The sequence below is a fragment of the Streptomyces guryensis genome, from assembly GCF_021261325.1.
In the GTDB taxonomy this organism is placed as follows: domain Bacteria; phylum Actinomycetota; class Actinomycetes; order Streptomycetales; family Streptomycetaceae; genus Streptomyces; species Streptomyces guryensis.
Genome location: NZ_JAJSBI010000007.1, coordinates 56,805 through 172,147, shown reverse-complemented (window position 1 = coordinate 172,147; position 115,343 = coordinate 56,805). Strand labels below are relative to the sequence as shown.

97 protein-coding genes and 3 pseudogenes (1 of these 100 only partly in view) are annotated in these 115,343 nt (G+C 68.5%); 55 read left to right on the top strand and 45 right to left on the bottom strand.

Translation table 11 applies throughout. The features are described from left to right. The first annotated feature begins 293 nt into the window (after window positions 1-293). Both LJ657_RS16535 and LJ657_RS16530 read left to right on the top strand, forming a co-directional pair. Window positions 294-1,208 carry a hypothetical protein gene (locus LJ657_RS16535; RefSeq protein WP_232649371.1) on the top strand — a complete coding sequence of 305 codons (915 nt, stop codon included), beginning with the start codon at window positions 294-296 and terminating at the stop codon, window positions 1,206-1,208. 150 nt (window positions 1,209-1,358) lie between these two features. Beyond that, on the top strand, window positions 1,359-1,640 hold the full coding sequence (locus tag LJ657_RS16530) for a hypothetical protein (protein WP_232649370.1): 282 nt from the start codon (window positions 1,359-1,361) through the stop codon (window positions 1,638-1,640). A gap of 32 nt (window positions 1,641-1,672) precedes the next feature. Here LJ657_RS16530 and LJ657_RS16525 read toward each other — a convergent pair whose 3' ends face one another. Then, window positions 1,673-3,055, bottom strand: a complete 1,383-nt coding sequence (locus LJ657_RS16525; protein WP_232649369.1) for a competence protein CoiA family protein — start codon at window positions 3,053-3,055, stop codon at window positions 1,673-1,675. A gap of 373 nt (window positions 3,056-3,428) precedes the next feature. Here LJ657_RS16525 and LJ657_RS16520 point away from each other — a divergent pair, with 373 nt between their 5' ends. Next, window positions 3,429-3,761: a hypothetical protein gene (locus tag LJ657_RS16520; protein ID WP_232649368.1), complete on the top strand. Its 333-nt coding sequence runs from the start codon at window positions 3,429-3,431 to the stop codon at window positions 3,759-3,761. Window positions 3,762-3,776: 15 nt separating this feature from the next. Here LJ657_RS16520 and LJ657_RS16515 read toward each other — a convergent pair whose 3' ends face one another. Then, a complete protein-coding gene (locus LJ657_RS16515) occupies window positions 3,777-5,186 on the bottom strand; it encodes an IS701 family transposase (RefSeq protein WP_232649367.1) in 1,410 nt (469 codons plus the stop codon). 452 nt (window positions 5,187-5,638) lie between these two features. Beyond that, entirely contained in the window at window positions 5,639-6,199 is a 561-nt protein-coding gene (locus LJ657_RS48940) for an HNH endonuclease signature motif containing protein (protein ID WP_372487929.1), read from the bottom strand. Between LJ657_RS48940 and LJ657_RS16510 the strand changes: the two genes are divergently transcribed. Further along, window positions 6,137-6,418, top strand: a complete 282-nt coding sequence (locus LJ657_RS16510) for a hypothetical protein (RefSeq protein ID WP_232649366.1) — start codon at window positions 6,137-6,139, stop codon at window positions 6,416-6,418. The genes LJ657_RS48940 and LJ657_RS16510 overlap by 63 nt on opposite strands. Window positions 6,419-6,600: 182 nt before the next feature. Here the strand turns inward: LJ657_RS16510 and LJ657_RS16505 are convergent, their stop codons facing one another. Beyond that, entirely contained in the window at window positions 6,601-8,319 is a 1,719-nt protein-coding gene (locus tag LJ657_RS16505; protein WP_232649365.1) for a ParB N-terminal domain-containing protein, read from the bottom strand. Window positions 8,320-8,606: 287 nt separating this feature from the next. Here LJ657_RS16505 and LJ657_RS16500 point away from each other — a divergent pair, with 287 nt between their 5' ends. After that, window positions 8,607-9,740, top strand: a complete 1,134-nt coding sequence (locus tag LJ657_RS16500; protein ID WP_232649364.1) for an IS630 family transposase — start codon at window positions 8,607-8,609, stop codon at window positions 9,738-9,740. A 122-nt stretch (window positions 9,741-9,862) separates the two neighbouring features. Here LJ657_RS16500 and LJ657_RS16495 read toward each other — a convergent pair. Next, a pseudogene (locus LJ657_RS16495) lies at window positions 9,863-10,033 on the bottom strand (IS701 family transposase); the annotation flags it as partial. 486 nt (window positions 10,034-10,519) lie between these two features. On the opposite strand from LJ657_RS16495, the gene LJ657_RS16490 reads away from it, so the two are divergent. Continuing rightward, window positions 10,520-12,028, top strand: coding sequence for a DNA phosphorothioation-associated putative methyltransferase (locus LJ657_RS16490; RefSeq protein ID WP_232649363.1), 1,509 nt, complete (start codon window positions 10,520-10,522; stop codon window positions 12,026-12,028). On the opposite strand, the gene dndA is transcribed toward LJ657_RS16490, so the two are convergent. Next, a complete protein-coding gene (dndA, locus tag LJ657_RS16485) occupies window positions 12,009-13,145 on the bottom strand; it encodes a cysteine desulfurase DndA (protein WP_232649362.1) in 1,137 nt (378 codons plus the stop codon). The two genes, LJ657_RS16490 and dndA, sit on opposite strands and share 20 nt — an antisense overlap. 68 nt (window positions 13,146-13,213) lie before the next feature. Between dndA and dndB the strand changes: the two genes are divergently transcribed. The 13 genes from dndB to LJ657_RS16420 all read left to right on the top strand — a co-directional run bounded on the left by dndB (window position 13,214) and on the right by LJ657_RS16420 (window position 33,832). Continuing rightward, entirely contained in the window at window positions 13,214-14,344 is a 1,131-nt protein-coding gene (gene dndB / locus LJ657_RS16480; protein ID WP_232649361.1) for a DNA sulfur modification protein DndB, read from the top strand. Then, window positions 14,341-15,846 carry a DNA phosphorothioation system sulfurtransferase DndC gene (dndC, locus tag LJ657_RS16475; protein WP_232649360.1) on the top strand — a complete coding sequence of 502 codons (1,506 nt, stop codon included), beginning with the start codon at window positions 14,341-14,343 and terminating at the stop codon, window positions 15,844-15,846. Before dndB ends, dndC begins: the two co-directional genes overlap by 4 nt. Next, entirely contained in the window at window positions 15,833-17,824 is a 1,992-nt protein-coding gene (dndD, locus tag LJ657_RS16470) for a DNA sulfur modification protein DndD (protein ID WP_232649359.1), read from the top strand. The genes dndC and dndD overlap by 14 nt, the downstream gene beginning before the upstream one ends. Continuing rightward, complete coding sequence (gene dndE, locus LJ657_RS16465) at window positions 17,814-18,191, top strand: DNA sulfur modification protein DndE (RefSeq protein ID WP_232649358.1); 378 nt, start codon at window positions 17,814-17,816, stop codon at window positions 18,189-18,191. Before dndD ends, dndE begins: the two co-directional genes overlap by 11 nt. Before the next feature lie 639 nt (window positions 18,192-18,830). Further along, window positions 18,831-19,433 carry a GIY-YIG nuclease family protein gene (locus LJ657_RS16460; protein WP_232649357.1) on the top strand — a complete coding sequence of 201 codons (603 nt, stop codon included), beginning with the start codon at window positions 18,831-18,833 and terminating at the stop codon, window positions 19,431-19,433. 7 nt (window positions 19,434-19,440) lie between these two features. Next, on the top strand, window positions 19,441-21,669 hold the full coding sequence (locus tag LJ657_RS16455) for a ParB N-terminal domain-containing protein (RefSeq protein ID WP_232649356.1): 2,229 nt from the start codon (window positions 19,441-19,443) through the stop codon (window positions 21,667-21,669). An 83-nt stretch (window positions 21,670-21,752) separates the two neighbouring features. Then, entirely contained in the window at window positions 21,753-23,735 is a 1,983-nt protein-coding gene (locus LJ657_RS16450; RefSeq protein ID WP_232649355.1) for a hypothetical protein, read from the top strand. After that, window positions 23,735-25,885, top strand: a complete 2,151-nt coding sequence (locus LJ657_RS16445; RefSeq protein ID WP_232649354.1) for a DEAD/DEAH box helicase family protein — start codon at window positions 23,735-23,737, stop codon at window positions 25,883-25,885. Before LJ657_RS16450 ends, LJ657_RS16445 begins: the two co-directional genes overlap by 1 nt. A gap of 46 nt (window positions 25,886-25,931) precedes the next feature. Further along, window positions 25,932-26,096: a hypothetical protein gene (locus LJ657_RS16440; protein ID WP_190152738.1), complete on the top strand. Its 165-nt coding sequence runs from the start codon at window positions 25,932-25,934 to the stop codon at window positions 26,094-26,096. Then, window positions 26,093-28,150 carry an AAA family ATPase gene (locus LJ657_RS16435; protein WP_232649353.1) on the top strand — a complete coding sequence of 686 codons (2,058 nt, stop codon included), beginning with the start codon at window positions 26,093-26,095 and terminating at the stop codon, window positions 28,148-28,150. Before LJ657_RS16440 ends, LJ657_RS16435 begins: the two co-directional genes overlap by 4 nt. Then, window positions 28,150-28,614 (top strand): DNA phosphorothioation-associated protein 4, encoded by a 465-nt coding sequence (locus tag LJ657_RS16430; RefSeq protein ID WP_232649352.1) that lies wholly within the window; start codon window positions 28,150-28,152, stop codon window positions 28,612-28,614. The genes LJ657_RS16435 and LJ657_RS16430 overlap by 1 nt, the downstream gene beginning before the upstream one ends. A gap of 167 nt (window positions 28,615-28,781) precedes the next feature. Then, the gene (locus LJ657_RS16425) at window positions 28,782-31,439 is read left to right on the top strand and encodes a sigma factor-like helix-turn-helix DNA-binding protein (protein WP_232649351.1); all 2,658 of its coding nucleotides are present in this window, start codon (window positions 28,782-28,784) and stop codon (window positions 31,437-31,439) included. Window positions 31,440-31,492: 53 nt separating this feature from the next. Next, window positions 31,493-33,832, top strand: a complete 2,340-nt coding sequence (locus LJ657_RS16420; protein WP_232649350.1) for a UvrD-helicase domain-containing protein — start codon at window positions 31,493-31,495, stop codon at window positions 33,830-33,832. A gap of 689 nt (window positions 33,833-34,521) precedes the next feature. On the opposite strand, the gene LJ657_RS16415 is transcribed toward LJ657_RS16420, so the two are convergent. Beyond that, window positions 34,522-35,430 (bottom strand): helix-turn-helix transcriptional regulator, encoded by a 909-nt coding sequence (locus LJ657_RS16415; RefSeq protein WP_232649349.1) that lies wholly within the window; start codon window positions 35,428-35,430, stop codon window positions 34,522-34,524. Between the two features lie 216 nt (window positions 35,431-35,646). Here LJ657_RS16415 and LJ657_RS16410 point away from each other — a divergent pair, with 216 nt between their 5' ends. From LJ657_RS16410 to LJ657_RS16400, 3 genes are read left to right on the top strand one after another with little or no spacing between them, the layout of a single operon-like run. After that, window positions 35,647-36,624 (top strand): aldo/keto reductase, encoded by a 978-nt coding sequence (locus tag LJ657_RS16410; RefSeq protein ID WP_232649348.1) that lies wholly within the window; start codon window positions 35,647-35,649, stop codon window positions 36,622-36,624. Window positions 36,625-36,676: 52 nt separating this feature from the next. Further along, complete coding sequence (locus LJ657_RS16405) at window positions 36,677-37,705, top strand: zinc-binding dehydrogenase (protein ID WP_232649347.1); 1,029 nt, start codon at window positions 36,677-36,679, stop codon at window positions 37,703-37,705. Window positions 37,706-37,743: 38 nt separating this feature from the next. Next, window positions 37,744-38,595, top strand: coding sequence for an aldo/keto reductase (locus tag LJ657_RS16400; protein WP_232649346.1), 852 nt, complete (start codon window positions 37,744-37,746; stop codon window positions 38,593-38,595). A 74-nt stretch (window positions 38,596-38,669) separates the two neighbouring features. Here LJ657_RS16400 and LJ657_RS16395 read toward each other — a convergent pair whose 3' ends face one another. After that, window positions 38,670-39,644 (bottom strand): magnesium transporter CorA family protein, encoded by a 975-nt coding sequence (locus LJ657_RS16395; RefSeq protein ID WP_232649345.1) that lies wholly within the window; start codon window positions 39,642-39,644, stop codon window positions 38,670-38,672. 461 nt (window positions 39,645-40,105) lie between these two features. Here LJ657_RS16395 and LJ657_RS16390 point away from each other — a divergent pair, with 461 nt between their 5' ends. The 3 genes from LJ657_RS16390 to LJ657_RS16380 all read left to right on the top strand — a co-directional run bounded on the left by LJ657_RS16390 (window position 40,106) and on the right by LJ657_RS16380 (window position 41,544). After that, window positions 40,106-40,594, top strand: a complete 489-nt coding sequence (locus LJ657_RS16390) for an Asp23/Gls24 family envelope stress response protein (protein WP_232649344.1) — start codon at window positions 40,106-40,108, stop codon at window positions 40,592-40,594. Window positions 40,595-40,630: 36 nt separating this feature from the next. Next, window positions 40,631-40,822 carry a hypothetical protein gene (locus LJ657_RS16385; protein ID WP_232649343.1) on the top strand — a complete coding sequence of 64 codons (192 nt, stop codon included), beginning with the start codon at window positions 40,631-40,633 and terminating at the stop codon, window positions 40,820-40,822. A 197-nt stretch (window positions 40,823-41,019) separates the two neighbouring features. Then, the gene (locus LJ657_RS16380) at window positions 41,020-41,544 is read left to right on the top strand and encodes a DUF5994 family protein (protein ID WP_232649342.1); all 525 of its coding nucleotides are present in this window, start codon (window positions 41,020-41,022) and stop codon (window positions 41,542-41,544) included. Window positions 41,545-41,610: 66 nt separating this feature from the next. Here the strand turns inward: LJ657_RS16380 and LJ657_RS16375 are convergent, their stop codons facing one another. Together LJ657_RS16375 and LJ657_RS16370 are read right to left on the bottom strand one after the other, a co-directional pair. After that, a complete protein-coding gene (locus LJ657_RS16375) occupies window positions 41,611-42,009 on the bottom strand; it encodes a DUF5994 family protein (RefSeq protein WP_232649341.1) in 399 nt (132 codons plus the stop codon). Window positions 42,010-42,051: 42 nt separating this feature from the next. Continuing rightward, a pseudogene (locus LJ657_RS16370) lies at window positions 42,052-42,432 on the bottom strand (acyl-CoA desaturase); the annotation flags it as partial. Here LJ657_RS16370 and LJ657_RS48935 point away from each other — a divergent pair. The 6 genes and pseudogenes from LJ657_RS48935 to LJ657_RS16345 all read left to right on the top strand — a co-directional run bounded on the left by LJ657_RS48935 (window position 42,334) and on the right by LJ657_RS16345 (window position 46,084). Then, window positions 42,334-42,750 (top strand): CsbD family protein, encoded by a 417-nt coding sequence (locus LJ657_RS48935; RefSeq protein WP_372487925.1) that lies wholly within the window; start codon window positions 42,334-42,336, stop codon window positions 42,748-42,750. The pseudogene LJ657_RS16370 and the gene LJ657_RS48935 sit on opposite strands and share 99 nt — an antisense overlap. Then, window positions 42,747-43,096, top strand: a pseudogene (locus tag LJ657_RS16365) (hypothetical protein). Before LJ657_RS48935 ends, LJ657_RS16365 begins: the two are co-directional and overlap by 4 nt. A gap of 39 nt (window positions 43,097-43,135) precedes the next feature. Continuing rightward, on the top strand, window positions 43,136-43,846 hold the full coding sequence (locus LJ657_RS16360) for a DUF5994 family protein (RefSeq protein WP_232649340.1): 711 nt from the start codon (window positions 43,136-43,138) through the stop codon (window positions 43,844-43,846). A gap of 10 nt (window positions 43,847-43,856) precedes the next feature. Further along, complete coding sequence (locus LJ657_RS16355; protein ID WP_232649339.1) at window positions 43,857-44,132, top strand: hypothetical protein; 276 nt, start codon at window positions 43,857-43,859, stop codon at window positions 44,130-44,132. Between the two features lie 161 nt (window positions 44,133-44,293). After that, window positions 44,294-44,605 carry an STAS domain-containing protein gene (locus LJ657_RS16350; protein ID WP_232649338.1) on the top strand — a complete coding sequence of 104 codons (312 nt, stop codon included), beginning with the start codon at window positions 44,294-44,296 and terminating at the stop codon, window positions 44,603-44,605. 237 nt (window positions 44,606-44,842) lie between these two features. Next, a complete protein-coding gene (locus tag LJ657_RS16345; protein ID WP_232649337.1) occupies window positions 44,843-46,084 on the top strand; it encodes a PP2C family protein-serine/threonine phosphatase in 1,242 nt (413 codons plus the stop codon). A 684-nt stretch (window positions 46,085-46,768) separates the two neighbouring features. On the opposite strand, the gene LJ657_RS16340 is transcribed toward LJ657_RS16345, so the two are convergent. The 3 genes from LJ657_RS16340 to LJ657_RS16330 all read right to left on the bottom strand — a co-directional run bounded on the left by LJ657_RS16340 (window position 46,769) and on the right by LJ657_RS16330 (window position 49,765). Then, complete coding sequence (locus tag LJ657_RS16340) at window positions 46,769-47,317, bottom strand: hypothetical protein (protein WP_232649336.1); 549 nt, start codon at window positions 47,315-47,317, stop codon at window positions 46,769-46,771. A gap of 29 nt (window positions 47,318-47,346) precedes the next feature. Beyond that, complete coding sequence (locus LJ657_RS16335; protein WP_232649335.1) at window positions 47,347-49,191, bottom strand: trypsin-like serine peptidase; 1,845 nt, start codon at window positions 49,189-49,191, stop codon at window positions 47,347-47,349. 91 nt (window positions 49,192-49,282) lie between these two features. Then, window positions 49,283-49,765: a DUF3515 family protein gene (locus tag LJ657_RS16330; RefSeq protein WP_232649334.1), complete on the bottom strand. Its 483-nt coding sequence runs from the start codon at window positions 49,763-49,765 to the stop codon at window positions 49,283-49,285. 148 nt (window positions 49,766-49,913) lie between these two features. On the opposite strand from LJ657_RS16330, the gene LJ657_RS16325 reads away from it, so the two are divergent. Beyond that, window positions 49,914-50,498, top strand: coding sequence for a TlpA family protein disulfide reductase (locus LJ657_RS16325; protein ID WP_232649333.1), 585 nt, complete (start codon window positions 49,914-49,916; stop codon window positions 50,496-50,498). A 6-nt stretch (window positions 50,499-50,504) separates the two neighbouring features. Here LJ657_RS16325 and LJ657_RS16320 read toward each other — a convergent pair whose 3' ends face one another. Beyond that, on the bottom strand, window positions 50,505-52,502 hold the full coding sequence (locus LJ657_RS16320; RefSeq protein ID WP_232649332.1) for a beta-propeller fold lactonase family protein: 1,998 nt from the start codon (window positions 52,500-52,502) through the stop codon (window positions 50,505-50,507). Window positions 52,503-53,000: 498 nt separating this feature from the next. On the opposite strand from LJ657_RS16320, the gene LJ657_RS16315 reads away from it, so the two are divergent. Beyond that, the gene (locus tag LJ657_RS16315) at window positions 53,001-57,017 is read left to right on the top strand and encodes a WD40 repeat domain-containing protein (RefSeq protein WP_232649331.1); all 4,017 of its coding nucleotides are present in this window, start codon (window positions 53,001-53,003) and stop codon (window positions 57,015-57,017) included. Window positions 57,018-57,191: 174 nt separating this feature from the next. On the opposite strand, the gene LJ657_RS16310 is transcribed toward LJ657_RS16315, so the two are convergent. The 3 genes from LJ657_RS16310 to LJ657_RS16300 form a co-directional block, all read right to left on the bottom strand. Then, complete coding sequence (locus LJ657_RS16310; RefSeq protein ID WP_232649330.1) at window positions 57,192-57,662, bottom strand: hypothetical protein; 471 nt, start codon at window positions 57,660-57,662, stop codon at window positions 57,192-57,194. An 82-nt stretch (window positions 57,663-57,744) separates the two neighbouring features. Further along, the gene (locus tag LJ657_RS16305; RefSeq protein ID WP_232649329.1) at window positions 57,745-58,479 is read right to left on the bottom strand and encodes a TIGR03943 family putative permease subunit; all 735 of its coding nucleotides are present in this window, start codon (window positions 58,477-58,479) and stop codon (window positions 57,745-57,747) included. Next, complete coding sequence (locus LJ657_RS16300) at window positions 58,476-59,558, bottom strand: permease (RefSeq protein WP_232649328.1); 1,083 nt, start codon at window positions 59,556-59,558, stop codon at window positions 58,476-58,478. The genes LJ657_RS16305 and LJ657_RS16300 overlap by 4 nt, the downstream gene beginning before the upstream one ends. 198 nt (window positions 59,559-59,756) lie before the next feature. Here LJ657_RS16300 and LJ657_RS16295 point away from each other — a divergent pair, with 198 nt between their 5' ends. Beyond that, on the top strand, window positions 59,757-61,634 hold the full coding sequence (locus LJ657_RS16295) for an NAD-binding protein (protein ID WP_232649551.1): 1,878 nt from the start codon (window positions 59,757-59,759) through the stop codon (window positions 61,632-61,634). Window positions 61,635-61,805: 171 nt separating this feature from the next. On the opposite strand, the gene LJ657_RS16290 is transcribed toward LJ657_RS16295, so the two are convergent. Next, the gene (locus LJ657_RS16290) at window positions 61,806-63,620 is read right to left on the bottom strand and encodes a S9 family peptidase (protein ID WP_232649327.1); all 1,815 of its coding nucleotides are present in this window, start codon (window positions 63,618-63,620) and stop codon (window positions 61,806-61,808) included. 70 nt (window positions 63,621-63,690) lie between these two features. Between LJ657_RS16290 and LJ657_RS16285 the strand changes: the two genes are divergently transcribed. Together LJ657_RS16285 and LJ657_RS16280 are read left to right on the top strand one after the other, a co-directional pair. Beyond that, a complete protein-coding gene (locus LJ657_RS16285) occupies window positions 63,691-64,521 on the top strand; it encodes a class I SAM-dependent methyltransferase (RefSeq protein ID WP_232649326.1) in 831 nt (276 codons plus the stop codon). 53 nt (window positions 64,522-64,574) lie between these two features. Beyond that, window positions 64,575-65,354, top strand: coding sequence for an SURF1 family protein (locus LJ657_RS16280; RefSeq protein ID WP_232649325.1), 780 nt, complete (start codon window positions 64,575-64,577; stop codon window positions 65,352-65,354). Window positions 65,355-65,534: 180 nt separating this feature from the next. Here the strand turns inward: LJ657_RS16280 and LJ657_RS16275 are convergent, their stop codons facing one another. The 4 genes from LJ657_RS16275 to LJ657_RS16260 all read right to left on the bottom strand — a co-directional run bounded on the left by LJ657_RS16275 (window position 65,535) and on the right by LJ657_RS16260 (window position 70,111). After that, a complete protein-coding gene (locus LJ657_RS16275; protein WP_308117042.1) occupies window positions 65,535-66,581 on the bottom strand; it encodes a hypothetical protein in 1,047 nt (348 codons plus the stop codon). 113 nt (window positions 66,582-66,694) lie between these two features. Then, window positions 66,695-67,300, bottom strand: a complete 606-nt coding sequence (locus LJ657_RS16270) for a SigE family RNA polymerase sigma factor (protein WP_232649323.1) — start codon at window positions 67,298-67,300, stop codon at window positions 66,695-66,697. 484 nt (window positions 67,301-67,784) lie between these two features. Then, a complete protein-coding gene (locus LJ657_RS16265; protein ID WP_232649322.1) occupies window positions 67,785-68,837 on the bottom strand; it encodes an aspartate-semialdehyde dehydrogenase in 1,053 nt (350 codons plus the stop codon). Then, on the bottom strand, window positions 68,834-70,111 hold the full coding sequence (locus LJ657_RS16260; protein WP_232649321.1) for an aspartate kinase: 1,278 nt from the start codon (window positions 70,109-70,111) through the stop codon (window positions 68,834-68,836). The genes LJ657_RS16265 and LJ657_RS16260 overlap by 4 nt, the downstream gene beginning before the upstream one ends. Window positions 70,112-70,361: 250 nt before the next feature. Between LJ657_RS16260 and LJ657_RS16255 the strand changes: the two genes are divergently transcribed. The 4 genes from LJ657_RS16255 to LJ657_RS16240 all read left to right on the top strand — a co-directional run bounded on the left by LJ657_RS16255 (window position 70,362) and on the right by LJ657_RS16240 (window position 74,466). Further along, window positions 70,362-71,090, top strand: a complete 729-nt coding sequence (locus tag LJ657_RS16255; RefSeq protein WP_232649320.1) for a cyclodityrosine synthase — start codon at window positions 70,362-70,364, stop codon at window positions 71,088-71,090. After that, the gene (locus tag LJ657_RS16250; protein WP_269786536.1) at window positions 71,080-72,297 is read left to right on the top strand and encodes a cytochrome P450; all 1,218 of its coding nucleotides are present in this window, start codon (window positions 71,080-71,082) and stop codon (window positions 72,295-72,297) included. Before LJ657_RS16255 ends, LJ657_RS16250 begins: the two co-directional genes overlap by 11 nt. Window positions 72,298-72,382: 85 nt before the next feature. Then, complete coding sequence (locus tag LJ657_RS16245; protein WP_232649319.1) at window positions 72,383-73,072, top strand: response regulator transcription factor; 690 nt, start codon at window positions 72,383-72,385, stop codon at window positions 73,070-73,072. Continuing rightward, window positions 73,069-74,466, top strand: coding sequence for a sensor histidine kinase (locus tag LJ657_RS16240; protein ID WP_232649318.1), 1,398 nt, complete (start codon window positions 73,069-73,071; stop codon window positions 74,464-74,466). The genes LJ657_RS16245 and LJ657_RS16240 overlap by 4 nt, the downstream gene beginning before the upstream one ends. A 2-nt stretch (window positions 74,467-74,468) precedes the next feature. Here the strand turns inward: LJ657_RS16240 and LJ657_RS16235 are convergent, their stop codons facing one another. Then, a complete protein-coding gene (locus tag LJ657_RS16235) occupies window positions 74,469-74,981 on the bottom strand; it encodes an SgcJ/EcaC family oxidoreductase (protein ID WP_232649317.1) in 513 nt (170 codons plus the stop codon). A gap of 145 nt (window positions 74,982-75,126) precedes the next feature. On the opposite strand from LJ657_RS16235, the gene LJ657_RS16230 reads away from it, so the two are divergent. Beyond that, window positions 75,127-75,849: a sulfite exporter TauE/SafE family protein gene (locus LJ657_RS16230; RefSeq protein ID WP_269786535.1), complete on the top strand. Its 723-nt coding sequence runs from the start codon at window positions 75,127-75,129 to the stop codon at window positions 75,847-75,849. 26 nt (window positions 75,850-75,875) lie between these two features. Here LJ657_RS16230 and LJ657_RS16225 read toward each other — a convergent pair whose 3' ends face one another. After that, window positions 75,876-76,454: a Uma2 family endonuclease gene (locus LJ657_RS16225; RefSeq protein ID WP_232649316.1), complete on the bottom strand. Its 579-nt coding sequence runs from the start codon at window positions 76,452-76,454 to the stop codon at window positions 75,876-75,878. A 367-nt stretch (window positions 76,455-76,821) separates the two neighbouring features. Continuing rightward, a complete protein-coding gene (locus LJ657_RS16220; protein WP_232649315.1) occupies window positions 76,822-77,052 on the bottom strand; it encodes a hypothetical protein in 231 nt (76 codons plus the stop codon). Here LJ657_RS16220 and LJ657_RS16215 point away from each other — a divergent pair. After that, window positions 77,051-77,971 (top strand): hypothetical protein, encoded by a 921-nt coding sequence (locus tag LJ657_RS16215; RefSeq protein ID WP_232649314.1) that lies wholly within the window; start codon window positions 77,051-77,053, stop codon window positions 77,969-77,971. The two genes, LJ657_RS16220 and LJ657_RS16215, sit on opposite strands and share 2 nt — an antisense overlap. 185 nt (window positions 77,972-78,156) lie before the next feature. Here LJ657_RS16215 and LJ657_RS16210 read toward each other — a convergent pair whose 3' ends face one another. The 8 genes from LJ657_RS16210 to LJ657_RS16175 form a co-directional block, all read right to left on the bottom strand. Continuing rightward, entirely contained in the window at window positions 78,157-78,303 is a 147-nt protein-coding gene (locus LJ657_RS16210) for a DUF397 domain-containing protein (RefSeq protein ID WP_232649313.1), read from the bottom strand. Between the two features lie 68 nt (window positions 78,304-78,371). Beyond that, window positions 78,372-78,935, bottom strand: coding sequence for a DUF5753 domain-containing protein (locus LJ657_RS16205; protein ID WP_232649312.1), 564 nt, complete (start codon window positions 78,933-78,935; stop codon window positions 78,372-78,374). Continuing rightward, window positions 78,890-79,036 (bottom strand): helix-turn-helix domain-containing protein, encoded by a 147-nt coding sequence (locus LJ657_RS16200; protein WP_232649548.1) that lies wholly within the window; start codon window positions 79,034-79,036, stop codon window positions 78,890-78,892. Before LJ657_RS16200 ends, LJ657_RS16205 begins: the two co-directional genes overlap by 46 nt. A gap of 199 nt (window positions 79,037-79,235) precedes the next feature. Then, window positions 79,236-79,637 carry a hypothetical protein gene (locus tag LJ657_RS16195; protein WP_232649311.1) on the bottom strand — a complete coding sequence of 134 codons (402 nt, stop codon included), beginning with the start codon at window positions 79,635-79,637 and terminating at the stop codon, window positions 79,236-79,238. A gap of 24 nt (window positions 79,638-79,661) precedes the next feature. Then, entirely contained in the window at window positions 79,662-82,223 is a 2,562-nt protein-coding gene (locus LJ657_RS16190) for a tetratricopeptide repeat protein (protein ID WP_232649310.1), read from the bottom strand. Window positions 82,224-82,303: 80 nt separating this feature from the next. Then, a complete protein-coding gene (locus tag LJ657_RS16185) occupies window positions 82,304-82,963 on the bottom strand; it encodes a DUF5063 domain-containing protein (protein ID WP_232649309.1) in 660 nt (219 codons plus the stop codon). Beyond that, a complete protein-coding gene (recR, locus tag LJ657_RS16180) occupies window positions 82,956-83,555 on the bottom strand; it encodes a recombination mediator RecR (protein ID WP_232649308.1) in 600 nt (199 codons plus the stop codon). Before recR ends, LJ657_RS16185 begins: the two co-directional genes overlap by 8 nt. Window positions 83,556-83,635: 80 nt before the next feature. Further along, window positions 83,636-83,980, bottom strand: a complete 345-nt coding sequence (locus LJ657_RS16175; RefSeq protein ID WP_232649307.1) for a YbaB/EbfC family nucleoid-associated protein — start codon at window positions 83,978-83,980, stop codon at window positions 83,636-83,638. A gap of 293 nt (window positions 83,981-84,273) precedes the next feature. Between LJ657_RS16175 and LJ657_RS16170 the strand changes: the two genes are divergently transcribed. Beyond that, window positions 84,274-85,023 carry an SLATT domain-containing protein gene (locus tag LJ657_RS16170; RefSeq protein WP_232649306.1) on the top strand — a complete coding sequence of 250 codons (750 nt, stop codon included), beginning with the start codon at window positions 84,274-84,276 and terminating at the stop codon, window positions 85,021-85,023. Between the two features lie 150 nt (window positions 85,024-85,173). On the opposite strand, the gene LJ657_RS16165 is transcribed toward LJ657_RS16170, so the two are convergent. The 3 genes from LJ657_RS16165 to LJ657_RS16155 form a co-directional block, all read right to left on the bottom strand. After that, window positions 85,174-87,081, bottom strand: a complete 1,908-nt coding sequence (locus LJ657_RS16165; protein WP_232649305.1) for a serine/threonine-protein kinase — start codon at window positions 87,079-87,081, stop codon at window positions 85,174-85,176. A 77-nt stretch (window positions 87,082-87,158) separates the two neighbouring features. After that, the gene (locus LJ657_RS16160) at window positions 87,159-87,629 is read right to left on the bottom strand and encodes a MarR family winged helix-turn-helix transcriptional regulator (RefSeq protein ID WP_232649304.1); all 471 of its coding nucleotides are present in this window, start codon (window positions 87,627-87,629) and stop codon (window positions 87,159-87,161) included. Then, a complete protein-coding gene (locus tag LJ657_RS16155; protein WP_232649303.1) occupies window positions 87,626-88,231 on the bottom strand; it encodes a type 1 glutamine amidotransferase family protein in 606 nt (201 codons plus the stop codon). The genes LJ657_RS16160 and LJ657_RS16155 overlap by 4 nt, the downstream gene beginning before the upstream one ends. Window positions 88,232-88,394: 163 nt before the next feature. Here LJ657_RS16155 and LJ657_RS16150 point away from each other — a divergent pair, with 163 nt between their 5' ends. From LJ657_RS16150 to LJ657_RS16135, 4 genes are all read left to right on the top strand, one after another. Further along, window positions 88,395-89,750: an aspartate aminotransferase family protein gene (locus LJ657_RS16150; RefSeq protein WP_232649302.1), complete on the top strand. Its 1,356-nt coding sequence runs from the start codon at window positions 88,395-88,397 to the stop codon at window positions 89,748-89,750. Window positions 89,751-89,889: 139 nt separating this feature from the next. Next, window positions 89,890-90,594, top strand: a complete 705-nt coding sequence (locus LJ657_RS16145) for a GntR family transcriptional regulator (protein WP_232649301.1) — start codon at window positions 89,890-89,892, stop codon at window positions 90,592-90,594. Next, a complete protein-coding gene (locus LJ657_RS16140; protein WP_232649300.1) occupies window positions 90,591-93,146 on the top strand; it encodes a dolichyl-phosphate beta-glucosyltransferase in 2,556 nt (851 codons plus the stop codon). Before LJ657_RS16145 ends, LJ657_RS16140 begins: the two co-directional genes overlap by 4 nt. Window positions 93,147-93,202: 56 nt before the next feature. Continuing rightward, window positions 93,203-93,853: a putative DNA-mimic protein gene (locus tag LJ657_RS16135; protein WP_115906817.1), complete on the top strand. Its 651-nt coding sequence runs from the start codon at window positions 93,203-93,205 to the stop codon at window positions 93,851-93,853. 1 nt (window position 93,854) lies between these two features. Here the strand turns inward: LJ657_RS16135 and LJ657_RS16130 are convergent, their stop codons facing one another. Further along, entirely contained in the window at window positions 93,855-94,148 is a 294-nt protein-coding gene (locus LJ657_RS16130; protein WP_232649299.1) for a hypothetical protein, read from the bottom strand. Between the two features lie 182 nt (window positions 94,149-94,330). On the opposite strand from LJ657_RS16130, the gene LJ657_RS16125 reads away from it, so the two are divergent. Further along, window positions 94,331-95,197 carry an NAD(P)H-binding protein gene (locus LJ657_RS16125; RefSeq protein WP_232649298.1) on the top strand — a complete coding sequence of 289 codons (867 nt, stop codon included), beginning with the start codon at window positions 94,331-94,333 and terminating at the stop codon, window positions 95,195-95,197. Between the two features lie 57 nt (window positions 95,198-95,254). Here the strand turns inward: LJ657_RS16125 and LJ657_RS16120 are convergent, their stop codons facing one another. Further along, a complete protein-coding gene (locus LJ657_RS16120) occupies window positions 95,255-97,075 on the bottom strand; it encodes a bifunctional metallophosphatase/5'-nucleotidase (protein ID WP_232649297.1) in 1,821 nt (606 codons plus the stop codon). A gap of 163 nt (window positions 97,076-97,238) precedes the next feature. Further along, window positions 97,239-98,522, bottom strand: a complete 1,284-nt coding sequence (locus tag LJ657_RS16115; protein WP_232649296.1) for an adenylosuccinate synthase — start codon at window positions 98,520-98,522, stop codon at window positions 97,239-97,241. Window positions 98,523-98,717: 195 nt separating this feature from the next. Here LJ657_RS16115 and LJ657_RS16110 point away from each other — a divergent pair, with 195 nt between their 5' ends. Further along, window positions 98,718-99,548 (top strand): diacylglycerol kinase family protein, encoded by an 831-nt coding sequence (locus LJ657_RS16110; protein ID WP_232649295.1) that lies wholly within the window; start codon window positions 98,718-98,720, stop codon window positions 99,546-99,548. On the opposite strand, the gene LJ657_RS16105 is transcribed toward LJ657_RS16110, so the two are convergent. Further along, the gene (locus LJ657_RS16105; protein WP_232649294.1) at window positions 99,526-100,143 is read right to left on the bottom strand and encodes a Uma2 family endonuclease; all 618 of its coding nucleotides are present in this window, start codon (window positions 100,141-100,143) and stop codon (window positions 99,526-99,528) included. The genes LJ657_RS16110 and LJ657_RS16105 overlap by 23 nt on opposite strands. A 181-nt stretch (window positions 100,144-100,324) precedes the next feature. Here LJ657_RS16105 and LJ657_RS16100 point away from each other — a divergent pair, with 181 nt between their 5' ends. Both LJ657_RS16100 and LJ657_RS16095 read left to right on the top strand, forming a co-directional pair. Continuing rightward, window positions 100,325-101,836, top strand: a complete 1,512-nt coding sequence (locus LJ657_RS16100) for an APC family permease (protein ID WP_232649293.1) — start codon at window positions 100,325-100,327, stop codon at window positions 101,834-101,836. A gap of 83 nt (window positions 101,837-101,919) precedes the next feature. Beyond that, window positions 101,920-104,880 (top strand): AfsR/SARP family transcriptional regulator, encoded by a 2,961-nt coding sequence (locus LJ657_RS16095; RefSeq protein ID WP_232649292.1) that lies wholly within the window; start codon window positions 101,920-101,922, stop codon window positions 104,878-104,880. Window positions 104,881-104,957: 77 nt separating this feature from the next. Here LJ657_RS16095 and LJ657_RS16090 read toward each other — a convergent pair whose 3' ends face one another. Next, the gene (locus LJ657_RS16090; RefSeq protein WP_232649291.1) at window positions 104,958-105,752 is read right to left on the bottom strand and encodes a cutinase family protein; all 795 of its coding nucleotides are present in this window, start codon (window positions 105,750-105,752) and stop codon (window positions 104,958-104,960) included. 730 nt (window positions 105,753-106,482) lie between these two features. Between LJ657_RS16090 and LJ657_RS16085 the strand changes: the two genes are divergently transcribed. Together LJ657_RS16085 and LJ657_RS16080 are read left to right on the top strand one after the other, a co-directional pair. Next, window positions 106,483-107,481 (top strand): DUF6801 domain-containing protein, encoded by a 999-nt coding sequence (locus LJ657_RS16085; protein ID WP_308117041.1) that lies wholly within the window; start codon window positions 106,483-106,485, stop codon window positions 107,479-107,481. Window position 107,482: 1 nt separating this feature from the next. Next, window positions 107,483-109,780, top strand: coding sequence for an NACHT domain-containing protein (locus LJ657_RS16080; RefSeq protein ID WP_232649289.1), 2,298 nt, complete (start codon window positions 107,483-107,485; stop codon window positions 109,778-109,780). 41 nt (window positions 109,781-109,821) lie between these two features. Here the strand turns inward: LJ657_RS16080 and LJ657_RS16075 are convergent, their stop codons facing one another. Both LJ657_RS16075 and LJ657_RS16070 read right to left on the bottom strand, forming a co-directional pair. After that, window positions 109,822-110,256 carry a hypothetical protein gene (locus LJ657_RS16075; RefSeq protein WP_232649288.1) on the bottom strand — a complete coding sequence of 145 codons (435 nt, stop codon included), beginning with the start codon at window positions 110,254-110,256 and terminating at the stop codon, window positions 109,822-109,824. A 524-nt stretch (window positions 110,257-110,780) separates the two neighbouring features. Next, window positions 110,781-111,278: a GbsR/MarR family transcriptional regulator gene (locus tag LJ657_RS16070; RefSeq protein WP_232649287.1), complete on the bottom strand. Its 498-nt coding sequence runs from the start codon at window positions 111,276-111,278 to the stop codon at window positions 110,781-110,783. Between the two features lie 83 nt (window positions 111,279-111,361). On the opposite strand from LJ657_RS16070, the gene LJ657_RS16065 reads away from it, so the two are divergent. Further along, a complete protein-coding gene (locus tag LJ657_RS16065) occupies window positions 111,362-112,258 on the top strand; it encodes an ABC transporter ATP-binding protein (protein ID WP_232649286.1) in 897 nt (298 codons plus the stop codon). After that, a complete protein-coding gene (locus tag LJ657_RS16060) occupies window positions 112,255-113,853 on the top strand; it encodes an ABC transporter permease (RefSeq protein ID WP_232649285.1) in 1,599 nt (532 codons plus the stop codon). Before LJ657_RS16065 ends, LJ657_RS16060 begins: the two co-directional genes overlap by 4 nt. 51 nt (window positions 113,854-113,904) lie before the next feature. On the opposite strand, the gene LJ657_RS16055 is transcribed toward LJ657_RS16060, so the two are convergent. Continuing rightward, a complete protein-coding gene (locus LJ657_RS16055) occupies window positions 113,905-115,110 on the bottom strand; it encodes a cytochrome P450 (protein ID WP_232649284.1) in 1,206 nt (401 codons plus the stop codon). Window positions 115,111-115,152: 42 nt separating this feature from the next. Beyond that, a protein-coding gene (locus LJ657_RS16050; protein WP_232649283.1) for a GNAT family N-acetyltransferase crosses the window boundary here: on the bottom strand, window positions 115,153-115,343 show its final stretch. It continues 310 nt past the right edge of the window; the window shows 191 of its 501 coding nt (coding positions 311-501); its start codon lies beyond the right edge, outside the window; it ends in the stop codon at window positions 115,153-115,155.

The following is a 115,343-nucleotide window of genomic DNA, read 5'->3' as shown; positions in this document are numbered from 1 at the left end:
CGTTTTGATCACCGGATGTGATGACAAACGATCGGATGACCGCTGCTGCGCTATATGGACTCCCGAAAAGGAAAGAACCTGGTCAACCGGCCTCGGTTGGGTGCCGCCGGACGGCGATGGTTCACCCGCAAGGTCGGCGGCCGGATCCGCCGACCGAGGGGGCCCGTTAAGCCTCCGTACGAGCAGGCGAAAACCATCCGGCAGGAAGATCAGACAAGATTATGAGCACGGTTACCGCAGGAAGGCTTACGCCGGAGTCAGCCCCTCAGATGAGGCGCCCTACGTTGTTGGCCTTGCCCCGGCACGGAGGGGGAGAAATTCGTCTGGACAGCCGCACTCCGGACATCGCCTTCGTCACGGCGACGCCTCGCATGGCGGAAATCCTTCTCAACGAACGGAACCTGCACAATCGCAAGATGGTGCCGCACGCTCGCGCCCTCCATGCCAAGGCGATGCAGGACCATCGCTTTGTCACAACAGGCGATACCTTGAAGTTCGGTCACCACCCGGACTACGCCTGGGCGCTAACCATCGACGGGCAGCACCGGCTCGGCGCCATCGTCGACTCCGGACAGTCATTCGTGGTCGGCGTTGCGGTAGGGATCGATTTCGAGGCACAGCAGTACACAGACACCGGTCGTGCGCGGAAGGTGCACGAGACGTTGGCCCTCAACGGCGAGCAGAATGCGCTGAAACTTGAAACCGTCGCCCGCTGGGTCCATCGACTGGAAAACGAGAAAAAGTGCCGCAAACAGGGTGGCAGACGGGACGGGGTGCCCGGCCCGTCCGGGTACGAGCTGGTCGACTTCATCAACGCCAATCCCATGATCCGGGACTGCGTGTCTGTCTCGCGATCCACGTATCGCCGATTCAAGGGTGCCATCGGCCTACCAACCCTGGGCTGCGCGTGGTGGCATATTGCTCGCGCCGATCCTACCTATCCGGCGATTGCCGATGAATTCTTCCATCGGATCGTGGACGGCACGGGCCTGACGGCCAACGATCCGATCTATCACCTGCGTGAACGCATTCATGCCATGGCAGCGGTGAAGGCCGCAAACCGCCCCTCACCACACCAGCAATTCTGTCTGCTGGTTGAAGTCTTCAATGCATGGCTCGAAGGCCGCACCATGAAGAGGCTCCCGTCGGTCACGAACGACAGTCCACTCCCTGTTGTCAGTTCCAAGGCGGCCATCATGCGCAGTTGAGGGGCACCTGCGCGGCGGTCGGACGACGCCGAATAGTCGGCGCCGATGCAGCCGCATCGGGCGTCAACAGAAGCGGCTTTTGTCGCCCTTTCCAGTGATCACAAGGCTGGTCGGCTCCGTAGGAGTCGACCACGCCGCAACACTCACGACGTGTCCGACGAGACAACGAACGCACGGGCCGAAACCGGCCCGCCTCCGCACAATGCGCCCAGACCAACAGGAGGGACGGCCGCCCGCACCGGCCACATACGGCTCCAGCTCTGGCGCTGGGTGCTCACGCCTCGAACGACATGGCAGGCCCACCGCCTGAAGGCCAAGTTCGGGCCGGGCATGGACACCCGCACAGCCTGGGTGATGGCGCGACTGGCGCGGCATCCGGACGAGCTCCAATATGCGATGCGGCACCTGGACAACGAGGAGAACGCCGGCTGACTCCCGATCATGCAGCAGTCCCGACCTCAACCTCAGTACATGGTCAGCTGCTCGTGATCAGGTAGGCCAAGGTGTGTGATGCGGCCGGCCAACGTCTCACCGAACTCCTGCACCTCCTGGGCGTTGCGGACGAAAGCTCGGTGGTAGGACAGCTGCGGTGAGAGCGGCACGAGGTTGGGACACGGGCGCACTATGCCGTAAAGCGCGTGGTAGCGCCCACGGGAGTACACCGGCACGCCGTAGGCGAAGTGCGCCGCCATACTCGGGTTCTCTGGGATCTCCACTCGCAACTGTTCCTCCCGCCAGGCCAGTTCGGCGACGGCTGCGAACAACTCCTCGGTCTGCTGGCGAGACAGCCGGCCCCACCATGCCCTCGCTGTTTCCAGGGCCTGCCGCTCCTTCTCCTCCTGCTCGGCCTGTTCGCGGGCGCGGAGTGCTTCCCTCTCAACCCACCGCTCGCGCATCTGCTCCAGGAGAACGCGGTCCTGCCCCTCCTGTTCCTTCCGTCGGAGTGCGGCCTCTTCGGCGCGGCGGATCCGATCCGCTTCCTCCAGCTCTTTGCGGCGTCGCTCGGCCTCCGCCTCCTGCTGCTTCTTGCGGGCTTCGCGCGCTTGCTTCGCGTTCTCCTGGCGCTGGCGCATCTCCTCATGTTCGGTCTGGGAGCGTGCTGACTGCCGGGAAGTCCACCACAAGTCCCGCAGGTACACCCAGCGCCTATCGTCGACCACACGGGTAACTCGTCGATAGCGAGGCAGACTTCGGCAGGGTGAAAGCTGCCCGTGCAATACCCACCGGGCGAATGTCTGCAGCTCCTCCTCTCGGAACGTCCAACCGCCGGCGGCGTAGTCGAACCCTGCGACCCCGTCGTCCACCACCCATACACCCTCAGTCTCTGGGGCCCGCACCCGTACGCCCGGCACCGCGCCCATCCACTGCGGCGGCTTCTTATGCGGGCTGACCCAGCACACCGCGATCTTCTCGGCCCGATAGCGGCCGGTTCGGGCCCGGATGTCCTCCACCGTTATCGGGGACAGCAGCGCCTCCCAGGCCATGCGCTGCGTGCCGTCCGGCGAGGACGCCATGACATCCGCCCGCCATGAGCCGTCGTTGGCCGGGACCTCCAACTCGGCATACCACCCGGCCGCACGGATCGCGCCTGCCAACTCCAGCTTGAGCATGTGGTGTACCCACGACTCGTTCGACAGCTCGCATGATGGCGGCCGTCCCGGGTCATGGCAGAAGAATCGCACTCCGTGTCGGGAGACCTTGGCATGGACGCCCCAGGAGCATTCCGGGCAGGTGAGCGGGGCGCGAGGACGGGACTTGTGGATCTGGGTCCAGTCCATCGCGCGCCCAAGATCGAGCTGCGTGGCGTCGAGTCGTCCGGCATCGGGGTGTAGTGCGGTGAAGGGCATGAATCGCTTCTCGTGCCGATCCGGCGTATATCGCGGCCTACCTGATACGACAGCAGATACCAGGCGGCACTGACAGTCCCTATTCCTCCGCTCACTGCAGGCGACCGCGGAGAGCCGAGGCAACGGCCCTGCCCTGAGGGGTGACACCGAAGTGGGGCCAGGCGGCGTGGGAAGCCCGAAGCAGCCCCCCAACCCGAAGTCCTTCCCCCTGCCCGGCAGCCCAGTGTGGCGTGCCATGGCTGAACGTGCGCGGGGCAGCCCTTGACGCCGTACCGGCGTCGACCGGGACGGGGTTCGGAAGCAAGGTTGACCGCACGCTGCCCGAGAAATGTCTCTACCCTGCTTGGCTGTTGGTCTTCACAAAGGGGTGGGCATGCGTGCGTTGGAGGACATCAAGAACCAGGTACGGTCGCTGACCTCGCGCCGCTACGCAGAGGAGGCGGTGGCCGCATACGGCGCCGGTGCTTACCGCGCCGCGCTGATCTCAATCTGGATCGCGGTAGCGGCGGACATCATCGACAAAATCCGGCTTCTCGCCGACGAAGGCGGCAGGGCCGCTCAGCTCCGGGATGAACTGGACGGCGCCATCAAGGGGAACCACGTCGCCGCTCTCCAGACGTTCGAACGCAACCTCGTCACCCGGGCTCACAAGGATCTGAAGCTGATCGGGGCCAGGGAGGCAGAGGAGCTACCGGTAGTTCGTTAAACCCGGCGGTAGAGATCAAGGGGTCTGCCGGCGGTGACCGCGTCGAGGAGGGCTTGGAGTTCGTGCGGTGGGTCCTGGTCGGTCCATGCTCGCCACCAGTTGCGCAGGGTGATGGCCGGGGTGAGCCAGGAGCGGACGGCTCGTAATGCCCTGGGCCAGCAGGGCATTTGGGACTGGTGGGGTGTGACGGTGCCCCCTCTCTGGCCGATTGTCGGGGCAGGGGTCCGGTGCGGTGGCGTCCAGCGCCCCGGGTGGGGCGAACCACTGGCTCCAGCAGAAGGTGAACGCGCAGTTGACCAGGGTCTGGTGGCGGCGGATGGCGGTATCGGAGCGGACCTGGAAGTCGGCCCAGCCGAGTTCGTCCTTGATCTGTTTGTAGCTCTGCTCGATCCATGGCCGCAGCCCGTAGAGGCGGACGATCTCGGCGAGGCCGGCCGGCACGTGCGGGCTGGTGGCAGTGTGGGGGGCGTCGGGGTGGGGCAGGTTGGTGGCCAGGTACCAGGTTGCCTTCTCCGGCAGGGTGCCCGGGTCGGTGGTGGCCACGACCAAGCGATAAGGGGAATCGGGGCCGTAGCCGCCCAGGCGGGCATCGGCGGCCCACCAGGTCTCGCGGTGCCCGTCGCGGAAGTGGCGCTCAACGGGTGTCCACTCGCCGGGGCGGTCGGCGTCCCGCCAGGCCAGGGTGCTGGCGGCGTCGATCGGGGTGTGCGGCTGGTCGGCCGGGGCCCAGGTGGTGCTGCGGGGTTTGAGGGCCACCACGTAGGCCAGTCCGGCGTCGCGCAGTGTGAAGTACCAGTCGTCGCTGACGGAGTAGGCGCAGTCGGCGACCACCGCCCGGCAGCCGAAGCCAGTCTCCTTCGCCCGGGCCGCAAGAGCGGCGGCCAGCTGCGGTTTGGTGCGGAAGGCCGGGTCGGACCGGCCGCGGGCGAAGTGGTGGGCGGGGGTGTAGGGCTGCGCGTGCAGTGGGTAGTACACGCGGCCGTCGGTCCACACTGTGGTCACCGTGACGATGCCGTTGTCGGTCTTGCCGTACCGGCCCAGCCACTGCCGGCCCACGTGTGCGGTGGCCGTGCCGTCCTTGCGGTCCCCGGAGTCGTCGATCACGATCACCCCGCCGTCGTGCGGAGCGGTCGCAGTCTGGCCGCGCAGCAACTCAAGCCGTCGGTCGTTGACCTGTTCGGAATCCCAGACGGACTCGGACAGAAAGTACTGCAATCGCTGCGCTGCCGCCGTTCGCGCACCGACGACCGGCTCCGCTCCGGCCAGACATGTGATCGTCTTGTTCCGGTCCCGCGGCGCGAGCAGCCCTGTGAGGTACTCGCGGAACCCCCGCCGCTGGGCGAGGCTGACGAAGAGGCTGTCGAACCGGCCCGCGTACTCCTCCAACGGACCCGGCGCGGGTGGACACGAACGGCGGGCAGTCATCTTCAGCCCCCAGCACGGCAGTTGACACCTACCACCGCTCTACGACCGGACCACCCAACCGTCAACCCACGCTACCGCCGGGTTTAACGAACTACCGGTAACTACATGACGTCGGCTGCGTGCGACGGGGGACGAGTGCGGACATCTGCGCGCCATCAGTGCAGGTGCCAGGCAGGCAGATTCCCCACCCGAATTACTTCAGGAAGAAACGGCAGCTCGTTAAGGCGCGCCGCATGACCGGCGACTCCCGGTCCCGTCCTGGATCTTTCAGCCCAATGCGATTCGACTCTTCGTCATCTCCAGGTGAAGGATGAAGGACGATGGCTGGCGAACCTGGCGAACGTGGTGGAGTGTCTTGCGCGGCATATTTGTTGGCGCTGGAAGCCAGCCGGCCAGCCGCGCGGCCTGCCCACCCGTACCGGAGCTATCCCGCGAACCGGCCAAGCTATCGGCTACTTTCTTTTTGGCAAGAACGAAGGCGCGATGAATCGACTGGAAGCCCAAGGGTCGTGCTGACCGCAAACAACCATCAGATTAGTTGGCGTTAGCGCTCCCCCGGCGCTAAACGGTGCTACAAAAAGTTCACTGTTGTTCAGACGCGCTGGGCATGTCGCTGCCGCTTCACAACGCCCGCGGGCCGCAATCACTCGCAAAATCCAAAGGGGTTGCGGGAGTGTGACCGCGCCAATCTTAGGATCTGGATGCTTTACAATCCCTGCTGCCCACGCCTTAGCGTCGTAAACACTCCACAGTTTACTCTTGGTCAGGTTGCACCATCCGCAAGCTAGGTAGAGGTTATCCTCATCCGTCGCCCCACCCTCCGCGACAGGGATTTTATGGTCCAGCTCAATGCGAAGATGCCTCGCATTCAGCCCTCTAGGGCGAGTAAAGTCAACCAAAGTCAGCGGCGTCAACTCCTGTCGCGTTCGACGAAGGAATAGGTCTCGTGCATGCTGCGTGAACTGGTACCCGCACAGATAACATCTTTGATCTGGGGCACTGTTAAACCACACCGCTTGCTTCAAGGCCGCGCTTATCCGCTCACGTCCTACCGCTCTGCGAGCTTCTATCTCACGCCACGCAAAATCTGCAAGTTGAGTAGCCGCCAGTTCAACTTCATCTTGGGGTGCATGCTGAGCGAGCATTCGCAGCTGGGCGAAAATCTCTACATAAACGTGACCAATATTACTTCCAGATTCCACATGCCTGGCCAGGTCGACCAAGCCCTCTAGGAACCAACGGCCGACTGTGATGGCATAGTCGGCTTTCAGAAGCCACTCATTTTTGCCCAGAATTCCCGAAGGGGCGCTGAGGCCCGCCACCTCTCGGAGTCCGCTTTCCGTCCATCGAGTGGGTAGCGTATCCGCGAGTACCTTATAGAATTTACTGATCCCGTGAGTGTCCATGGTGGGGGCTACGGCTTGAATTTCTTGGGAAGTCCGCTTGCAGGTACTTTCCGATACTCCTGCCAGTTTTGAGCCCAAAGCCTTTTTACAGCCAATTGATCTTTCTTAACATTCTCAAGCCTCCAATCTCGATTGAAATAGGAGGAGCTTACCCGACCACCCTTAAGCCAGTCATTGATGGTTCGCTCGAAGTCATCCAGATCTGCTAGCGACTCCGACTGCGTGTAGAGAAAGTCGAAGTAGTCGGCAGCAAGGATAGTGAGTGAGACTTTATTGAATAGGTTACTTACAGCCGTGCTTCCCCAACCATTGTAAGTGTCAACTTCGATAGGGTCACCAAAATGGTCTCGCACACGCGAGAAGAACCTAACGAAGATATCCCGCCAGGGGCCATCGGGGCGCGACCACTCCTCAAACCTCTCCTCATCTGTTCCTGGACTCACAAGGCCGCACTGTGGGAAATACTCCATTTTCCAGGCGCGCGCATAGTCGATTTTCTGATTAAAGGGGCGTCCACCCCGCAGCTCGCGAAAAATCGAAACAAGACCACGCAGCACAGTCCACTGCAGGAGATCGGGGCGATCGCCAGCCATTCCTGTCTGCACGAGACCCCGAAACGGACTGTCCTCTGAGCGGGTCAAATATGCTACGGATTGAGAATCCTCCAGCTTGATCCCTGCACGGCGAAGACGATCTGCAACTGCAGATAGCTCGGTTCGGCTTAGGCTTGTCGAAACAATGGTCCCAAGTAGCGCCTTACCCATCGGGGTCGCCTTTTGGTTAACGACCACAAATTGAAATACATGCTCGCTCGGACTATCATCCATCAGCAACGAAACCGGAAGCCGGCGAGATTGACTTTCGATCAGTTGTTCTGCGGCTAGTTCAGGCGAAGATCCACCTTTCACCGCATCGAGGATCTTCGCTTTCCCGTCATTGTTCTTAATGCTTTGACGGGCAGACTCGACAGCTCCTCTTAGCCTGTGCTGCCCATCAACAAGAACGACAGGCTTCAAGTAGGCGAGAAGTGCCGACTTCGTGAAGCCCTGAATTTCCTCAGCGTCCTCGGTGCCTCGCTGCTCTAGTACACGGATGCGGGCGCGCAGCTCAGTATAGAAATCAACCAGGTGCGTTTCCTCTGCGAGCATGACAGACGCTGTGGCTTCAGCATCATCTATAGTCGCCTCATCCGAGCTTAGACTATCGTCGATGTCTGAGTCTGAATCATCGACGTCGCGATCATCATCGTCGCTATCTGCTGATTCTGCTTCCAGCCTCTCCAAACGCATGACGGAAGCGACGCGCGCCTCGTCTACTACGTCATCCCCAAGACTGCTTACGCGTGATTCAAGATGCGCCACGATCCGCTTTAGCATCGTCATCATCGACAACGATGAGTAGTCCTCGTAAGTAATGCTGAGCCGACCGAACGGCGAACCGGGTGAGGTCAGAGAGAATTGAACTCTCTGATTGTCCTGAAGGGCGCCGAGTAGCGGGTTTTGAACCACGTTATTGCTATCGGCGAAAAATTTCATCAGTTCTGCGATACGCCGGGGATCCTGTTGCCGCTGAAAACCTGCCGTCTCCTCATTTGCCAGCTTCCGGCGCTCTGGAACACCTGCCCACTGTTCAATTTCTATCGCGGAGGCTGAAAAAAGAACTAGAGGCTTACTCTCTGGAGTCTGATGGACGAGAAAAGCATCATATTCTTTGACGATCTCACTCATGCATCCTCGCAGGCTGGTGACCCTGGTAGCTGGGCAGTTGCCACACCATACCCAACTCAGGGCGCTGCCGTGGCAATTGAGGTTATGCGAACCGCTCGAAGGACCGACCCGCGGGTTTCACCCCCGAACAGGGGTATGCGACTTGGTGACGACCTGACGACCAGCAGTGGATCAAGCCGCCCCCGCCCTGGCCTCCGTCTCTAGTGCCGCATCAGGCAACGTTTGCCCCGTGGTGATGTGTCGTCGGGTTGCTGTGGCGGGTGGCACCTGACGGCCAGAATGATCAGGTGGCTGAACGCGTGAGGGTCCGGGAGATTGCGGACGACGAGGGCAGGCGGTTGCTGCGGATCATCCGCAGAGGCACTGGTTCGGTGGTGACCTGGCGGCGGGCCCAGATGGTGCTGTTATCCGCGCAGGGCATGTCCGTAGCGAAGATCGCCGAGGTGACGTTCACCAGCCCGGACCGGGTCCGGGACGTGCTCCACAACTTCAACATCGACGGCTTCGACTCGCTCTACCCGAAATACAAGGGCGGCAGGCCGAGAACCTTCAGCCTCCCGGAACGCCGGGAGATCAAGAAGATCGCCAAGTCGAAGCCGGCCGAGCACGGCCTGCCGTTCTCGACCTGGAGCCTGGCCAAACTGGCCGACTTCCTGGTCGCCGAGGGGGTGGTCGACGACATCAGCCACGAGGGCCTGCGCATTCTGCTCCGCGAGGAAGGCGTCTCCTTTCAACGCATAAAGACCTGGAAGACCTCCCGCGACCCCGACTACGCCGCCAAGAAGGCCCGCATCGAGCATCTCTATGCGATCGCCGACGGCGAGGTCATACCCGAGGACGGCGAGCCCGAAGTCGTCTTGTGTCTGGACGAGTTCGGGCCGCTCAACCTCCAGCCCCACCCCGGCCGGCAATGGGCCGAACGCAGTGGCCGGCACAAGGATCCCGGCCGCGGGCCCCGGCCCCGCCGCCGGGCGACCTACACCCGCCCGCACGGCGTCCGGCACCTGTTCGCTGCCTACGACCTGGCCAAGGACAAGCTCTACGGACACATCAAGCCGAAGAAGAACCGGACGAGGTTCCTGGAGTTCTGCCGCTACCTGCGAAGCCTCTACCCGCCGAAGATCCGTATCGCGATCGTGCTCGACAACTTCTCCCCGCACCTGACCACGAGGAAGGACACCCGAGTCGGCGACTGGGCAGCGGCCAACAACATCGAGTTCGCCTACACACCGACCAACAGCTCCTGGCTGAACCGCATCGAAGCCCAGTTCACCGCCCTGCGCTACTTCGCACTGGACGGCACCGACCACGCCAGCCACAAAGAGCAGGGCAGCATGATCCGCCGCTACATCATCTGGCGGAACAAGCACGCCGCCGACGAACACCTCCGCGAGGTCGTGAACAGGGCGAACGTTGCCTGATGCGGCACTAGTAGGGCTTGGTCAGGTTGGTATCGCCGTGGGTATGTCGCGGTGACAGGTGGGGCAGGCGCCGGTCCAGACGGCGAGGAGGAACTGCATCTCGCGGACGACCTGGTAGAGGGTCAGGCCGGTGCCGTTTCTTTTGGGGTCCGGGCCAGTCGCTGGAGTGTGCAGAAGGCATGGGCGGCGGAGACGAGGGTGACGTGGTGGTGCCAGCCGTTCCAGGTGCGGCCCTCGAAGTGGGCCAGACCCAGGGCCTGTTTCATCTCGCGGTAGTCGTGCTCAGTCAACCACTCATGATGCGCCCGAAGCTGGCGCTCTTTCAGCGGCCAGGGCGATAATCAGCGTGGATGCGCTGCTGCGGCTGACCGTCCTTGTTGAGCGGATGCTGTCGGCAGTGGATGGGGCCGAGGGCGGTGGCGTGTGTCCGGAGACGATGGTGAGCCCCCCAGTCGGGGGTGTGGACTGACGTTCAGCAAGTCCGCCAGCCAACGGCGTGAGCGGCGGTGGTCGGGCCAGTGATTCTGGGCCCAGCGGACCAGGAGCCTGATCTACGGGCCCGCCGAGATTCGTTTCTGGCGGACCGATCGGGTCACGCCCTCGCTCCCGACCTCGAGCCGGTCAAGCGCACGCCTCCTGGCCACCTATGAGCCGCTGGATCGCAGCCAGGATCCGCTCCACCGCGGCGGGGATGGTCAGAAGGACCGACAGCCAGACCTTCTCGCGTTGCTGGGGAATATTCTCTGAAAGTAGCCGGAATCCATGTTTGGCGAGGTGAGATGCGCGAGGTATGGAACAGCGATCGGCGCCTGACGGCGATCACTCGCTCAGCTCTCTCAGTGCCTGCCCGGCAGGCCGTCATCGACCAGCAGATCGGGCCCGGGGTCAGCGTCCTGGACTATGGCTGCGGCCGTGGAGACGACGTGCGCAGTCTGCTTCACATGCAGCTCGATGTTACTGGCTGGGATCCACACTTCTTCCCGGACGGCGAGCAGAAGCCTTCGGACGTGGTGCTGCTCACCTACGTGTTGAACGTCATCGAGAACCCGGCCGAACGGCGCGAAACTCTGCTGCGCGCCTGGACCCTGACTCGCGGGGTCCTGGTGGTCTCCGGCCGCCTGGTGTGGGAACGGAACAAGGTGAACGGCAATCAGCTTGCCGATGGGGTCCTGACCGAACGTGGAACCTTCCAGCACCTGTTTGGCGCGAGCGAGTTGCGCGACTTCGTACAGGAGACCACCGGCGTCCACTGCGTGTCCGCAGCGCCCGGAGTCGTCTACGCGTTCCGGCGCGATCCTGCCCGCATCGCCTTCCTCGCCCGCCGGATCGTGCCCGATGCCGAGTGGCTGGCCTCCGAGGACACCACCTCCGCTATCGCCGCGGTGGTCGACTTCACCGAGCGGCGGGGCCGACTGCCACGGCTGGAGGAGATGTCGGTTCCCCTGTCAGAACTGTTGAATCACCTCCAGGGTGCCGAACTCCAGCGCCTGGTCCGACGCTCCGCCGATCCGGAGAAGATGGCTGCGGGCGGCAAGCGCACCACGCTGAACACGTTGCTGTTCCTTGCAGTGGAGCTATTCAACGGACGCGGCCCGTTCGGCAGCCTGCCGCTGCCCATCCAGCTCGACATTCGGTCCTGCTTCTCCTCCTACCTGGAGGCATGCAAACGCGCCGACCGGCTCCTGCTCAAGCTGCGCGACGACACGTACGTACGCGGCGCGATGCGAGCCTCGGAAGCCGGCAAGCTCACGCCGACCGCGCTATACGTGCACCGCCGCGCCATCGAGAGGCTACCTACCGTGCTCAGGCTGTACGAGCACTGCGCCGCCATTGCCGCCGGCCGCCCGCCGCAGTGGTCGGTGGCGAAGCTCAAGCACCAGGGACGAGCCGTCAGCTGGCTCCATTACCCCGACTTCGACACCGACCCGCACCCCAAACTGCACTCCTCCTACTCGATCGAGATGCGCAGCCTGGACACGACCCACCTGTCCTACGACAACTCGGCCAACCGGCCACTGCTGCACCGCAAGCATGAGTTCCTGGCACCGGATGACCCGGACGTGCCCAAGTACCGGCGGCTGACGGAGGCCGAAGTCCGAGCCGGACTGTACGACCAGCCCCACTTGATCGGAACCGAGCAGGGCTGGGAAGCCGAGCTGGAGCGCTGCTCGCGCGCCCTGCGCGGGCACCGGCTGGTGCGCCGCCCTGCGAGCCCCACAGGGATCCCGCAGCCGCAGGGCCCGGGAGAGGATGCAGAGCCGAAGCCCCCTACGGCTGGAGCTGGTTGACCGCAGCGGCCAGGTCGCTGACCTCGAACCCATCGACCTGGGAAGGGAGCCAGGACAGGCGCAGCCCATTGGACACGATCTCATCAGGCAGTCCCATGGCTGTCAGCACGTGACTCGGAGTGTAGGAGGCGCTCGTGCATGCCGAGCCGGTGGCCACGGCCGCTACGCCCTTGAGGCCGATGATCAGGGCTTCGGCGTCCACGCCCTCGAAAGAGAGGTTGAGGATATGCGGCACGGAGTGTTTGGGGTCGCCGTTCACGTGGTAACGAGTGCCAGCGAGCCCGGCGAGGACCTGCTCGCGGAACTTCTGCGCTCCGGCCAGCCACTGCTGGTGCTCCTTGCGGAAGATCTCCTCCGCCTTTGCCAGTCCCATGATCAGCGGGACGGGCAGCGTACCCGGGCGGAGCTTGCGCTCCTGGCCACCGCCGAACATCAGAGGCTGTAGAGGGAGCCGGTCCCAACCGCGTCGACGGACCAACAGCGCCCCGATGCCCTTCGGAGCGCCGATCTTGTGGCCGCTGATGCTGATCAGATCGATCGGCGCGGTGAGGTCTTCCGGGAGCTTGGCGAAACCTTGGGCGGCGTCGACGTGGAAGTACGTGGACGTCTCGCGGAGGAGTTGGCCGAGTTCGCTGACGGGCTGGACGACACCCGTCTCGTTGTTGACGTGCATGAGCGACACCAGCAGGGTGTCCGGGCGCAGGCGCTCCCGGACAGCTTCGATGCTGATCCTGCCGTGCTCGTCGGGCTTGAGAAAGTCGACCTCGAAACCGCGGCTTTGCAAGTGCTCGAGCGGTTCGAGGACCGCCTTATGCTCGATCGCCGAGGTGATGATGTGCCGGCGCCCGGTCTGCTCGCCGTGCGGCGCGATCCCGAGCAACGCGATGTTGTTGCTCTCGGTCGCCCCGCTTGTGAAGATCAACTCTTCGGCCGACGCGCCGAGTTGCGCAGCGATCTGCGTACGCGCCTGCTGTACCGCCTTCTTGGCGCGCGCACCGTACTCGTGAGTGCGACTGCCGGCGTTGCCAAAGTCTTCGGTCATCCAGTGGAGCACGACATCGGCGACACGTGGGTCGACGCGAGTGGTCGCGGCAGCATCAAGGTACGTTACCGACATCATTACTCTCTTCTACAAGAATCCCGTACAGTACGTCACTGAGATCACGTACCAGGTACGATACCGCCGTGATCGATCAACGAGGAGCTCATGCGGCAGGGGAGGCGACGTTCGTCGGCTTCGAGTACATTTTTCCTGCCATCAGGGGAGTTCAGGCGGGACGAGAGTTCTTCGTTTCGATGTGTCCACTCCGGTTGATCCCCAAAATTTTCGTCTTCGACGACGACGAGATCGCCCCGGAGGTCCGCGCACAGCGCGTCCTCAACAAGGGTAGGCTGCCAGCGCTGACTCGGTACATTCTGGACAATCCAGATGATTACGTTTTCAGTGCGCTCACCGCCTCGATCGATGGCGAGATCACCTTTGAGGGCATTGCGAGCGAGGGCGCTGGGATGCGCGCCGGACAGATCCGCGTGCCGATGGCGGCGCGCTTCTTGATCAACGATGGGCAGCACCGTCGCGCTGCCATCGAGCTCGCACTCAAAGAGAACCCCGACCTGGGAGACGAGACGATCGCCGTCGTTTTCTTCCACGACGCGGGTCTGGGACGTTCCCAGCAGATGTTCGCCGACCTGAACCGGCACGCCGTGCGCCCATCGCGCTCGATCGGCGTGCTCTACGACCAGCGTGACGACCTTGCCAGCCTGACTCGGCTACTGGCCCTGAAGTCCCCGGTGTTCAAGCAACACGTCGAGATGGAGAGCAGCACGCTGTCCGCGCGTTCGCGCAAGCTGTTCACGCTCAGCGCCCTGCACTCGGGCAATCAGTCTCTGCTCCAGGGGCTGGAGTTGAAACGTGACGAGGCAGCCGTACTGGCCCAGGCGTTCTGGGAATACGTTGACACGCTCATCCCCGAGTGGGCGATGGTCCGCGATCGCGGCATGACCGCCCCCGACGTGCGTCAGAACTACATCCACAGCCACGGCATCGCCCTGCATGCCCTGGGGCGTGTCGGCAACAGCTTGTTGCGAGAATCCGTCGACGCCACCGTGTGGCAACCGCGCCTGAAGAAGCTAGCCGCAGTCGACTGGGCCCGTACCAATACCGACTGGGAAGGCCGCGCAATCATCGGCGGCCGGGTCTCCAAGAGCCACGCCCAGGTCACTTTGACCGTGACCTACCTTCGCCGCATGCTGAAGCTCAGGCTCAGCCCTGAAGAGCAACGCGCCGAAGATGCTTATCAGCGAGGAGAGTCATGACTACCGCGACCCGACGAGCTGCGCCCTTCGAGGGCAGCAGTCTCGCGCAGGTGACCGCCGACCTCAAGGAGGAGATCCGCGAGCTCTATATCGCGGACGAAGTGCCCTGGGTGATTGGCTACAGCGGGGGCAAAGACTCCACTGCCACTCTGCAACTGGTGTGGCTGGCTCTCCAGGAACTGCCGGCCGAACAGCGCACGAAGACCGTCTACGTCATCAGCACAGACACCTTGGTGGAGAACCCGGTTGTCGCCTCGTGGGTGAGCCAGTCCCTGGAGACCATGCGACAGGCGGCGATCGATCAGCAGCTGCCGATCGAGCCGAACCGCCTCACCCCTAAGGTCCAGGACACTTTCTGGGTGAACCTGATCGGGCGTGGCTACCCAGCACCGCGCCCGAAGTTCCGCTGGTGCACCGAGCGCATGAAGATCCGGCCGTCAAACACCTTCATCCGTAAGGTGGTCCGTAGGCACGGCGAGGCCATCCTGGTGCTCGGCATCCGCAAGCAGGAGAGCCAGGCCCGGGCCCGGGCCATGGCCAAGCACGAGAAGCGCCGGGTACAGGAGCGCTTGTCTCCCAACGGCAACCTGCCCAACTCGCTCGTCTACAGCCCGATCGAGGACTGGTCCAACGACGAGGTATGGACCTTCCTCATGCAGCAGCAGAACCCTTGGGGGCACCCCAACAAGGATCTGCTGACCATGTACCAGAGCGCCACAGAGGACCAAGAGTGCCCACTGGTAGTGGACGACTCAACGCCTTCCTGCGGCGACAGCCGCTTCGGATGCTGGACCTGCACGCTCGTGGACCAGGACAAGTCCATGGCTGCCATGGTCAATAGTGGCGAGGAGATGGTGTGGATGGCACCGCTCCTGAAGTTGCGCGACAAGCTGGATGTCAGCGGTGAAGAGGAGCACCAGCTCCGAGACTTCCGCAAGATGAACGGCAGTATCCAACTGTTCGGCGAGCGCATCGTCCATGGCCCCTACACCCAGAAGGCTCGTGAGGACTGGCTGCGGCAGCTCCTCGAAGCCCAGTCTCGCGTACGCGCAGACGCCCCCGAGTACGTCCGCGGGATTGAGCTGATCACGACGGAGGAACTTCACGAGATTCGCCGCCTGTGGGTCTTCGAGAAGCACGAAGTCGAGGACTCCCTGCCGCGCATCTACAAGGAAGAGACCGGCGAGGACTTCCCTGGCCGCCCGCTGGACGAGCACCTTGCCCTGGGCGCCGGCGAGATCGACCTGCTGCGCGAGGTATGTGATGGCGACGACCTGCTGTTCACCACCGCCCGCGAACTGCTCGAGGTGGAGCGCAAGTTCCGCACCATGACGCGCCGCTCGGGTCTGTTCGAAGCCCTGGAGAAGACGGTCAAGCGTGGTTTCTTCGAGGACAAGGCCGACGCGCATGCCTATGCGCTCAAAAAAAAGCAGCTGAACGAAGAGATCGCTGACCGCCTGCCCCTGATCGAGGACGAAGACTCCGCCGATGCTCCTGCGTAACATCACCCTGCACGACTTTGGGGCCTACCGGGGCGAGCAGTCTCTCGACCTCACCACGACCCCCGGCCGACCGATCGTACTGATCGGCGGCATGAACGGCTGTGGCAAGACCACCCTGTTGGATGCCCTGCAGTTGGTGCTGTACGGACCCCGCGCCCGCTGCAGCGGGCGCGGCAACCGCCCGTACGAGACCTACTTGCGAGAGTGCATCAACCGCCAGGCCGACCCCGCCACCGGCGCCGAGATCGAGCTTGAGTTCGCCATCACGGTCGAAGGCGAGGAGCGCGTCTACAAGGTGTGCCGCAAGTGGGCCACCAGCGGCAAGACTTTGCACGAGTACGTCAATGTGCTCGTCGACGGCAACTTCAGCAAGGCCATCAGCGAAAGCTGGGCCGACCACGTGGAGGACCTGCTTCCCCTGGAGATTGGTTCCCTCTTCTTCTTCGACGGGGAGAAGATTGAATCCCTCGCCGACCCGGACCGCGCCTCTGCTGTCATTGAGTCCGCTGTGCACTCCCTGCTTGGCGTGAACACCGTCCAGCAATTGCGCACCGATCTGCTTGCGCTGCAGCGCCGCCAGAAACTCACCGGCGAGGAACAGGAGACGGTCGCCCATATCCGCGCCCTGGAAGCCCGGCACGACACCATCCAAGAGGAGGTCGACGCCACCAACGCAAGGGTCGCCAAGCTGCGGTCCCGCCTTGACGCGGCCAAGGTGGTCCTGGACAACGCCGAGTATTCCTTCCAGCAGGACGGCGGAGAGCTCTACGAGCGCCGCCGTGAACTGGAGAACCGCCGTAAGGACGTTGCCAAGGCCCTCGCGGCCACCGAAGCAGCCCTGGTTGACCTCGCCGCTGGCCCCCTGCCGCTGTTGCTCGTGGGCGACCAGCTCAATGCTGCCCACAAGCAGGCGATCGCCGAACAACAGGCCGATGAATCGGCCCAGATTCTTGGCGTCCTCGCTGACCGCGACGGCGACATCCTTGACCGGCTGAATGGGCTCCTGTCCACCGATGATCTGCAGGTATTCCGCGCCCACTTGGAGCGGGACCGCCACGAGCGCGAGCTCGCCGGAAGTGCCGAGCGCATTCTCGAGCTCACGCCTGACGGGTACGCCCAACTAGCAGGCATCGACCAGGTCTTGGCTCATGAGCTTCGACGTGGAAGGGAGTTGCGCGCTCAAGCCGCAGAGCAGGCAGCTACGGCCGAGGCGCTGGACCGGCAGCTGGCTGGTGTCCCGGATGAGAAGCAAATCGCCAGCCGGATTGCTGAGCGGGAACAGGCATTGCGTCGGGTTCACCAGCTGGAGGCAGACCTGGACAGTGCTCTCACAGCGCACAGCACCAGCAAGGGCCGTCGCGAGGCGCTGACTGCCGAGCTGCAACGAGCCCACGAAGCGCGGGTCAAGACCTTGGTCAAGGCCGAGGAAGTGGCACGCGTCATCGCCTACTGCGACCGACAGCGCGCCGTCCTCGACAAATTTGGTGCCGCTCTGCTGAATCGGCACATCAACAGGCTCGAAGTCGCGGTCCTGGACAGTTTCTCTAAGCTGATGCGTAAACGCGGTCTTGTCAGCGACCTGCGCATTGACACGGACCGTTACCGGCTGACCCTGATCGATACCGATGGCGAGCCTCTCGACCCTGGACGCCTCAGCGCCGGCGAGCGCCAACTACTGGCAGTTTCCCTCGTGTGGGGTCTCGCCCGTGTCGCTGGAAACTGGCTTCCCAGCGTCATTGACACCCCCCTTGGGCGACTGGACAGCCGGCATCGCGAGCACCTGGTGGACCGCTACTTCCCGCATGCCAGCCACCAGGTCCTGCTGCTGTCCACTGATGAGGAGATCGACGAGCGGCTTCTAGGCCGCCTCAAGTCCTCGCTCGCTCACACCTACACCCTCGTTCACGACGACACCACGTTCACCACATCCGTGCAGCCGGGCTACTGGTGGACCTCCGGAGCAGCGCATGTCGCTTGAGACCATCCGCCTGTCCCAGCCAGCGCGTGACCAGCTGGTCTGGCTCAAGCGCACCACCGGGATCAAGAACTGGAACGCCCTCTGCCGCTGGGCGCTGGCCATGTCCTTGCGTGAGCCCTCTGCCCCCTTGGTCAAGGAGATCGTCACGGACTCGAACGTCGAGATGTCCTGGAAAACCTTCGCGGGAACGTACGGGGACATCTACCTCGCACTACTGCGGCAGCGCTGCGCGGTCGACGGCGAACCGCTGACGGAAGAGTCCCTGAGCCGAACGCTGACGATCCACCTGCATCGCGGTATCGGCTATCTCGCTGGCAATCAGGAGATCCGCACCATCCGCGAGCTCGTCGGCTCGGCCTGCGAGTAGGCCACCGCCCGCGAAGCACACGAATTGGCCCAGGGCACGAGGCGGCGCCACCGCCTCGTGCCCTGGGCCAACTGTTTTTAGGACGAAGCTCGCGCAGCCGACGCAGCTTTGACCGGGCACACTCGCCGAGCTGCTCTGTAACTTCTTCGAACGCTGCGCGGCAAAGAACCCTCTGGCATGGACCCGCGTGTGTCAGTGGCATGCCCTACGCTAATTTTTCACAAAGGGCCGCAGGCGCAAGTTGCGGGGACGCCGTCGCGTCCGGGGAGAGGGTAGGCCGCGAGTGCACAGATGCTGCAAGATCTTTTGTCCCGTTCTGGTCAGCAGCCAGCAGGTTGCTGACCAGGGCGCCGTCAGGCTGGTTGGGGCTCATGCGCAGCGCCCCCCGATGGCTTTTTTCTCCACTACATCCCACTTGACCTGGACATTTCACCGGCAGCGCATAGCTCAGACTCCTGGCTCGTGGCGCGCAGCCAGGGGGAACGGATCGAGAACAGCAGTATGAATAGGGGAACTCCGGCTGTGACCAATGCTCTCTCGCACAGCCGCTACTCAATGTTGGACGTCGATCAGGCGCCTGAGACTCCTGGCTTGTACGCCTGGTATGTGAGTTTCCGAGCCGGTCCGCATGACTGGAAGATGAAGCCCAGCCCGGAGGGCGATCAAGCGATCGAGGGCTTCCTGCGTCTGCTCAGAAAATACGCCGGCTACTACGAGCCACTCCCTATCGCCCTGCGCGGGCGTGGCTCCTACGGCGCCGCGTGGGAGGGCGAACTCCAGCTCGACACACCCCTGCACGATGCAGACGTGGCAAGCAACGACGTCGCTGTGGAAGAGGACAAGCGCCTAGAGATACTCATGGATTCCTTGGACAGCGAGGAAAGACGTCGAGTGATGGCGACCATCTTGGAGATAGCGTCCCCGGTGTTCTCCTCGCCGCTGTACATAGGTGTCGCCGAGAATCTGCGCGAGCGCCTACGCACCCATCGCCGCGACTTCACCAAGGCGTACGACTGGCTGCGTGAACACCCTGAGGATGCGGAGACCGTCCGTGCGAAGGGAAAGACGTTCGGCGCGCGGGCAGCCGCTCGCAACATGGCCATGGGCCACCTCGAAGCCTGGGTCATCGACCTAGGTGATCAAGCAGACGACGCTGTGACCATCAAGCACCTGCGAAACACCGCAGAGTCAGCCGAATGGCTGCTCCACCGGCTGTACGCGCCGATTCTCGGAAGGCAGTAGGGACACGATGTTCGGCTCAGGAACCAAGCTCACGTTCCGCGACTACGTCCAGGGGACGTGGGGCACCTTCGCCACGCCGGCCGGCCGGGTGGACTACATCATGACCAAGGCTCGGCTCGGCGAGGTGACCGACGACCCCGAGCGCCAGCTCACCAAGAGCCTCGCACCCGTCCGTGAGGTCATGGAAGCCGGGGATCTGGACTTCAACCAGCTTCTGCAGCGTGACCTGGACGACCACCGGGTCGCGGTCAAGCTCATCCCCTACTTGCTGGATCTCAAGCCCACCGGGCCGGCGTTCTTCCCACCGATCGTCGCGGTACTGCTGCCTTTCCGAGGCAGGCGTCCCTCATTCTTCGAGCCGCTGGGCAAGCAGGAGGTGGTTCCGGACGACGGCGCTCGCTGGCAGCAGGAGCAGGCCGGGACGTCTTTCCGGGTCCAGCGCCTGGTCGGAGACGATGACCGTCTCCACCCGGCGAGTGTCGGCAAGCTGTGGTGGAACAAGACCGAGTCGCAGCTTGTGGTCCTCGACGGCCAACACCGTGCAATGGCGCTCCTCGCGGTCGAGCGCACCAGGACCAATAGCTGGCAGGAGTCCGGTGGTGCGCGCTTCAAGTCTTTCTACGAGAACCAGGTCAACCAGGCCCTCCGTGGCTTCGACGATGTGGATCTGAGCCGCATCGAGGTTCCTGTGACCGTGTGTTGGTTCCCCGAAGAGACTGGCGAGGAAGCAAAGCCGCATGAGGCGGCACGCAAGCTCTTTGTCGACGTTAACAAGGAAGCGCGTCCGCCCTCCGACTCGCGGATCATCCTGCTGTCGGATGCCGAACTGAGCAACGTGCTGACCCGCCGCATGCTCAGTGAGCTGCGCAACGACACCAGTGACTCCCTGCTGCCCATTTACGCGGTCGAGTACGACAACCCGGAGGTGAACTCCACCCGGCCGGCCCGGTGGTCTGTACTGACCAACATCCACCTCCTTAAGTTCGCGGTCGACCGCTGCGTTTTCGGCCCTCCCAAATACCTGAACAACGTCGCACAGAAGATCGGAGGTCGGCTCAGCCAGACCGAGCTGGACACGTTCATGCAGAGGCAGCTGGACCTCACCAGCCTCTTCCCCGACCAGTTCGAGGACGGCGGCTTCACTTACCAGCGCGAAAAGATCGGCAACACTGAGTTCCCGCTGGGGCGGATGGACGTCATCAGCGATCGGTTCGCAGCAACTTGGGGTCGGGCGATCCTCACCCTGCTCTCGCGGACGGCACCCTACGCTGCTCATGCCAAGGCGTTGACGCAGTCGAAGGACGACTGGCACATCGACGACACCGGTCTGACGCTCGCTCACGATGCCCTGTTCAGTGGGGTGGGCGTGTTCTGGACGCTGCGCGACAGCTACGAGCATTACCTGGAGAAGAAGGCCGCGGGCCTGAAGGCGACCAAGTCCGATGTAATCCGCGCCTGGGAAGCGCTGAAGGGCCGCGAGGATACGTTCGAGACCTACCGGGCACGGGCGTACCTGGATTCCGGTCGCACCGCCGCGCTCAAGCAGTCGAAGGCTGCCTACGCAGTGTTCAACACGCACGCCTGCCAGTTGGGCATGGTGATGACTCTCGGGTCGCTGTGGGAATTGCGCAAAGAACAGCCAGGCGGCGTCGACATCAATGAGCTCCCGCAGTTTGCGGACGCTCTGGTGGGGGCGTGGAACGCCTACTTCGCCCTGGAGCAGGGGAAGGCCAAGGATCGCAGGCTTGCGTTCAACAAGAGCGAGGTCAGCCAGCCCTTGAATCAGATCGCCAACATGGACACTCCGCAGGCGGTCTACTTCCGGTACTTCTGGCTTCAGGTGCTGGACACGCCCGAGGCATGGGAACACGTTGCTCCGTGGTTTGCGAACCGGTCGGCGTTCGAGGACATGCTCAGCACCGCGCGTGGCCTCTACTTGGGACTGTGTGAGGAACAGCAGTTCAAGGCGCTTAAGACCAGCAGGCCCGGGGTCGTCGACGCGAAGCTGCGGCCAGAAGCGGAGCAGGTAGCCCGAGCGGCGCTGGGACGTGCGCTCAAGGAGTGGTTCTACGGCACCGCCGAGCCGTACAAGAGCTGGCTGGCTCAGTTCGCCCAGGAAGGCGTGCCCACGCAGCAGCCGGACGACGCTGCCGGCGATGCCGAGGACCTCGCGGGAAGCGCAGAGGGAGCCGAGGATGAGCCGGTGACCAGTGTGGACGACCTGCTTGGTGAGTGAGCCGCGGTTCGGCGGCGGGGGCCGTTTCAGGCTTCTCCGCCGACTCCGGTAGATGTTCCACTGGCACGTAAAAGGTAGGAAAGATGTCGCCCTCGTTCTCGTCGCCCACGCCGACGTGGCAGGTCGTGCTGCCGTGGCTGGATCAGCTGGCGCCCGAGGAGTTGCTCGCACTCCAGAGGCTGGGAGGGCCAGCGCAGTGGTGGCTGCGTGAGACGCCGGAAGAGACAAGCTTGCGGCGTCCGTACATGGACGACGTCTTCGATTTGTTCGCGTCTTTCCTCTGCTGGGGCAGTGGTTCAGTGCTGCTGGACGAGAAGCAGTTGCTCCTCCTGCTTCCCTTTCTGCCTAAGGACATGCCGACGGCGGAGTTGGCGTTGGACGCGAGGGCACTGGAAGTGCTGGAAGCGGCGGGCGGCAGGACGCTGGGCGAAGTGGGGCAACTGGCCGCGATGGACATCCTCAACCTGCCGAAGGTCCGCATCGAGATAAAGCGCGAAGTCCTCGCCGCTCTCGTGCGCGCGGGTGTCACGTTCCCGCAGCGGGACCGAACCGAGGAGTCCCCGGTGCCGGCAGCAGCAGGATCAAGTTCGAGCGCAGAGCCGGACACCGCGATCTGTGAGTGGTTCATCGGTCTGGACGCTCGACAGCAAGATCTAATCACCCTGCATCTGTGTGCAGTGTCCCCGTTGCCGGTCGACGAGCTTGCCGCGCGCTACCGCACCATGCGGCCGTGGATGACACGGTTGCTTGACGAACTGCCCCAGCGGCTGGAGACCGCGGCTTCGGACTCCACGGGGATCCGTTCTGTCTTGACGCTGTTCAGCACTGCGACAGTGGCCCCCATCACACGCAGCGACCTGTTTGAGCAACATCCTTGGCTCGCGGTCAAGTTGCCGGGCAGCAACGTGATGGTGCTTGAGCTGTTGGTCGCTCTTCACTGGTCCGGGACCATAGATGGAGAGTGGCTGTTCAGCGGCTCGCTCGAGGAAATGCGCAAGCTCACCCGAGACGCACTTGATCTAGAAGCGGGAGAGTGCCTGTCCTGGGCCGCAACCAGACGGCTGATTGAAGGTACTAGCGAGTCCCTCAAGGCCACCGAGGGGTGGCTCCGCTACTGCGGGTTGCGGTTAGTAGACGGCCGCCAGGTCGAACTCGGCGAAACCTCTCAGCCCGTCACTTATCAGACGGGCACCTCAGTGGTGGAGGGCGACTACGAACTCGCTCCGCCACGGCCTGCCACCGAAGCAGCATCCCTGGAAGAGGCTCTGAGGGGGTCGCCCGCTCAGACCCACGAGGACTCTCTCCCGGCTCCCGCGCAGTCTGGAGATGCGATGCCGGAGTTGATTGACGTACTCGAGCAGCTCCGCGAGTTCGCCTGCGAGCATCGGCCTGGCGAGCAGCTGGCCGATCTGCTGCGCGACAGCGACGAGTTCCCCGAACCATTGCGGACGCTGATGGCACGCATCCTCGCTGCAGTCGCGCGAGCCGACGGCTGGGGGCTGCCTGACGATGCCCTTTCCAGCGGTGCTTCTGTGGCACCTGCCCGCACGCTTGTTGCTGATTCCGCCGCCGGGAGCGGTTCCCGGCGCGAGACACTCAACGACCGAGCTTGGAACGTGCTCAACGAGCTCGGTCATCCTCTGGACTCGAAACTGCTGGTCGAGCGTATGGGCTCCGACGTGAACATCCGCTCGCTGAAAGCGCAGCTGCCCAAGGATTCACGGTTCGTGCGGAGCGACGTGGACTCCTGGGCGCTCACCGAGTGGGGACTGCGCCCGTACACCACGATCAAGGAGCTCGTCACGGAGGAGGTGGACCTGGCTAACGGTTCGATTCCGACAGATGAGCTGGTCGCCATCCTGACCCGCGAGTTCACCATCAACGAATCCAGCGTGCGTCAGGTCGCCTCCTCCCCTCCCTTCACTGCGCGTGGCGGCGTGGTACGTCGTCTCAGCGACGTCCGGCGTGAGGAGAACGACGAGCGGGCCTCGACAGACAGCAGTGCTGAGAGTCCTGACGATGATGGGCCGTCACCGGACGACCTGATCGATCTCATGGGGCTGTGATGAACAGACAGGATTCCGTGCTCCGCGCAGCCGATCTGCTCGCTGACTATCGCAGCGACCGCTGCGACATCGCCCGCGACTTCTACGTCCCCGCCCTGGCCGCTGCTACCTCCTACGACAGGGCGGTCGGATACTTCAGCGCATCGGTGCTGGCCGTGCTCGGCCGGGGACTAGATGACTTCGCGGCTCGCGGCGGGACGATGCGCATCGTCGCTTCCCCACAGCTCAACGCAGAGGACGTAAAGCAGATACAAGCCGGATACGAGTTGCGTGCCGTGCTGGAGCAGGCGGCTCTGCGCGACATCGAGCAGGCAACTCAGGACCCGCGGGCAGCCCAGGGGCTTGGCAAGCTCGGCCTGCTCGTGGCGGACGGCCGACTCGACATCAAGCTCGCATACATCAGCTCGGGCGACAGGATCGGTATCTACCACGAGAAGATCGGGATTTTCCGCGACGGACACGACCTGGTGGCCTTCAAAGGCAGCGCCAACGAGACCATGCCAGGGCTGGTCGGCAACTTTGAGTCCATTGAGGTGTTCCGCACCTGGGAGCCAGGGGACAGCACGCGCGCCGTACGGATCAGCCAGGACTTCGAAGACCTCTGGGACGATCGAACACCGCTGCTACGGGTGATCGACTTCACCGCCGCCGCAAAAGGGGTCATCCAGGAGTGCGCGAAACGCACCGCATCTCAGATCGAGCCCGAGCTGCCGACCATGGACGGTGCTGTCATCACCCTGCCCCGCCCGGAGGCATCCGGACGGCTCGTCATCCCTCCTGAGCTGACCGTGCGGGACTACCAGAAACAGGCCGTCGAGCGGTGGTTCGCCAACGGTGGTCGCGGCATCCTGCGCATGGCCACCGGCACGGGCAAGACGCTGACTGCTCTGTCCGCCGCAGCACAGTTGACCCGCATGCTGCGCAGCCGCGACGAACCGCTGCTGACCCTCGTCATCGCCCCCTATCAGCACTTGGTCGACCAGTGGTCAAAGGACATTGCGTGGTTCGGTATTCAGCCGGTCCGCGCCTACGAGTCCACCACCAGCTGGTACGGGAGAGCCTCGTCACTTCTCGATGCCCTGGCGCTGGGGACGGCGAAGGGCGGCGTCATCGTCACCACCAACACAACCTTCGCCGCAGACCCGTTGCAGGGAATCCTGGCCCGCTACCGCGGTCGCCTGCTTGTCATCGCGGACGAGTGCCACAATCTGGGCGCCAAGCGCTTGCGAGAGAAGCTTCCCACCTTGGCCGGCTATCGGCTCGGGCTGTCGGCCACGCCGGAGCGCTGGTTCGACGACCAGGGCACTGCCGCGCTGACGGATTACTTTGGTGATGTCGTTTTCGAGATGGGCATCGGCGACGCCATCCGTGCGGGCGCACTCTGCCGCTACACCTACACTCCGGTTCTGGTCGAGCTGGACGACGAGGAGGCATTCCTCTATGCGGAAGTGACCGAGAAGATCGCCAGGATCATCGCGGCCCAAGGCTTCTCCGACGATACGGACGACGACAGCCCGCTCGGCAAGCTCCTGCGCAAGCGCTCGAACATCCTGGGGCACGCGCGAGCCAAGCTGCCTGCCCTGCACCGTGAGATCACCGCGCGCCGCGACGACTGGTACCAACTGCTGTACTGCGCCGAGGGTCGCCATCCCCTCGCCTACGAGGCCGGCGACATCGATGAGCCGACCCAACTTCAGCAGGCGCTGTCTCTGGTCGGCAAGGACTTGCGTATGCCCGCAGCTCCGTACACCGCCGAAACCAGGCGCGGCGAGCGACAGAATCTGCTGCGCCGATTCGCCGCAGGCAGAGAACTTCAGGTCTTGCTGTCGATGAAGTGCCTCGACGAGGGCGTTGACGTGCCGGCGGCACGCACTGCCTACCTGCTCGCTAGCTCCTCCAATCCGCGGCAGTTCATCCAGCGCCGAGGTCGTGTCTTGCGCAAGGCCCCTGGGAAGGAACGCGCTGACATCGTCGACTTCATCGTCGTCCCACCGGACGGAGCAAGCGATCTGCAGCACGAGACCGAACGCCGAATGGTCGCCCGTGAGCTGACACGGGTCACTGAGTTCGCTCGGCTCGCCGACAACGAGGCACGCACCCTGGACATCCTGCGCCCGCTACGCCTGCGCTACGGGCTCTTGGACACCTGAAGCAATGTGAGCAACGCCAGTACAGCCCGAAGTGTGGAGAGAGGTCATGGGAACGACGGAGAGCTTGAAGGACATCATGGACGGCCTGTCGCCAGAGGCCAGGAAGCTTGTGGCGAAGGTGTGGCAACTCGAACGTGAGCACCTGCATGTCAAGAACCCAACCCTGCTCACCGATGAGATCGTTCGTGCCGCCAAGGAGCTGGCCAAATGAAACTGCTCAAGCTCACGTTGGAAAACTTCCGTGTCTTCTACGGCACTCAGAAGCTCGATCTTGAGGTTTCAGAGGACAAGCCCGCTGTCCTTATCTTCGGCATGAACGGTGCGGGCAAGACAACCCTGCTCAATGCTTTCACGTGGGCCTTGTACGGCACTTTCTCCGATGACGTGGAGCGCCAAGAGCGTGTGATCAACGACCACGCGTGGGCGCAGACCCCCTTCGGCGGACTGGTCAGCGCTTCGGTGAAACTTGAGTTCGAGCACGAGGGGCTGAACTTCACCGTGCACCGCGCGGTCACCACAACCAAGAACGCCGACGAGCAGAGCGCACTGACCCCGAAGCTCACTGTCACCCAATCCGAGCGTGGAGCCAGCACAACGGTCCAGAACGGTCAGGACCGTATCCAGAAGATTCTCCCCGAGGGCCTGCGCCAGTTCTTCTTCTTCAACGGTGAACGCATGGAGCGAATGTTCACCGGCGACCGTACGGATGAGGTCCAGCAGGCGATCAAGACCCTGATGGGTCTGGAAGAGATCGAACGTGCGATCGGTACCCACCTGCCGGCCGCCTCCCGCAAGCTGAGCCGTCAGGTGGGTAGCAACGGCGACGGGCGGCTGCAGGCGCTGACCGCCGAGCAGGACCGGCTGGAGCAGCAGAAGATCGACGTGCACAAGGAACTGCTCCAGCTCTCGGAAAACGCTGCCGGCTATGAGCGCGAAGTCGAGGCGGCGAACCGAGCACTTCTGGCCAACGGTAAGGCCGCTCCGCTGCAGCGCCAGCGGGCCAAACTCAAGTTCCGACTCGATGAACTGGTGGCCAAGCGCATCGAGCGCCAGGAGCGAAAGCGGGACCTCCTGGCCAAGAACAGCTTCCTGGCGTTCACTGGCGGCATCGACAGCACGGTGCTGGACCTGGCCGAAGGTATGCGCAAGCGCCGAGAACTGCCCGCGGGCATCCAGCGTGACTACATCGACGGCCTGCTCGAGGACGGGCAGTGCATGTGCGGGCGTGACCTGCCCGAGGGCTCTGAAGCACGCATAGCGTTGGAAGAACGCCGCTACAACGCAGGACTCGCTGATGTCGAGAGCCGCTGGATGTACCTGCGCGGCAAGACCGCCGATCTCACCCTGGCCCGTGCTGATCTGCTCGCGAAACTGCGTGAGTGCGTTGCCGACATCGAGGACATCGAAGCATCGATCAAGCAGATCGACGCTGAGATGAGCGACATCGCCCGCGAGCTCGAGGGTGTCGACGTGATGGACGTGCAGCGCCTGGAGGAGCGGCGCAAGGAGTTCGACCGAAAGCGCCTGGACGCGCTGCAGCAGCACCGGGAAGCCCAGTCACAGCTGACGGAGCTGGACGAGCAGATCGAAAAGGTGCGGCGGCAGTTCCACTCGGCGCGTGTGCAGGACGAAGAGTCCAAGCGAATCCAGCGTCAGGTCCTGCTGGTCGACGAAGTCCTCGACGCATTCCAGAGGATCTTGGCAGTGAAGACCGAGGAGGTCCGCCAGCAGCTCGATGCCAAGGTCAAAAGCGTCTTCGGACGAATCTGCATCAGGCCCTTCACGCCCAGCCTGACCACCTCCTTCGCCCTTGAACTCGTCAATCACTCGGCGGGCGTCGCGGCGGCCCGCAGTACCGGTGAGAACCAGATCCTGGGCCTGTCGTTCGTTGGCGCCGTCTCCGAATTGACGAAGGAGACGTACGACCGCAAGCAGAAGGCCACAGACGCTGTCCTGGGGGGTGGCGGAGTATATCCCGTCGTCATGGACGCTCCGTTCGGGAACCTCGATGTGGCATACCAGAACGACATCGCCGAGTCGCTGCCGAAGCTGACGTCCCAGATCATCACCCTGCTGTCGAAGTCCCAGTCCCGCGGCATGGTGCTGGAACACCTCGGGCAGGCCGCATCGCGCATGTATGTGCTGCGTTCATACACCACGAACTCGGACGCCGACGAGGACAGCATCACCATCCACGGCCGTGAGTTCCCCTACGTCTCACACGGCGAGTTCAACCACACCGTCCTTGAAGAGGTGACTGCCTGATGGCCGTTGAGATCCGGTTCCGGCGCCCTGCCGAACACGAGCAGTTGCTGGCCCTCCTCACTGGCAAGGACGGTCCCTTCCGAGCCAACTACGAGGCGCTGTTGTTCGCCGCCGCTCTCGGCCGCAGGAAAGAACGGCGTGTCGAGTTCGAGAAGTCGGGTGAACCGATCCGCTACGCCCTCATTGAGAACCGGCCCTACGGCGATGTGCTCATCGACCTGATCGCCGCTGCCGAGGTCCCCGACGATGCGAAGATCCTGGGTGACGACCGGCTCGCCGACCGTTTGAAGATCTTCGAGGACTACGCCAACGGCGGGCTGCACTACCTCCAGGGAGAGATCAACGCTCGGGGCAGCCGGGACCTGGTCGCGATCGTCAGTTCGCTCGTGCTGGACGCGCTCACACCGGCGGCTGACCAGGTCGACGACCCCGTCAAGGACATGCTGGACGCCCTGGAGTGGTAGCAGCACGCCGCCGCGGGCGGCCCGTCGGGTCGCCCCGTAGCGCGCGCCTACTGGTGTTGAGCTGCAGGTCTTCGCAGCCAACAGAGCCACGGTCCGCGCCCTGGCCCCAGTTGGTTGGCAACCATTGACCTGAAACACGCCCGAACGCACGAGATGTGGATCCTCACGTGACTGGCCCGATCGAATCCAAGTCCCCCCTCTGTATAGCGCTCGTCGACCTGCTGCCGGCCCTGCGCTGGGGTGATCCACGCCAATTGGGCCCGTTGCTGGAAGACCCCCGCCTGCCTGGAATGTGGTGGAACGAAACATCGCTCACCGATGTCACGGCCACCATCAGCGCTGAGGAAGTGGCCCACCGCGCTGCACAGGCCCTGCGTGCCCACTGGCCGCACCTGACGCTCGGCGTGGCGCTCCCCAACCTGTGCTTCTGCCCGGAGGGCCAGGAAGCGGACTTGCGGGTCACGATCGAGCAAGCGGCGTCGGACGCAGGCGCCGAGGAAGGTGTTGAGGCAGTCGCGCGGCTGGTCCGGCCGCTCCTTCGCCCTTTCCTCATCGGCGGGCGGAACCTGATGGAACCTATCGCCGCGGCTTCCCGTGACGAATCGGCCGCAGAGCCAGACCAGGACGTCCGCGCTCTCACAGACATGCTGGTACGCCTGATCCCGGCCGACGCCCCGCCCGCTATCCGCGCCGCCGTTGGCACCCTGCGAGCTTGGGCCCAGGAACACCCAGAAGAGGAGAGCAGCGCCTCCGCCCGGGACGCAGATGAGCAGAGCGAAGCGACGCCTGGTGCGAAAGCCGGTCCCGCAGCCGAGTCGGCACTGTTGGAGGAGCCGCTCGACGTGCTCGAGAGCCTCATCAACGACTGGGGCGAACGTCAGTTGTCCGTCGCGGCAGGACGTACGTTCGGCCAGAACCGGATCTCCTTGGAGAGCCTCGGAGAGCAGTTCGGGGTGAGCCGGGAGCGAGCCCGGCAGATCCAGGTCGAGCTGGAGAAGAAGCTCCAGCTGTGGCTCCACTCAGCCGCCGGTCAGCCGTTCCTCGGCCACCTCCTCGCTGTCCAGGAACTTCTTGGAGCAGTGGCCACCGAGACCGAACTACGCGAACTCCACCCGGTCCACGAACTCGCCGTCCCCGCTCTCGACCTTCCTCTCTGGCAGCTCATTGCCTCCCTGCTTCCCGACCGCACCTGGACGAGCGGCTGGCTGGTGGAGGGCGATCTCGATGAGCGCATCGAACAGACGCGGGCAGATCTGACACGTCGCTGCAGTGAGTCGGCCCCGGTCTGGGCCGATGTTGTGGAGCTGCTAGGGCAACTCGGCATTCGCGAGGCAGCCGCGGAAGAGTGGCTACTGGCGGTCAAGGGCTTCCGCGTCACCGAAGGACACCTGCTGCCCTGGGGCCGCTCTGTCAACGACCGGGCCGAAGCGGTTCTCATGCTCGTCGGGCGCCCTCTCGCGATGGAGGACCTTCTGGCACGCCTGGACGACGGAACGGCGCTCGCCAGCCTGCGCAACCAGATTCAGACCGACGACCGCTTCATGCGGCGCGACCGGGATCTGTACGGTCTGCGACGTTGGGGCGGTGTCGAGTACTTCGGCATCCGAGAGATGATCATCCGGGAACTCGAATCCGTCGGTGGCGAAGCCAAGTCCGAGGACATCGTCACCTCGCTCTGCTCGCAGTTCGACGTTTCTGACAAGTCCGTGCGTGCCTATCTCGCCGCTCCGGAATTCGAGCGCTTTAAGCGAGGCTGGATCCGCGTAGCGGCCTCCACCGAGACCGGCGCGGCCGATTACCAGCCGCGACGCGACGTCGCACAGACCCGGCGCTGTTTCCAAACCGGCCAAGGCACCTGGTGGTACCGACTCGACGTGAACGGTGAACACCTGCGCGGATCCGGGTTTACCATCCCGGCCGGCTTCGCAGCGCACTTGGGCCTCGCTCCCGGCGGTCGATTGGAACTGTCCCACGACGTCGGTGACATCCAACTCGTCTGGCGCAACCAGCCCAGCTGCGGTTCAATTCGCCCCCTGCTCGAACGCATGGATGCGGTCGAGGGGGACCACGTCTTCGTGGCGGCAAAGGACGGTCGCCTGAAGGCACTGCGCCTGGCCGACGAACCGGAACTCAACCTCACGGACACGCAGCGAGCCCTACGGCTCATGGCTCTGTCCGGCCAGGTCACGGAGAAGGACATGCCCGCCGTTCTGGGCAGGCGCATCGGTCTCACAGACGCGACGACCATGGATGAGGTACTCGCTCACCTACGAGTTCGAGGCGACAAGGACATCCTGGAACTATTGAGAGAGCAGTACGAGCCCGGGCTTAGCGGTACAGCCGTGCTGGATGAAGAGTTGAGCGTCCCGGCAACGCCCGCAGGAGAGCTCAGCAGCGCGGCGACTCCCCAGCGTGGTGCGCCCGAAGTACAGCCAACAGGCAACACTGAGAATGCGGCCAATCAGCCCGTCGAGCCTGAGTTTCGGGACCCAGCGTGGGACGAGGAGATCATCCCACTGCTCGACGAGGGCAGTGAAGCCGACTTGATTCGCCTCGCCCAGGCAGTCGCCAACCGGGGCAAGACCGCCCCAATCTTCGGTTTCGAGCTCGGTGAAGGGGGCTGGCAAGCCGACTTCGCCTGGGATCAGGACACCGCCAAGGTCGCCGTCGTCTCCGCCGTGACACACGGCAGCACGGCCCCAGAAGCCGAGCCCCGCGACGCCGCTTACAGGGCCGCAGGCTGGACCATTCGCAGCGCCGTCGACTGGCTCGCCCACCTTGACGAGCTGCTCGCCCTGCTCCCGGACGCAGCTCCCGGCAGCTGAAGAGGCGCCAGCACGCCACGCTATCCCATCGACGACCTGGAAGGCGCCACCTGATGACTGTCCGGCTCAGCCTGTACCAGAAAGCCGAGCAAGAGCTCTACAAGCTCGACCGCTCGGTGAAGGCCAAGTTCTACGATTTCTCCCACCGCTTCCGGGAGAACCCGCACAGCAACGGCCTGCAGCTGAAGGCGCTCAAGGGCGACTCGCAAATCTTCTCCGCTCGGATCGACGACTCCTACCGCGCCTTGCTCACCCGCACCGGGACGGACGAGACGGGGGATGAGAGTTGGCTGGTCATCGCGGTTCGACACCGTCGAGACGTCTACGAGCAACTATCCGTCGCCATCAACCGCGTCTCCGGAGAGATCGAGTTCGTCGACCTCTCCGTCGTCGGCGAAGGCGCCCTGCGCCGCGCCGGCATCCAGCTCATCCCGGCCGAACCTGACGCGACCACCACCGTCGAGACCGAGGACACCCCCACCTCCGGACCAGATGCACAGCCCGACGCCGAGCCGGCTGCCCCGGCATCTCCGCTGCTTGCCGGGCACTCCCGGCAGCTGCTCCGCGAACTTGGCGTCGCTGAACCGCTCATCGACCTCGCGCTCACCCTCACCGACACCGCCGACCTCGACCGCCTGGTAGCGGGAGCACCGCTGCTGTCCCAGGACGTCCTGTACGGCCTGGCCGCTGGAATGAGCCCGGACGAAGTACGTGCCGAGATCACCGCTGCGGTTGCCTCAACCGACCAGATCGACCTCGGAGACTTCGGCGCCGCCCTCGCCCGCACCGCCGTCACCACCATCGATGACGCCCTGCAGAAAGTCCTGGAAGACGGCGATTTCCAGGCATGGAAGGTGTTTCTCCACCCCACCCAGGCTCGACTGGTCGATCGTGACTACAACGGCCCCGCCCGCGTCTCCGGCGGCCCTGGCACCGGCAAGACCATCGTCGCCCTGCATCGGATCCACCACCTCGTACGGCAGCTGAAGCCGGGCCGGGACAAGCCCATTCTGCTGACAACCTTCACCAAGAACCTCACGGCTGACCTGCGCGCTCGCCTCACCGACCTCATCGGGGACCCTGATCTCCTCGCCCGCGTGGAGATCGCCCACATCGACGAACTCGCCTACAAGGTCGTCAGCGAGAACGCGCTATCGGGCAGCGTCAAACGCCGCGTCGATGACCGCACGGCTCTCACCGAGCTGCGCACTGTTCTCGCTGAGGTCGGCCAGCAAGGGTCCTGGGAACCCGAGTTCCTCATTGAGGAGTGGGAACAGGTCATCCTCGGCCAGGCCGTGGGGACGCGCACGGCCTATTTCCAGACGCGCCGAGCTGGCCGTGGACGCCCGCTCACTCGCCCCGAACGAGCCGCCGTGTGGAAAATCCTCGACCAGTTCACCGCCCGCCTCGACAAGAAGGACATCGAGACCTGGGGCCAAGCCGCCGAACGCGCCGCCCGCTACGAGATGGAGCGCGCCGGCCGCATCCAGTCCCGTCAGGCGTACAAGGATCAGGTCGGCGGTCGCGACCTGATCCACCGCGACGCCGAGGCATCAATGAGCGACCTGAAACACCGCTACAAGCACATCGTCGTCGACGAGGCGCAGGACCTGCGCGCGGCACACTGGAAGATGCTGCGAGCCATGGTCGCCCCCGGCGACAACGACATGTTCATCGCCGGTGACACGCACCAACGGGTCTACGACAACCATGTCTCCCTCGGTTCTCTCGGAATCAACGTCCGAGGACGCTCCGCCCGCCTGTCCCTGAGCTACCGCACCACGAAGGAGATCCTCGCCCGCGCCCTGACGGTGATGTCCGGCGAGACATATGACGACCTCGACGACGGGACCGACACCCTGTCGGGCTACCGTTCCGTTCTGCACGGACCTGTACCCGAACTGCGCGGCTACGCCACTTGGGAGGAGGAACTCGACGGCCTGGCCGCCACTTTGCGTGAATGGCGCGACGGACTTGCCCACGAAAGCAGTGCAGCAGGCGACGTCCGCGGTCTGATCGCCGTCGCAGTCCCTGACCGAGACAAAGTGAGCCAGGTGATCTACCACCTCGCCACAAAGGCAGGTCTCGGCTACGCCCAACTGACCTCGGACGGCCCTCGCGGCGACGGCGAGATTCATGTGGGCACCATGCCCCGCTTCAAGGGTCTCGAGTACCAGCGCATCGTCATCGTAGGTGCAAGCAACAAGCTTGTCCCACGCACGGATTCGATCGACCGATACCGTGCTGATGATCCGGCACGCTACCGCCGGGAGTTGCGTAAGGCCCGCTCGATGCTGTTTGTCGCTGCCACACGTGCCCGTGACGCCCTCACCATCACCTGGCACGGCAATCCCAGCCCGTTTCTGACGGAGCCAGTGACCAAACGGAACTGAACGACAGCCGAGTACGGTGGTTCGGCGAGTCACCAAGAACGGCAGTCACCCGGCCTCGTGAGAGATCACGTCAAGACCAGACTCCTGCTCCGCAGGGCGCGTGGTAGGGGCAGTCGAACGTGGTCTGCAGGAGTCACCTGCTCGATCTCCGATCGCGTAGCGAGCCCGCCCAATGGTAAGCACGAGAGGGACGCTCCTGGGAGCCATCTGGGAGCCAACCCGCTCCCCAAGCCCCTTCGACACCACCCGAGACCGCCCCACCCCAACACCCTGATCAGGCAAAACAGCCAACCACCCGGTGGTGATCACGCCCGACCCTCATTCGGGACGAAGAGGTCGTGGGTTCAAATCCCGCCACCCCGACGCTGGTCAGAGGGCCAATCGCATGATCGCGATTGGCCCTTTGTCGTGTCCGGGGAGCCGAACAGGGGGCCAAACGATGTTGATTCTGCCGCAGCGGCGCTCCTAAACCATCTACAGACGCTACGACGCCCTACCTCCTCTGTTCCGCGATCGCAGTCCACAGCGTCATGGCCTCATACATCTGAGAGCGCGCTATGAGATTCGCCCCACGGCCTCAGCGGGGGAACGCTCCAAGGACCGCTCGCTCAACCCGCGCGACGAGCCTTGTCGACGGCCTTCTCCGGATGGGCGTCGACAAGACCAGGGCTGCCGGGGATGCCTGCTGCTTACGACCGCTGATCGGTGGCCCGGGGGGCGGATGCCGGACGTTCGGCGGGCCGTGGTGCGGTCATGTCGAGTAGGAGCAGAGCGTCGTGGTCGGGGGTGCCGGGTTCGGCGGTGTAGACGCCGATGCGCTGGCCGGGGGTGCCTTCCACGTGCAGGGACTGGGATGTGAGGGTGAGTGTGCCGACCTGCGGGTGCTGGAAGATCTTCTGTGCGGGCTTGCGTCCGGTGACCTCGTAGCGTTCCCACAGGCCGGCGAAGTCGGGGCTTTTCAGCAGGAGTTCGCCGACGAGGTTGGTGAGGTCGGGGGCGTCCGGGGCGGTGCCGGCAACGGCGCGCAGGCGGGCGACGCAGGCAGTGATCTGGCGGTCCCAGTCGGGGAAGAGATCGCGGGCTGCGGGGTGCAGGAAGAGGTAGCGGGCGAGATTGCGGTGCTTGACGGGCCAGTCGTCCAGGCCCGCGTACAGGGCGAGGCCACCGGGATTCCAGGCGAGCATGTCCATGCTGCGGCTGATGACGTAGGCCGGGTTCGGACGCAGCGACTCGAGCAGCAGCTTCAGATGCGGGCGCACGGTGCGACTGGGCGCGGGCGGGGGTTCGGACACGTAGCGGGCGGCGCGGGCCGCGAGCTCGCGCAGGTGCTGGTGCTCCTGGTCGTCCATATTCAGCGCGCGGGCGAGGGAGTCGAGCACGGCCGGACTGGGACGGGTCTCCTTGCCGCGCTCCAGACGGACGTAGTAGTCGATGCTGATGCCGGCAAGGGTGGCCAGCTCCTCGCGGCGCAGGCCGGGAGTGCGGCGTACGCCGGCGCCGACGGTCAGGCCGACGTGCTCAGGGCTGGTCTGGGTCCGACGGGCACGCAGGTAGCGGCCCAGCTCGGCGCCCTCGCTGTGCGCGCTCTGGGATGCCATGGCTCCAGTCTTATCCGGTCAGTGCCCGCAGTGCAGCGTGAGGGGGGCCCTGTCATTACCCCCGAAGAGCCCGCCCTGCCACATCTCCGCAATCCGGGCGAAGGTGAATGAGCAACACGCCGGTACCCCGGCCCCTACCCAGTCACCACAGGCGCGACCCACCGGGCCGGGCGGGAGTGGGGGTGCCGGGTACGCAATGGATCGAAAGAGGGCGAGATGCGGTACATCAAGCTGCGTGACCTGGAGGTTTCCCGGATCGGTCTGGGTGCGATGGGTATGTCCCACGGCTACACGGGCTCCGGCACCGACGACGCGGAGTCGATCAGGACCGTGCACCGGGCGCTGGAACTGGGCGTCACGCTCATCGACACGGCCGAGATCTACGGGCCGTACACGAACGAGGAACTACTCGGACGGGCTCTGAAGGGGCGCCGGGACCAAGTGGTCCTGGCCACAAAGTTCGGCCTGGTCTCGCACGGCGGCGAGGGCGCCTGGAACCTGGACTCCAGCCCGGCGAACATCCGCACCGCGGTCGAGGGCTCCCTGAAGAGGCTCGGCACCGACCACATCGACCTCTACTACCAGCACCGCGTCGACCCGAACACGCCGCTCGAGGAGACCGCCGGCGCCGTCAAGGAGCTGATCGCCGAGGGCAAGGTGCGGGCCTTCGGGCTCTCGGAGGCCGGCCCGGACACGATCCGCCGCGCCCACGCGGTGCAGCCGGTCACCGCGGTCCAGTCCGAGTACTCCCTGTTCACTCGCGGGATCGAGGAGAGGATCCTGCCCGTGCTGCGGGAGCTGAACATCGGGCTGGTGCCGTTCTCCCCGCTGGGCCGCGGCTTCCTGACCGGCACGGTGCGCTCCACCGACGAGTTCGACGAGAACGACTTCCGGCGCGACAACCCGCGCTTCACCGGCGAGAACTTCCAGCACAACCTGGCGCTCGCCGACGAGGTCAAGGCCCTGGCCGACGAGGCCGGTGCCACGCCCGGGCAAGTGGCGCTGGCCTGGCTGCTCGCCCAGGGAGACGACATCGCCCCGATCCCCGGCACCAAGCGCGTCAGCCGGGTCGAGGAGAACACCGCCGCCGACGCCGTCACCCTCACTGCCGAGCAGCTCGACCGGCTCTCCAGCCTGCCGCCCGCCGCCGGCGCCACCCACACCGAGGCCCAGGCCCGGATGCTCGAACGCTGACCCCCGCCCCGCTGCGGCCCCGGCCCATCCCCTGTTTGGAGCAACCTCCCTCATGCGTGCAGCAGTCATGTACGGTGCCCGCGACGTCCGCGTCGAGGACCGGCCCGACCCGAAGATCGTCCAGCCGACCGACGCGGTCGTCCGCGTGGTCACCTCCTGCGTGTGCGGCAGCGACCTGTGGCCCTATGCAGCCATGCCCGCCACCGACACCGGCCGCCCCATGGGCCACGAGTTCCTCGGCGTCGTGGAGGAGACCGGCGCGGACGTGACCGCCCTGAAGTCCGGCGACCTGGTCGTCGCCCCCTTCACCTACAGCGACAACACCTGCGACTACTGCGCCAAGGGCCTCCACATCTCGTGCCGCAACGGCGGCCGGTACGGCTTCGACGGCGTCGACGGTGGACAGGGCGAAGCCGTCCGCGTCCCGTACGCGGACGGCACCCTGGTGAAGCTGCCGGTGGCCGCCGACTCCGCGCTGCTGCCCTCCCTGCTGGCACTCTCCGACGTGATGACCACCGGCCACCACGGCGCCGTCACCGCCGGCATCGGCCGCGGTGACACGGTGCTCGTGGTCGGGGACGGCGCGGTCGGCCTGTGCGCGGTCATCGCCGCGCATCGGCTCGGGGCCGAGCGGATCGTGCTCGCAGGACGCCACTCGGCCCGCACCGACCTGGGCCGCAGGTTCGGCGCCACCGAAGTCGTCGCCGAGCGCGGTGAAGAGGGCGTCGCCCGCATCCGCGAACTGACCGGGGGCGTGGACAAGGTCATCGAGGCCGTCGGCACCCGCCCGGCCCTGGACACCGCGCTCGGCGCGGTCCTGGACGGCGGCACGATCAGCCGACTGGGCGTCCCGCAGTACGAGCAGGGACCGATCGGCCCGGCCGAGTTCATGCGCAACATCACCCTGACCGGCGGCGCCGGCCCCGCCCGCGCCTACATCGAGCAGCTGCTGCCCGACGTCCTGGACGGCACCATCGCCCCCGGCCACGTCTTCGACCAGGAATTCGCCCTCGACCGGACACCGGACGCCTACCGGGCCATGGCCGACCGCCAGGTCCTCAAGGCCCTCATCCGCCCCTGACCACCTGCTCCCACCCGCACAACGAAGGACACCCACGCATGCAGACCGTCACCCTCAACAACGGCGTCGAGATGCCGCTCCTCGGCTTCGGCGTCTACCAGATCCCCACCGAGGACACCGAGCGCGCCGTCTCCGAAGCCCTCGCCGCCGGCTACCGGCTGCTGGACACCGCCGCCGCCTACGGCAACGAGGAAGCCGTGGGCCACGCGATCAAGTCCAGCGGCGTCCCCCGCGAGGACCTGTTCGTCACCACCAAGCTCTGGGTGCAGGACGCCCCCGCCCAGGACAACACCCGCCGCGCGTTCGAGACATCCCTGAACAAGCTGGGCCTGGACCACCTCGACCTGTATCTGATGCACCAGCCCTTCGGCGACGTCTACGGCCAGTGGCGCGCCATGGAAGCCCTCCACCGCGAGGGCACGGCCAAGGCGATCGGTGTCGCCAACTTCTACCCCGACCGGCTGGTCGACCTCATCGTCAACAACGAGATCACCCCGGCCGTCAACCAGATCGAGACCCACCCGTTCTTCCAGCGCGCCGACCACCAGGCACTGATGCGCGAACACGGCGTGCAGATCCAGTCCTGGGGCGGCTTCGCCGAAGGCAAGAACGACCTGTTCACCAACCCGCTGCTCGCCGGCATCGGCAAGGAGTACGGCAAGTCGGTCGCCCAGGTCGTCCTGCGCTGGCTCACCCAGCGCGGTGTCATCGCCATCCCCAAGTCCGTACGCGCCGAGCGCATGGCCGAGAACATCGACGTCTTCGACTTCCAGCTCACCGACGAGCAGATGGCCCAGATCGCCGGCCTCGACACCGGCAGCTCCCTGTTCTTCGACCACCATGACCCCGAGATCGTCACCTGGCTCGCGGGGCGCCGCCTTGACGCCTGACGCACGCTCGCCCGGGGATCGATCGGCGGCCGGTCAGGACCCGTCTGCCGGCGAGCACACAGCAGCGTGTGCGGTCAGAGCCAGTCCCAGTGCCTGAAAGCGAAGTACAGCGTCAGAGAGACAACGACGATGACGGCGCTGGAAACGATGAAACCCGCCTGCTGTCCGAAGCCGGGGTAGGGAAGGTTCTGTCCGTAGAAGCCAGTGATCGCCGTGGGCACGGCGATGATCGCGGCCCAGCTCGTCACCTTCTTCATGATCAGGTTCATCCGGTTCGCCTGCACCGACAAGTTGGTCTCCATCACCGAGGCCACCAGGTCGCGCAGCGACTCCGTCCACTCGCCGGCACGCAGCACGTGGTCGTACACATCGCGGTAGTACGGCAGCAGGGGGCCGTCGACGACGTCGAGGTCGGGACGCATGAGGGCGTTGACGACCTCCCGCATGGGCAGGACCACGCGACGGAGCCGGACCAGTGACTTCCGCAGGGCGTAGGACTGGCGCTGCACGGTCTGGATCTCCCGGCCGCCCTCGGCGAAGAGCAGATCGTCAAGTTCCTCGATACGTTCGTCGAGTTGCCGTACCGCGGCGAAGTGCCCGTCGACGACGTAGTCGAGCAGGCCGTGGAGCAGCAGGGCGACCCCGTGTGCTGCCAGAGCCGGCGTACGGTCCCAGCGGGCAACCAGCTCGTCGAGGTCGAACGCGGCGTCCTTACGGACGGTGATCAGCGCCTGCGGCGTGAGGATGACCGCGAGCTCGCTCATCGTCAGTCCTGCGCCGTCCGGGGCGACGGCGACCGCGTAGACACTGAGGAAGTGATGGGTGCGGTAGCTGTCGAGTTTCGCCCGTTGTCCCTCGTGCAGCGCGTCCTCGAGCGCCAGCTCATGGAGACCGAGTTCCTCGCCGACCGCCGTGAACTCGGCGCGGTTCGGGCGGTACAGGTCCAACCACACGATCGAAGACGGATCCGCCAGATGCCGGGAGATGTCACGGACCGGGAAGTCCTCCTCGACCAGGGAGCCGTCGCGGTACAGCCGAGTACGGGCCATGTCGCGCACCCTAACGGCATCAGCGGAGCAGCAGCGGACACCACTACCGGACATCCACCCCGACGGGTGGGACAGTGACTGACACGAAGAGATGGTGTGATCCACGCGGCCGACCTCCGCGAGTGACACAACTGGAACACCGTTGCCTTGAAGAGCCGGCAGACGCACCGTCCACGTGGACGGCGGACAGCGGCCGGCCCGCCGCTGATACCGGGATGCTGACGACCTGCTGTTTCTTCTGCCAAACGCGGATGGGGCACAGCCGTGGGCCCCGCGTCCGGCAGGGCGGTCCGGCCGGCCACCCGACCTGCCCTTCTGCGTGGGATACCACCGCCGTCTCCTGGCGCAATGCCCGACATCGCTCACATGCCACTTGCCTGAGCGAGGTCGGGCACTCGCCGTTAGCGTGAAAGGAAGGGGCACGACAGGCCGCCTGTTGCGTCGGAAAGTGGTGACCGAAGATGACGGAGACCGGACTGCCGAACCGGCCCGAGACCCCTCGCGCGGGATCATTGGGCGAGCGCGGCGGGAAGAGTGCGGGGGTGCCGCACGGAAGCCATCCGGGGTCGCGTGGCCGTACAACGATCGCCGACGGTGTGGTGGCGAAGATCGCCGGGATGGCGGCCCGGGATGTGCCGGGCGTCCATTCGATGGGCGGTGGGTTCGCCCGTGGCATGGGGGCCATGCGTGAGCGGATGCCCGGTGCGGGCGGGAAGTCCGTCACCAGCGGAGTGAAGGTCGAGGTCGGCGATGTACAGACCGCAGTGGACCTGGAGATCGTCGTCGAGTACGGCGTCTCCATCATCGAGGTCGCGGGCGACGTCAGAGAGAACGTGATCGCTGCCATCGAGCGGATGACCGGTCTGGAAGTTGTCGAGGTCAATATCGCGGTCGGCGATGTGCATTTGTTCGACGAGGACGAGGGACAACAAGAGCGGCGGCTCGAGTAATCGCTTGCCGGAGCCACGGCGAGCAAGGAGCGCGCGATGGGCATGGCCGCGGTTGGCCTGATCACCGGGATGGGGCTGGATTCCGCCGGACACTTCGCCGGCTTCGGCGCGTTCTTGCTGGTGGAAGCACCGGGTGTCATCGAGTTCGTCGCCGGACGGTTCGCCGACGGTGACGGGGAACTCGGTGACCTCTTCCACAACCGCGAGCACGGTAACCGGCGACGGTGAGACCAGCCGCTCCTCGGAGGACGACCGCCGACGGAAGTGAGCCGACGTCCAGGAGCGGTCCGTTCGGCCTCTTCGGGGAGTAGCGTGAATTCATCGGGAGCACTTCGCACACCGGCTCCGATGCCGGTTTCGTTCCCGGTGAGCAATCGACACCGGGCAACTGCCCTCGCGCAGAGGTCCGGAGACGGGTTCGCGCGATGTCCGCGACCACCTCTCATCCTCCGCTGCGGGCCGTTCCCTTCAGGGCCCCGACCGCGCGACTCGCCCTGAAAGCCGTGAGTCCTTCACCAGGGCACGCCGAACTGGACGGTGCCTGGTGGCCCCGTTCACGTGACCTGACACACGAACTCTCCGCTCTGGCGGACGTACTGGATCCGCTGTGGGGCCGGATCACCCATGTCGCCGTCAACCCCCGCCACTGGCCGATCCTCCCCCGCAAGATCCTCGTCAACGGCCATGTGGTGAGGGCCGGTTGGATCACGTCGGAGCAGGATCCGCACAAGATCCTGCTGCTGTCCTATACGGCAGGCCGCTGGGACCTCTTGGTGATACCCCCGGAGACCAGCGCTCCCTCGGCCGCCCGGCTGATGGCCGCCGCGAGCGCGAACACCGGCCCGCCGATGACCGCGACCGCCCTCATGACGGCGGAACAGGCCGGCGGGACCTCCTCCTCGTACGAGGCCGCCAGCGGCCGGCCCGGCCGAGTGGTGGTGGGGGTGTGACGGTCGTCGTCGCCACCCTGGCCGTCGGTGCCTGATGATTCGCCGGGCAGTCCGTGGCGGGCCGGATCACACGTGACCACCTGCCGCGGCCGCCATGAGCGGTTCCGCTGTCTCCTCGGTCGTATCCGGAGGCACGACCAGCAGGTCCCAGCGCCCCCGGCCGGGGGCGAGCAGGACGATCGTGTGCGGGGCGGATGCCGCCACGGTCCTGCGCAGGCGTACGACCTGGTTGAAAACGAGCATCCGGCCGGGCACCGCGGGCCACGTCGCCCCGTTGACGGTGACGCTGGTGATGTGACCCCACGCGCGCGGCAACCCGGCAAGCAGCTGGGGGAGTTCGGAGAGCAGGTCGTACGAACGGGGCCACCACGCTCCGTCGATGGGTCGGGGCATGCCGCTGCGGGATGCGAGACGCATCCGGAGGACGGGGTGGGAGGGAAGCGGGGACCGCAGTGCGGTGGTCATGAAGGCTCCTGCCAACTGCCGTAAGTGATCGACTGGTTGACGTCAGGCGCGACGGGCCGCGACCCGCTGCGCCGTCGGCCAGCGCACGTCGTGCACCCAGCCGAGGCGTTCGAGGAGGCGGATGACGGCGGCCGACGGGTCGATCTGACCGCGGTCGACGCCGTGCCGGGCGCTGGTGGGGTCGGCGTGGTGGAGGTTGTGCCAGCTCTCGCCGAACGAGAGCAGGGCGAGGGGCCACAGATTGGTGGCCCGGTCGTGGCGCCGGGTGCGGAACGGGCGCTCACCGATCATGTGACAGAGGGAGTTCACGCTCCAGGTGACGTGATGGAGCAGCGCGATACGCACAAGTCCCGCCCACAGCAGGGCGGTCACGCCGTACACCCACGTACCGCCGATGGCCCAGCCCACCGCGAACGGCAGGGCGGCCGGACGTTGACTGGCAGCACGGTGCAGGGCCATGCCACCCCGGAACACACGGCGGAGCATTCCGCCTTCCCGCCTCGCCCAGACCCCGCAGGAACTCACCTACCGGACAACAGCGAGGCCGGCATGACTGTTTCACGGACCATCAGGAACCAGGCGCAGACGATGAAAGGAAGGATCACGGAAGAGCTCGGCCGGGTCACCCGCAACAGGCGGCTGCAACGCCGAGGCAGGATCGACCGGGTCTCCGGAAGCCTGAAACAGGCCGTCGAGAAGACCAAGGACGCCTTCAGGCGGAACGGGAGCGGCCCCCGATGATGTACGACCAGACGCGCGCCCGGCAGTCCGCCGGCCACACCCCGGGCCCGGCCGGGCGCCGCAGCCCGGGCCCGGAGCCGCTGCTCTCGTCGATCGAACGGGACAAGGTCGTCCGGCGCCTCCGGCACGCCCTCAACACCTTCGCCGACACCCCGCGCGAGGCGCTGGATGAGGCCGAGAGCGCCTTCGACGAAGCCACCGCCCAGCTCGTGAACGCCCTCGCGGAACGGCGGCGTCTCCTGCGCGCCGGCTCTGGCAGGACCAGGACCCCGAGACACAGTCCGACGAACTCCGGCACGCGCTGAGGCAGTACCGGGAGATCACCCAACGACTGCTCCAGCTCTAGGCGGCCACTACTCCGCGCTGCTTCGAAGCGCGGAGTAGTGTGGACAGTACCGAGAGCATTTCGCACACCGGCTTCCACGCCGGGTCGTTCTCGGCGAAAGATGAAACCCGGGCCGCCGCAGAAGCGGCCCGGAGACGGGTCCGCATCATGTCGGCGACCTTGCTTCCACCCCTGCCGCATCCCGAGCCCGTCGCAGCCCCGGCCGCGCGTCTCACCCTGAAGACCGACGGCACCTCCCGCGGACTCCTGGACGGTGCCTGGTGGCCCCGCTCCCGGGATCTGCTGAGCGAACTGCCCGCGCTGACCGACGTGTTGGACCCTCTGTGGGGCCGCATCACCCGCATCGCCGTCAACCCGAAGTACTGGCAGGTCATCCCGCCCAAGGTTCCCGTGCACGGCCACATGGTCAAGGTCGGCTGGTTCACCCCGGAAATCGACCCGCACAAGCTGCTGCTGCTCTCCTACGGCACCGGCCGCTGGGACCTGCTGATCATCCCGCCCGAAACCGGGGCGGAGTCGGCGGCCCGGCTGATGGCTGCCGCGTCCGACTACGACGGCCCGCCACTGACCGCGAGCGCGCTCATCGCCGCGGACGAGGCCCGGCACGGCGTCTTGGCGACCGACGAGCCACTGGACCCGGACGAGGCATGGGAGTACGAGGGCGGCGCCTCCGCTGTGTCGGTGTCGGCGGCCGTTCCGCAACAGGCCGGTCCCCCCGGCCGGGCCAGCCGCCTGGTGATCGGTATGTGAGGTGGCCGCCATGAACGCCTTCCTGACAGCCGCCGCCTTCGCGGTCCTCATCGCAGCGGCGGCGTACATGATCCACCGGCTCAACATCCAGCACGCCGACAGAATCGCCGTGCACCAGTACAGCGCCCGCCTGCCCGGCCGCCGCGGCCGCGGCACGCCGCAGCCCCCGGTGGAACCGGACCGGTCCGAGTCGCCGACCACCGGCGAACGGCGGGACCACCGCGACGGGGGCCGCGGCCGCTTCCCGCCGCGCCGCCGCCGCAGCCCTGCCACTCACCACAGGTGACCAGCCGGTCTCCCCCCACCGGCCGCGCGTACGGACCGTCGGCTCGACCCGTGGCGACGCGTGTGCCCGAGCGCCTGCACCCGCGGGCCCTGGACCGCGCGAGGAGCAGCCGGGACCCATGAACCGACGCATCCGAACCGAGGCATCCGAACCGAGGCGTCATGACCCTTCCGCAGCTGAACGTCTACCGGCACGACCGGGGCAGTCGGGCGCTGATCACCCTGGCCGGTGAGATCGACCCGGCCACCGCACCCCAGGTGCGCGCCGCTCTGGAGCGGTGCCTGCATGACGGCATCACCACCATCGACGTGGATCTGACCACCGTCGGCCGCTGCGACAACAGCGGTCTGCGCGTCTTCCTCGACGCGTCGCGGCACGCCGCCGGGAGCCACGCGTCCCTGCGGCTGCACCACCCGTCCCCGCACACCGCGCGGCTCCTCGCGGACACCGGCTCCGATCTTCTGCTCCTGTGACGGCTCCGGGAGAGACCTGGTGCACAGCTGTACGAAGAGCCACCTTTTCTGATCATGCGTGACATGCCGTTCTCTGGAGTAATGGGCTGTTCGGGGTGACCGGCCGCGTCACTCTGTGCGGGTTGATCACGGTCGTGTCAGGAGCCCGTGTGTCGGTGCGGGCGCTGGACTCGCGGCACGCGGTGAGCATGGACACGGTCGCCGATGCTTTGACGACGCCGGTGCGGGGGTGCGGTTGTGACGGAAGGCGAGCGCCGACCTGACAAGGTCATGCTGGACCGGTCGGAAGGGTTCGGTGAGCGGCTGCTGGGGGTGCTGCTGGACCGGGCACACGAGATGCCGCCGCAGCTGATCGCCCCGCTGATCGCGGAAGAGGTGGCCAGGGTCGGTGGCCGCGACGTCTCGATCCTGCTGCAGGACTACGGCCAGCTGGTGCTGGTACCGCTGCCGGGTCGGCGACTGATGGTCGGCGAGCCCGAGCCGATCGACGACTCCCCCGCCGGTACGGCCTTTCTGCACGCGACCAGTGCCGAGGTGCCGGAGGCCGACGGCGTCCGGATGTACCTGCCGTTGCTGGACGGCAGCGACCAGGTGGGCGTGATGGCCCTCACCCTGGACACCGTCGATGACAACGACCGGCGGCTGCTGCGCAGGCTCGCCGGCCTGGTCGCCGACATGCTGGTCACCAAGCACAGCTACACCGATCAGTTCTTCCGCGCCCGGCGCCGTGAACCGATGAGTTTGGCCGCGGAGATCCAGTGGTCCCTGCTGCCGCCGCTGGCGATGTCGGTCCCGCAGGTCGCGGTGGCCGGAATCCTGGAGCCCGCCTACGACGTCGCGGGCGACAGCTTCGACTACGCCCTCAACGAGGACATCCTGCACGTGGCCATGGTCGATGCGATGGGCCACGGCCTGGACGCCGCCACGATGGCGACCGTCGCCGTCGGGGCCTACCGGCACGCCAGACGTGCCGACATCGGCCTGTCCGAGATCTACGCGTTCATGGACCGGGCCATCGCCGAGCAGTTCGGGCCCGACCACTTCGTCACCGCCCAGATGATGCGTCTGAACATCGCGACGGGCCACCTGCAGTGGGTCAACGCGGGCCACCCCGCACCGCTGCTGATCCGCGACCACCGGGTCGTCCGGCAACTGACAGGCCCTACCACCCTGCCCGTCGGCTTCGGCGGTGAAGAGCCTCGGATCAGCGGGCAGATGCTCCAACGCGGCGACCGGGTGCTGTGCTTCACCGACGGCCTGATCGAGGAGCACGAAGCCGGCGAAGAACAGTTCGGCGAAGAACAACTCATCCACTGGGTCAACCGCATCGAACACACGACGAAGGGGGTACGAGCGGTGGTGCGCTCACTCTCCCACGCCCTGAAGCAGCAACGGGGCGGCCGCACCACCGACGACGCGACCCTCTTCCTGATCGAATGGCGCGGGGGCGCCGCCGACCACCTGGTGCTCCTGGAGTGAGCCGACAACCACCCGGCGAAGACAGGGCCGACGCCACAGGGACCCGCTGCCTGGCTGCGGGTCCCGGGGAATTTCCCCGCCGCCCCCACCCGCGACGATCGTTTCGCCACGGGCTCCGACTCGGTCGGCAGCATCGTGCCCAGGCGAGTGCGGGACTCATCCGGACCGGGACGGCAAGGCACGGACCGCCCCACTCGGCCGGCTTGGGCGTTTCGCGTGCGAATACCGTGCGGTGCCTCGGACATGCGTGAGCCACCGCGTTTTTGCAGCGTCGCATCGTGGTCCTTGTGGCTGCGCTGGGCCTCATCGCCGTCCACTGGTCCCACCGCACCGGCCGCCGCCCCCTCCGACAACGAACGACATCCTGTACGCCGCAAAAGCCCAGCCGCTGGGAGCCGTTTGGGAGCCGACCCGCTCCCCGAGCCCTCCCAACACCACCCGAGACCCGCCACATCCAACGCCCTGACCTGCGAAAATGCGAAACTGGCAAGTGTCGATCACGCCCGGTCCTCATTCGGGACGAAGAGGACGTGGGTTCAAATCCCGCCACCCCGACAGCCGAAACACCACTCAGGGGCCCGATCCGCACTGCGGGTCGGGCCCCTGAATCGTTTCTGGGGTGGTTTTGACGGGGCAGCAGCACCTGGGCCCGGTCCCATCTGCTCCTCGCCCGCCTCTTTCCCTTCAGGCCCCCCGCACACCGCGTCGACGTCGGGCCCGGGCGAGCGCGAAGCCTGCCAGGGCCAGGGCGGCCGCGGTGCCGCCTGCGGCCGTTGCGGTCGTGGTCGTCGAAGGGGAGCCGGAGGCCTGGGTGCAGTACGAGCCGCCCGCCGTGACGGTGATGGTCGTGTGCGTCTGCTTTGTGGTGAGGCCGGATCCCTCGTGGTGGCCGGCGATGTCGACGGGATAGTGGCCCGGTTCGGTGCCGCAGCGGATCGCACCCTTGCCCTGGCCGAAGCTGTTCTTCTGCAGGGTGACCGTGACCGGGTGACCGAATGCCGGGGAGGTCACGGTGAAGCTGCCGTTCCCGTCGGCGGCCAGGGAGGTGAGGTCGGCTCCTGAGGTGACCTCGACGGGCGCGCCCGGCTGGAGCGGCCCGTCGGGGGTGCTGTCGCTGTCCGTGGAGGTGAGGGTGACGGCGAGGCCTGGGTCCTCGGCTGCGTGGGCGCCGGGTGCAGCGGCGAGACCGAGGGCGGTCGCGGCGCAGAGGATGCCGGCTACGCGCAGGCGCATCGGGGGTACCTCACCTTCCTGAGAGGTGATCAGCCCGCCTTCGGCGGGACGAGCATGTGTTCGCTGCCGAGGGTGGTCGTGGTGTCGGTGTAGAGGGTGGTCTCGCCGTCGGACCAGCGCACGAGGAGGTCGTCGGGGTCACCGGATGTGTAGGCGCCGGCGGTCATGACGGTGGCGTGGGTCCACAACGTGTTAGAGGACTTCAGCTTGATCTCCGTTCCCACGCCGGAGGCGGAGGAATCGCGGTAGAGGGCCAGTTCGCCGTCGGACCATCGGACGACGACGTCCCAGTCGGCGCCTCCGGTGAAGTTTCCGGCGGCGAGGAGGGTGGCGTTGCGCCAGGTCTCGTTGGGGGGCCGCAGTTGGTGCTCGTTGAGGAATCCGCGGGCGTCGACGTCGGTGTAGAGGGTGGTCTCGCCGTCGATCCAGCGGACCATGACGTCGTCGGTCCACTGGTTGTCGCTGTAGCGTCCGGCGGTGATCTGGATGGCGTTCTTCCAGGTGCTGCCGGGCTTGGCCATCTGGGTTTCCTTGGCGAATCCGCCGTTGCCGTCCCCGGTGTAGAGGGTGACCTCGCCGTCCGACCAGACCACCATGAGGTCGGAGTCGCTGTCGGCGTTGAAGTCTCCCGCGGCGACGGTCCTGGCGTGGGTCCAGGTCGAGGACTTCGCGATCCGGTGTTCGCCGGAGAATCCGCCGTTGCCGTCCCCGGTGTAGAGGGTGACCTCGCCGTCCGACCAGATGACGATCATGTCTGTTCTGCCGTCGCCGGTGTAGTCACCGGAGGCGGTCTTCATGGCCTGCTGCCACAGGCCCCCGCCGGTCGGGTACATGCTGTAGCCGCGCGGGTACTGGGTGGGGGTGGTGTTCTTCGCCGCGGCATCGTAGATCTCGAAGGCCCGCTGGTCGTAGGTGGCGGCGAACGAGATGCGGTCGCTGTTGTTCTCCAGGCCGCCGCCGTAGTAGCCGCCGAGGTCGCCGATGACGGTCCCGGCTCCGGTCGTCCTGTTGAGGCCGGTGATCCAGGGGCTTCCGGAGGTGCCGCCGTAGAAGCCGCCGCAGTCCATGCGCATCTGGTGGTAACCGGGGAGCTGGCGGGTGGTGACGCCGGCGCATATGAAGGGCTGGTTCTTCGGGTTGTGGCTGCCGGGGTAGCCGATGACGGTGACGTTCTGCTTGTACTGGCCGTTCACCTGGCCGAGCTTGAGCCCCGCACCGACGGCCTTCTGCACGCTCTGCCCCCGCTGGTTGGCGGCGACCCGGGCGAAGGCGTAGTCGAAGTCGGAGTAGGCGTCGCGGGTGGGGTGGCCCGCGGCCTGGTACCAGCGTGCGTCACGGACCCACCGCTGCACCGCGAACCGGCCGTAGGGGGCGGGGTTGCCCGCCGCGCCGTTGTAGCGGGGCACGAACATGCCCTTGGAGCCGCCGGAGCAGTGCGCGGCGGTCAGGATGACGTTGCCCTGCGGGCTGTCGACGACGCTCGCGGAGCAGAAACGTGCCGTCAGCTTGTCGGTGGCGGGGTCTGTCACGTAGTGGAAGAACGTTCCGACGGTCGGGACACCCGCGAAGTAGCTCCCGTTCTTCGCCGCGGCCGCCCCCCGCACGGCAGATTCGGCTTTCCGGCCGGCCGGGGCCTCGCCGCGGGGGCTGTCCGGGGTCGCGCGGGCCATCCGCTCGGGGGTCCAGAACTTCTCGGCCTGCGCACTCGTCCATGCTCCCCCCGGGCCCGTGCCGTGCGCGGCCGGCGCCGTACTGGTGGTGGCGTCGGGGCTCGGGGAGTGCGCGGAGGCGGGCGACGCCGCCGCGAGGACGACAGCGGAGGCCACGGTCGCGGCACGGGTTACGAACGTGCCGCGAAGGCTGGGTATGTGCACGGTTTCCTCATCTGTGAGCACGCGTGTGGCGTGGGGGGCGGCGAAAAGCGCCGGCCGGGGGCGGTCGGCGCCCTTTTCCCGTGACGGGGACTCAGGTCTCCTGGGAGTCGAGGCACTTACGGTGCTGGGGCAGCGCCGCAGCCGCCTTCGTCAGTTCCACCAGCGCCTCCTCCGACGGCGCGCCGCGCTGAACCGTCAGTTCCAGGCCGGGGGAACGTCCGTAGGTGACGAGCAGGTCGCGGCCGTCGCCGCCCTGCCCGCGGTGCCATACCCAGTCGACGCCGTTCACCGTCGCGCACGGGTCCGGTGTCCTGGGCGGCATCGGGATCCCGCAGCGGGTGACGATCTTCCCGCTGCCCCACACCGTGACTCCGGCCGCGCCCGAGTGGCCGCGCTCCAGCCCGGCGATCCTGTCGGGCAGCTTCCCGGCAGCAGCCCGACAGGCCGCGTCACCGGCGTGCGGGGCCGCCTCGGGGCCGCTGCCACCGCCCGTGACGGCCATGCAGACGCCCAGCACCGCCAGCGCCACGGCGCCGGTCAACAGCATCCGGTTGCGCACAGATCGATTCGCCACCCGATGAACCGTAAGGCAGCCGCCGGACCGTCAACTCACCGGGGCACACCGCCGGTCCAGGACGCAGCCGGCCGGCCGTCGGCGCTGCCGTCGAAGGTCCCGGGGCGGCCGTCCGCAGGCCCCGGCCGGCTTGTCATACTCACGGCTCATGACGATCAAGCGGGCCGCCTGGACGGCCTTGTGCGCGGCGGCCCTCGTGTCCGGCTGTGCCGGCTCCCATCCGGCCACCGACGACGCGACCGTGAAGGACGGCGTCAGCAGCTGGCCCGTGGCCCGTCGCCAGACCATGCCCGTCCTCCGGGGCGGCGGAGCCGACGGCCGTCCGGTACGGCTGGACGCGTTCAGGGGGAAGGTCGTGGTGCTGAACGCGTGGGCGTCCTGGTGCCCGCCCTGCCGCGTCGAGTCACCCGGACTGGCCCGGATCCAGAAGGCCCTGGGCAAGCAGGGCCTTCAGGTCGTCGGCCTCGACGGCGGAGAGCCGGCGTCCAGCGCGCTCTCCTTCATCCGCGATCGCGGCCTGAACTATCCGACCCTCGTCGACGAGCACGGCAAGCAGGCGCTGCGCATCCCCCGCGGAGCGGTCAGCCAGGTCGGCCTCCCGTACACGGTGTTCCTCGACCGCAAGGGCCGTATCGCCGCCTCCGTCTCCGGCGGTGTCACGGAACAGCAGGTCAGGAACATCGTCACACCGCTCCTTGCGGGTGGACAGGCCCTTCGGGATCCGGCCGGGTGACCGGTCTCAGCTCGTGAAGACGAAGTACTTCCACGTCCCGTAGGTCGTCGAGTTCACGTTGTCGCCCGACGCCGTGTCGATGTAGGACGAGCGGATGCGGAAGCGGACGCCCGTCGGCGGGGTGCCGGTGAGGACGAGGGTGTCCTGGCCGTCCGAGCCGAGCACGAGGTACTCGCTGTGCGTGCCGCGCCAGGCGCCTTCGTAGTAGCCCTGGACCTCGACCTTGTACTTGCGGTTCGGGTACGGCGTCATCGTCGTGCCGAAGGCGGGTTCCTTGGACTTGTGGAAGTAGCGGTACGTCTGGTTCCACGCCGTCTGGGTCTTGTAGTAGCCGCTGAGTGCGGTCGTCACCCTGACCCGTGCGCCCACCGTGCTCGTGACCGTCGCGGGCGCGTAGCGGGTGTCGCCCGTGAACTTGGCGGTGAGCCTGGTGTCGCGGGTCAGATAGAGCGTGGCGGACAGGTTGCCGGAGGAGTCGACCGCGCCGGACTTGATCAGCTTGTTGGGCTTGTCGCCGCCGTACGGGTCGGCGTAGATCGCGACGATGCGGTTCTTGTACGTCGTCCCCAGGTGCGCCGTGAACTTCACCTGGGTGTTGTACGCGTACACCTTGCCGTTGCCGTCCAGGGTCAGGGCGGTCGTCGACTTCGTGACGTTCACCGTCGTCGTGGCGGTGGCGGCCGCGTGGGAGTCGTCGCCCGCGTACGTGACCGTGTACGTGACCTGGCCGCCGACGGGCGGGGTGTCCGCGAAGGAGTACGAGCCGTCGGCGCCGACCGTCGCCGTGCCGAGCAGCTTGCCGGACGCGGACTCGTCGTCCGTGCGGCGGACGGAGACCGTCGTGCCGGACGCGAAGGCCGCGTTCGAGGTCAGCTTGCCCGTGACCGTGAGCGGCTTGGCGCGGGGCGCGGTGGCCGGGGCGGTGGCCGTCAGGGTGTCGGCGGCCTTCAGCGGGTCGTCGTAGATCCGCAGCGAGTAGGTGTTGTTGCTGTCGTACGACACCGCGAACAGCTTGCTCTCGTCCGGTGCCCAGGCCAGGCCGCTGCCGGCCAGCTCGTCGGAGGCGGTGCCGCCGGTGGAGCTGGGGAAGTCGTACTCCCGTGTGGGCGTCGAGGCGCCGGCCTTGAAGACGTGGACGTCGGAGCCGTAGGCGGAGTCGGTGCCCGCGGCCACGTCGCCGTTGGGCGCGATGTCCACGGCGTCGGGGTAGTTGGTGGTCTCGTACTTGCCGTCCGCCGTCAGGTCGGAGAGCTTGTAGACGGCCTGGTAGTACGGCGATCCGCTGGCCGTGACGACGTCCTTGCCGTCCGGTGTGACCGCGAGGTCGCGCAGGTTGCCGCCGCCGGTGCTGCCGGGGTCGAAGGCGTACGCGGTACGGCTCGCGGTGCCCGACGAGACGTCGTACACGGCGAGTTCCACCGGGCTCTGACCGGGCGCGCCCGCCACCAGGGTGCCCGGGGCGCCGGGCGAGGCGTCCAGGATCGGCGCCTGGTAGAAGGTGTTCCCGTCCTGGTTCAGGGTCACGACCGGGTCGGTGCCGCCCAGGTCGAGCGAGCCGATGTTGCCGTTGGCCGCGCTGCCGTAGCCGAACCAGAGCTTGCCGCCCGTGTAGGCCACGTACTGGGGGTCGGTGCCGTCACCCGTCGGGTAGGTGTGGGTCTCGGTGGCGGTGGCCGTGTCGATGGCCACGATGGCGTTCGCGTCGGCGACGGCCGCGTACAGGGTGCCGGAGTCGGCGGAGAGCTCCAGGCCTCGGACGCCGGGCAGCGTGTCGATCGTGCCGACGACGCTGCCGCTGTAGTCGGTGGCGACGACCTTTCCGCTCTTGGGGTCGCTGATGAAGACCCGCTGGTGGACGCCGTCCACGACGACGTCGCCGGTCGACGTGACCGGCAGGGCGGTGCTGGAGTCGGCCAGCGCGGGCGCGGCCGACATGACCGCGAGCGCGGCCGAGCCGAAGAGGACCGCGAGTGCGGTCGCGGCCGAGAGAGTGCGTGTGCGCACGGTGGTTTCGAACCCCCCGGAACGAAAAAGAGCCCCTGAAGAACTGGGGAAGTGAGCGGAGCGTAGGTCACGCCGGTGACAACGGATGCAAAGGAGGGTCAACGATGATCAAAAAGTCCACCGCAGTGATCAATCCCGTAGCGACTCGCCCTCACAGTGATCAAAAGCACTCCGCGCCGTTCGGCTCCGGTCCCTCCCCTCGTGGGGACCGGTGCCGAGCGGCGCGGATCTCGGGGGCTCGGGCGATGTGTCCGGCACCGTCGTCTCATAGCTCCTGGAGAGCTGGCCGAGAAGGTTCGGCGCCGTGGGCTGTCTTCCCGAGCGCTGAGCTGATGGCCTGCGCGGACGGTGTCCGACGGGTTCGCCCTTGCATCGTGATCCTGCCAGCTGTGGCCTGCCGTGAGGAGATTCAGGTGCCGGTCCGGAGGCTTACGCCGCAGGTCAGCCGTATAAAGTGAGTTTTCCGGTCCGGATGTCCAAGCGCGGGGGGAGTAAGGGGTGGAGGCCTTGGGTTCCGACTCAGGGGCACGTACTGCCTTCGCGGAGCGCCTCGCTCTGCTGTACAAGGAGGCGGGCAACCCTCCTCTCGCGCGGGTGGCCGAGGCGGTCGTACAGCTTCAGCGGGTGGACGAGCGCGGGCGGCCGGTACGGGTCTCCGCCCAGCGGATCAGCGACTGGCGGCGGGCCAAGAACGTGCCGGCCCAGTTCCCGGCACTCGCCGCGGTGCTGCACGTCCTGATACCTCAGGCCCGGCGGGCGCGGCCGACGCCGGTCTCCGCCGGTCTGTACGACCTGGGCCAGTGGCAGCGGTTGTGGGAGCGTGCGCTCGCCGACCCGGCGGGCGACCGGCCCGCGGCGGCCACCGAGGTGGACGAGCGGCCTCCGGCCGAGGATCCGGCCGCCCCCAGTGTGTGCCCGTACCGGGGGCTGGCCTCCTACCGGCAAGAGGACGCCCGGTGGTTCTTCGGCCGGGAGCGCAGCACCAGCGCCCTCGTCGACCAGCTGCACGCGGCGGAGAAGACCGGTGGGCTGGTCATGCTCGTCGGCGCGTCGGGGGCGGGTAAGTCGTCCCTGCTCAACGCCGGACTGGTGCCCGCCGCGCAGAACGGCGCGCTCGGCGACGACACGGGCCGGCCGAGGGTGGTTCTGCAGCTCGTCCCGGGAGCCGATCCCATCGGTGAGCTGGCCCGGTGCGTCCCGGAGCTCGCGCCCGTCCTGTCCAGGGCGGCGGACGGGTCCGCGGCCACAGAACCCGGCACGCCCGCGTTCGCGCACGCCGTCCGGGGTGCCGTCGCCGAGTGGGCCCGGCGCGAGGCACCCTCCGGCGAGCGGCCGGTCGTCATCGTGGACCAGTTCGAGGAGGCCTTCACCCTCTGCGCCGACGAGGCGAGCAGACACGCCTTCGTCCAGGTCCTGCACGCCGTCTGCTCGGCCGCCGGACCGGACGACCCGGCCGCCCTGCTCGTGGTCCTCGGCATCCGCGCCGACTTCTACGAGCAGTGCCTGCGCTATCCCGAACTGGCCGACGCGCTGCAGCACCGGCACATGGTCCTCGGGCCGCTGACCACGGCCGAGCTGCGCGAGGCGGTGACCGGCCCGGCGAAGGCCGTGGGCCTGGAACTCGAACCGGGTCTCGCGGAGCTGATCGTCCGGGAGGTGAGCGCCGACGGGCCGCGCGGGGCACATGACGCCGGGGTGCTGCCGCTGCTCTCGCACGCGTTGCTCGCCACCTGGCAGCGGCGGAAGGCGGGGCGGCTGACGCTGGCCGGTTACCGGGCCGCGGGCGGGATCAAGGGCGCGGTGGCCGCCACCGCCGAGCGGGCCTGGTCGAGCCTCGACCCGCCTGCGCGTACGGCCGCGCGGCTGCTCCTGCTGCGGCTGGTCCGGCTGGGCGAGGACACCCAGGCCACCCGCCGTCGGGGGACCCGGCGCCAGCTGGCGCAGGAGTCGGCGGATCCCGGCAAGACGGAGGAGTCGCTGGAGGCACTGGTCCGCGCCCGGCTGGTGACGCTCGACGCGGAGACCGTGGAGATCACCCACGAGGCGCTGCTGACCGCCTGGCCGAGGCTGCGCGACTGGATCGACGAGGGCCGGGGCGACCATCTGCTCCGCCAGCAGCTGGAGGAGGACGGCCGGGCCTGGGAGGGCTCGGACCGCGACTCCTCGCTGCTGTACCGGGGTTCGCGGCTGGCCCAGGCGCGCAGCTGGGCGAAGTCCGCCGGCGACACCTTCCTGACCCGCAGCGCGGTGGAGTTCCTGGCCGCTTCGGTACGGCTGCGCAAGCGCACCCTCGTGATGCGGCGCGGGGCGGTGTCCGCACTGGTCGTCATGTCCATCCTGGCCGTCGGTGCGGCGGTCCTCGCCTGGCAGCAGCGCAACGACGCGGTGTTCCAGCAGGTGGTCGCCGAGGCCGACCGGGTCCAGGACACCGACCCCTCGCTCTCCGCCCAGCTGGACCTGGTCGCCCATGGGCTGCGGCCGGACGACGCGGGCACCAACAACCGGCTGGTCTCGATCGTGAACGCGCCGCTGGCCACGCCGCTGCTCGGCCACACCGGCGCCGTCTACCTCACCTCGTTCAGCCCGGACGGGAAGGTCCTGGCCACCGCCAGCTACGACCGCACGGTCCGGCTCTGGGACGTCAGCGACCGCTCGCACCCGAAACCGCTGGGCCGGCCGCTCACCGGCCACACGAGTTGGGTGAGCACCGCCCTCTTCAGCCCGGACGGCCACACCCTCGCCTCCGCCGGCGACGACGGCACCGTCCGGCTGTGGGACGTACGGGATCCCGCCCACCCCAAGCCGCTCGGCACGCCCCTGACCGGCCACTCCGGCACGATCTACCTGCTCGCCTTCAGCCCGGACGGACGCACGCTCGCCTCCGCCGACGAGGACCACACCGTACGGCTGTGGGACATGACCGACCCGGGTCGGCCGAAGGCGCTCAGCCCGCTGACCGGCCACTCCGACGCCGTACGGTCCGTGGCCTTCAGCCCCGACGGCCGGCTGCTGGCAGCCGGCGGCGACGACGACACGATCATGCTGTGGGACCTGTCCGATCCGCGCCGTCCGAAGCCGGTCGACCGGGTGCTGAAGGGCCATACGGACACGGTGCACTCGGTGGCCTTCAGCCCCGACGGCCACACCCTCGCCAGTGGCAGCGCGGACGACACCGTCCGGCTCTGGGACGTCACCCACCCACGCAACGCCACCCAGCTCGGTTCGCCGCTCACCGGTCACACCGGGCCCGTCTGGTCCGTGGCCTTCAGCCCCAGGGGCGGCATGCTCGCGGCCGCCAGCGCGGACAGCACGGCCAGCCTGTGGAACGTCAGCGATCCGTCCTCCCCGTCGCAGGTCGGCGAGCCGCTCGCGGGCAGCAGCGGCGAGATGTACGCCCTGGGCTTCAGCCCCGACGGCCGTACCCTCGCCACCGGCAGCGGCGACAGCAAGGTCCGCCTGTGGTCGGTGCCGACGTCGGACATGGTCGGCGCCTTCGGGGCGTTCCGCCCGGACGGGCAGGTGCTGGCCATGGCCGCGCGCGACGGGCGGATCCGGCTGTGGAACGTGAGGGTTCCCGGCCGGCCCGTGGCGATGGGCAAACCGTTCATGTCCGCGGACGGCGGCCAGCGCCAGCTGGCCTTCTCCCCCGACGGCCACACGCTCGCCGTACTGAACGGCCGCCAGAAGCTGTACCTGTGGAACGTCACCGACCCGGCCCGGCCGGTCTCCTACGGGGCGCCCCTCCCCATGCGGACCCGCTTCACGGGCTCCGACGCGCTGGCCTTCAGCCCGGACGGGCGGACCCTGGCGAGCCCCTACGACGACCGCACCATCCAGCTGTGGAACGTCGCCGACCCGTCCCATGCCGTCAGGCTCGGCGCACCGATCACCGGCCACAAGGGCTACATCAACAGCCTTGTCTTCAGCCCGGACGGCCACACGCTGGCCAGCGGCAGTGCGGACGCCACCATCCGGTTCTGGAACGTCACCGACCCCCGCCACGTCAGCAGCCTGGGCACACCGCTCACCGGGCACGGCGGACCCGTCAACGTCCTCGTCTACAGTCCGGACGGCCGCACTCTGGTCAGCGGCAGCGACGACGACACGGTCCGGCTGTGGAACGTCACCGACCCCCGCGAGGCGACCGAGGACGGCGGCCCCCTGACCGGTCACACCGAAGCGGTCGTGTCACTCACCCTCAGCAAGGACGGCCGCACCCTGGCCAGCGGCGGCAACGACAACACCGTCCGCCTGTGGAACGTGGCCGACCCCTCCGAGGCCGCCGCCATCGGGCAGTCCATGAGCCCCAACGCCAAGACCGGCAACTTCCTGTCGTTCAGCCCCAGGAGCCACCTGCTGGGAGTGTCGAGCGGCGCCGACACCGTACGGCTGTGGAATCTGGACACGGACGACGCGATCCGGCACATCTGCTCGACCACCCAGGGCGTTCTGACACCCGAGAAATGGCACGAATACCTGCCGCGGCTCTCGTACAAGCCTCCGTGCGACCACTAGTCCGACCTGGTGGACGCCCTGGTGGCAGCCCTGGTCAACAGGGCCGACCCAGTGATACCGGCCACATCCCCGCGCCGCGGCGGAGCAGTCGACTCCCGTAGGGCCCGCGGCCTTGTTAGGCTTGGACCCAGCCCGATCGCTGGTGCATCCCCCGTCGCCAGCGGTCGGGCATTCTCATGCCCTTCCGGCGGCCAGCCACTGGGCGACCTTTCGCACCGTGGTCTCGTCGAGTCGCTCGACGAGAGCCTGTACGGCCGCGTGGTCGTCCGGTGCGAGCTCGTAGAGGCCCGCCTTGCTCAGCCCGGCCAGGAGCACCTGCTGCCGGCGGCCGCTCATGCGTTCCGTCAGCGTGCTCTGCTTCTGGGGGCCGGCGGCCGGCGGCTCCCGTGTCGTGGCGTTCGTGGCCGCGGCCGACACGTCGAAGCGCTGCCACGCACCGTCCTGCGGACCCCACAGCCCGGCCACGAAGTCGTCGCCGCGTGCCCGCACCGTGTGGGCCATCTCGCCGAGCGCGTACTGCACGGGAGCTCGGTGCGGGGACTCCGCACACACCTCCCAGGAGGCCGAGGAGGACCGGTAGAACTGCGCGACCCAGCGGGGAGCCCCGGTCGGCCGCGGACTGGCGGGACGTGTCGTCGTCTCCACTGCGCTCACCCCTTCATTCACCCGTTTCCGGGAAAGTAACTGACGAGCCGTCAGATATCCAGATCGAGGGCGGGGCGCGCCGTCAGTTGTTCCAGGACTCGTCGTACGGATCCTTCGGCGTCGCCACCGGTGCCGCCGCCGTGACCCGGAAGAACGGTATCGGGCCGTTGTTGACGGGGTCCTTGGTCCGCTTCGCGGTGTAAGTCCCAGTCACCCGGAGCCACTTGTCCGGTTGCAGGACCGGCGGGATCGTGCCGGTCAGGGCGATCTTCACCGGCTGGGCATCGGCGGCACAGCAGTTGAGCGCCATGCGCACCAGATAGGGGGCGCCGGTGCGGTCGAGAGCGACGAAGCCGGTGATCCTGATCGGGCGGCCCGCTATGTGCCGGCCGCGGTCGTAGACGGCGCGGGTCGCGTAGTCGACGACGTTGAGGTCGAGCGGGCCGGCGGCGGGCAGCTTGTTGAAGCCGTACGGCTGCTGCAGGGCCGTACCCGTGCGCATCGCGCTGTAGGAGCCGAGGGCGGGCGGGGCGACCAGGATCAGGGCGAGGAGGGGGAGGACGAGGAGCCAGGAGATACGGGGTTCGCGGTGGACGTGACCCTCTCCATGGTCATGGTCCTCGGCATCGCCGCTCTTGTGGCTGCGCCACTCGTACCAGACCGTCGCCAGCGCCGCCACGATCAGTACCGCGCCCGAGGCCAGCAGCAGCGGTTGCAGTCCGGCCTTGACGTAGCGCAGGTAGAGGTTGGTGAAACCGGCGTGCAGCAGGGCCGCGCCGGTCAGGAACAAGATCGCCGCCTGGGCCTGCCGGTTCACAGGAGCACCGCCCCGGTCAGGACCGCGCCCGTGATGGCGAGGCAGAAGGTGGCGGGGGCGAAGCGCAGGGCGAAGCCGCGGCCGAAGGTGCCGGCCTGCATCGCGAACAGCTTGAGGTCGATCATCGGTCCCACCACCAGGAACGCCAGCTTGGCCGTCAGTGAGAACTGGGTCAGCGACGCCGCCACGAACGCGTCCGCCTCCGAGCAGATCGACAGCAGGACCGCCAGGACGGCGAGCGCGAGGATCGCCACCAGCGGGTTCTCCGCGGCCGTGCGCAGCCAGCTCGCCGGGGCCACGGCCTTGAGCGTCGCGGCGGCCATCGCGCCCACCACGAGGAAGCCGCCCGCGTGCATCACGTCGTGCCGGACCGAGTTCCAGAAGGCGGCGCCTTTGCTCGGGCCCTCGTAGTGGGAGCGTTCCGGTGTGCGCAGCCAGTCCGTGCGGCCTAGGCGCTGCCACAGCCAGCCCATCACGCACGACACGAGCAGACTGGCGACGAAACGGCCCACGACCATCTCGGGGTTGCGGGGGAAGGCCACCGCGGTCGCCGTCAGCACGATCGGGTTGATCGCCGGGGCGGACAGGAGAAAGGCGAGGGCCGCCGCGGGGGTCACGCCCCGGCGCACCAACGCTCCGGCCACCGGCACCGACGCGCACTCGCAGCCCGGCAGCATCGCGCCCGCCATCCCGGCGACCGGCACCGCGAGGGCGGGCCGGCTGGGCAGGGCGCGCGCGAAGAACGCCGGCGGCACGAACACCGCGATCGCCGCCGAGAGCAGCACCCCGAGCACCAGGAAGGGCAGCGCCTGTACGAGCACGGCCACGAACACCGTCATCCAGCTCTGCATGACGGGTGCGGAGAGCGCTCCGCGGATGGGGCCCTGGAGCAGCACCAGAAGGAGCAGCAGCATGGTGAGGACGAGGGGGGACTTCGAGTCCTGTCCGGCGCTGTCCTGGCTGCCGTGGTCCTGGCCGCCGTGGTCCTGCCCGGCCCCGGTCGGCTCTTCCGGCTCCGGGGCGCCGCGCACCGGCTCATGGCTGTCCGCCCCCGTGGGGGCTGCTTTGGTGATGGCCACGGGCGAGGTACCTCCGGTGGTGCGTAAGGGCGCTGGTTTCCCTCCCCATCCATACGGCGGGGAAGGGGCGTTCGTTCAGTGACTGTTCGGTGACTGCGCTGAGGTGCTGCTGGAACCACCTCTCCCTCCCTGGCACTCTTCTCACTCGTGGGGAGCGTTCCGAATCAAGGTGTGGCGAGTGGTGACGTGTCGGCGCACATGGTGGTGTGCGGCGACGACGGTCTGGCGCATCGGCTGGCCGCCGAACTGCGCGGTGTGTACGGCGAACAGGTCACGCTCGTCGTGCCGCCCGCCGACCGCGGTGTGCGACCACCGGTGGTCGGGCGCGCGCGGGCGACGACGGCGGCACTCTTGGACCGGGTGGTGAACGCGGCCGTCAACCGGGCGAACGGCGCCGCCGCCGAACCCGTCGGAACCGCCCAGGTCGTGGAGGCCGCCGAGGCGACCGAGGAGGCGCTCGGCGCGGCGGGCGTGGAGCGGGCCGCCGCGCTGGCGCTCGTGTACGACGACGACGAGACCAACATCCGCGCCGCCCTCACCGCCCGCCGGCTCAACCCCCGGCTGCGGCTCGTGCTCAGGCTCTACAACCGTCGGCTCGGCCAGCACATCGAGGAACTCCTCGACCAGGCCGCCGCGCTGGCGACCGGCGACGGCGGGTCGTCCGGCAGCGACACCTCGACCACCGTGCTCTCCGACGCCGACACGGCCGCGCCCGCGCTGGCCGCCACCGCCGTCGCCGGCACCAGCAAGGTCGTACAGACCGACGGGCTGCTGCTGCGGGCGGTGGAACGGACGCCGCTCGCGGGGCAGTTGGCCCGGCCGGGGCTGGCCACGCTGGCGCTGCTGTCCGCGGAGGGCGCCGAGAGCGGCGGCGAGCAGGGGCCGGAACTGCTGCCCGACGCGGCGGCGGTCCGCGCCGCCACCGGCCGCGGCACCGTCGTACTGGAGCAGGTGTCGTACGCCGGACCCCAACTGCCCCCGGCCCGGGGGGCCGTGGCGTTCTCCTCGCTGTTCTCGCGGCGGCTGCGGTGGTCGCTGGCGGGCATGGTGGGGTGTGTGGTCGCGCTCGCGGTGGCCTTGTGGCTGGTGACGGGGATGCATCCGCTGAGCGCGTTCTATCTGACGCTGCTCGATCTCTTCGCCATCGACAACCCCGCCATCGGGGCGTCCGTCGGGCGGCAGATCCTGCAACTCCTCTCCGGGCTCACGGGGTTGCTGCTGCTTCCGGTTCTGCTGGCCGCGGTGCTGGAGGCGCTGGGCACCTTCCGGACGGCGTCCGCGCTGCGGAAGCCGCCGCGGGGGCTGGGCGGGCATGTCGTCCTCCTCGGGCTCGGCAAGATCGGTACGCGGGTGCTGACCAGGCTGCGGGAACTGAACATCCCCGTGGTGTGTGTCGAGTCCGACCCGGATGCCCGGGGGCTGGCCACGGCGCGGCGGCTGCGGGTGCCCGTGGTGCTCGGGGACGTCACCCAGGAAGGCGTTCTGGAGTCGGCCAAGATCCACCGCGCCCATGCGCTGCTCGCGGTGACCAGCGCGGACACGACGAATCTGGAGGCCGCGCTGTACGCGCGGTCCGTACGGCCCGATCTACGGGTCGTGCTGCGGCTGTATGACGACGACTTCGCGACCGCCGTGTACCGCACGCTGCGGGCTGCTCATCCGCGTGCGTCGACGCGGAGTCGCAGTGTGTCCCATCTGGCGGCGCCCGCTTTTGCCGGGGCGATGATGGGGCGGCAGATCCTGGGGGCGATTCCGGTGGAGCGACGGGTGTTGCTGTTCGCCGCGGTGGATGTCGCCGGGCATCCGCAGCTGGAGGGGAAGACGGTTGCGGAGGCGTTTCGGGCGGGGGCTTGGCGGGTGCTGGCGTTGGATACGGGGGCTGCGGGTGGCCGCCGGGAGGAGCCCGCGGCCGAGGAGGCGTATGAGGATGTGCGGGCGGTCGGAGGGTCGGGGCTGGTGTGGGACCTGCCGGACGGGCGGGTGCTGAAGGGGTCGGACCGGGTGGTGCTGGCGGCTACTCGACGGGGGTTGGCGGAGCTGCTGGGGCGGCGGCCGCGGGAGCGGGCGGGGGCCTGAGCGGCACCCGGCGCCGGGCTGGGGCGGCGCCCGGCACCCGGCGCCGCGGCTGGGGCGGGGGCGGGTTGCTTGCCGGCGCTTGCCGGGTGCCGCCTTTCTTTGGGACGGGAGCCGCCCCAAGCGGCACGACCGCCCGCAGGCTACGGCGGCACGACTGCCCGCAGGCTACGGCTACGCCAAGTAGCGCTCCGCGAACTCCAGTTCCAGTCGGACCTGCTTGATCCTCTCGTCCACCACCAGCGAACCGTGCCCCGCGTCGTACCGGTACACCTCGTGGGTGGCGCCCCGGGCCTCCAGGCGTCTGACGTAGTTCTCGATCTGGCGGATGGGGCAGCGGGGGTCGTTGACGCCGGCCGAGATGTAGACCGGGGAGCTGACCTGGTCGACGTAGGTGAGGGGGGACGAGGCCTCGAAGCGTTCGGGGACCTCCTCGGGGGTGCCGCCGAGGAGGGTGCGGTCCATGGCCTTCAGGGCCTCCATCTCGTCGTGGTACGCGGTGACGTAGTCGGCGACCGGGACGGCCGCGATGCCGAGCGTCCAGGCGTCCGGCTGGACGCCGAGGCCGAGCAGGGTGAGGTAGCCGCCCCAGGAGCCGCCGGTGAGGACGAGGCGGTCGGGGTCCGCCAGGCCGGAGTCCACCGCCCAGGCGCGGACGGCCTCGATGTCCTCCAGTTCGATGAGGCCGACGCGGTGCTTGAGGGCGTCGGTCCAGGCGCGGCCGTAGCCGGTGGAGCCGCGGTAGTTGACGCGGATCACCGCGTACCCGTGGTCGACCCAGGCCGCCGGGCCCGCCGCGAACGCGTCGCTGTCGTGCCAGGTGGGGCCGCCGTGGATGTCGAAGACCGTGGGCAGGGGGCCCGGTACGCCCTGCGGCTTCTGGACCAGGGCGTGGATACGGCCGCCGGGGCCGTCCACCCACACGTCCTCCACCGGCACCGAGCCCGGGGACTTCAGGCCGGGCGGGTCGAGGACGACCGCGCCCGTCGTGGAGCGGACCGCGGACGGTACGGCGGCCGAGGACCAGAGGTACTCCACGCTGCCGTCGGGACGGGCGGTCGCGCCGGAGACCGTGCCGGGCGGGGTGGGGACCTCCGTCAGGGCGCGGCTCGCCAGGTCGTACCGGAACAGCTCGCTGCGGGCCTCGAAGCTGTGCACGATGAGCAGGCCGGTGCCGTCCGGGTACCACTCGGCGCTCACGTCACCGGGCAGCTCCAGCGCCAGGTCGGTCTCCTCTCCCGTCGTCACGTCCCACACCAGGGGCTCCCAGCGCCCGCGGCGCTGGTGGCCGATGAGCAGCCGGGTGTCGCCGTCGACGGGCGCGAAGCCCAGGACCTCCAGACCCAGTTCGTCCGTGCCGCCCTTGGTGTCGTCCAGCTCGGCGACCGCCGTGCCGTCGGGGCGCAGGACGCGCAGCGCGGAGTGCATGGCGTCGCCGTGCTCCGTGTGCTCGATGGCGATCAGCGCACCGTCGTGGGAGAGGTCGCCGACGCCCGCCGACTCGCGGTGGCGGTAGACCTCCACCGGGGCCTCGCCGGTACGCGCGAGATGGATCGTCGTACCGTCCTCGTCCGTGGAGCGGCCGACGATCGCCGTGCGGCCGTCCCGGGCGAGGGCCAGGCCTGCCGGATAGGAGGCCTCCAGGCCGGGCGCCGCGAGCTCGTCCTCGCCGCCGTCGAAGGGCTGTCTGCGCCAGACGCCGAACTCGTCGCCGTCCTTGTCGTCGAACCACCAGATCCATGCGCCGTCGGGGGTGAGCACGCCGTCCGTCGTGCCGTTCGGCCGGTCCGTGACCTGGCGCTGTCCGCCCGTCGCCCGGTCCCAGGCGTACAGCTCGTACGTCCCCGTCGCGTTCGACACGAACAGGGAGCGGTCCGGTGCGTCCTCCGCCCAGTCGGGCAGCGACACCCGCGGCGCCCGGAAGCGCTTCTCCCAGTCCGGCATGTCCTCGTTCCGCTCCGGCGCGGCGGACCCGTTGCTCTCAGTCATGGCCCCATAGTGCCCGCCCCCACAGACAATTCGCTGGCGGGGCCCCCAGCCTGTGGATAACTTCGCGGCCATGCACCGTTCGATTCCCGCCCCCGCCGACTGGCGCGAGGCCAACCGCGACCACTGGGACGAACGCGTTCCGGTGCACGTCGCCAGCGATTTCTACGACCTCGACGGCTTCCGCGCCGGCCGGGACGTGCTGCGTGACTTCGAGATCGCCGAGGTCGGCGACGTGAGAGACAAGTCCCTGCTGCATCTGCAGTGCCACATCGGCCTCGACACCCTGTCCTGGGCGCGCCGCGGTGCCGCCCGCGTCGTCGGCCTCGACTTCTCCGTCCCCGCCGTGGCCACTGCCGGCAGGCTCGCGGCGGAGCTCGGGTACGGCCCGGAGCGCGCCGCTTTCGTGGCGTCCGACGTGTACGAGGCGGCCGCGGCGGTGCCGGAGCCGTCGTACGACATCGTCTACACCGGCGTTGGCGCGCTGTGCTGGCTGCCGGACATCCGGCGCTGGGCCGAGACCGCCGCCTCGCTCGTAGCGCCCGGCGGCTTCCTCTACCTCGCCGAGTTCCATCCGCTGACCGACGCCCTCGACAGCGAGACCGGCTCCCGGATCGTGCACGACTACTTCGCCCGCGACGCCCAGGTGTACGAGTACTCCGGCACGTACGCCGACGAGGACGCGAACACGCACCACAACCGCAGCGTGCAGTGGCAGCACCCGCTCGGCGAGGTCGTCTCCGCGCTCGCCGCGGCGGGGCTGCGCATCGAGTTCCTGAACGAGCACGACGTCTCGCTGTTCAGGCAGTTCGAGGCCCTCGAGCAGCGGGACGGCTACTTCCGTCTTCCGGCGGACCGGCCGCGGATTCCGCTGATGTATTCCCTGAGAGCGGCCAAGGCCTGATTGTCCGAACCCCGCGGCCGGGCCCCGCGCGGCGGCCCCGTACCGTTGAAGGCGTGTACCGGTTTCTGCTGACGCCCCGCTGGTGGGGGATCAACGTCTTCGTGCTGCTCGCCATCCCCTTCTGCATCTTCATGGGGTCGTGGCAGCTGAGCCGGTTCGAGGACCGGGTGCAGGCCCACCGGGACGCGACCGAGCAGGTCACGACGGACCGGCACAAGGCGGCCCGTCCGCTTCGGGAGCTGCTGCCCGTGAACAAGGCGACGTCCGGCAGACAGGCCACCGTGACCGGGCGGTACGGCAGGCAGCTGCTCGTCCCGGACCGGCAGCTCGACGGCAAGCAGGGCTTCTACGTACTGACGCTCCTGCGCACCGACGGCGGCAAGGCGCTGCCCGTGGTGCGGGGCTGGCTGCCGGGTTCCGCCGACACCGCGAAGGCGCCCGCCGCGCCCACCGGTGAGGTCACCGTCACCGGTGCGCTGCAGGCGTCCGAGACGCCCGGGGACAACGGGGTGAGCGCCCAGGGTGGGCTGCCGGCCGGGCAGACCGCGGCGATCAGCTCGGCCTCGCTGGTGAACCTCGTGCCGTACGACGTGTACGACGCGTGGGTCACGCTGGACAAGGCCGATGCCGGGATGACGGCCGTGCCGGCGACGGCGCCCGCGGACTCCGGGCTCGACCTGAAGGCGTTCCAGAACCTCGGCTACACCGGGGAGTGGTTCGTCTTCGCCGGGTTCGTGGTCTTCATGTGGTTCCGGCTGCTGCGGCGGGAGGTGGAGTTCGCGCGGGACGCGGAGATGGGGTTGGTGGCCGAGGAAGAGGGCGTTGCCGTCTGACCTCGGTTTTCGGTGGACCGGGGCTACGGCTGGGGGGTATCACCTGCCCGCGCTTGCGGGGTGCCGCCTTTCTTTGGGACGGGAGCCGCCCCAGGCGGCACGACTGCCCGCCGCCCACGGCGGTGCGACTGCCCGCAGGCTGGGCAAGGCTGCGACGCACGCGCCCGCAGGGTGAGAGCGCTACGCCCCCGCCAGCACCCCGGTGTAGATGACCGTCCCCGCGCACGCGTTGGACACCGTCGCCGACACCGTGGGCGATCCCGCAGCCGTCGTGTGGGAGACGATCACGCTGCCGTCCGCCGTGCCGTCCGCCGTCGTCATCTGGGTGGTGACACCGCTGTCCGTGCCGGTGGAGGTGGTTCCGGACGAGCTGCCGGCGTCGGGGGTCGGGGTCGGGCTGGGGGTGGAGCCGCCGTCGGTGGAGCCGCCGGTGGTGGAGCCCGTGGTGGGGCAGGTCGCCGAGGGAACCCAGGCGAACTTCACCTCGTAGGCCGCGCCCGCCTGCAACTGCAGCCCGGTGACCTCGGTGGACGGGGCGGGCAGGCCGGACGCGGCGTCCCCGGCCGCATGCCGAGCCGTGGAGATCTTGGTGGCGTCCGCGGCGCCCTGGGCGAGCACGCTCACGGTGCCCGTCCCGCCGACCGTGCAGGCGGAGGTGGAGATGTTGACGACGCGGAAGGTGCCGTAGACCACTCCGCCGGTGCCGGGGGCGGCGACGGTCTCGGTGGGCGAGCCGAGCTGGTCGGCCAGGCAGACGGGGGCACTGGAGGCGCTGGTGGCCGACGGGTCGGCGCCGGCGCTGCCGCCCGTGCCCGTACCGGGGCCCTTGCCCTTGCCGTCGCCCTTCGTGTCGCCCTTGCCCTTGCCCGGGGTCCTGCCCGAGTTGCCGCCGGCAGTGCTCTCACTGCCGTCCGCGTTTTTTCCCTGGCTCGCCCCGCCCTGGGCCTGCGAGGCCTGCCCCATGACGGACGGGTTGACGTCGGAGCCGGCGGAGTTGGAGACGTGCACCAGGGCCGGGACCGCGGTGCCGATGAACAGCGCGGCGGCCGCCATGCCGACGACGGCCTGCCGCTTGCGGGCGCGCCGGGCGGGCACCGCCCTCCGCAGGTGGTCCAGCGTGCCGTCGCGCGGTTCGACCGTCTGCACCGCCTGGTGCAGCAGCCTGCGCAGTGCCAGCTCGTCCGAGTCGAGCCCGTCGGGGCTCTGGTCGTCGGGGCCGTGGTTCACAGTTCCGTTCCCAGCGTGCGATTGCCTGTGGTCTTGCTCTTGCGGTGCCGTCGGCTCGTGCCATGCGAAGGGCTCATGGCGCTCATGGGAATCACGTCCCTCGCCGTCCTTGTTCATGCCGGTGCCTCCATCGCGACGCGGAGGGCCGCGATGCCGCGGGAGCCGTACGCCTTCACCGAGCCCAGGGATATCGCGAGCGTCTCGGCGACCTGCGCCTCGGTCATGTCCGCGAAGTAGCGCAGCACCAGGACCTCGCGCTGGCGGCGCTGCAGCCCCTTCATCGCCTTGATCAGCGAGTCGCGCTCCAACTGGTCGTACGCGCCCTCCTCGGCGCTCGCCATGTCGGGCATCGGCTTGGACAGCAGTTTGAGGCCCAGGATGCGGCGGCGCAGGGCGGAGCGGGAGAGGTTGACGACCGTCTGACGCAGATAGGCCAGCGTCTTCTCGGGGTCGCGGACCCTTTTGCGTGCCGAGTGCACGCGGATGAAGGCCTCCTGGACGACGTCCTCGCAGGACGCGGTGTCGTCGAGCAGGAGGGCCGCGAGACCCAGCAGCGAGCGGTAGTGCGCCCGGTAGGTCTCGGTGAGGTGGTCGACGGTCGTACCGGCCGCCGCTGTGTCCTCGGCGTGCTCGGCTCCATCACGCTGGTTCGGGATGCGGGAGGGCCGCGCTGCGGGCATGGGCGCGATCACCGGCATGCCGCCGGGCGCGCCGGGCATGCGGGGTCGGAGCGACGGACGGGGCGGCCGTAGGGCCGTACCGCGGGTCGCCGCTTGGAAGTCGAGAACCTCTGCCACGCCAGTTGGACACGTTCCCCCCCGTCAGGGTTGTACGTGCCGGGCGTCACTTTTGCGTCATGTGCCGCAGCCGGCCGTCTCGCGTCAGGCAGCACAACTGACCGTGCGTCAAACGCCCTCATGCCTACCCGCTCTTCCCCTGTGTCCCGAATGACCGAGGCGTCCCCACGCCCGGTCGCGCATCCCCGCGCCCCCAAGGGCGTTCGCAAAGACGCTCCCCGCCCTTCGCGCGGTTGCGGAGAGCGGGGAGGAAAATCTTCGGATACCGATGGGGATCACAGCAAGTGGTCCGGACCATCGGCCGGCTCACACTTCGTCCACCGATCTTACAAACTCCCCCGGGACGGGCCGGCGGCTTTGCTGTACGTACAACCGCGTACGGCACCTTCGCCCTCCGGGCGGCACGTCACGCGAACTCCGTCGCCACCAGTTCCGCGATCTGTGCGGTGTTGAGGGCCGCGCCCTTGCGCAGGTTGTCACCGCAGACGAAGAGTTCGAGCGCCGTGGGGTCGTCGAGCGCGCGCCGCACCCGGCCCACCCAGGTCGGGTCGGTGCCCACGACGTCGGCGGGCGTGGGGAACTCGCCGGCGGCCGGGTCGTCGAAGAGGACCACTCCGGGCGCGGTGGCGAGGATCTCCCGGGCCCCGTCGACGGTGACCTCGCCCTGGAAGCGGGCGTGGACGGTGAGGGAGTGCGTGGTGACCACCGGTACCCGTACACAGGTGACGGCGACCGGCAGCCGGGGCAGGCCGAGGATCTTGCGGGTCTCGTCCCGCACCTTCATCTCCTCCGAGGACCAGCCGTCCTCGCGCAGGGATCCGGCCCACGGTACGACGTTCAGCGCGACCGGCTCCGGGAACGGCCCGGTGTTGTCGCCGACGGCCCGCCGTACGTCACCGGGGCTGGTCCCCAGCTCCGTACCGGCGACGAGGGACAGCTGCTGCCGCAGGGTCTCCACCCCGGCGCGCCCCGCCCCGCTGACCGCCTGGTACGAGGAGACCACCAGCTCACGCAGCCCGAACTCGGCGTGCAGCGCGCCCAGGGCCACGATCATGGAGAGGGTGGTGCAGTTGGGGTTGGCGATGATCCCGCGGGGCCGGCGACGGGCGCAGTGCGGATTGACCTCGGGGACGACCAGCGGCACCTCCGGGTCCATCCGGAAGGCGCCCGAGTTGTCCACCACCACCGCGCCCTTGGCGGCGGCGATCGGCGCCCAGTGCGCGGACACCTCGTCGGGTACGTCGAACATGGCGACGTCGACCCCGTCGAAGGCCTCCTCGGTCAGGGCCGCCACCTCGACCTCCTGACCGCGCACGGCCAGCTTGCGGCCGGCCGAGCGCGGGGAGGCGATCAGACGGATCTCGCCCCAGATGTCCGCGTGCTGGGACAGGATCTGGAGCATGACCGTGCCGACGGCCCCGGTCGCACCCACGACCGCGAGCGTCGGTCGTACGGTCATCGCCCGGTGCCTCCGTAGACGACGGCCTCGTCGCTGTCGGAGTCGAGTCCGAAGGCGCTGTGCACGGCGCGCACGGCGTCCGGCACGTCGTCGGCGCGGGTGACGACCGAGATGCGGATCTCGGAGGTCGAGATCAGCTCGATGTTCACGCCGGCGTCGGACAGCGCCTCGAAGAAGGACGCCGTGACACCCGGGTTGGTCTTCATGCCGGCGCCGACGAGGGAGATCTTGCCGATCTGGTCGTCGTAGCGCAGCGAGTCGAACCCGATGGCCGTCTTCGCCCGCTCCAGGGCGTCGATGGCCTTGCGGCCCTCGGTCTTGGGGAGGGTGAAGGAGATGTCCGTCAGCCCGGTGGAGGCGGCGGACACGTTCTGCACGATCATGTCGATGTTGATCTCGGCGTCGGAGATCGCGCGGAAGATCGTGGCGGCCTCGCCCGGCTTGTCCGGAACGCCGACGACCGTGACCTTGGCCTCGGAGGTGTCGTGTGCGACACCGGAGATGATGGCCTGCTCCACCTTCTTGTCCCCTTGCTCGATCGGCTCACTGCTGACCCAGGTGCCCTGCAGCCCACTGAAGCTGGAGCGGACGTGGATCGGGATGTTGTAGCGGCGCGCGTACTCCACACAGCGGTGGAGCAGCACCTTGGAGCCGGAGGCGGCGAGCTCCAGCATGTCCTCGAAGGCGATCCAGTCGATCTTCCTCGCCTTCTTCACCACCCGCGGGTCGGCGGTGAACACACCGTCGACGTCGGTGTAGATCTCGCACACCTCGGCGTCGAGGGCGGCGGCCAGCGCGACGGCCGTCGTGTCGGACCCACCGCGGCCGAGCGTGGTGATGTCCTTCTTGTCCTGGCTGACGCCCTGGAATCCGGCGACGATGGCGATGTTGCCCTCGTCCACCGAGTCACGGATACGGCCGGGCGTGACGTCGATGATCCGGGCTTTGTTGTGCACGGAGTCGGTGATGACGCCTGCCTGGCTGCCGGTGAAGCTCTGGGCCTCGTGGCCCAGGTTCTTGATCGCCATGGCCAGCAGCGCCATGGAGATCCGTTCTCCGGCGGTCAGCAGCATGTCGAACTCACGCCCGGCCGGCATCGGAGATACCTGCTCGGCGAGATCGATCAGCTCGTCCGTCGTGTCGCCCATCGCGGAAACGACGACGACCACCTGGTGGCCGTTCTTCTTCGCTTCGACGATTCGCTTGGCGACGCGCTTGATGCCCTCGGCATCGGCTACGGAGGAGCCTCCGTACTTCTGCACGACAAGGCCCACGTGCGCTCCTCGCTCGTCCCGTTGTGTCGGCTCATTTTACCGAGCGCCCGGTATCGACCTCTGTGAAACCACATGGTGAGACCCGGCGCTCCAGCCCAGCCCCTGCCCACCAGCGCACCTGAACAGTCCGCAAAGTGGGCCAGGTCACCCGTTGACGCTCTCCGTAGCCGACCGATAACTTCGCGTCGTCGTCGCCACACCAGGAGCACAAGGCTCCATCGGGACTAGCGACGCGAAGGATCCTCCTTCCTTGACGACTGCGACCGTTTCCGAGATCCAGCACGTCACTTCCGCCGGCCTCTTCCAGGTCCGGCCCTTCACCCCTCACTGCGAGGTCATCCGCACCGCCGCCGACCACGCCGTCATCGGCGTCTCCCCGGGCAACAGCTACTTCTCCGCCGCCCGCATACACGACCTGGCCCGCTGGGGCCTCGCCCTCTTCGACAGCGTGGACTTCGTCTACACCGACCTGCACGTGGCCGAGATGTACGAGGCCTCCGGCTATACGGCCGACGACGCGCGCCGCAAGGCGGTGAAGAACCTGCGGGGCGTCCGCGCCAAGGTGCTCGGCGCCGTCGAGGCCGCCGACCCCGACGGCACCCGCCTCAGGGCGCACGCCATGTCCGAGCTGCGTGACAACCCGGCGTACCGGGAGATCCACGAGGACCTGCGCACCCGGCTGTCCTCCGACGACGAGTTCCGCACGACCTGCGAGAAACTCGTCGACTCCTTCCTGTCGACCAAGGAACAGGAGGTGACCGCACGCCAACGGGCGGTCTGCATGGAGTACGTCACCGCGGAGGCGCCCCTCTTCCTCGACACCCCCGCCATCCTGGGCGTCCCCTCCTCCCTCAACTGCTACCACCAGCTCCTGCCGATGGCCGAGCTGCTCTACTCGCCCGGCGCGGGGCTGCGCGCCTCCCGCAACCAGGGCCACGCCATCGTCACGCCGGCCGAGGGAGCCACCGATGCCCGCTGAAACCATGCCCGGTCAGACCATGCCCACCGACGAACTCATCGATTTCCCGTTCTCCTGGCGCGGTGACCAACTGCCCGCAGAGGTGGCGCAGTTGCGCGAGTCGACACCGGTACGGCGGGTGCGCACCATCGCCGGTGACGAGGCCTGGCTGGTGTCGTCGTACGACCTGTGCAAGCAGGTGCTGGAGGACCCGCGGTTCAGCCTGAAGGACACCTCGGCGCCGGGCGTCCCCCGCCAGTACGCGCTGACGATCCCGCCCGAGGTCGTCAACAACATGGGGAACATCACCGGCGCCGGACTGCGCAAGGCCGTGCTCAAGGCGCTCAATCCGAAGAGCCCCGGGCTGGTGGAGTGGCTTCGGTCGTACGCCGACGAACTGGTCGACGGCCTGGTCCGGCAGGGCGCTCCCGTGGACCTGCGGGGCGGTTTCGCCGATCCGTACTCGGCGGGCATGCACTGCCGCATCCTAGGCATCCCGAACGCGGACGCGCCCGGGCTGATGCGGAGCCTGGACATCGCGTTCATGAACTCGGCCTGCCCGGTCACCGGGGCCCGGCTCAACTGGGACCGCGACATCGCGTACATGACCCGGCGGCTCGACGACCCGGCGACCACGGGTCTGATGGCCGAGCTCGCCGCCCTGCGCACGGACCCCGACTACGCCCACCTCACCGACGAGATGCTCGCGACGGTCGGCGTGACGATGTTCGGCGCGGGAGTCATCTCGACGTCGGGCTTCCTGACCATGGCCCTGGTGTCGCTGATCCAGCACCCCGAGCTGCAGGAGGAACTGGTCGCGGACCCCGGGAAGATCCCCGCGGCCGTGGACGAACTGCTCCGTGTCAACCTCTCCATCGGCGACGGGCTGCCGAGGCTGGCCACCGAGGACGTACTCCTCGGGGACGTGAAGGTGGCGGCCGGCGAGCTGGTCCTCGTCCTCGTCGAAGGCGCGAACTTCGACCCGTCCGCCTTCCCCGACCCGCACACCGTCGACCTGACCCGCGCCAACGGCACGGCCCACCTCTCCTTCGGCGGCGGCGGCCACTACTGCCCCGCCACCGCCCTCGGCCGCAAGCACGCCGAGATCGCACTGGAGACTCTGCTGGAACGGATGCCGCGGCTGCGCCTCGCGGTGCCGATCGAGCAGCTGGTGTGGCGGACCGGGTTCATGAAGCGGATTCCGGAGCGGTTGCCGGTGATGTGGTGACCGTCTGAGAGACCGCGGGACTCGGCAATCGGCCACCTCCGATCATTTTCGGTCGTCTTTGATTTTGTGGCATTAGGGTTCGCCTGTGCGCGTACTTCTGGTGGAAGACGATGAGCCGGTGGCCGAGTCCCTACGCCGTGGGCTCACCCGCTATGGCTTCGAGGTCGAGTGGGTCACCACGGGCGGCGCCGCGCTGAGCCACAGGGATCCGTACGACGTCGTACTCCTCGATCTCGGGCTGCCCGACACCGACGGCCTCGACGTGTGCAAGGCGCTGCGCCGGCGCGGTGACGTGCCGATCATCGTGATCAGCGCCCGCAGCGACGAGACGGACCGGGTGGTGGGCCTGGAACTCGGCGCGGACGACTATGTGTCCAAGCCGTTCGGGGTCCGGGAGGTCATCGCGCGGATAAGGGCGGTGATGCGGCGCGCCCAGCCCCGTACGCCGGAGGAGGCCGCGGCAGGCCCGGACCGGTACGGGTCCCGGCTGACGATCGACCGCAAGGCGGCCCGGGTGCATGTGGACGGCGAGGAGGTCGCCCTCGCGCCCAAGGAGTACGACCTGCTGGCATTCCTCACCGAGGAGCCGGGCGCCCTGATGTCCCGGGAGCAGATCATGGAAGCGGTCTGGGACGCGAACTGGTTCGGGCCGACCAAGACGCTCGATGTCCATGTGGCGGCGCTGCGGCGGAAGTTCGCGGGGATCATCACCGTCGAGGCGGTGCGCGGAGTCGGCTTCCGGCTGGAGATCGTCAAGGACGCCGAAGCGTCATGAACCGCCAGCTCATCCGCAGCTACATCCTGCTCGTCGCGGTCGCCATCCTGCTGTTCACCGTGCCCGTCGCCTTCACGCTCACCAAGCAGCTGCGCGACGACACCGAGTCGTCCGTCAAGCGCGAGGCGACCACCATGGCGCTGCTCCTGGGCAACGGCGACCGGGCGTCCTGCCAGGCCCTGGCCCAGATGGCCGCGGTGTACGACGTGGAGACGCCCGGCACCGTCCAGGTCGTCTCCACGAACGGCCGGACCTGCGCGCCGGACCTGCAGAAGCCGGCCCGGGACGCGGCGTTGGCCCAGGCCGTTCCGGACGGGAGGAGTACAACCGACTGGGGCTCGAGTTTCATCTGGGGCCGAAACCTGGTGATCACCGTTCCGGCCCGCGAGGCCACGGCGGCGGGCGCGGGCAAGGGGCCGGTCGCGGGCGCCGTACGGATCAAGTACTCCACTGGCGAACTCACCCACAGGCTGTGGACGATCTGGGGCTTCCGGGCGGGTCTCGCGGTGGCGGTGCTCGGGGTGGCGGCGCTGATCGGTGCGGTCGCGGCCCGCCGGATCACCGCCCCGCTGCGCGAACTGAACTCCATGGCAAGCAAGTTCAGCGACGGTGACCTGACCGCCCGCTCCCCGGTGACGGGCCCGCCGGAGACCCAGACCCTCGCCCGCACCCTCAACCAGGGCGCGGAACGCCTCGACACCCTGGTGGCGTCGCAGCGGATCTTCGTGGCGGACGCCTCCCACCAACTCCGTACGCCCCTCACGGCCCTGCGCCTGTCGCTGGACAACATCGCGGACGGGGTGGACGACGACTTCGTACGGGAGGACGTGGAGCAGGCGACCGCCGAGGTGGTCCGGATGAGCCGGCTGGTCAACGGCCTGCTGGTGCTCGCGCGGGCCGAGGCGAAGGTGACGGCCGCGGAGCCGTTGCCCCTCGGGGAGATCGTGGTCGAACGCCTGTCGGTGTGGAGACCGGCCGCCGACGAGCGCGGAGTCACCATCGCGCTCAGGGGGAGTGGTGTCGACGGCCGGCCGTCTGTGCTGGCCAGTCCCGGTCATCTGGACCAGGTGCTGGACAACGTGCTCTCTAATGCGCTCGAGGTCTCGCCGGACGGCTCCACGATCACCGTCCGGGTCGAACCGAAGGGCGACGAGGTGGTGCTCTCCGTCCTCGACCAGGGCCCCGGCATGACCGACGCGGGGAAGGCCCGCGCCTTCGACCGCTTCTGGCGCGGCCAGGGCCTGACCGGGCGCTCCGGTTCGGGCCTCGGCCTCGCCGTCGTCAAGCAACTGGTGACCGACGACGGCGGAACCGTGGCCCTGCGGGACGCCCCCGGCGGCGGGCTGTGCGTGGAGATCCGCCTACGGGCGGCCACACAGCGCGCCGGCGGCTGAGGTCACTTCTTCTCGGGCATCGCCGAGGAGTGGTGGTTGACGATCATCCACTTACCGGCGATCTTCTCGTACGCGTAGGTGTAGCGGGCCTCGACGACGCTCTTCTTGCCGGTGGCCTTGTCGGTGAGCGTGAACTTGTAGACGCCGGTGTCGATGGCGGAGTTGCTGTCGAGGACGTCGACGATCGTCTTGACCTTCTTGCCGACCGGCTTGCTCTGCAGGAACTTGTCGAAGTAGTCGACAATCTGGGCGTGGTTGGTGCGGACCTCGTTGGAGACGGTGGGCAGGAGCACCGCGTCCTTCGCGTACAGGCTCGCGACCTTCTCCGAGTCACCGGTCTTGAGCGCCCTGTTCCAGGTGTCGAACAGGCCCGCGATCTGTGCCTTGGTCGGCTCGGCGTGCTTGACGGCGGCCTTGGGCCCGGCGGTGGCGGCGACGGTGCCGATCGTGCCGAGGGCGACGACGGCCGTGGCGGTGGCGATGGCTGCGCACTTGGTTATGGAACGACGGGTCATCGCTGTCTCCAGTTTCGGTGCGGTTCCGGGTCTTCGACCTCCCTGCTGGGGAAGTGACTCCAGACTCGCTTTTCACTGGTTAGGGCCCATGCAGGCGTCGTACAGCACAGATCCAAGACCCATCCAACTCACTTGGAGTGACGACTTGACCACGACCGACGTACTGCTGGCGGGCATCGTGCTGCTCGGCTCCTGCGTGCAGTGGCTGACCGGCATGGGGTTCGCGCTGGTCGCCGTCCCCGCGCTCGTGCTGCTGCTCGGGCCTGCCGAGAGTGTCGTGCTCGCCAACTGCGCCGCGGGGGCCATCAGCGTCGTAGGCCTGGCGGGCGGGTGGCGCCGCGTACGCCCGGGGGCGATGGTGCCGCTGTGCGTGGCGGCGGCGTGCACGGTGCCGGTGGGGGCGTGGCTGACGCGTCAACTCCCCGCGCCCGCACTCCTGTTGGTGATGGGCGGGCTGGTGACGGTCGCCGTGCTGCTGGTGATGCGCGGCGCACGGGTGCCCGCGTTGCGCGGGACGAAGGGGGCGGTCGCCGCGGGCGCGGTGGGCGGATTCATGAACTCGGCGGCAGGGGTGGGCGGCCCGCCGGTGTCGTTGTACGCCCTCAACGCGGGCTGGACGGTACGGGAGTTCGTGCCGAACGCGCAGTTCTACGGGGTGATCGTGAACGCGTTCTCGGTGGCGGCGAACGGGGTGCCGCGACTGGGCGGGGCGCGGTGGGGGTGGGTCGTCGCCGCGATGGTGGTGGGGGCGGTGATCGGCAGGGGGCTCGCCGAGTGGATACCGGAGAAGCGGGCCCGCCTGCTGGTGTTGTCTCTGGCTCTGGCAGGCGGGGTCACTGCGGTGACGAAGGGGGTCTGGGCGCTGTGAGGCGTGGCTTCACAGCGCCCAGTGGCTCAGTCCACGAGCCCCTTCAGCGGCTCAGTGTCGAAGGTGATGCTCACGGGGTCGGGGAGCTTGACCGTGGCACCGAAAGGCAGCTTCTCCTCATGCCGGTAGCGGCCGCCCTCGGGCAGGTTGAACACGACGACCGAGCAGTCGTCGCGGTCGATGAGGAGGTAGACGGGGATCCCCGCCGCAGCGTAGCCATCAGGCTTCTCGACTCGGTCGCGTTGGTGCGTGTCAGAGTCGTGCGACGTGACTTCCACTGCCATGAGAACGCCCGCCGCCTCCGACCAGTCCCCATGCCCCGTCGGGAATCCGAACGGCGCAAGGACGCCGTCCGGGCGCGCCCGTCCCTTCCGATACCGCTCGACCTTCATGCCGCGGTCGCCATAGAGCCAGAGCTCGGGCCGGTGCTGCATGCACAACCGCTGCAACCAGGCGATGATCTGGTCGTGGTTGCCGTCGGTCACGGGCTTTGCCTGGACCCTTCCGTTGATGAACTCCAGCCGCACCGTCTCCGGCGCATGCCGTTCCAGCTCCTCGAACTCCTCGACGGACATCTGCGGCCGGTTCTCGGTCCTGGGGGTCATGGCGTCGCCTCCTCGACTCCATGGTGCCCTGACCGGTGCGTCCTGCACGCTCATACGCTGCTCCCATCCCGAACGTCTCCCTGACCGCCCCCAGCGGCGGGACCGAAGAGCCGGTCGATGCGCACATCGGCCTCCGCGAGCTCCGACTCGGCGAAGGCCCCGAACTCCCCCCTCGTATTCCCGTATGGCCGCAAGCCCGGCGGCACGCAATTGCTCGTGGTTCGGGTGCGTGCCGAGGTACTCCTTCACCGCATCCGCGACCGCGGCGTCGATCGACTGCCGAATCCCCTCCGTGTACGCCCGCAGCAGGGCGGTGAGGTCCGGGCCGAGGTCAAGGACAGGCGCCCGGAGTCTTCGTCCAGCCCGGTCACCTCCGCCGCCCGGCCTTCGACCGCAGGCCGCCCGCCTCGCGGACCTCGGCGGCCCAGCGGGCGACGTCCACCACGTCGGGTGCCGGGCCGGACAGGAATGTCTGTGGGACCACCGGGACCGGCGTTCCGTCCTGGGTCTCCAGCGCGAGCCCCACCCGGCACTCGCGGCACAGGCCGTCGACGATCTCCGCTGTCCGTTCGTCCGCGTCGCAGGTGCCGCAGGCCATGATCACGCGGGTGACACGGGCACGAGCCGGCGCGGTCTTCTGGCGCGCCTTCGCCTTCTTCGGGGGCATCTTGTTCTCCAATCGGTTGCCGGCGGGCCCGCCCGGGTTGGGTCTCGGCGGTTGGGAGCCCGTCGGTCAGGGCCTTCGTGAGGTCGTACGTCGTCGCGCCACGCGCCAGCCACTCCGCGGCCAGGGGCTCAAGGACCCGGCAGTCGCGGTCGGACAGGGGCATACGGGCGTCGAAAGCGCGGAGTTCGGCGAGGGTCAGATAGGCAGCACTGGGCTGCTCGGCGGCCTCTTCGTCCGACTCGGGCTGTTCGGCTTGTGGGGCGGACTCCAGCTCACCCTCGGCAACCGGGACGGCCTCGGATTCCGCGGTTTCCTCGATCCGAGCCAGCCCCGGCTGGTAGTGCTCGGTCACGTCCTTGCCGTCGCGCTCCCGTGCGAAGTCCGCCCACCACGCCGCCGACCTGCGGGTGCGCGACCAGTACGTGCGCGTCACGCAGCGCATCGTGCCGTCCTCGGCGGTGACGTGCTCCTTGATCCAGCGCAGGTGGCCGACGAGGACGAGGACGCCCAAGGAGACGCGGGTTGCCTGCCGGCCGTAGCGCGGATGCTCGGCGGCGATGACCTTGTGGCCCATGGCGTGGCCGTCTTCGAGACGATCGACGAAGACGGCGATCTCGCGGTCGCGGAGGCTCAGGTGTGCGAAGTCCGGGTCGGCGTGCGGGTCTTCGTCACCTACGGCGCGTTTTCCGTAGCCCGTTTTGGCCATGGGGTGCGACGGGGACGGCAGGGCAGGACTAGGCTGGGCGTAGGCCACGATCGAAGGTTCCGTTCGATCCGTAGGTCAGGCCCCGGAGCCGGTGTTGGCGCACCGACCGGGGCCGAACTATTTGGTCGTTTGCCGCGAACCTAGAGCGGCTTTACGTTCCGGTGCAAGCCAATCACGGAACGTCACCCATTCGAGGTACGACGCCTCAACTCACGTACAGACTTGGTTGGTTGGGTTGGATTTCAACCAAACCAGATATCGCAAAACCCAGTGGAAGAGCTCGAAGCCCAAGGCTCAAGCTCCGGGCTGAACTGCGGAATGAAGGCCGTTCAGGCGGGGGCGGTGACGTGGAGCTCGGGGCTCGCGGGGAGCTTGGAGTCACGAACGTGGATGGCGGTGGCGAACGCGACTTCGACGCAAGCGCCACCCTCGCTGTCGCTGTAGCTCGACTTGAACCACTTCAGCTGGTCGCTCACGGCTGATCCACCATCCGTTCGAGGAAGCGGGCGGAATCATCGGGGCGAGAGCCTGCGTGCGGATCACGCTAAGCCGCTCGGTCACGCGGCTGACAACCCCCGGATCCGCCGAAAGCTCGCTGGCGAACGACCCCTCCGTGAATGGCGCATCGCTCATGGTCCCGGGTCTCCAGCAGCACCATCGACCCCATGAGGGCCGCAGGAATGGCACGTTCGAAGGGAATCACCTGCACAACGACATTCCGGGGGCGGGCCACCTCCAGGGGACGGCGCAGCTGCTCGTCGTCCACCTGAGGGCTGCGCAGAACCGCCTCGTAGAGAACGAAGCTCAGCCCCACCGGCGGCATCCGGTCCGTGAGGATGGCCTGTCGCTCCATCCGCCCCGCGACCCGCTCCTCCACCGTCTCGTCGTCCAGCGGCGGAACGTGGTTGTCGATGAGTGCACGCGCGTAACCCTTCGTCTGCAACAGGCCAGGGATATACGTGTCTTCGTACCACCAGATACTGGTGGCCTCCCTCTCCCGCTCCATGAAGTCCTGCGCCCGCGCAGGGAACCGCTCCCGGTTCATGAACTCCTTGGCCGCACTCAACATCCCCCGCGCATCGCACAGTTCGTCCGCCACCTCCAGCACACGGGAAGTCGGCCTGCGCGCCCGCGCTCCATCGACGTGATGGTGTCCGGGGAGTAGTTGGCGGCGGACGCGAGCTTCTCGCGCGTGACGTCCGCCTTCACACGCCACCGCTTCAGCTGGTCACCGGCGTATCGCCAGGCAACAGGCGGTTGGGAGTTCGAGTTGCTGGACTGGCCTGACACCGCACGCACGTCCGACCGGTACACCCCGGCGTGCACCTACTCAGCCACTACCGAGCGTAGCCCTAGGTGCGCAACTGCGTGACGTGATGGGGGAATTGGGGCCGAGGTGATGCTCTGTTCAGGATCCGGTGGACGCCGAGCCGATGTCGCCGCCGGCCGCGATGGAGCCAGGGCCGGAGGCGGACACGCTGCCCGGCGCCGTCGTGCCTCCCGACGGTGGCGGTGGCGCGGGCGCGGGCGGTGCCGTCGTACCGCCCGTGGACGCCGTACCGATGTTGCCGCCTGCGGCGATCGCGCCCGCGCCGGGAGCGCTGACGCTCGACTGCGGGGCCCCCGGGGTGGAGGTGCCGCCGAACTGTGCGACGAGGGCCAGCGCGAGACCGACGAGACCGACAACTCCTCCGGTCACGCTCGCCACTTGGTCCGCCTTGCCGAGGTCCACGACAGCCACCGCGATCAGCGTCGCCGCACCCGCCCCGAAGAGACCGACTCCAGCCCATGCCCAAGGTTTCAACGCCATTGCCGCATTGTGACGGACAGCGGGTCAGGGGTTCTCGTCTTCCGGGGATTCCGACGGTGCTTCCAGCGGCAGCTTCAGCGAGTCAGGGGCCACGGCGACCAGCGTCTGCATCGCCTGGTTCAGCAGGTCGGCCATGTCCGAAGGCTTCAGGGTCCCGTTCACGGCCGACTCGCGGACACTCTGGAACCAGGCCAGGATCGGCTCGATGGCCTCCGCTTTCGACTCAGCCGACCCAGGGGAGGAAGGCGGCGACATCTGTCGTGCCCTGGCGGCGAGTTCTTCCAGCCCGCCCGACAGGTTGGTCTGGAGGAGCGGGAATTGCTTGAGCATGTCTCGCAGGCCCCGGAAGGTCGAGACGATCGAGTCATCGGTGCCCAGCATCCGCGCCGCGTCCGACACCACCTGGTCCACCGCCTGGGACAAGTTGCCCCCCTGTCCCACGAAGGCGTACGCACCAGCGAGTGTGATCCGCGCCGTCAAGGTCTTGGGATGATCCTTCCCGTACACACGCTCACACGCGGCGGCATACCGCTCGGCTTCGTCCGGATGAGTCGCCGAGCCCATCATGTTGCTCATCCCCGTGGGGCCGAGGGCTTTCACGGCCGCAACCATGCCGGGCATCGCGTCGGGGGAGGGATCGGCGGAGCCGTAGAAGCCGAACTTCTCGAACATCTCCCCCAGTTCGCTCTTCATGAGGTGCACTTCCGGAGCCAGCGTCAGTCGCTCCCCCTGGATCGAAAGAGTCACGTGATGGTCCGCGCCCAGAGCCGTCCGGCACTCCTCGAACAGCGTGTCCAGCAGGTCCATTGCGGAGCGAGCGTCCGGGTACGAGCGGTGGTCCGAGGCATTCAGGGCAAGCAGCTTGCGCGCCTGGAAGGTCCGCGGGTGCTGTTTCCCCAAAATCCGCGCACGCCTCGCCACTACGTCCTCCAGCAACGCTCCGACCCGCTCGTTGCCCCGCGCGGGCCGGAGCATCCGTGCCAGTTTCAGGCGGGCGGTGAGCGTCACATCGTGATCATCGCCCAGCGCTCTCACGCAGTCGGCGAGGACCCGCTCGGCGAGCGGGACGGCGCGCTCGTGGTCGTCCGCCCGATACAGGGCATACGCGAGTGCCGCGCGCGTTTCCAGCGTCTGGGCGGACTCGGCGCCGAAGAGCCGGCTCCGGGCGGCTTCGGTGCGTTCGAACAGAGCGATGGCCTTTGGCGCCAGTCCTGGTCCGGTGGAACTCAGCTGGTCGGCCGTCCACGCCAGCAGACGCGCCGTCGTCTCCGTGTCCGTCTCCGGCCCCGCGTGCTCGATCAGGGCCTCGACATGCGGGAGCAGCAGGCGCATGGTCGACCAGGCACTCGGATCGTACGGGTCCTCGGGAATCGCCGCCGCCAGAGTCCGCACCGCACTCTTGCGCGCGGCCTCGACGGCGACCGTGTGGCGGTGGTCGTCGCCCTCCGCCGGGGTCCGGGACACCGCCTGCACCAGCCGGTGCACGGACACGGTGTCGTCGTACAGCGTGATCATGCTGTGGGCGGCGAGGCGGCCCAGCGCGCCCCGTACGGCGGGCGGTTTGCCCAGGGGCCCGAAGAGGGAACGCGGGATGCCCTCGGGGGCGTACCAGCCGAGCATCAGCAGTAGCCGCACAGCCAGCGGATCGTCGGCCAGGCGGTCGAGGGTGAGGTGCCAGATTCGGGCGATGGTGCGTTCGTTGTCGCCGCCCTCCTCGGTGGCCGCGTACATTTCCGCCGGATAGGCGGCCAGGTCGTCCAGGTACTCCCGGGGCGTGCAATGGGTCTGGGCGCAGTAGGCCGCGGCCTGGGCGACCGCCAGGGGGAGGCAGCCCAGTTCCGCGCAGAGCGCGGCCACGTCCGCGGGCTCCGCACCGCCGCGGATCTGGTTGAAAAGGTCTACCGCCTCCTCGACCGTCAGCACGTCCAACTCGACGCGTTCCGCGATGCCCTGCCAGCCCGTCGAGCGCCGGCTCGTGATCAGGGAACGGCCCGAAGTGGCCTGGGAGAGAAGAGGGTAGACGTCGGCCGGGTCGGAGACGTTGTCGAGGACGAGCAACCAATCGGAGTGGGACGCGAGCCACTGGCGGGCCCACTCGGCGAGCTGCTCCGGGGCGAGGAGGGTGACCAGGGACGGACAGAGGGCAGCGGCCAGTTTGGCCAGACCCGCGTCGACCGCCGCCCGGCTGTCCGCGGTGATCCACCAGACCGGGCGATTCTTCCCGACGCGGCCCGAGGCCCAGCGGGCGGCGAGAGCGGACTTGCCGATACCGCCGAGGCCGTGCATGGCGTGCACGAGCGCCTGCCCCGGGGTGGCCAACGCCTCGTCCAGCAGCGCCAGTTCAGGATCGCGGCCCACGAACAGGGCGGCCCGGGTGGGGAGGTGGAACACGCCCGCCGGACAGGCGACGTCGGCGGCGGGCGGACAGGCGTCCGGCGACAGCAGCGTGGCGTTCTCGATGTGCATGCCCACCGCGCCGGGGGCCGTGATCGCCTGCCCGATGTCCCGCCCGGCAGCGACTGCTGAGGCGGCGGAGGCCTCGACGGAGGCGTCTACCGCGGGTCGGCGGTCGAACAAGGCGCTCATACGTCACATGATGACCACGTTGTCCGCCACCTGTCAGGAGAGTGCGGGGAATCGGCCGTCCCGGGGGCGCCGGGGTCCCGCTACCCCTGCTTGATCCCCAACGGCCCCCCGATCTCCTCCTGCATCACCTGGCCCGCCTCGAACTCCAGCGTCTCGTCGCCCATGGGGGCCTGGTCCGTGTCCAGGCCGTCCAGTTCCTCCAGGGGCTGGTTGAGGCGGACGTGGGCGACGATCGACTGCAGGGCGCGCAGGGTCGCCGAGGCCGTGGAGCCCCAGTTGGAGAAGTAGGAGAACTGCCACCACCACAGGGCCTCCGAGGTGCGGCCCGCGCGGTAGTGGGCCATACCGTGGCGGAGGTCGGTGATGACGTCGGTCAGGTCGTCGGAGATACGGGCCGGGACCGGGGCCTTGCGCGGCTCGTAGGGGTCGAAGACCTCGGAGTAGACGTCGATCGGGTCCAGCAGACGGGCCAGGTTCTCGCGAAGGTCGTCCACGTCGGCGTCCGGGCCCGTGTCCGGCTCGTAGCGCTCGTCGGGCACGATGTCCTCGTGCGCGCCGAGGCGGCCGCCGGCCAGAAGGATCTGGGAGACCTCCAGGAGGAGGAAGGGCACGGCCGAGTCGGGCTCGTCGCCCTTCGCCACCTCCGTGACGGCGACCAGGAAGCTCTCCACCTGGTCCGCGATCTGGACCGCGAAGTCGTCCGGGTCCTGCGTCGCGTCGTGCAGCGTGGCGTCAGACATCTAGAAGTCGTCTCCCCTCGAAGGCGCGGCCGAGGGTCACCTCGTCCGCGTATTCCAGGTCTCCGCCCACCGGGAGGCCGCTGGCCAGGCGGGTGACCTTGAGGCCCATGGGCTTGATCATGCGGGCGAGGTAGGTCGCTGTGGCCTCGCCCTCCAGGTTCGGGTCCGTGGCCAGGATCAGTTCCGTGACGGTACCGTCGGCCAACCGCGCGAGAAGTTCTCGTATACGCAGGTCGTCCGGTCCGACACCCTCGATCGGGCTGATCGCTCCGCCCAGGACGTGGTAACGGCCGCGGAACTCGCGGGTCCGCTCGACCGCGACCACGTCCTTCGGCTCCTCGACCACACAGATGACGGAGGGGTCGCGGCGGCTGTCGCGGCAGATGTTGCACAGCTCTTCCTGTGCGACGTTGCCGCAGGTCGCGCAGAAGCGCACCTTCGCCTTGACCTCCATCAGGGCCTGCGCGAGGCGCCGTACGTCCGTCGGTTCCGCCTGCAGGATGTGGAAGGCGATCCGCTGGGCGCTCTTGGGACCGACGCCGGGCAGCCGCCCCAGCTCGTCGATGAGGTCCTGCACCACGCCTTCGTACACGGACTGCCGTCCTTCCCGGGGTTCCCTACAAGTACGTACGGTAGTTGGCGGACGCCCCTCTTAGAAAGGCGGGCCCGGTCTCAGAACGGCAGGCCCGGGATGCCGCTGCCGCCGCCCAGGCCCTGGGCCAGCGGGCCCAGCTTCTGCTGCTGGAGGTTCTGGGCGTTCTCGTTCGCCGCCTGGACGGCCGCGACGATCAGGTCCGCGAGGGTCTCCGTGTCGTCCGGGTCGACCGCCTTCGGGTCGATCTTCAGGGCGCGCAGTTCGCCGGAGCCGGTCACGGTGGCCTTCACCAGGCCGCCGCCCGCCTGTCCGTCGACCTCCGTCTGTGCCAGCTCCTCCTGCGCCCGCTGCAGGTCCTGCTGCATCTTCTGGGCCTGCTGGAGCAGCTGCTGCATGTTGGGCTGGCCACCACCGGGAATCACGATCAGCTCCTGGTTTCGTACGGCTGTATGGGCGAGGTTTTCCCGCCTGGCACGAGCCTACGTGGTCCAGGCAGCCATCGCCCCAGCACTCTTTCGAGTGAGGTGTTGCCGAGTCCTATACCTGATCAAGACCCCCTTCCGGGCGGATTAGAGGTGAATTCAGGGGCTGAGCCACCCATTGGGCGGTAGGAAGGTTCGGGCACATCAGGATCAGGTGTCACGCAACGTGTGCGGTCGTGGTCAGCCTCGTGTTCAGTCTCGTGATCAGCGTCGTGGTCAGTAGGGAGTGCCGTGTGGGTCAGCCGGAGATGCAGCCCGAGGGACCGGCTCAGGACGGGTGGGGCGACGGTGCGGCCGGGCTGCGGCCGGGCGATCTGACCGGGAGGTCGTTCCCGCTCGGGGACTGGGGCGAGCCGGCCGAGCGGCTGCACGAGCTGTACCTCTGGGTGGAACGCGGGGCGCTGCAGACGGCGGCCTGGTATCTCGCGGACCGGGTCTGGAAGCGGCGGGGTGCGCGGGCGCTGCGGACGGGGGCCGCCCTGGGGGCCGTCACCGGGGCCGCGCTGCCGCTGCTGGACCTGACCGGGGTGATCGCCGGGATGGCCGCGTGGGGGTATCTGGCGCTGCTGTTCGCGGTGGCGTGTCTGGCGGTGGACCGGTTCTTCGGTGTGACCTCGGGCTGGATAAGGGATGTGGCGACCGCGCAGGCCGTGCAGCGGCGGCTGCAGGTGCTGCAGTTCGACTGGGCCTCGGAGAGTGTGCGGGAGGTGCTGGGCCCCGCGGAGGGGACGGCGAGTGAGGCCACCGAGCGGTGCCTGGCGGTGCTGCGGCGGTTCTCGGAGGACGTGACCGAGCTGGTGCGCACGGAGACGGCCGACTGGATGGTGGAGTTCCGGACCGGTTCCGCGCCGATGGGGATCCAGTCCGCCCCGGCCGGGGCCGGACGGCAGGAGATGAGCAGTGCACAGGGGCGCTTCCCGTTGCCTCCGGGGGTGGGCTCCCGCCCGAACATGCCGCGCCAGCGGCCGCCCGAGCCGCGGTGACCGAACCATTGGGTGAGCCGGGCGGCCAGGGCCGCGGGGCCGGGAACGCCACCGGCCTCCGGTGCCCGGTCCGGTTGACGGCCCGCACGCCGAAGAACACGCTGTCCACGCCACTACGGCACAAGGGTGCCCGTCAGCCCCTCGCCCGCCTCACTGCCTGGTGTACTTCAGCTTCTCGCCGTTGCTGGTGTTCGTGCGCTGCAGGCTGCCGTCCGGCAGCAGGCTGAGCTCGGTGGCGTCGCCCGGCTTGCAGTAGCCGGAATCGCCGGACGTCACGGTGGACGGGCCGATCTCCAGGGTGCCGTCGCCGCCCGGTGCCGCGGTCAGATCGGCCTGGAACACACAGTGGTAGCTGCCGCTGCTGGTGGGACCGTCGGCGACGAGGGACAGGACCGTGTCGCCCACCTTGCCCTGCTGGATGGTGAGTTCGCGGGTGTTCGCGCCGTCCGCGTTGGTGATGGTGGCCGTCCAGGTGCCCAGATAGCCGGTGGGGATCGCGCCGTTCGAGGGTGCGGAGGTGGTGGGCTGCGCACTCGTCGGGGCCGTCCGGCTCGGTCCGGGCTTCGAGGGGGCACCGGTGGTCGGGGCCGGGTTCGGCTTGTTGTCGCCCTTGTCGCTGCCGCCGTTCATGAGGGCGTAGACCGAGCCGCCGGCGCCGAGCGCGACGACCAGGGCCACCGCGACCAGCGCCACGGTGGAACGGCCGCTCCTGCGGGGCGGCTCCTGCGGGGTGTGCGGGACCGGGCCGGTGTAGGGCGGGCCGTAGGGCGGCGTGGAGCCGAGGCCGCCGTGGCCGCCGGGCTGTGGGGGGTAGCCGTAGGAGCCGGGCTGCTGCGGCGGGTAGCCGTAGGCGGGCTGCTGCTGGGGGTGCTGCTGCGGATAGCCGTAGGCCGGGGGGGTCTGCGCGTGCGCGGGCGGGGGTGTGGGCGCGCCCTGGCCCGCGACCATCGTGGGGAGGTGGTTCAGCGGGGCGCCGCTGCCCGGCTGCCCGGGCGGGGGCGGTCCGGCGGGTGCGCCCGCCTCCGGTGCGGAGTCGTCGGCGGCGGGGGCGTGCTCGGGGGAGGCCTCGGGGGCCGCCTTCCGCAACGAAGGCCCGCCCGGAGCCCCGTCCTCGGGGTCTTCCGCGTCCAGCAACTGCACGGCGTGACGGCCGAGTTGGGCGACGAGCGCGCTCGGCAGCCAGGGGTCGCGCGAGCGCCCGCCGTGCACGGTGTCCTCGGCCCCCGTGCGCTCCAGCACCTGCTCCAGCGTCGGCCGCGCGGCCGGGTCCTTCTTCAGGCAGTCCCCTACGAGGTCGGCGATGCCCTCGGGCACGTCCTCCAGGTCGGGTTCCTCCTGGGCGATGCGGAACATCAGGGCGTGCACACCACTGTTGGCGCTGCCGAAGGGGAGGTGGCCGGTGGCCGCGTAGGCCAGCACGGAGCCCAGGCAGAAGACGTCGCAGGCGGGCGTGATCCGGTCGCCGCGCACCTGCTCGGGGGCCATGAAGCCGGGCGACCCGACGAGCGCGCCGGTCCGTGTCAGCCCGCCGTCCGTCACGGTCTCCAGCGCCCGCGCGATCCCGAAGTCGATGACCCGCGGCCCGTCGATGGTGACGAGCACATTGGACGGCTTCAGGTCCCGGTGGATGATCCCGGCGGCGTGGATGTCCTGCAGCGCGTGGGCGAGCCCGGCCGCGAGGATGCGGACCGAGCGCTCGGGCAGCGCCCCGTGGTCGTGACCGACGACCTGCTGCAGGCTGGGCCCGGCGACGTACCCGGTGGCGACCCACGGCACCGCGGCCTCGGTGTCGGCGTCGAGCACGGGCGCCGTCCAGTGCCCGCCGACCCGCCGCGCGGACTGCACCTCCTGCCGGAACCGCGCCCGGAACTCCTCCTGCGCGGCCAGCTCCTCCCGCACCAGCTTCACGGCGACGGTACGGCCCCGGTCCGACCGGGCGAGGTACACGTGCCCCATGCCTCCGGCGCCGAGCCGAGCCAGCAGCCGGTAGGCCCCGATACTCCCCCAGCCTCCGGCCGGGGGGACCCCCAGCGGGTCCCCCGCTCCGAGATTCTCCATGGCTGCCCCGCCTTCCCCCCGTAGGTGCAACAGATCGAGAATAGTGCGGTCGCGGGGGTGGTCGCGGGGAGCGGTGTCTACGGTTCCGTAACAGGTGCGCCGAGCTGGTCCAGCACCTTGGACAGCCGTTCCAGTACCTGTACGGCTTCGGCGAGTCCGTCCTCCCCGAAGGCCTCGCCGTAGGCCTCCGCGAGCCGGTCGGCGAAGGCGGCGTGACCGGGGTCGATGCGATGGTTCGCCGCGCGGCCCTCCTCGGTCGGGGCGAGGAGCTTGGCGCGGCGGTGGGCGGGGTTGGGCCGGTACTCGGCGAGCCCGCGCTCGACGAGCAGGTCGGCGATGCGCTGCACACTCTGCCGCGTGATGCCCATCGCGCGGGCGATGCCGGCGACGGACAGCGGTTCGGCGAGCACCGCGCCGAGCACCTGCCACCAGGCGGCGGTGAGCCCGGCCGGCTTCGCCAACTCCTCGGCCACGGCAAGGAATCGACCATTGAGCCGGAAGACCCCGAGGGCGCTGCGGCTGAGCAGGTCCTGGCGTTCGCGGCTCACCGGGCCCTCTCCAGTACGGCATACGCCTCGGCGTCCGAGTCGTGGAACAGCCGGTACCAGGCGTCGAGCACCTCCCCCTCGTACACCCCGAGCAGCCGGAACACCTCCCGCGCGAAGGCGACGGGTTCGGTGGGCCCGGCGGTGATCAGCTTCCCGTCGGTCACGGCGTCGGCGTCGACGTAGCGCTCGCCGCCCTCGTACCCGGTCGCGGCGAGGTAGAAGGAGACCGCGCTGGTGTGGTCCCGGCCGTCCAGCAGTCCCTCGCGCGCCAGCCCGGCGGTGGCTCCGCAGATGGCGGCGACGGGGACCCCGGCGTCGAGGAAGGCGCGGGCCTTGCGGGCGAAGGGCGCGAGGTCGTCGGATGCGTCCCAGAGGTCGGCGCCCGGGAGGATCAGCAGGGAGCTGTCCTCGGGGTGTACGTCGTCCAGGGCCAGGTCGGGTCGTACGCACAGGCCGCCGATGGACCGCACCGGCTCACGGGTCGGCCCGACGGTGCGGATCCCGTACCCGGCTCGGGCGAGATAAGCGGTCGTGTGCCCCGTCTCCCAGTCGGCGAGGGTGTCGTACACGGCGAGATGGACGGGCCTGCGGCTGCTGCTCATGACTCCTCCTCCAGGAGCGAACCCATGACAGCAGACTGTCACTTCGACAGCTTGCTGTCAATCTGTTCCGTGCGCTTCCGTCGACAACCTGTCGCGGAAACCCCCACATCGCAGACAGGAAGCCGATACCGAGCGGACGCCGCGGACTCCTAGGCTCGCCGCCATGACCCCTCAGCCAAACCCCGAGGCCGGCGCCGCAGTGAAGGCCGCGGACCGTGCTCATGTCTTCCACTCCTGGTCCGCGCAGGAGCTCATCGACCCGCTCGCCGTCGCCGGTGCGGAGGGGTCGTACTTCTGGGACTACGACGGCAGGCGGTACCTGGACTTCACCAGCGGGCTCGTCTACACCAACATCGGCTACCAGCACCCGAAGGTCGTCGCCGCGATACAGGAGCAGGCCGCACACCTGACGACGTTCGCGCCCGCCTTCGCGATCGAGGCGCGTTCGGAGGCGGCCCGGCTGATCGCCGAGCGGACGCCGGGCGACCTGGACAAGATCTTCTTCACCAACGGCGGCGCGGACGCCGTGGAGCACGCCGTACGGATGGCGCGGCTGCACACCGGGCGGCCGAAGGTCCTGTCCGCCTACCGCTCGTACCACGGCGGCACCCAGCAGGCGGTCAACCTCACCGGGGATCCGCGCCGTTGGGCCTCCGACGGTGCCGCCGCCGGAGTCGTGCACTTCTGGGCGCCGTACCTCTACCGCTCCCGCTTCTACGCGGAGACCGAGGAGCAGGAGTGCGCGCGGGCGCTGGAGCACCTCGAGACCACGATCGCCTTCGAGGGGCCGGCCACCGTCGCCGCGATCATCCTGGAGACCGTTCCGGGTACCGCCGGGATCATGGTGCCGCCGCCCGGCTACCTCGCCGGTGTGCGTGAGATCTGCGACAAGTACGGCATCGTCTTCGTCCTGGACGAGGTCATGGCCGGGTTCGGGCGGACCGGTGAGTGGTTCGCCGCCGACCTGTTCGGTGTCGTACCCGACCTCATGACCTTCGCCAAGGGCGTGAACAGCGGATATGTGCCGCTCGGCGGTGTCGCCATCTCCGGCGCGATCGCCGAGACCTTCGGGAAGCGGGCCTATCCGGGTGGTCTGACGTACTCCGGGCACCCGCTGGCCTGCGCCGCCGCCGTCGCGACGATCAACGTGATGGCGCAGGAGGGCGTCGTCGAGAACGCGAAGAACCTCGGCGCCTCCGTCCTCGGGCCCGCGCTGCGCGAGCTCGCCGAGCGGCATCCGAGCGTCGGCGAGGTGCGCGGTGTCGGCATGTTCTGGGCGCTCGACCTGGTGAAGGACAAGGAGACGCGCGAGCCGCTGGTGCCGTACAACGCGGCCGGCGAGGCGAACGCCGCGATGGCCGCCTTCGGCGCCGCCGCGAAGAAGCACGGCATCTGGCCCTTCATCAACATGAACCGCACCCACGTCGTACCCCCGTGCAACGTGAGCGAGGCCGAACTGAAGGAGGGCCTCGCGGCACTGGATGCGGCGCTGTCCGTGGCGGACGAGCACACGGAGTAGCGGGCCGCGGCCGCTCAGGTGCCGCACCGGATCGACCGCCGCTACGCGAGTAAACAGCGGGAGGTCGAACGCGTAAGGTGGCGTGCTCGTAGATAGGTACGTGTACGCCACCCGAACGCGACGAGGAGACGCCCGACCCATGCCCGGCAGCAGCGGCAACGGCTCCGTGACCCGCAGCACCCTGCGGCAGCAGATCGCCGACGCGCTACGCGACGAGGTCCTCGCGGGGCGGCTCCAGCCGGGTCAGGAGTTCACGGTGAAGGAGATCGCCGAGCAGTACGGGGTCTCCGCGACGCCCGTGCGCGAGGCGCTCGTCGACCTGTCCGCGCAGGGGCTCCTCGACGCCGACCAGCACCGCGGCTTCCACGTCCACGAGTACTCGGTCGCCGACTACCGCGGCATCGTCGAGGCCCGCAGCCTGGTCACCGACGGCATGTTCATCGCGCTGGACAAGGACCAGGAGCGGTTCCCGCCGCACGACGAGCCCCGTGCCGTCGCCGCCCTCTCCGGGGTCAGGCGGCGCGGCGAGGAGGCACAGCGGGCCTCGCTGGCCGGCGACCTCACCGTGCTGATCGGCTACGACCTGCGCTTCTGGCACGAGCTCGGCACCCTCTTCGGCAACCCCTACCTGGCCGACTTCCTGAACCGGCTGCGCGTCCAGTCCTGGGTGTGCGCGGCGCAGCATCTGCGCCGGCTGACCGATCTGCGCGGCGCCCTGTGGTCCGGCCACACCGACCTGGTCGACGCCCTGGCCAAGCGCGACACCAGGACGGCACGGGCGATCGTCGCCGCGTACAACGAGCACTCACTGGCCCTCATCGAGCGGCTGGCGGACGACGGATGAGCAAGCCGGCCAGGAGCACACCTTCCTGGGCCGTGGACCTTTCCGTCGTCATCCCCGCGTTCAACGAGGAGCAGCGCCTCGGGCCGACCCTGGACGCCGTCACCCGCTATCTGCGCGACAACGAGGGCCGCTGGGGCGAGTGGGAGGTCGTCGTCGCCGACGACGGGTCGACGGACTCCACCCGTGAAGTCGTCACGGGTCTCGGGGACCCCCGCGTCCAGCTCGTCACCAGCCCCCGCAACCGCGGCAAGGGCAACGCCCTGCGGCTGGGCGTCGCCGCCTCCCGCGGGCGGCGCGTGCTGGTCACGGACGCCGATCTCGCGGTCCCGATCGAGGAGCTGGAGCAGCTCGACAAGGCGATCGGCGAGGGGAACGCGGCGGCGGTCGGCTCCCGTTCCGTGCCCGGCGCGACGATCGGGGACCGGCAGCATCCGGTGCGCGAACTGCTGGGCCGCGCCGGGAACTTACTCATACGCCGCACGACCGTTCCCGGCATACGGGACACCCAGTGCGGCTTCAAGCTCTTCGAGGGCGAGAAGGCCCGCGAGGCCTTCGCCGCCTCCCGGATCAACGGCTGGGGCATCGACGTCGAGGTCCTGCGGCACTTCCACCGAGCCGACCGGCAGGTCGCGGAGGTCCCCGTCCGCTGGTCCCATCAGCCCGGCTCGAAACTGCGGAACCTCGACTACGTCCGCGTCCTCGCCGAGCTGACCCGGCTGCGCGCCCGCTCCCTGCGCCCCGCCGACGTCTTCGCCGTCGCCCTTTTCCTGCTCATGTCGACGGCCCTGTACTCGGGCCGCCTGTTCGACCCGGACCACCGCTACCTCCCCGACTCCCTCCAGGACCAGAACCAGTGGGAGTGGTTCTTCGACGTCACCGCCCACAACCTCGCCCACCTCCACAACCCCCTCTTCTCCGACCTGCAGGGCTTCCCGGACGGCGTGAACCTCATGGCCAACACGGTCATGCTGGGTCTCACCGTCCCCTTCGCCCCGCTCACCCTCCTGGCGGGCCCGGCGGTCTCCCTCAGCGTCGTGATGACACTGGGCCTCGCCGCCACCGCGGCCGCCTGGTACCGGCTGATCGTGAAGCGGGTCGTACGGCGACGGTCCGCGGCCTTCGTCGGTGCGGCGCTGGCGGCGTTCGCGCCGCCCATGGTCAGCCATGCCAACGCGCATCCCAACTTCGTTGTGCTGTTCATGATCCCGCTGATCATCGATCGAGCCCTGCGGTTGTGCTCCGCGGGGTGTGCCGGGATGGGTCGTCGGTCGTCCGCCGGACCATCGTGGCTTGTCGCGCCCCGCGGCGGAGCCGCTGATCGATACAGCCCCGCGCCCCTTCGGGGCGCGCTCAGCCGGGGCTCGGTTGTCCGGGACGGGGCGGTTCTCGGGGTGATGGTGGCCTACCAGGTCTTTCTCGGCGAAGAACCCCTGCTGCTCACGGCGATCGGCCTGGTGCTGTTCGCGGGCGCCTACGGCGTCGTCCGCAGGGATGTGGCCAGGCGGGCCTGGCGACCGCTGCTGCGAGGGCTGGCGATCACGGCCGCGGTCTGCCTGCCGCTCGTCGCGTACCCCCTGGTCTGGCAGTTCGCCGGTCCGCAGAGCTACGCGCACATGCCGCACAGCGCCACCTCGGGCAACAGCCCCCTCGCCCTGCTCTCCTTCGCCGAACGCTCCCTGGTCGCGGGCAACGCCCAGCGCGCCAACGCCCTCTCGCCCAACCCCACCGAGCAGAACGCCTTCTACGGCTGGCCGCTGGTCCTCCTCGCCTTCGCGATCGTCGTACGGCTGTGGGAGCAGGCCCTGGTCAAGGCGCTGGCGGTCACGGCGGTCGGTGCGGCGCTGCTCTCGCTCGGCCCCGAGTTCCGCATCCCGATGACGGACAAGGTCTACCCGGGCCCCTGGGCGCTGCTCGCCAAGCTGCCGCTGTTCGAGTCGGTCATCGAGGGCCGGGTCGCGATGATCTGCGCCCCGGCGCTCGGCATGCTGCTCGCCGTCGCGCTGGACCGGCTGGCGGCGACCCGCAACACCGGCACCCAGTACCTCGGCCTGCTCGGCGTCTGCCTGGCCCTGCTGCCGCTGGTCCCGGCCCCGCTGAAGACGGTCGAACGCCCCGCGACGCCCGCCTTCTTCACCGACGGGGCGTGGCAGCCGTACGTCCGCAGGGGCGAGTCGCTCGTCACGGTGCCGCTGCCCGACGCGGGCGACGCGGAGGCCCTGCACTGGCAGCAGCAGGCCGGCCTCGGCTTCAGGCTCCCCGGCGGCTACTTCAACGGCCCCTACGGCGACGACCGCATCGGCATCTACGGCGCCTCCCCCCGCTACACCTCCGACCTGCTGCGTGACGTCGCCGACACCGGCGTGGTCCCGAAGCTCGACGCGACCTGGCAGGCGCAGGCACGGCGCGACCTCACGTACTGGAAGGCAGGCGCGCTGGTCGTGTCCCCCGGGCCGCACGAGGAGGCCCTGCGCAGGGCCGTCACCGAACTTGTGGGCCGGCCGGGTAAGTGGGTGGACGGTGTGTGGGTATGGGACCTGCACGATGGGAGCTGACCCGAGGCGACACCGATTACCCTGCCTTGACCGACTTGCCGTGTGAGGAGCCTTCTTTGGCCTGTGACCTGTGGCTGGTACCGCTCGTCGACGTGTTGTGCCACACCCCCGACAATCCGTTCGCCGAGGAACTCGCGCAGTACAACAACGTGCTCGCCGCCGCCGGACTGCCTCCGGTGCCGGTGTACCAGTACATGCCGGGCCTGTCCGGGGAGGTCGCCCCGGTGGCCGGCTTCGACTACGACGCGCTGCACTTCCTGCGCCGCGTCTACCTGCTGCAGGTGTGCGGGCTGCCGGTGACACCGGTCGACGAACTGGGCGGCGACTACGAGCAGTTGCTGGAGATGTTCGAGGCGACCGCCCAGCAGTCGCACCTCGTCTGGCACTACGACCACGCGGGCGCCTACGTCCCCGTGGACTTCCCCCAGCCCCTGTCGAACGACGAACTCCTCGCCGGCGGCGGCCCGCTGGGCTCCGCCCAGGCCCTGCTGCGCGAACTGGAGTACGTGGCCCCGTCGATCGGCATAGATCCGGCCAACCCTCCGGCACCGCCCGAACCACCGCGCGCCCCCACGGAGCTGGAGGAGCCCGCCGTCCCCGCGCCGTACGACCCCAGCCCTTTCGCCCGCGAACGCCATGTGTGGCTGGGCCTGCACGCGGCGGCGACGCGGAGCCTGGCGCAGGGGTCGATGATCGTCTTCAGCTGAGTCAGCGCCCGACCTGGGAGAGCCCCTTCTTCACGTCGTCGAAGTTCATGATCGGCGTGTAGGAGATCTTTGCGTCGAGGTTGAGGAAGAACGGCTCGCTGATCACCGGCATCTGGGAGCTGTCCTGCATGTCGAAGACCAGGTAGGCGGTGCGGTTGCCGTCCTCGGCGGTGAAGTAGGCCGCTTCGGGCTTGATCTGTTCCACCGACTCCTCGATGAGCTTCCCCAGAGTGCCGTTCCGGATGGCGTCGTTCGCCTTCTCCGTGTCAAAGGATGCCTTGAGCAGTACGCGCATCGCATTCACCTTCTTCTGGTCGACGCACATACAGGTACAACTTCACCGTATGCCCGAGATGCGCTCATTGCCCTGTTATGCACTGCCAGTACTCCCCCGGGAGCAGAGAGGTCGCCTCCCCTCGTCCGACGCGGTGAGCGGCCGCTGAGCGCAGGCTGGGAGCACGACGAGAGGTGGCGGCGATGATCCTGGTGACGGGGGCGACCGGGCACGTGGGCGGCGAACTGGTACGACGCCTGACGGCCGTCGGCCACCCGGTACGGGCCATGACCCGCCGCCCGGCCGAGGCACGGCTGCCGGTCGGCGCCGAGGCGGTGTACGGCGACGCGGACGACCCGTCGAGCCTGGACGCGGCGTTCGCGGGGGTGAGCGGAGTGTTCCTGATGTCGGCGCAGGCAGTCGGCACGGCTCCCGGTCCGACCCACGACATCGCCCTCGCCGACGCGGCGGCGAAAGCAGGCGTCCGACGGCTGGTGAAGCTGTCCGTGCTGGACGCGGGCGCGGGCTCCGACGTGATCGCCCGCTGGCACGCGGAGGCGGAGGCGGCGGTGACGGCCCCGTCCCGGGACTGGGCATGGACGCTGCTGCGCCCCGGCCGCTTCATGTCGAACGCCCTGCAGTGGGCGGGCCGGCTCCGCGCGGGCGACGAGGTGGCCGTCCCCTTCGCGGACCGCCCGGCGGCGAGCATCGACCCGGCGGACCTGGCGGAGGTGGCGGCACTGGCCCTGACGTCGACCGAGACCGGACAACACGTAGGCACGACCTACGAGTTGAGCGGCCCACAGTCCCTGACCCCCGCCGAGGAACTGACGATCCTCGCCCGCGTCCTCGACCGCGACCTGCACATCCGCCCCCTCCCGGACGACGATGCCCGCGCGGGCATGTCCGCCTACGGCTTCCCCCCGGAAGTCGTAGACGCGATCATGCGGCGCACGCGGCTGAGCGACCGTGGCGCGGAGGTACTGCCCACGGTGGAGAAGGTGCTGGGGCGACCGGCACGGACGTTCGCGCAGTGGGCACAGGCGCATGCGGTGGCGTTCTCGCGGTGACACGGGCGAGGGGGCACCCGGCGAAACGGGCGCCCCCTCCCTCAGATGCGGGAGGGCCTAGGAGAACACCGCCGTCCCGTCCTGCGTCAGCTTCCAGTTGCTGACCGCGAAGTCCTTCGGGTCCAACGCGCCCTTGGCCGTCACGTAGTCGATCATCAGCTGGCGGATCTCGTTGGTCGAGCTGTAGGCGATGTCGGCGGTGGCGATGTGCGGGTAGCCGGAACCGCCGTTCGCGCGGTAGTTGTTGACCGCTACGACGAAGACCTGGTCGTCGGCGACCGCGGCGCCGTTGTACGTGAGGTTCTTGATGCGCGAACCCTCCGCCTGCGCGATGTCGATGTCGTAAGAGACGCCGGCGGCCGTGTCGTACATGTAGTCCCAGAAGTTGTTGGCGTTGGTCAGCGTCGAGGTGTCGACCTTCGTGCCGGACGGGACCTGGTGGTAGTACTTCGCCGCGTACTCCAGGTAGTCCTTGAGCTGGGCGCCGGTGAGCTTCTTGCCGTAGAGCGTGTTGTCGTAGATGTACAGGCCGGCGATGTCCTTGATGGTGACGCTGCCGGCCGGGATGTCGGCGGTGCGGCTGAACGGCGCGGCGACCGAGATCAGGGGCAGCGCGGCGTCGCTCGCCGACAGACCCGCCTTCACGGTCTGCATCTGGACCTCCTGGATGAAGTCCATGATGGGGACGTCCTTCCAGCAGGAGTCCGCCGCCGAGAGGTCCTCGGTGCAGGTGCCCACGGCCGTGTTGACGTACTTCACCACGAGGTCGTGGTCGGCCTTGAGCAGCTTGGTGATCTCCGGGTCCTCCTCGACGCCCTTCGGGTCGAGCGTCTGGGCCGTCTTCTTCGTCACCTTCCACTGCCCGTGGTGCAGTTCGAGCTCGAAGTCGAAGACGGTGAGGCGGTAGCCCCAGCAGTACGGCTCGGAGAGCAGGACGTCCTCGCCGGTCTCCTCGTTCTTGACGGTGTAGGAGGACACCTCCACGTGCGTGTGGCCGACCAGGATCGCGTCGATGCCGGGGACCTGCTCGGCGACGAGGTTGGAGGCGTTCTCGACGTACGGCAGGGCGTCACCGTAGGAGGTCGATCCGTCGAGCCCGGAGTGGTCGGTCAGGAAGACGACATCGCACCCCAGCGCGCGCAGCCGCGGCACGTACTTCTTCGCCTGCTCGACGAGCCCCGGGAAGACCATCTTCCCGCTGACGTTGTCCTTGTCCCACAGCGCGATACCGGGGTTGGTCAGGCCGAGGATGCCGACCTTGATGTCGGGGGCGCCGGGGACGCAGATGCGCTTCACCGTGTACGGGTGGAAGGCCGGCCGCAGGGTCTTCGCGTCGAGGGCGTTGGCGCCGAGCAGCGGGAAGTGACACTGCTTCTCGAACTTGCGCAGCGTGTCGATGCCGTAGTTGAACTCGTGGTTGCCGAGCGCGGCGGCGTCGTAGCGCATGTGGTTCATGGCGACGGCCATGGGGTGCTTCGGCCCCTTCTTGCCGTCCTTGCCGGTGATCGGGTCGACCCGCGCGAAGTAGTACGCGAGCGAGGTCCCCTGGATGATGTCGCCGGCGTCGACGAGCAGGACGTGCTCCTCGCCCTTGGCCGCGCGCTGCTGCTTGATGAGGGTGGCGACACGGGCGACACCGACGGAATTGCCGGCCTTGTCGCTGTAGGCGGCGTCCTTGTAGTAGTCCCAGTCGAAGACATGGCTGTGCAGGTCGGTGGTGCCCAGGATGGAGAAGGTCCAGGTCTTGGGAGCCTTGGCCGGCTTCGGGTCGGCGGCTTCCGCGGTGCCGGTGCCGACGGCTCCCGCGGCGGCCACCGCCGCACCGGTGACGGCCGACTTCTTCACGAACTCCCGGCGGTTCAGCGGACTGACGGGCATACGGGGCTCCTGGAACTGGAGAGAAGTGGAGTGGGACGCGGGACGGCGGCGGGCTACCCGCGTAGATAGTTGCGCCCCAACACTTCCGCACGGAACCAGGAGCAAGCCATGGGCCGGTCAAGGAAGTCCATGACCGGCCCAACAGCTGGGGGACAGAACGGATTTACAGGAACGAGTTGATCTCGATCGTCTCGTCCCGGCCGGGACCGACGCCGATCGCGGAGATCTGCGCGCCCGACATCTCCTCCAGTGCCTTCACGTAGTTCTGCGCGTTCTTCGGAAGGTCGGAGAAGGACTTCGCCTTGGTGATGTCCTCGGACCAGCCGGGCAGGGTCTCGTAGACCGGCTTCGCGTGGTGGAAGTCCGACTGCGAGTACGGGAGTTCCTCGACGCGCCTTCCGTCGATCTCGTACGCCACGCAGACCGGGATCTCCTCCCAGCCCGTCAGCACGTCCAGCTTGGTGAGGAAGAAGTCGGTCAGGCCGTTCACGCGGGTCGCGTAGCGGGCGATGACGGCGTCGAACCAGCCGCAGCGGCGGTCGCGGCCGGTCGTCACGCCCCGCTCGCCACCGATGCGGCGCAGCGCCTCACCGTCCTTGTCGAAGAGCTCGGTCGGGAAGGGGCCGGAGCCGACACGGGTCGTGTACGCCTTCAGGATGCCGATGACCCGGCTGATCTTCGTGGGGCCCACGCCCGCACCGGTGCAGGCGCCGCCCGCGGTGGGGTTGCTGGACGTCACGAAGGGATACGTGCCGTGGTCGATGTCGAGGAGCGTGCCCTGGCCGCCCTCGAACAGCACCACCTTGTCCTGCTCCAGCGCCTGGTTGAGGACGAGGACGGTGTCGGCGACGTACGGCGCGAGCTTGTCCGCGTAGGCCAGCAGTTCCTCGACCACCTGGTCGATGGCGATCGCGCGGCGGTTGTAGAGCTTGGTGAGGATCTGGTTCTTGACGTCGAGGGCCGCCTCCACCTTCTGGGTGAGGATGGACTCGTCGTAGAGATCCTGTACACGAATGCCGACGCGGTTGATCTTGTCCGCGTAGGTCGGGCCGATGCCGCGGCCGGTGGTCCCGATCTTCCGCTTCCCGAGGAAGCGCTCGGTCACCTTGTCCACCGTCACGTTGTACGGCGTGATGATGTGAGCGTTACCGCTGATCAGGAGCTTGGACGTGTCGACGCCGCGCTCGTTCAGCCCGTTCAGCTCGGAGAACAGGACCGACGGGTCGACGACGACACCGTTGCCGATGACCGGCGTGCAGCCGGGGGAGAGAATCCCGGAAGGGAGCAGGTGAAGGGCGTACTTCTGGTCGCCCACGACTACCGTGTGGCCGGCGTTGTTGCCGCCCTGGTAGCGCACCACATAGTCGACGGATCCGCCTAGCAGGTCCGTCGCCTTTCCCTTGCCTTCGTCACCCCACTGAGCACCGAGCAGCACAAGTGCGGGCACGCGCGTACACCCCTTCCGGGCGGGGCATGTCCAAGGTCAGGGGCGTACGCGTAAGGTTCACCGCCGCGTGCACCGCGGCCGTCGTTGGCCGCAAACCGTCGGACCGGATGCCCCGGAATAGACGAAGCCCCTGGCGCAATAGCGCAAGGGGCTCTTGCACAAAGATGCTACCCGAGGAAGCGAGGCAGGACCGAGGTGGTGACTTCCGCGACTTCCGATCAGCTGTTGGTGGTCATCGATCCGGTCGCCCGGCGGACCGACGGAGAGTCGGTGCGCATCGCAAAAGACGTGCTCAGCGCGGGTGCGCGCGCGAAGGTGTGCCTGCCGGAGGGGCCGGAGGAATTCGCCCGGGCGCTGGCCCGGCGGGGGTCGCGACGGCCGGTGGTGATCGGGGACGACCGTGCCCTGGTCCGTGCGGTGTCCGTTTTGCACCGGCGGCGGGAGCTGGCCGGATGTGCGCTGTCGGTGGTGCCGGTGGGCAGCCTGCTGTCCGTGGCCCGTTCCCTGGGGGTGCCCACGGGGGCGGTGGCGGCGGCGCGGGCGGTCCTGGACGGGTCCGAACGGCGCCTGGACCTGCTCGTGGACGACAGCGACGGGGTGGTGCTGGGTGCGCTCCGCATCCCGTCGGTGAACGGGCAGGCCCCGTCGGTGGAGGCGGGGCGCCCGTGGCTGCGCACGGCCCAGTCCCTGGTACGGACCCTGGTGCCGGCGCGGGAGGCCGCGATCCCCGCCCCCCGGCCCGCCCGGCTGCGGGTGGAGGTCGACGGCGTGACGCTTGTGGACCTGGACCAGCCGCTGGAGGCGGTGTCGGTGACGCCGGGTGACTCCGGGGTGGTGGAGGTCGAGGTACGGCCCCTGTCGGTGGGCGCGGAGGCCTCGCCGCTACGGGCGCAGGGCCGGTGCGTGAGCGTGTCCGGGGCTGACTTCCGCTACCGGGCGGATGCGGGGGTGTGGGGGCCGGTGCGGCGGCGGACCTGGACGGTCTGGGAGGGGGCCTGGGGGCTTACGGTGCCGGGTTCTTCTTAGCGGGGGCCTCGAAGCCGGTGGTGTCGAGAGCGAAGCCGAAGGGGTCAGGGATGTAGAGCTTCTCGCCGAACGGCTTGGTCAGGCTTTGCTCGTATCCGACTCGGGCCGACGGGGTCCAGTAAACGGTGGCCTCGTCATCCTGCATGTTGAGGATGAGGTAGACGGGCACGCCCGCCTTCCCGTAGACCCGCACCTTTTCGTTCAGGTCGGCGTGGCGAGTCGAAGTTGAGGTCAGTTCCGCGACGAAGGAAAGAGCCTCGCCGTCCAAGCGGTGGCTGGTGCTCTCACGCGTCGACTCATGGGCAGCGTGGACATCCGGGCCGTACGCACGCTCGACCTCGGGGAACACGTACAGCGCAGGGAGTCCGCTGATCCGGTGCCCTTCGGGCAGGTACGGACGCAGCCGATCACAGATCAGCTCCATGACCCTGAGGTAGTAAGCCTTCAGCCACGGCGACACGACGATGTTCCCCCCAATGATTTCGGCCCGATAGCCGTCGGGCACGTTCAACTCGTCGAGGACGTTCAGCATCTCCTCGAAGCTGCCTCCGGGCTCAGTGCCGCTTATCACCGGTCGCTCTGCCATGAGTGTCATGATGCGCCCTCCCCTTGCTGCGGACCAGCCGCCACTCAGAGTAACCGATCAATCACACCGCGCCCACGCCTAAAGGTATGGTTGACAAACATTTAACGCCCCGACACTGTTGACCGACTCATTCGGGCTACAGAGTTCCGGTCCAGTGCACCAGTGGACCACCAAGGAGAGGGGCCACCCGATGGCAGTGGACGAGGGCGTCGCCCCGGCGGCGAAGACGGACGGCGACGGAACGGTTCACCGGCTCAAACCCAACGCCATTGGCCTGCTCGGCGTGGTCTTCATGGCCGTCGCCACCGCCGCCCCGATCACCGCGATGACGGGCAACGTGCCCTTCATGGTCTCGGCGGGCAACGGCATCGGCGCCCCGGCGAGCTACCTCGTCGCAATGGTCGTCCTGGCAATCTTTTCCGTCGGCTTCACGTCGATGGCGAAGCACATCACCTCCACCGGCGCCTTCTACGGCTTCATCTCCTACGGCCTCGGCCGCACCGTCGGTCTCGCCTCCGGGCTCCTCGCGACCTTCGCGTACGTCGTGTTCGAGCCGGCCCTGATCGGCATCTTCTCGACCTTCGCCACCACGACCCTCAAGGACCAGACGGGCCTTGCCGTCCCGTGGTGGGCGTTCGCGATCCTGATGCTCGCCGTCAACGCGACGGGCACCTGGTTCGGCGTCTCGGTCGCCGAGAAGCTGCTCGTCGTGCTCCTGGGGACGGAGGTGACCGTCCTCGCCGCGATGGCCGTCTCGGTCGCCCTGCACGGCGGCGGCCCGCACGGCTTCACCTTCGGCCCGGTCAACCCGGTCAACGCCTTCAAGGGCACGTCCGCGGGCCTCGGTCTCTTCTTCGCCTTCTGGTCCTGGGTCGGCTTCGAGTCGACGGCCATGTACGGCGAGGAGTCCCGCGACCCCAAGAAGATCATCCCCAAGGCGACGATGATCTCGGTCCTCGGCGTCGGTGTCTTCTACGTCTTCGTCTCCTGGATGGCCATCATCGGCAACGGCGAGACGGAGGCCGTGAAGGCGGCCTCCTCCGCGAACCCCCTCGCGCTCTTCTTCAACCCCACCGAGCACTACGTCGGTCACTGGGCCGTCGACGTCATGCAGTGGCTGATGATCACCGGCTCGCTCGCCTGCGGCATGGCCTTCCACAACTGCGCCGCCCGCTACATGTACGCGCTGGGCCGCGAGGGCGTCCTGCCGAAGCTCAAGAACACCGTCGGCCGCACCCACGTCCGGCACGGCTCCCCGCACATCGCGGGCCTGGTGCAGACGGTCGTCTCCGCCGTCCTGATCGGCGCGTTCTGGGCCGCGGGCAAGGACCCGTACAACGCCCTCTACGTGCTGCTGGCCATCCTCGGCACGATGGCGATCCTGATCGTGCAGGCGGTGTGCTCGTTCGCGGTGCTGGTCTACTTCCGCACCCACCACCCCGAGAGCCGGCACTGGTTCAGGACCTTCGCCGCTCCACTCGTCGGTGGCATCGCGATGCTCGGTGTGGTCGTCCTGCTGGTGTCCAACATGGGCGTCGCGGCGGGCGCGGAGTCCGGCTCGCTGGTCCTGAAGGCGACACCGTGGCTGGTGGCCCTGGTCGCGGCGACGGGCATCGGCTACGCGCAGTATCTGAAGCACCGAGCACCGGAGCGGTACGCGCTGCTGGGGCGGACCGTGCTGGAGGAGACGAAGGAGCGGTAGCCCCGTGTGGTGCCGCCGTACGCGACAGGCGCAGGTCTTGTGGTGGTCGCCGCGCGCGGCCGGAGGCCTTATAGGCTCTCGGCGTGCCGATCTTGCGAGAGTTGTCCACAGATGCAAATCAGCAGCTTCGTTTAGCTCTGCTCGGCCCGCTCCGGGCGTGGCGCGGCGATGCGCATCTGGAACTCGGACCGGTTCGTGAACAGGCCCTGCTCTCGGCGTTGTTGCTACGGCCGGGCAGGACGGTCAGCCGCCAGCAGCTGCTCGACGGGGTGTGGGGCCCGGAACCTCCCGGCACCGGCACCAAGGTGATCCCGGTCTATGTGCACCGGTTACGCAGACGTCTGGATGCACCGGGAGAGATCTCGGCGGACTCCGTGATCGACACCGTTCGCGGCGGCTATCGCTTCGCCCCGCGGAGCGCCTGCGTGGACGTGACACGATGCGAGGAGATCGCCGCCGAAGGGCGTTCGGCGAGGGGCTCCGGAGACCTGGACGCCGCGGTGGACGCGTACTCCCGGGCGCTTGAACTGTTTCACGGTGAACCCCTGGCCGGAATCCCCGGGCCGTTCGCGGAGGGGGAGCGATTACGGCTGGCGGAGCAGCGGCTCATGCTGGTGCAGGACAAGGTGGACTGCCAACTCCGGTCGGGACGGCACGCCGAGGCCGTGGGCGAACTGTTCGCCCTGACGACGGCCCACCCCCACAACGAGGCGCTGGCCGCCCTGCTCATGCGTGCTCTCCACGCGGGCAACCGGCAGTCCGACGCGCTGGACGTCTATGCCGCCGTACGCCGCCGGCTGGTGGACGAGCAGGGGGTGGAGCCCGGCCCCGAGCTGCGACGGGTGCACGAGACGGTCCTCCGCGGCGGTGACGCGCTCCCGCCCGTGACCAGACAGCCGGTCGAAGCTCCGGTGCCTGCTCGCCACAAGCCCCCGGCACGCCATGAACTCCCCGTTGAGATCGGCAACTTCACGGGCCGGGACCGGGAGCTCGACCTTCTCCTCGCGCCTGCCGACGCTCAGGTGGTCACTGTGCGGGCGGTGGACGGCATGGCCGGGGTCGGGAAGACCGCCCTGGCGGTGCGCGCGGCGCGGACGCTGCGGGAGCGGTACCCCGACGGCTGTCTGTTCGTGGAACTGCACGGGCACCGCGAGGACCGGGCGGAAGCGGGGCGGCAACGAGTGCTGCGCCGGCTGCTGCGGGCCGTGGGTGCCGGTGAAGGGGAAGACTCCGAAGGCCCGGACGAGCTCGACGAGCTGGCCGCGTCCTGGCGGGCGGCGACCGCCTCGCTCCGGCTGCTCCTCGTACTCGACGACGCCGCCCGCGCCGACCAGGTGCGACCGCTGCTGCCCGCCGGCTCCGGCAGCATGGTGATGGTGACGAGCCGCCGGCGCCTGACGGGGCTGGACGCGGACCGCAGGATCTCGCTCTCCCCTCTCGGCCTCGACGAGGCGGCGGGTCTGCTCACCCGCATCGCCGGCGGCGAGGGATCCGAGCGAGAGCGGGCTGCCGTACGCGAACTGGCCACGTTGTGCGACCGGCTCCCGCTGGCGCTGCGGATCGTCGGGGCACGAATACAGGACCGTCCGCTGTGGGCGGTGGAATCCCTGGCGGCACGGCTGGCCGACGACGAGCGCCGGCTCGACGAACTCGCGGTGGAGGACCGCAGCGTCGAGGTCGCGTTCCGCATCTCCTACGACCAGTTGCCCACCGCCGAGCAGCGTGCCTTCCGCGTCCTGGGCCTGTCGCCGACCGTGCGGCTGGACCGGCTGACTCTGGCCGCGCTGCTCGACCGGACGCCCCCCGACGCCGAACGCGCCCTGGAAAGCCTGGCCGACGCGAGTCTGGTGCAGCGGGTGACCGCCGATCGCTACCGGTTGCACGACCTGGTCGCGGTCTACGCCCGCCGGGTCGCCGCCGCCTCCCCGGAAGAGATCGCCGCAGCCCGCAGCGGCGTGTTCCGGCTGTACATGGCCGCCGCCCGCTGCGCCAGCGACTGGGGCACCTCGTCCTTCCTGACCGGCCCGCAGGACAACGGACCCTTCGCGGGCTGGGAGGAGGCCACGGCCTGGCTGGACGCGGCGGGCGGCGAACTGGTCGACGTGATCGGCCAGTCGGTGGCCGTAGGGCATCTGGACGACGCCTGCTGGATCGCCGAGGGCCTGATCGACTACCTCACCCGGCAGGGCCGGTTCCACGAGTGCCGCACCGCGCTGGAGATGCTGCTGCCCCTGGCCGGGCAGGCCACCGACCGCCGGATGGAGTCGGCACTGCGCACGGGCCTGGGCATCATGTACGGGCTGCAGGGCCGCTATCGGCAGGCCCGCACCTGGTTCACGGAGGCGCTGGAGATCAGCCGCCGGGCCGACGACCCGCATGAGCGGGCCAGGGCCGCGGCCGGGCTCGGGACCTTCGCCAATCTGGAGGGGCGGATCGCCGAGTCCATGGCGCACTTCGCCGAAGTCGCCCGGCTGGCAGGGCAGTTGGAACATGACGACTGGCTGACCGGCTCGATCCTGACCCGCGCCGGCGACATCCACCACCAGCTCGGCGAGCACGACAAGGCGCACGACCGCTATCTGGAGGCGATCGCCCTCGCCGAGAAGTCGGGCAGTCCCAGGCTCCATGGCAAGACCTTGCTCCGCCTGGGAAGTCTCCAACTCGACCTCGGCCGACCCGCCGAAGCGGTCGGCCCCCTGGGAAAGGCCGAGGACCTGGCCAGGCGTCTCGGCGACGTCCCCCTGCACTCAGCCGTCCTCGGCAGACTCTCCACGGCCGAAGCGGACCTGGGCAACCCGCAGGCGGCCGCCGAACTCCGCCGCCGGGCACGCGCGGTGCTGGACGAACAGACCGGCACCGCGTCGGAGATCGCGATACGGCATCGGCTGATCTGGCAGGGTGCGGCGGAGGAGGACCTGGCCGGGGCGCGCGACTTCTTCGAACGGGGCACCGCCCTTCCCGACACCGAGGCCAACAGGGCGAGGATCTCCCGGGTTCTCGACGACCTCGGGCGGCGACGGCGGACGGGCTCCGACGAGGCGTAACCGCCCGGACGGAGTCGGCCCGGACGGACTCCGTCCGGCCGGGCCGCTCTCCCCGTCCCCCCTTTCCGCCAGGAGCCCTACTCGGCGCTCCCGTCGGCCTTCCTCCACTCGACCCCGTCCTTGCCGTGGAGGGCCAGGGTCTGAGGAATGACGAGATCCGGGTACCTTCCGTGCAGGGAGAAGTAGTTGGGCGCGTTCAGGATGGACCTCAAGTCGCACACCGGGTCGGCGGTGATGCAGTACCGCCTGACGGGCATGCCGTTGAACTCCGCCGGGCCGACGCCGGGAGAGGTGGCCACCCCGGGGATGCCCACCCACGTGGGGAGATGCGCCCCGAGGCCGGTGTCGGGCTGCATCGGGTCGGCGTAGAGCATGCCGTCGACCTGGGAGAGCGGAATGCCGGTGCCGCCGCTCGCGATCGTCTGGAGCACCTTGTCCGCGGCCTGTGCGCCCTGGGAGTAGCCGGTGATCGTGATCCGGGCGTCCGGATGCGACTTGTGGGTCTCCTGTGCCGCCTCCAACCCCTTCCGGTAGCCCAGGTTCACGCTGGCGTCGTAGGTCGGCGCCGTGAGGGCGTCGGGGTGAATCTGCAGACTCGGGTCGATGAGCGAACCGTGGGGGCCGATGATGGGGCCGGCGCTGGCCGGGTAGCACACCTGGATCGCGGAGGCACCGAGTCGGAGGGCCTCGTTCGCCCTGTCGTAGGAGCTACCGGTGGTGGCGCAGCCGTTCTTGTCCGCCGTAGGGCCGGTGCCGCCGATCTCGATGTAGTAGTGCTCCGCGTCGACCGCCTGCGCGGCGGCGGGGAACGCGACGGCGGTACCGGCCGCCAGCACCGCCGTCATGGCCGCGGTGCCAAGAGCCCGAGTCATCCTGCTGATGTTCGGCATTGCCTGATCTCCCCCTGGGGTCGTGGGCGTGTCCGGAGCGAACACCCGAGACGCTAGGTGCGGGTGATCACAAAGTGATGAAACATCGATGACTGCGCAGGTGGTGGGGGTGCAGCCGCCGGCTCCCCCAGACCCTGACCCGCCGGAGAGGACCTGGCCGAGGTTGATCGGCCCGTGGAGATCCCGCCCCGTGACGACGGGGCCCGTGCACCGTGCCTGAGACTTCGCTGCTCACATCGCCGGCGCCCGTCCGCAGGCTGCCTCGCACTTCCTCGGCCTCCCGCCGCCACGCCTCCACGCCTCCACGCCTCCACGCCTCCACGCCTCCACGCCTCTGGGCGAACCCGGGTTCTCCTCGACCAGTGCTGTCAACGCACGCTGTCCGTGCTGCCCCCAAAGGCCATAACAGGTCGACCGCAACCGCTTCCGCGAGCATCTTCCGGACTCCGGGGCCGCAACTCTGCGATTGACCGTCAACCGAGTCATTCCGTCATCCGTCCCCGGTTCCCGACAACACCGACACAAGGGCACACGACAACCTCACCGCTCCTCAACTCCCTTACCACATAGGCGCATTGACAACGTCAATCAGCTCGCTTCACCATCGAAGGTCCATGTCCGGCCAGTCACCTCTGCACCGGACGACACCGCACCCCACCGCTGGCACTTCCCGGCACACAACGCTGGTGAGCGCTTTCACGGGAGACGCCGTATGAAGATCCTTCCCAGGGCCGTGTTACCCGGCTGGACAGCAGCGCTCGTCGGTCTTGTCGCTGTGTTCGGAGCATGGGGAGCAGCCGGAGCGTTCGGAGCCGGGTCCGCGGTGGCGGACCCGGCTCCGCGCTCTCTGCGCTATACCTGCCGGTCATCGTTCGGCGACCAGCCGATGAACGCGTCGGTCGTATGGCCGGCCGCGCACACCCAGGTGGTCGGCAGGGCCACCCCAAGGCTGCCGGTCGACACCAAGGCGATGGGCGGTGCCGACGTCACCAGGGCGCTCCGGTTCATCGGCGCGACCACCGTCGAGGGCACGGCGGACGTGCATGCCGTCGTGGCCGCGCCCGGGGTCCGTGACATCCCCGTCACCGTGACGCTCGACGTGCCCAGGACCGCCGTACCGGATTCCGGCCCGCTGACCGTCCCGGCGAGCGGCACCATCCCCTCTCTCACCTTCCGGCAACCGGGCCCGGGGAAGATCACCATCGGCGCGATCGACCTGCACATCGTCCCGCGGGACGCGAACGGCGACGAGACGATCGCGCACAAGGTCGACGCCTCGTGCGGCCTGAGTGACGGGCAGGACGGTGTGCTGGCGACCTTCGAGGTCGTACGCCCGACGACGGACCCGACCGCCTCGGGAACGGCGGACACACCGGGCACGCCCGGGAAGCCGAGGCCATCGGGTACGTCGGGTGCGTCAGGGGAGCCGGGAGCGGCCGACCCGAACGCGTCGGGATCGGCGTCGGCGTCCGCAGCCGCGTCGTCCACGGTCCGGGCCCCCTCCGGCTCACCCGGCGGGACGGTGTCGGCCTGGGACTCCGGCGCCTCCGGCACCGCATCCCCCACCTCCCCCGACACCTCTTCGGCCGGCGGCACGGGCGTATCGGGGCCGCTGCGCACGGTCGCGACGGTCCTGGGCACGAGCGCGGCCGCCGCGGGAATCGGCTGGTGGGTCTGGCGCCGTCGTCGCACAGCGAACCGGGAAGGGTGACGTGGCCGGTCCCGACGACGAGTCGCCCGAGCCCGAGGACAAGGCCAAGGACCAGGACCAGGACCAGGGCGGCAAGTCCTCCGGTTCTCACGTGACCAACAAGCAGAGCGGCATCGTTTACGGGCCGTCCGTCCAGGCCCGCGTGATCCACGAGCTGCACCTCCACCCCCCGGCGGCGCCGGCACCCGAGCAGGAGCAGACACCGGAGAACAAGTCAGGACCGCAGGACGCCAAGGCCGACCAGGACCAGGCCGACCAACTCGCCAGGGCAGCCGACAAACTCGCCAAAGCCGTCGGGGAGCGCTGGCAACGCGAGGACGAACGACGGAAAGTCAGCGATCCGGACACGGAGTTGCTGCCCGTGCGCTGGACGACGGCGGGCGTTGATCTGATGGATCGTTGGGAGAACATCCGCCGCACCCCGTACGGGAAGGCCGAACCTCTGGCCCTGGACGAGCATGCGGGAGACATCGCCGAGACCTACGGGACGCTGCCCGCCGGCCGTCTGGTGGTGCTGGGGGAAGCCGGCTCGGGGAAGACCGTTCTGGGCCTGCGGCTCGTACTGGATCTGCTGGAGAGCCGTCGACCCGGCGGCCCCGTTCCGGAGATCTTCAGCCTGGGATCGTGGAACCCCGGATCCGAGACGCTGGAGAAATGGCTGAGCAGCCGGCTCAGCCGTGACACGTCCGGTTTGGACACGGACATCGCCGAGGGGACGCCGGTCGCCGCCGCGCTGGTCGAGAACGGGCTGATCCTGCCCGTCCTGGACGGATTCGACGAAATCGCCGAAAATCTCCGGCCCGATGCACTGGAGCAACTCAACGCATTCAGCAAGCCGTTGATCCTGACCAGCCGCACCAAGCCGTACGCCGACGCGAAGGGCGGCACCAGAGGCCTGAAGCGTGCCGCCGCGATCGAACTGACCGCTCTCACACCGGAGGACTCGGAGAGTTTCCTGATCCTCGGCAGCGCCCCGGTCGCCGAGTCCGACTGGAATCACGTCCTGTCCGAGCTGCGCGACCGTCCCCGCACCCCGGCCGGCGAGAGCCTCCGCGAGGCGCTGACCACGCCCTTGATGGTCTCCCTTGCCCGTGGCGTCTACGGCGAGATGGCGCACACCGCAGACAGCAGCCGGCGCGACGGCCCGAGGCGCAGCCCCAGGGATCTGCTCGGGTTCGGATCCCGGGCGAGCATCGAGGAACACCTCCTGAGCAGCTTCGTGCCGTCGGCCTACCGTCGACGCCCCGGCGACCTGGCCCCGCCACCCCGGAACTGGAGCGCTCGGCGGGCCCAGCGCTGGCTCGGGTACCTCGCCGACCACCTGAAGTCGCGCGGCCAGCCCGACCTGGAGTGGTGGCGGCTCGGCACGGAGCTGAGTCTTGGGGTGCGTACCGCCGTGATCTCGTTTCTGGCCGGGCTGTCCTTCGCGGTGCCGACCGCGATCGGAAACATTCCCGTGGACCTGATCGCCACGTCGCACGGCATCGGGTTCGCGATCCGGCGGGGCCTGGTCGTGGGCTTGCTGCACGGACTCGTGTTCGGGCTGTTGTTCGGCTACGTCTACCGGCGCGCAGACGGGACAGAGCTGCTGTCGCCGCGTCCGGTACAGGTCCGTCTGACCGGCGGCGACAGGGAGTTGGACAAGGAGTTCTTCCAGGAGTTCTTCCACAAGGTCGTGCTGGGAGCCCTGGTCGGATTCGGGCTCGCGCTCGCCATCGTGCTGGTCGACCGGCTTCTCCTCCCTCCGCTCGGGCTCGACGACGGGCTCGGCGGCGGGCTCGGGGCAGCGGCCCTGTTCCCGCTCACCATCGGGCTGTCGGCAGGAATCGCCCTCGGACTCATGACGTGGCTGGAGACTCCTATCGACGGAAAGAAGTCGTTCGACTGCGTCGGCTTGTTGCGGCAGAACCGCGAGAACGTGTCCTTCCATCTCCTCGTCTGGGCCCTCGTCCCCGGACTCGTCGAGGGGCTGGGGGCCACCTTCACCGAAACCCCCCTCCGCAGCCTCCAACTCGGGCTCGTCTTCGGCATCGAGGGCGCGTTCAGCGGCGGACTCGGCTATGGGCTCTGTCTGACGGCGTGGGGCCAGTGGGTGGCCCTGGCCCGCATCTGGCTGCCCTTGACGCGACGACTGCCGTGGCGGCTGGTCGCCTTCCTGGAGGACGCCTGCGAGCGCGACGTACTACGCCGGTCGGGCGCGGTGTACCAGTTCCGCCATGTCCGTCTCCAGGATCACCTCAGGAACCACGGGAAGGCGGCGCCCGAACCGCCTCGTCGGCAGCCTCGCACGCCGGCCTGATGCGGTGCCCGGCCCTCCGAGGGAATCCGAATCCACGGCCCCTACGTTCCCGGGGAGCGCTCAGGGCCGAGATTGATAGGTCCGTGGAAGTCCCGCCCCATGATGACGGGCCCGTGCGCATCGCCCGAGAAGTCGTTGTGCACATCGCCCGCGCCGGTCCGCACGCCCCCCGCCGCCTCGGCTTCCTGTCGCCACGCCGCCAGCCTCTGGGCGAACCCGGGATCCCGTCCGGCCCGCGCGGCCAGCGCCTGCGCCAACGCGTGAGCGCGTTCCTCGTTGTCCGGCTCCTCGGCCAGTGCTGTCAACTCGCCCAGCCCGCCGGTGCCTTCTCCTCCCGCCCCCTCACCTTCCGGCTCCCCCTCGGGGCGACGCAGCACCAGCGCACGCAGCGACTGCCACGTCTGCTGTCCCGCCGCCCCCGCGGCACTGCCGGCAAAGGCCATGAGCAACTGAACCGCAACTGCTTCCACGAACATCCTCCGGACTCGGGAACCGCAAGGGCTCGCACTGGGCGTAGAACGAATAACGATGTCCCGTCGTCCCCGGTCCCCGGCAGCGCTCACGCACGGGGACACGACAACCTCACCACATATCAACTTCCTTTACACAGACGTTTGTTGACACCATCAAGAAGACCGCCCCGCCGGAGTCGAAGCGGATCCGCGGGAACCGTCGGTGGCGCTGCCGCGTCGGTAGCTGTTCCAGAGACACTCGCAGGGCCGAGTGACGCGTGCGTTCGGGGTCCCCAAACGCGCCCGGGGCCGGCTCGGCCACCTCGCACAGCACCTCAGGCTGCTCAACACGCACGACCTTCAGTGGTGGCAACTGGGGCAGCTCCCTCAGCCGCCCGGTGCGCCTGCTCGCGCAGACACTCCTGCTCGGGCTCACGGGCAGGTTCGGATTCGGGTTCGCGGGCAAGCTCGCGGACTGGATCGTGTTCACTCGCGTGGGCGGGTTCGGGAGCGGGCCGGCGTACGGGCTCAGCTGCAACGGGACCGGGTCAGCCCTGCCCGAAGGTCTTCTCCCTGTGCACCCGCCACCGCTCCATCATGGCCGCGACCTCGCTCTCGACGAACTCGAAGAAGGCGAGTGTCTCGGCCATGCGGCGTCCTGCGGGGGTGTCGGCGCCCAGGCTGCTGACACCTTCCCGCAGGGCGCCCTCCCACCGCTTGATGAGGGCCTCGCGGTTGGTGAGGGCCTCGTACCACTGATCCCCGTGCACCCGGTAGCGCTCCCGGCGCGAACCGGGTTCCCGCTCGCGCGAGACCATGTGCGTCATGGTCAGATAGCGCACCGCCCCCGAGACCGCCGCGGGGCTGATCTGCAGCTGCTCCCCCAGCTCGGCGGAGGTCATCGAGCCCTCGTCGGAGGAGAGCAGGGCGGCGAAGACACGGGCGGGCATCCGCTGCATCCCGGCCTCGACCAGCTGAGCCGCGAAACCCTCCACGAACCTGGAGACCGCCTCCGGGTCCCGCCCCACCACCTTCGACTCCGCCATGGTCACCACCCTATCCGGGCTTCATAGGCTTTATACGCTTCCTTAACTTCACAATTTTCTGAAGGAAGCGTACGTTCTGAACCATGACGAAGGCAATCAGCGTCTCCGGCCTCCACAAGTCCTTCGGCCGCACCCACGCCCTCGCCGGCCTCGACCTGGAGGTCGAGACCGGCGAGGTGCACGGCTTCCTCGGCCCGAACGGCTCCGGCAAGTCCACCACCATCCGCGTCCTGCTCGGCCTGCTGCGCGCGGACTCCGGCGCCGCGCGGGTGCTGGGCCTCGACCCGTGGCGGGACGCGGTGGAGGCGCACCGCCGCATCGCGTACGTCCCCGGGGACGTGACCCTGTGGCGCAACCTCTCCGGCGGTGAGGTCATCGACCTCTACGGCCGCCTGCGCGGCGGCCTGGACCCGGCCCGCCGGGCCGACCTCGTCGAACGCTTCGAGCTGGACCCCACGAAGAAGGGCCGCACGTACTCGAAGGGCAACCGCCAGAAGGTCGCCCTGGTGGCCGCCCTCGCCTCCGACGTCGACCTGCTGATCCTGGACGAGCCGACGTCCGGCCTGGACCCGCTGATGGAGGAGGTCTTCCAGCGCTGCGTGGAGGAGGAGCGGGACCGGGGCCGGACGATCCTGCTCTCCTCCCACATCCTCAGCGAGGTCGAGGAGCTCTGCGACCGCGTGAGCATCATCCGCCAGGGCCGCACGGTGGAGAGCGGTTCGCTGGCCGACCTGCGCCATCTGACGCGGACGAGCGTGACGGCCGAACTCGCCGGTCCCCCGAACGGGTTGGCGCACCTGCCCGGCGTCCACGACCTCGACGTACGGGGAAGGCGGGTGCGGCTACAGGTCGACACGGACCAACTCGACGCTGTGCTGCGGCAGTTGACCGAGTCGGGCGTACGGTCGCTGACCTCGACCCCACCCACCCTGGAGGAACTCTTCCTGCGCCACTACCAGGACGAGGCGGCGGCCCGATGACCGCGCTCGCCGCGGCACCGGGGCCGAGCCGCCAACTCGCCGGTACGGCAACCCTGCTGCGTTTCGCGCTCCGCCGCGACCGGCTGATGATCCCGGTCTGGGTCGGCGTGAACGCGCTGATGGTCCTCTCCATGCCGAACACCCTCAAGAACCTCTACGGCTCACCCGCCGAACGCGCGGACCTGATCCACCAGGTGGCGGCCAACGCTTCCTTCCGCGCACTGATCGGCCCCGTCTTCGACACTTCCGTCGGCGCACTGACGGCCTGGCGCGCCGGCGTGTACGCGGGTGCGCTCGCCGCCGCGATGAGCCTGATGATCGTCGTACGGCACACCCGGGACGAGGAGGAGAGCGGCCGCCAGGAGCTGGTGGCGTCCGGGATGGTGGGCCGCCGGGCCTCCCTGACGGCGGCCCTGCTGGCGGCGGCGGTCGCAAATGGCGTACTGGCACTGCTGGTCGCGGCAGGACTGGCAAGCCAGGGGGCTTCCGGTGCGGTGGCCCTCGGCCTCGGACTCGCGGCGGTCGGCATGGTCTTCGCGACGATGGCGGCGATCGTCGCGCAGCTGACGGAGAGCGCGCGGCTGGCCCGGGGCCTGACGGCGGCGGTGCTCGGCGCCGCCTTCGTCCTCCGGGCCGCGGGCGACGCGGCGACGGACGACGGCTCGTCGGCCCTGACCTGGCTCTCCCCGCTCGGCTGGCTGGAGAACCTGCGGCCGTACGCCGACGAACGCTGGTGGGTGCTGCTGCTGTTCGCGGCGGCGGTGGCGCTCCAGGCCCAAGTGGCCTACGGGTTGGCCGTCCGCAGGGATGTCGGCATGAGCTTCCTGCCGACCCGCCCGGGACCGGCCTCCGGCCGCCTCGGCACGGCGGGAGCGCTGGCCTGGCGGCTGCAACGGGGCAGCGTCTTCGGCTGGTCGATCGCCTTCTTCGTCGTGGGCGTCGTCTACGGCGGCCTGACGGACGGCGTGACGAACCTGGTCGGGAACAACGAGAACGCGCGGAAGATCTTCGAGCGGATGGGCGGACAGAGTGGTCTGACGGACGCCTTCCTGGCCTCGATGGTCGGGATGATGGGCCTGATCGCGGCACTCTACGTCGTGTCGAGCGTGCTGAGGCTGTACGGCGAGGAGACGTCGGGGCGGGCGGAGCCGGTGCTGGCGAATGCGGTGGGGCGCATGCGGTGGGCCTGCGGCCACTTGGCGGTCGCGTTCGGAGGGTCGGTGCTGATCATGCTGCTCACCGGGCTGGGCTTCGCCGTCGGCTACGGCAAGGAGGTCGGCCCCATCCTCGGAGCGTGCCTGGTGCAGGTGGCCGCGGTGTGGGTGATCGGCGGGGTGGCGGTCCTGCTCCACGGCGTGGTCCCGCGGGCGGCGATGGCGGCGTGGGGTGTCGCGGGTGCGGTGCTGCTGATCGGCTGGGTGGGCCCGGCACTGGACGCTCCACAGGCGGTGCTCGACCTGTCCCCCTTCGGACATCTGCCGAAGCTGCCGGGCGGGGGGATGGATTGGGGGCCGGTGCTGGTCCTGCTGGGGCTGGCGGTGGTGCTGACGGCCGGTGGGCTGGCGGGACTGCGGCGGCGGGACATGACGAGCTGACGCGATTCATGCGCAAGAGGAGCAGAGCGGTGGGCACTGGTGGTGCCCGTCTCAGACCACCTCCACCTGAAGCCCCTCCAGGCCCCGGATCACGAAGTTCGGCTTCCTCTCCGGCTCCGCCGCCAGGTGCAGCGTGGGTGCCCGTTCCAGCAGCGCCGTCATCGACGCCGCCAGTTCGATACGGGCCAGTGGGGCGCCGATGCAGTAGTGGATGCCGGCGGAGAAGGAGATGTGCGGGTTGTCCGTGCGGGTCAGGTCGAGTTTCCCGGGGGTCTGGAAGACCTCGGGGTCGTGGTTGGCGGAGCCGAAGAGCATGGCGATCTCGGCGCCGCGCGGGATGACGGTCCCGTCGATCTCGATCTCGTCCAGCACCCAGCGTTCGAAGAGCTGAAGCGGGGTGTCGTAGCGCATGAGCTCTTCTACGGCGGTGGGGACGAGGGAGCGGTCCGCGCGCAGGGCGGCCAACTGCTCCGGATTCCGGAAGAGGGCGTACCAGCCGTTCACCGTGGCGTTGACGGTCGCCTCGTGGCCGGCGTTGAGGAGCAGGACGGCCGTGGAGATCATCTCCTGCTCGGTGAGGCGGTCACCCTCGTCATGGGCCGCGATGAGCCCGGAGATGAGGTCGTCGCCGGGCTCCTTGCGCCGCTCCACGATCAGCTCGCGCAGGTAGTCGGAGAACTCGACCGAGGCCTGGACGGCCTTGCGAGCCGTGCCCTCGGAGGGGTTCAGCTCGTACATCCCGCAGATGTCGGCCGACCAGGGTCGGAGCGGGGCGCGGTCGGCCTCGGGGATGCCCAGCATCTCGGCGATGACGGCGACCGGGAGCGGCTCGGCGACATCGCCGAGCAGGTCCCCGCCGCCCTTCTCGACGAGACGGTCCACCAGTTCCCCGGCGAGATTGCTGACGTACGGCCCCAGCCGCTCGACCGTCCGCGGCGTGAACGCCTTCGACACCAGCCGACGGATCCGGGTGTGGTCCGGTGGCTCCAGGTCCAGCATCCCGTGGTCGTTGAGGGTGCGGAACGGCTCGTGTTCGGCGGGCGGCGCGGTCCGCCCGAAGTCCTCGTGCGAGAACCGGTGCTGGTACGTCCGCCCGAGCCGCCGGTCGCGCAGCAGCGCGGAGACGTCCGCGTGGTGCGGGACGAGCCACTGGTTCGTGGGCTCGTAGAAGTGCACGCGGCCCGTGGCGCGCAAGGCGGCGTAGGCGGGGCAGGGGTCGGCGAGGAACGCCGGGTCCCAGGGGTCGAAGGCGGTCATGGACGGACGCTAACCCGGTATCCACCCGCCTGACCAGGGATGTCAGCACTCCGGCACGAGGTGGCGCTGGTACCAGGTCCCCTGCTTGCCGCCGACGTGGGCCGGATCGGCCGGGCCGACCGGGACGAACCCTGCCTTGGTCAGCACTTTCTGGGACGCCACGTTCTGGTGGGTGGTGGCCGCCCGCAGGGTGCGCAGCCCGTACCGGTCCGCCGCCTGCCGGCACAGCTCCA

Coding starts and splice junctions, on each gene's coding strand:
- LJ657_RS16525 (WP_232649369.1), bottom strand. CDS start 3,055: ATGCCCTTCACCGCACTACACCCCGATGCCGGACGACTCGACGCCACG.
- LJ657_RS16520 (WP_232649368.1), top strand. CDS start 3,429: ATGCGTGCGTTGGAGGACATCAAGAACCAGGTACGGTCGCTGACCTCG.
- LJ657_RS16515 (WP_232649367.1), bottom strand. CDS start 5,186: ATGACTGCCCGCCGTTCGTGTCCACCCGCGCCGGGTCCGTTGGAGGAG.
- LJ657_RS16510 (WP_232649366.1), top strand. CDS start 6,137: ATGCTGCGTGAACTGGTACCCGCACAGATAACATCTTTGATCTGGGGC.
- LJ657_RS16505 (WP_232649365.1), bottom strand. CDS start 8,319: ATGAGTGAGATCGTCAAAGAATATGATGCTTTTCTCGTCCATCAGACT.
- LJ657_RS16490 (WP_232649363.1), top strand. CDS start 10,520: ATGCGCGAGGTATGGAACAGCGATCGGCGCCTGACGGCGATCACTCGC.
- dndA (WP_232649362.1), bottom strand. CDS start 13,145: ATGTCGGTAACGTACCTTGATGCTGCCGCGACCACTCGCGTCGACCCA.
- dndC (WP_232649360.1), top strand. CDS start 14,341: ATGACTACCGCGACCCGACGAGCTGCGCCCTTCGAGGGCAGCAGTCTC.
- dndD (WP_232649359.1), top strand. CDS start 15,833: ATGCTCCTGCGTAACATCACCCTGCACGACTTTGGGGCCTACCGGGGC.
- dndE (WP_232649358.1), top strand. CDS start 17,814: ATGTCGCTTGAGACCATCCGCCTGTCCCAGCCAGCGCGTGACCAGCTG.
- LJ657_RS16460 (WP_232649357.1), top strand. CDS start 18,831: ATGAAGCCCAGCCCGGAGGGCGATCAAGCGATCGAGGGCTTCCTGCGT.
- LJ657_RS16455 (WP_232649356.1), top strand. CDS start 19,441: ATGTTCGGCTCAGGAACCAAGCTCACGTTCCGCGACTACGTCCAGGGG.
- LJ657_RS16450 (WP_232649355.1), top strand. CDS start 21,753: ATGTCGCCCTCGTTCTCGTCGCCCACGCCGACGTGGCAGGTCGTGCTG.
- LJ657_RS16445 (WP_232649354.1), top strand. CDS start 23,735: ATGAACAGACAGGATTCCGTGCTCCGCGCAGCCGATCTGCTCGCTGAC.
- LJ657_RS16440 (WP_190152738.1), top strand. CDS start 25,932: ATGGGAACGACGGAGAGCTTGAAGGACATCATGGACGGCCTGTCGCCA.
- LJ657_RS16435 (WP_232649353.1), top strand. CDS start 26,093: ATGAAACTGCTCAAGCTCACGTTGGAAAACTTCCGTGTCTTCTACGGC.
- LJ657_RS16430 (WP_232649352.1), top strand. CDS start 28,150: ATGGCCGTTGAGATCCGGTTCCGGCGCCCTGCCGAACACGAGCAGTTG.
- LJ657_RS16420 (WP_232649350.1), top strand. CDS start 31,493: ATGACTGTCCGGCTCAGCCTGTACCAGAAAGCCGAGCAAGAGCTCTAC.
- LJ657_RS16415 (WP_232649349.1), bottom strand. CDS start 35,430: ATGGCATCCCAGAGCGCGCACAGCGAGGGCGCCGAGCTGGGCCGCTAC.
- LJ657_RS16410 (WP_232649348.1), top strand. CDS start 35,647: ATGCGGTACATCAAGCTGCGTGACCTGGAGGTTTCCCGGATCGGTCTG.
- LJ657_RS16405 (WP_232649347.1), top strand. CDS start 36,677: ATGCGTGCAGCAGTCATGTACGGTGCCCGCGACGTCCGCGTCGAGGAC.
- LJ657_RS16400 (WP_232649346.1), top strand. CDS start 37,744: ATGCAGACCGTCACCCTCAACAACGGCGTCGAGATGCCGCTCCTCGGC.
- LJ657_RS16395 (WP_232649345.1), bottom strand. CDS start 39,644: ATGGCCCGTACTCGGCTGTACCGCGACGGCTCCCTGGTCGAGGAGGAC.
- LJ657_RS16390 (WP_232649344.1), top strand. CDS start 40,106: ATGACGGAGACCGGACTGCCGAACCGGCCCGAGACCCCTCGCGCGGGA.
- LJ657_RS16385 (WP_232649343.1), top strand. CDS start 40,631: ATGGGCATGGCCGCGGTTGGCCTGATCACCGGGATGGGGCTGGATTCC.
- LJ657_RS16380 (WP_232649342.1), top strand. CDS start 41,020: ATGTCCGCGACCACCTCTCATCCTCCGCTGCGGGCCGTTCCCTTCAGG.
- LJ657_RS16375 (WP_232649341.1), bottom strand. CDS start 42,009: ATGACCACCGCACTGCGGTCCCCGCTTCCCTCCCACCCCGTCCTCCGG.
- LJ657_RS48935 (WP_372487925.1), top strand. CDS start 42,334: ATGGAGCAGCGCGATACGCACAAGTCCCGCCCACAGCAGGGCGGTCAC.
- LJ657_RS16355 (WP_232649339.1), top strand. CDS start 43,857: ATGAACGCCTTCCTGACAGCCGCCGCCTTCGCGGTCCTCATCGCAGCG.
- LJ657_RS16350 (WP_232649338.1), top strand. CDS start 44,294: ATGACCCTTCCGCAGCTGAACGTCTACCGGCACGACCGGGGCAGTCGG.
- LJ657_RS16340 (WP_232649336.1), bottom strand. CDS start 47,317: ATGCGCCTGCGCGTAGCCGGCATCCTCTGCGCCGCGACCGCCCTCGGT.
- LJ657_RS16325 (WP_232649333.1), top strand. CDS start 49,914: ATGACGATCAAGCGGGCCGCCTGGACGGCCTTGTGCGCGGCGGCCCTC.
- LJ657_RS16295 (WP_232649551.1), top strand. CDS start 59,757: ATGGTGGTGTGCGGCGACGACGGTCTGGCGCATCGGCTGGCCGCCGAA.
- LJ657_RS16290 (WP_232649327.1), bottom strand. CDS start 63,620: ATGACTGAGAGCAACGGGTCCGCCGCGCCGGAGCGGAACGAGGACATG.
- LJ657_RS16285 (WP_232649326.1), top strand. CDS start 63,691: ATGCACCGTTCGATTCCCGCCCCCGCCGACTGGCGCGAGGCCAACCGC.
- LJ657_RS16270 (WP_232649323.1), bottom strand. CDS start 67,300: ATGCCCGGCGCGCCCGGCGGCATGCCGGTGATCGCGCCCATGCCCGCA.
- LJ657_RS16265 (WP_232649322.1), bottom strand. CDS start 68,837: ATGACCGTACGACCGACGCTCGCGGTCGTGGGTGCGACCGGGGCCGTC.
- LJ657_RS16250 (WP_269786536.1), top strand. CDS start 71,080: ATGCCCGCTGAAACCATGCCCGGTCAGACCATGCCCACCGACGAACTC.
- LJ657_RS16240 (WP_232649318.1), top strand. CDS start 73,069: ATGAACCGCCAGCTCATCCGCAGCTACATCCTGCTCGTCGCGGTCGCC.
- LJ657_RS16235 (WP_232649317.1), bottom strand. CDS start 74,981: ATGACCCGTCGTTCCATAACCAAGTGCGCAGCCATCGCCACCGCCACG.
- LJ657_RS16225 (WP_232649316.1), bottom strand. CDS start 76,454: ATGACCCCCAGGACCGAGAACCGGCCGCAGATGTCCGTCGAGGAGTTC.
- LJ657_RS16215 (WP_232649314.1), top strand. CDS start 77,051: ATGATCACGCGGGTGACACGGGCACGAGCCGGCGCGGTCTTCTGGCGC.
- LJ657_RS16220 (WP_232649315.1), bottom strand. CDS start 77,052: ATGGCCTGCGGCACCTGCGACGCGGACGAACGGACAGCGGAGATCGTC.
- LJ657_RS16195 (WP_232649311.1), bottom strand. CDS start 79,637: ATGGCGTTGAAACCTTGGGCATGGGCTGGAGTCGGTCTCTTCGGGGCG.
- LJ657_RS16190 (WP_232649310.1), bottom strand. CDS start 82,223: ATGAGCGCCTTGTTCGACCGCCGACCCGCGGTAGACGCCTCCGTCGAG.
- LJ657_RS16185 (WP_232649309.1), bottom strand. CDS start 82,963: ATGTCTGACGCCACGCTGCACGACGCGACGCAGGACCCGGACGACTTC.
- LJ657_RS16165 (WP_232649305.1), bottom strand. CDS start 87,081: ATGGAGAATCTCGGAGCGGGGGACCCGCTGGGGGTCCCCCCGGCCGGA.
- LJ657_RS16155 (WP_232649303.1), bottom strand. CDS start 88,231: ATGAGCAGCAGCCGCAGGCCCGTCCATCTCGCCGTGTACGACACCCTC.
- LJ657_RS16150 (WP_232649302.1), top strand. CDS start 88,395: ATGACCCCTCAGCCAAACCCCGAGGCCGGCGCCGCAGTGAAGGCCGCG.
- LJ657_RS16145 (WP_232649301.1), top strand. CDS start 89,890: ATGCCCGGCAGCAGCGGCAACGGCTCCGTGACCCGCAGCACCCTGCGG.
- LJ657_RS16140 (WP_232649300.1), top strand. CDS start 90,591: ATGAGCAAGCCGGCCAGGAGCACACCTTCCTGGGCCGTGGACCTTTCC.
- LJ657_RS16130 (WP_232649299.1), bottom strand. CDS start 94,148: ATGCGCGTACTGCTCAAGGCATCCTTTGACACGGAGAAGGCGAACGAC.
- LJ657_RS16125 (WP_232649298.1), top strand. CDS start 94,331: ATGATCCTGGTGACGGGGGCGACCGGGCACGTGGGCGGCGAACTGGTA.
- LJ657_RS16120 (WP_232649297.1), bottom strand. CDS start 97,075: ATGCCCGTCAGTCCGCTGAACCGCCGGGAGTTCGTGAAGAAGTCGGCC.
- LJ657_RS16105 (WP_232649294.1), bottom strand. CDS start 100,143: ATGACACTCATGGCAGAGCGACCGGTGATAAGCGGCACTGAGCCCGGA.
- LJ657_RS16100 (WP_232649293.1), top strand. CDS start 100,325: ATGGCAGTGGACGAGGGCGTCGCCCCGGCGGCGAAGACGGACGGCGAC.
- LJ657_RS16090 (WP_232649291.1), bottom strand. CDS start 105,752: ATGACTCGGGCTCTTGGCACCGCGGCCATGACGGCGGTGCTGGCGGCC.
- LJ657_RS16085 (WP_308117041.1), top strand. CDS start 106,483: ATGAAGATCCTTCCCAGGGCCGTGTTACCCGGCTGGACAGCAGCGCTC.
- LJ657_RS16075 (WP_232649288.1), bottom strand. CDS start 110,256: ATGTTCGTGGAAGCAGTTGCGGTTCAGTTGCTCATGGCCTTTGCCGGC.
- LJ657_RS16070 (WP_232649287.1), bottom strand. CDS start 111,278: ATGGCGGAGTCGAAGGTGGTGGGGCGGGACCCGGAGGCGGTCTCCAGG.
- LJ657_RS16065 (WP_232649286.1), top strand. CDS start 111,362: ATGACGAAGGCAATCAGCGTCTCCGGCCTCCACAAGTCCTTCGGCCGC.
- LJ657_RS16060 (WP_232649285.1), top strand. CDS start 112,255: ATGACCGCGCTCGCCGCGGCACCGGGGCCGAGCCGCCAACTCGCCGGT.
- LJ657_RS16055 (WP_232649284.1), bottom strand. CDS start 115,110: ATGACCGCCTTCGACCCCTGGGACCCGGCGTTCCTCGCCGACCCCTGC.